Below are 111,527 nucleotides of genomic sequence, written 5' to 3' on the forward strand. Positions count from 1 at the left end.
CCGCCGACTTCCTCGAACACCCGGCTGAGATGGACGGCCGGATCTTCGGCGTAGCCCTGGCAATACTCCAGCCACGCCCGCCCCACACGCTTTGGGGTGTCGAGCAGGCCTTCGCGGGCAGGATCGTCGCCAGACCATTCGATCAGGGTGCGAATGGCCTCCTGCACATGATCGGGCACATCCGGCTTCGCGGTCGCGGGGTCCTCGATATAATCGGTCTCACAGCCCATCGTGTCGTGCCTTTCCTGCGCCGCTAGCGTTCTTGGTGCCGGAGGTGGGAGCGTGGGAGCCGATTGTCCAGCCTTGTGTATCCGGCCGCCTCCCCAAAAGAAAAACCCGGCCCACGAAGGACCGGGTTTTTGAGTGCCTGGACGGTGATACCTATTCCTTGGCGTCTTCCATCTTCTCAGGCGTCACTTCAGCCTCTTGCAGCTCTTGCGCCTTGCGCTTCTCGAACTTGTCTTCAAGCTGCTGCTGTTTCTGCTCGTCGAGCTGCTCTTCAAAGTCGGGGAAATGCTCTTCCTCCTCTTCGTCGATATGGTGACGATAATCGTGGTCCAGCTTCTTGAACTTTTGCAACCACGCAGATGACGACATGTCCGTTGCGGCGAGATCGTTGAGCAACTCCTCGAGCTCATGATGTTCGGCGACCGAGTGGCGTGTTTCGTCATTGGTCTCCGGGTTCTCGAGCATTTCAGCGTAGATTGATTGCTCCTCGGCGGCGGCGTGGCTTTTCACCTCCTTGGTGAACTCGGTCAGAAGTTGCCGGCGTTCTTCACTGTCACCGCTGGTATTGCCAATCTTGTCGAGCAATTCTCGGTGCCTGTCATGATCGGCCTTGAGCCGCTTGAATATGCCTTGGGTGGTCATCGGGAGTCTCCTCGGTGGTCTGTCACCTACCAACCGGACCGCAGGCCACTTGTTCCAGTTCGCTGCGACGAGCAGCTCACCGCAGAAACAAAAAAACCCACCCCGTTGCCGGGATGGGCTTTTCTGGTGCGCCAGGAAGGATTCGAACCTCCGGCCGCCTGATTCGTAGTCAGGTACTCTATCCAGCTGAGCTACTGGCGCACATTGGAGGGCGGCACATAGGAGGGCACCTGCTGCTTGGCAATCCCCTTCGGCCTATTTTTCGAACAGTTTTTGGGCCAGTTCCACGTCCAAAGGCGGCTTTTGCAGCTGTTCGATCTGTGACGGTGTGAACCAGTCCAGTTGCCCGCCTTCAGCAGCGTTCAATTCGCCGGCCCACTTTTCCGCAGTGTAAAGCAAAATGACGATGGGGCGCTGCCCCTCGGCAGCCGAAGTCGCAGCAAAACCGGCCTCAGCGAGCGCGTGCGGGCGGACCGCAAGACTGGTTTCCTCGGCAAGCTCGCGCACCAGTGCCTGCCGCGGCAGTTCGTCCCTTTCGACCTTTCCTCCGGGAAATTCCCACAATCCGGCATGATGTTTGCCCAAGGGACGCCGATGCATCAGCCACCGGCCCTGCCCGTCAGTCAGCGCACCCGCGACGACCAGTATAGGTGTAAAATTTTTTTCCATCTCAGGCCCGCAGGACAACCCTTTCTTAATCGTAACCGGCCAATAGGTAGCCACTTGGCAAAATTTGGGCGGATTATGCAATGCAAGACCTGATCAAAAGACTGCGCGATGACGAGTCAGGCGCCACTGCCGTGGAATACGGCCTGATCCTCACGCTGGTCTTCCTTGGCATGGTCGCCGCCGTACAGGGTGTCGGCAATGAAACGATCGGTCTTTGGAATACAATTGCCGCGGCCAGCGAAGCAGCAACAAGCCGCGGCAGCATCTGATCGCGATCGTAAAAAATTCCGTCAGTCGAGTTAGGAATTTGTCAACCTGAAGTACCTAAACCCAAAATCACTCAATCCGGGATCGTCTGGAAAGAGTCGGGTACCGAAGACCAACCAGGAGACTTAAAATGAAATTTTTCAAGAACCTCATGAACGACGAGCAGGGCGCAACCGCAATCGAGTATGGCCTCATCGCCGCTCTGATCGCTGTCGCTGCCATCACCGCCATGCAGGGCCTCGGCAATCAGCTGGACAACACCTTCACCAACGTTTCGGACACGATGGCTGTCTAAGCCTCGGTTCAAAACCTGAAGCGAAAACGGCGGGGAGCAATCCCCGCCGTTCTTGTATGTGCGGTCCGCGCAAAATACTGCGGATCGGTTTTCCCTGGACCTTTAGCGCGACCGCACCACGACCTTGACCTTCTGGCCAGCCTGCAGGGTGTCGTTCGATCCAAGCCCGTTGAGGACGCGGAAGCGAGCTTCCTGCGCATTGTCATAGGCCATTCTGCGGGCCAGCGAGGCAACGGTATCACCGCGCTGCACCGTCACGACATCGAGACGGCGAGGAATGACTGAAGAGGCTTCGGCCGAAGTGATGGGCCGCATCGACTGATACATGGAGTTGAAGACATTGGCGCTACCGGCCTGCGTCACCGCCTGGAAGTGATAGGCACGGTCTTTCGCAAACTCATAAGCAAACACCGTCACATCGACCTGGCTGGAACCATTGCTGACGCGCGCAGTGCCATATGCTGCCGGCAAGCCGTTGACCGTCGTCCGACGAATCGAGGACGGTTGCAATTGCTGCTGTTCTCCACCGATCCTCTGGAATGTCTGACGGACGTAATCTTCGAGATTGCCGGAGTATGGTGCGAGCGTAAGCTGCGCCTGGCCGGACTGGCCATTGATGCTGACGGCGCGCGTCCCGTTGGTCATATAAAAACCGTTCGGGGCCGTGAACTTGAATCCCAGGTCGGGGTGAATGAAGTTTTGCCCCTCAACCACGCCCTGCTCGGGATCGTCACCATACAATATGCCGTCAATCTTGGATAGAAACGTATCGCGATTGACAACCGAGCCCTGCACCCCTTGCGCCTTTTGCGCTGCCGTGGTCACACGGCTGGCCGGGTCGGGGTGGGTCGATGCCCATTCGGGAATTGTGGCATTGCGTCCCTGGATTTGGGCATCGAGACTGTTCTGCAAGGCAAGGCTGCGAAGCACCGTGCTCATGGCCATCGGATCATAACCTGCTCGGCTCAGATACTCGATGCCGAGTACGTCGGCCTCAAGCTCCTGGCTACGCGAGAACTTGAGCGTGAGCAGTTGCGAACCCTGCTGGAATGCGTTCGACAACGTGTTGCCGAGGCCCGAATCACCCAGCAGGACGTTGGAAGCAATCGCGCCGAGGACGCCTAGGATCGAATTTCGCTGAGAAGTTTGTTGGCGGCGTTGGGCGTGGCGGGCCGCGACGTGGCCAACTTCATGTCCCAGGACCGCTGCGAGTTCGGCTTCGTTGTTCATCAAAGCCACCAGCTGGCGTGTCGAATAGACATAGCCACCTGGGATCGCGAATGCGTTATGCACCGGGCTGTTGACCAAGCTCACCGTGAAAGAATCACGAGCGCCGCTAAGGCCGGACTGGACGGCGATGTTCTTGCCGACCTGCTCGACGTAATTGGCGTAAGGCCCCGTCATCGCCCCGCCAAACTCGGCGAGAAGCTTCGGATGCGCTTCCGCCCCCATCTTGGCCTCGTCCTGCGCGATCGGTGCCGAGGCGCTGGGAATATCGCCGCCGGCGCCCATGCAGCCTGACAGCCCAAGGGCGATCGCGGCGCCGCACATCAGTTTGATCTTAGCTAGCTTATTCATGGTTTGCGGTTCCCTCGCTCCGATGGGTGGAGAATGTAGTACATTCGTCCAACCCCGGATGAGAACGCAAGTTCCCGAACGCCACCTACCTGTCGGTCAACCGCCGATCTGCAGGAACCGCTCTTCGCGCATCTGGCGCAAGGTTTCGCCCGGCAAGTCGACCAGCGCGTCAAGCTCTTCATTGATCGTATCGGCCAAATTGGCCGCGGCAGCCGCCGGATCGCGATGAGCCCCGCCCAGCGGCTCGGAAATAATCCTGTCGATTACACCAAGCTTTTCAAGGTGCTGCGCGGTGACCTTCATAGCCTCGGCAGCCTCCGGAGCCTTTTCGGCGGTGCGCCAGAGGATCGACGCGCAGCCTTCGGGAGAGATCACCGAATAAACCGCGTGTTCGAGCATCAGGACACGCTCCGCGCTTGCCAAAGCGACCGCGCCGCCAGATCCGCCCTCGCCCACGATCGTCGCGACCATCGGCACCGGCAGGGCGAGGCAGGCCTCGGTAGAACGAGCGATAGCTTCGGCTTGGCCGCGTTCTTCGGCCTCAACTCCGGGGAATGCGCCCGATGTATCGACCAGCGTGACCACGGGCAGTCCAAACCGGCCGGCCAGTTCCATCAGGCGGATCGCCTTGCGATACCCCTCAGGCTTGCCCATGCCGAAATTGTGCCGCAGCCGGCTTTCTGTATCGTTGCCCTTTTCGTGCCCGATCAGCACCACCTTGCGTCCACGCAACGTCGCGAACCCGCCCATGATCGCTTCGTCTTCGCCATAGTGGCGATCTCCGCCGAGTGGCACGAAGTCATCGAAGGCGTGCGCTACGAAGTCGCGAAAATGCGGCCGCTGCGGATGCCGCGCGACCTGCGTTTTCTGCCATGGCGTCAGAGCGCCATACGCACTTGCTAACAATGCCTCGCTCTTTTTCTCGAGCCGCTGGAGTTCGTTCGAAATATCGACCTCGTCGCCTTCGGCGGCGGCGCGCAGTTCGGCGATCCGACCTTCGAGCTGGGCAACGGGTTTCTCGAAATCAAGATAGGAATTCATGGCTCTGCGCTAGTCGCCCCGGCCCTTTTCCGCAAGCGGATGTCGCTCATTAACCAAGGTTACAAGCCGCGCGGCGTCGACATGGGTATAAATTTGCGTGGTAGCGATGTCAGCGTGGCCGAGCAGGGTCTGCAACACCCGCAAATCGGCCCCACCTTCGAGAAGATGAGTGGCAAAGGCGTGTCTTAGGACATGTGGGCTGATCCGGGCGGGATCAATGTCGGCCCGCGCAGCTAGTTCCTTCAGCAATTGAAACAAGCGCACGCGGCTAAGATGGCTGCTGCGCGAGGGGAACAGATAGCTTGATTTGGCATCCCGAGCCACCAGCCACCGGGTGATCGCGGCGCGGGCACGGCGGCTGACGGGCACCATGCGCGCTTGTCCCCCCTTGCCCGTAACAGTCAGGAACGGCGCATCGCGCGGAACTGCCGCCACCGGCAGCGATACCAGTTCCGTCGCGCGCAGACCCGACCCATAGAGCAGTTCGAGCAGCGCCAGGGTTCGCGAGGCCGCCGAGCTCTCGCTCTGCGCCTCCAGTTCAGCCCGCGCAAAAAGTTTCTCGATATCGACGTGGCTCAGCAGTTTCGGCAGCGGGCGCCGTGAGACTGGGCGCGGCAGGGCGGGCGAAGGATCGTCCTTGCGCTGTCCCTCATCAACGAGAAACCCGTAGAATTGCCGTAACGCCGATGCCTTTCGAGCCACGCTCGCCGGGGCCAGGTCGGCCCAGACCACTCCTAGTTGCGACAATTTCGCGCGGGGGGCGGTAGCAAGGTCGCCGATTGCCTCCTCCGCAGCTTCGAGATCGCGTCTATAGGCCGCCAACGTGTTAGCAGCCGCACCGCGTTCGGCAGCGAGCATCGCCAAAAATTCCGCGATTGCAGGCGAAGGCGCGCCCACGCTTGCCGTCACCCCCGGGCGACCGCTTCTGCGGCAATCATCCTGGCCTCGGCGGATAGCCCGGCCCGGTTCAGCGCGCGCACGATGTGATAGAGATGGCGCGGGGTCATCCGGTCCCAGCTGCTGCCCTGCATACCCACCCCGGCAAGATATGACACGAGCGCGCGATTGCGCAGCTCACCGGCGCGACCAATCAAGCTGCTCCACTTGCTCCGGCGCGCCAGATTGAGACCGAGATCGTCCGAGAACCTGTTTGCCACGTCAACTTCAAGTCGGCCCAGCCCGGCCAGGCCGGCTACCAGGAACGCCGACTTGCGCTGTCCGGCGCTAATGTCATTGTCAACGAAGGAGTCGACTGCATCTTCGCTGACAGCACTCGATCGGTTCGCCTGGGCTAGTGCGAGCAATGCCCAACCCTGGCTTCCTTCGGCAACTACCTGGCCCCATTCAAGCGCATCACGGTCCAGGCCGGCAGCAAGCATGGCCGCAATCAATGAACCCGCACTGTCGCTGAACTCCTCGCTCGCCGGAAGCCTGGCGGCGGCGTAAGCAGTCAGGGCAAGGCGCGCGTAATCGGGGTTTTCGCCGCCCCAGATCGCCTGGATGGCCGCAAGCCGCGCCGCAGGCTGAGCTGCGACATAGGATTCGCGCAGTTGCACTGCGACTGGTCCGTAAACACCCTCGGTTCCGTACTCGGCATAGAATTGAGAATAGAGGTCGATCGCGGAATCCGCCGAAAGTATGCCTTCGCGCACTGCCCGGTCGGCGCCGCGCAAACGCTCTGCGACCGGCAGAGCCGCCGTGCGCGCAGCGACCCGTTCGTAATATGGATCGAGCTTTTCAGTCAGCGCCTCCGGCAATTCGGCCCCCAGCGCGGTTGCCAGACCATAACGCCATGGTGTCAGTTCATCGACCCCGTCCCACTCGAGATTGACTGCGCTGCGACCACGGCCCGCTGCGCCGGCATACCTTTGCGCCAGCAGCACATCTATGGTGGGCGCCGCGTCTCTTTGCCGCATGCGGATGAGGTTGCTGCGGGCGCGGGCACTTTCGCCGGTGAAGGACTGGCAGATTGCGGTCAGCATTTGCCATTCGGCATCCTCGCGCAATTCGCCGCGAAACTTCACCGCCGGACATGCCCCTGCAATGTCTCCGGTGGCCACATAGGCGTCGACCGCGGCATCCGCGAGTGTCCGGTTCCAGTTGCCGACATCGACGTCCTGGACCAGCGCCCGGGCAACATGATGCTCACCCAGCGCATTGAGCGCCTTCGCTCGCAATCCGGCAAACTCGATAGGGCGCAAGCCCTGGGGTGTTTCCAGACGGCTCGCGAGGGCACGACGCAGAAGGATATGCCCCCAACGCGAGACAACGGGTCGCTTAATACCCGAGAGGGCTGCGCGAACCAGAGTGCCAGGCTGTTTTCCCAGCGAAGCAACGGGCAGCCCGCCTTCCGGTTCTGACAATAGCCCGACCCGCTCCATCGAGCGACGTGCGGCCGACGGCATATCAAACTTCGGCTTGAGTCCGAGCAACTCGTCCAGCGCGTCTGGTTCGAGCTTCTCAAGCTCTTCAAGCGAAGGCAGATTCGAGGGCAGCGCCGTGCTCGGGGCTGGAGTCCGAGCTGTGTCCGAGGGAAGCGGCTGGACTACCGGCGTACCGTCAACAGTGCTCCCGCTGCCAGTACTGCTGCCAGTACTGCTGCCAGTGCTGCTGCCAGTTGCGCCCGTAGGGGAGGCAGAAGGAGCCGGACGCGGCGTGGATGTAGGACGCGGCTTGGGGGTCGGCGCTGGATCGTCGAAACCGGGCGGGAGCAACGATTCGGGCGCAGCCTGCACCGCGACAATTCCCGTCGTCAGCGCCAGCGCTCCTGCACCGGACAGCAGACCAAACACCATCAACCGCTTCATTCCAGACCCTCCGGCACGGGAATTTCCTGCTCGATCGGGTGTAGCGGTTCACGCCCGCCATCCCACCAAGCCCATGCGAACAAGGCGAGCACGGCCAAGGCGAACCACACCGCCGCTCGCCTCTTACCCATACCTAAACCCGCTTCCAGCAAAACTTACCCTTTATTGCCTTCGCCCTAGCCCATCTCTACGCCAAGCGGCAATGCAAGATGGTGACCCCGCCCCTAGCCAACCCGACATCAAGGCGATCGCGCGGCGCATCGACCGACCGATCGTGCTGGTCGGCTTGATGGGCGTGGGCAAATCGACCGTAGGAATGCGGTTGGCCCAATTGGTCGCAGGAGATTTCATCGACGCTGACGAGGCTATCGAGGAAGCGGCGCAAATGTCGATCTCCGAGATTTTCACCGAGTTTGGCGAAGCCTATTTTCGCGACGGAGAGCGGCGGGTTATAGCTCGCCTGCTGGAAGAAAAGCACGGGGTCATCGCTACCGGCGGCGGCGCCTTTATTAATGACGAGACGCGGGCATTGATTCTCGACAAGGCAATCGCGGTATGGATCGATGCCAATACCAAAACTCTGGTGGAGCGCACCAGCAGGCGTTCTACGCGACCCTTGCTACAACAAGGTGATCCCGCCCAGACCCTCGAGCGCCTGCGGCGGGAGCGTGAAGAGTTTTATGCCCAGGCCCCGATTCACGTGCGCAGCGAGCAAGGTCCGCATATGCAAACGGCAGCCGCGATAGTGGAGGCGATCGGTCGATGGATGTAATTCCGGTTGAGCTTTCCGGCCGCGCCTACGAAGTCCATGTCGCTCGCGACGTGCTCGACAATGCAGGCCAAATGGCCACACCATTCCTGCGCAAGCAGCTAGTTCCGGTCGTCGCCGATGCGAACGCATGGGCGCACCATGGCGACAGATTGACAAAGGCGCTTGCTGCCGTCGGCCATGAAATTGAGCTTTACGAAGTCGCTCCCGGAGAAAGTTCCAAGAGCTGGTCCGGCCTGGCGAAGCTGACTGACTGGCTGCTCGCACAAGGCGTAGAGCGCAGTGACCATGTTATCGCACTTGGCGGCGGCGTGGTCGGGGATCTGACAGGCTTCGCCTGTGCCATCCTAAAGCGCGGGTGCGGCTTCATCCAGGTGCCAACTACCCTGCTGGCACAGGTCGACAGTTCGGTCGGCGGCAAGACCGCGATCAATACCGAGGCTGGCAAGAACCTGGTCGGGGCATTCCACCAACCTTCACTCGTCCTTGCCGACCTGACCACTCTGGACAGCCTGCCGGACCGCGAGATGCGCGCGGGCTATGCCGAAGTCCTCAAATACGGCGTCCTCGGCAATGAGGAATTCTTTGCGTGGTTGAGTGCAAATGGCACCGATGTGCTCGCTCGCGAACCGGGTGCGCTGGGACAAGCTGTGGCAACGAGTGTCGCAGCCAAGGCGCGCATTGTCGCCAAAGACGAGCGTGAGACAACCGGCACTCGCGCGCTGTTGAACCTTGGCCATACCTTCGGGCATGCAATCGAAGCCGAGACCGGCTTTTCCGAACGTCTGCTGCATGGCGAAGGCGTGGCGCTAGGGATGGTATTGGCAGCGCGTTACTCGGCACGGCGCGGCCACCTGGCCGACGCGGAAGCGAGCAGGATTGCGCAGGCTGTCGACGATGCAGGGCTGCCAATCGAAATCGCTACCCTGAACATGCAAGCCAGCGGACGCGAACTAGTCGATCACATGTTGCATGACAAAAAGATGGATGCCGGCACGCTGCCGTTCATTCTGTTGCGCAGCATCGGTGCAGCATTTCTTGCGAAAGATGTAGATCTTGAAGACGTTGCAACGTTCCTCGACGAGCAGTTGCAGGCTCACTAAACGCGCTGGGATTCTTCCCCGCTAGGTACGCTTTGCATTGCGCTGCCATCGCCGGCATCTTCCTTGCTTATCACACTGAACGAGCCGTCCGTTTCGAGCACGAGCCAGGCCACGTTCGAGACCGAGCCCAGCCCCTGCCGCCGGATCACTGCATCAATCTCGGACCTCGTGATCCGTTCATTGCGCATGGCTTCTGACAGGAGTTCACCTTCACGGACAAGTACCCGCGGCTCCGACCGAACGAGCCTGCGCAAAAAGCCCCAGTGAACTGAAAGATAGGCGACAACCCATTGCAGCCCAATCAGCATGGTAAAGGCCGCCATCCCTTCGACCAGGTCGACATCCTTGTTCAGCAAGATCGCTGCAAGCGTTGAACCAAGCGCCACAGTCACGACGAAGTCGAAAGCGTTGAGCTTTGACAGCGCCCGCTTCCCGCTCAGGCGCAGGACAATGATGAGACCGGCGTAAGCAAAAGCCGAGATAATCGCAATGCGTGCCACTCCGGCCCAGCCATCATAGAAGATCGATTGAATGTCCATGCGTGATCATTCAGCGTAGCGCGTTGACGATAGTTCCCACGGCCTTGATAACACCGATCCATGACGCGCTTTGTCGATCTCTCGATTCCGATCACCAATGACGTGATTTCCGACCCGGATGTCATGCGGCCGAAGGTCACTTACATGACCCACGAGGATACGTGGCAGCAGATCGCCATGTTCTTCCCCGGGCTGGAAAAAGGCGACTTGCCCGACGGGGAAGGTTGGGCCGTCGAGATGGTCGAGCTGAGCACGCACAACGGAACGCATATGGATGCGCCGTGGCACTACCATTCAACCACCGATGACGGTGCACGCGCCGCGCCGAGCATTGATGAGGCGCCGCTTGACCGTTTCCTGCGCCCCGGCGTCAAACTTGATTTCTCGCACCTGCCGCATGGCCATGTGGTGGATGCCGCAGAGGTCGAACAAGCTTTCGTCGAGATAGATCACGATCTCCAGCCGCTCGACATCGTGCTGGTGCAGTCCGGCGCGAAATACGGCAGCGAAAGGTTCATCGACCAAGGCGTCGGGCTCGGAGCAGAGGCGACACTTTGGCTCACTGAAAGAGGCGTGGAGGTTGTTGGGACCGACGCATGGAGTTGGGATGCTCCCTTCAGCCACACCGCTCGCCGCTGGGCCAGCGAACGCGATCCTGCCATCATCTGGGAGGGCCACAAGGCTGGACGTATCCGGCCCTACTACCAGATCGAGAAGCTTGCGAACCTGGATAGCCTGCCGTCGCACGGCTTCACAGTGAGTTGCTTCCCGATCAAGATTGAACGGGCGAGCGCTGGCTGGATCCGCGCAGTGGCGATATTCGACGAATGATCGCCAGCTTCGAGCGCATCGCGCAGGCGCAGACTAGTCCGCTCGAAATATCGTCCTAGTTCGCTCGGGGTTTGGGTATCGGCGTTACGTTGTCCGATCCGAGGATCGCGTTGTCCGCATCCTCCTTCATGCGATCATACTGGTCGAACAGGATCTCAATCTCGGCCCGTTTGACCAGCAGGACATGCGCGATGCCCAAAGACAGGCTCTCGCCCTCGCCAATCTTGCCTAGCAAAGAGGCCAGATCGCTCATCGTGGCGTCCTCGGGCGTCTTGTGAAACCCGCCCTTGTTGTCGAAAAATGCCTTACCCACTCGTGCCATTGCGTCAGTCCTTCATCGAAGCAACGCGACTCGATGTTTTTTTCTGGCTCGATAGATAGCGCAAAAGCAGCCGAAGATGCGGGAAAATATGTGGTTCATCCACAGCCAAGGATGTTCGTAGTCGGTTGCTCTGCCCGCCTAGAACAATCGTGCCCCGTTGGGCAATTTAGTGTCGGGAGCGAACAACACGACGTTGCCGTCATCGTCGGCAAAGCCGAGCGTGAGGACTTCGGACATGGCGGGTCCAATCTGACACGGTGGGAAATTCACCACTGCAGCCACCTGCCGTCCCATCAATTCATCTGTACCATAGCGGGCCACCAGTTGCGCACATGACTTCCGCTCGCCGATGGCCGAACCAAAGTCGATACGCAGCTTGTAGGATGGGTTGCGCGCTTCAGGAAAGTCCTCGGCCGCGACGATGGTCCCGATGCGTATATCCACTTTGAGGAAATCGTCGAAGGTTATGGTCTCCGCAGCCGGCGCATCGGGCACATGGTTCTTATGCATCAGTCCCTCACTCGCAGGAACATCATTCCGTCCCAGCCCTTGGCACCCACTGTTTGCAGCACCGTTGCTTCAAGTCGAGTTTCGCACCGGACGAATTCATAGAGGGCCCGCGTACCCTTGGCCGATTCATCATCTTCAGCCGGGTCGATCACATCGCCTTCGCGAACGACATTGTCGACGATAATAAGCGCACCTGCGCGCGACAGGCGCAGGGCATGTTCGACATAGGCGACATTGTTGGGCTTGTCGGCGTCGATGAATGTCAGATCGAAAGGGCCGGACAGATCGGCCAGCGATTTGAGCGCGGCGCGGACATGCATGGTGATACGATCGCCCAGTCCTGATGCATCGAAGCTCTGCTGAGCGATGGCAGCATAGGTCTTCTTGGCCTCGAGCGTCACGACTTCGCCTCCCTCACCCACGCCGCGAGCAAGGAATAGCGTTGAGTAGCCGCCCAACGTGCCGATTTCGAGCACGCGGCGCGCACCCATGATCCCGCAAATCAGTTCGAGGAAGCGCCCCTGGGCAGGCGACACCGCGATATCCGGCAGCCCCGCATCGGCGGCGCGCAGGGCGCATTCTCGGTTCGCAGCATCGTCCAGCAGTGTCGTTTCGATCAGGGTGTCGACATCGGCCCACGCCGGATCGACCTTCTTCCAGCCTGCGACACCCGACACGGCTATTCCAGCTCCAGGATTACCGCGTCCACAGCAAGGCTGTCGCCTTCATCGGCATTGATCTTGGCGATTTTGCCTTCCTTCTCGGCGCGCAAGATGTTTTCCATCTTCATCGCCTCGACCGTGGCGAGCGGCTGGCCCGGCTGTACTTCCTCGCCTTCGCCGACGTGAAGCTTCACCAGCAATCCAGGCATGGGGCAGATCAGCAGCCGTGAAAGATCGGGCGGTTCCTTTTCGATCATATGCTCGGCCAGATGCGCTACACGTGCCGGCAGGATACGGAGATGCTGCGTGCTTCCGCGGGTGGTGATTTCATAGCCGGTGCGGGTAGGCGTGAGCTGAAGCGTCAATCCATCATCGCCCAGTTCGACGTCCACCATATCCTGGCCAGGGGTATAATCGAAGCGCACATCGACCGGCTCGTCATCGACCATGATTGCGTCTTCGGCGATCCGCACGGAGTAGTGCCGCGCCTCGGCCTCGCTCTGGCCGATCCGGATGGCCCAGTCGCCCGGAGCATACATCTCCTCCGACAATTGCTGGTTGATCCGGCGAGCCCGGTCGGCATCGGCAGTGGCGATGACACCAGCCACCGCAGCCAGGCCGCGCAGCAATTCGTCGCTGATAGACGCACCTTCGAAACCGTCGGGATATTCCTCGGCGATAAAACCGGTGGTCAGATCGCCCGACCGGAACCGGGGATGCTGCATGATTGCACTCAGGAAATCGATATTGTGGCCCAGCCCCTTGATGCGGAATGCGTCAAGCGCCTCAACCTGCAAATCGGCAGCTTCGTCGCGCGTTTCGCCCCAAGTGACCAGCTTGGCGATCATGGGGTCGTAGAACATCGAAACCTCGCCGCCTTCGTAGACACCGTCATCGATACGGATGCCGTCGACCCCGCGGCGGCCATTGGCAGTGCCGTCGTCGATCCATCCTTCGAGCGGCGGTTCATATTCGACCAGTCGCCCGGTGCTGGGAAGGAAGCCGCGATAAGGATCTTCGGCATAGACGCGGTTCTCGATCGCCCAGCCATCGATACCGATATCGTCCTGCGTCATTTCCAGCTTCTCGCCAGCAGCGACGCGGATCATCTGCTCGACAAGATCGATGCCGGTGATCGCTTCGGTCACCGGATGCTCCACCTGCAGGCGCGTGTTCATCTCGAGGAAGTAGAAGCTTTCGCCGGTCGGATCCTTGCCGCTGACGATCAGTTCCACGGTCCCGGCCGAGTGGTAATCGACAGCCCGCGACAGTGCCACGCACTGTTCGCCCATGGCCTTGCGCATCTTGGGCGTGACGAAGGGCGATGGCGCTTCTTCGACCACCTTCTGGTGGCGTCGCTGGATCGAGCATTCGCGTTCGTTGAGGTAGAGAATATTGCCGTGCTTATCGCCCAGGATCTGGATCTCGATATGGCGCGGGTCCTCGATGAATTTCTCGATGAAGACACGATCGTCGCCGAAGGAATTGAGGCCTTCGCGCTTGGTTGCTTCGAAGCCTTCGCGCACGTCCTTCTCGCTATAGGCGAGCCGCATGCCCTTGCCCCCGCCGCCGGCGGAGGCCTTCATCATCACCGGGTAGCCGATGCCATTGCTGATCTCGACGGCGTGGTCGGTGTCGCGGATTTCTCCGACGAAGCCGGGAACCACGTTGACACCTGCCTTCTTGGCAAGCTTCTTGGACTCTATCTTGTCGCCCATCGCGGCGATGGCATTGGCCGGCGGACCGATGAAGGTGATGCCTGCCTTGTCCAGCGCCTCGACGAAGCTGGCGCGCTCCGACAAAAAGCCATAGCCCGGGTGAATCGCTTCGGCCCCGGTCTGCTTGGCCGCAGCGATAATCTTTTCGGCGATCAGATAGCTTTCGGCAGCCGGCGGCGGTCCGATGTGGACCGCTTCGTCGGCCATTTTCACAAAAGGCGCGCGGGCATCGGCATCGGAATAGACCGCCACGGTGGCGATCCCCATCCGCTTGGCCGTCTTGATGATGCGGCAAGCAATCTCGCCGCGATTGGCAATCAGGATCTTGGAAAACAAGTCAGGCCTCCAGAGGCAGCATAGAGCGTTGATATGCCTATGCCGCCCCTAATGGCCCGTATCAAGGCAATGCAATCAATCGCGGTCGATATGCCCGATATGGCGTTGCTGGCTGGCAATCAGTGAATCGAATTCGGCCCATAGCGCCTTGGCCTTGTCCTTGCCTCCGGCCTGGCGGGCAAACTCGGCATCCCACTTCTCGTTTTCGGGATTTTTCGCCCAGCCCATGGATGCAATACCATGCCGCATCGGCAGTGCCACGATGCTGTCCCACTCGCCGGTTCCCATGTGGATATCGATCGAGCCTTCCATGCCAAGCGTCTTGTCAACCTTGTTGAACATGTCGATGATTTCGTGCGCCCGTTCGCCCTTGCCCGGTTTCCACTTGATCAGCATGACCCGGTACCAGTCGATCGGCGCCAGTTCTGGGGTCGCCTCGACGTGATTGTCGGCCTGTGCCGGTGTTACCGCCATCGGCAAGGCAAGCGCGATCGCGCCTGCAAATAATGCGAATTTCGTCATGGTAGCTGTTCCCCACTAGAGCAGCGACCCCGTTTGCTGGCCCTCCCCAAGCCCCGGCCAGTGCTGCTCACCTAGCAGGTCCGCAATCCAAGTGATTGTATGTTTACGCCACTCTGCGAACGTCCGCGTAACCCAGCAGCGCGGGCAGATAGCGCTCGATACCCCGCCGCTCGCGCTCACCGGGCGGGATTGCCTGCACTGCTTCGGCAAGCCATGCGATGGCCTCGGCAGAAAGTGATGCCAATGGCTGCACATAGACCCCGATGGTGAACAGGATCGCGCCCGTTTGCGGCAGGCGGCGCAAGGTCTGGCGTTCACAACGCGCGTACAAGGTTTCGCCGGCGTTGGTTGCATCGACCCCGGCGAACAATTCGCGCGAACCCGGCAGGTGGCACAGCGCCCCGCTGTCGACCACGAACCAGTTGCTGCGACCATATATTGGGCCGGGTTTCAACTTGGCCATGAACCGGTCGACCCCGGTGGCGAGTTGTTCGGCAAACCCGTGGATCGGCGCGTGAAGCGCGGCCAGCGGCAGGCCCATCTTGTCATCGACCCGCCAATCGGTCGGAAAAGCTACCGCCGCGCCGATGAGGCGATAGATCTCCTCGTCAGCCCTGCGGGTGAGAAGGCACATGTCTTCCCAGTGCTGGCGCGCGACATCCGGCAATCCGCCCGAATGGCCAAGCATGGCGGCAAGTTCCGCGCCGGGAGCCTCAGCTTCCTCGGTCACCCGCACCGCCTCGGGCCGCACATCGAAACCCGCTGCGCGGGCACTCAAGTCGGGATCGGGCTGGAGACACTCGCTCTCGTCAAGCTTGCACAGGCCGATCTGGAGCTTTTCACCCTTGCGAGCGTGGGGGAGCAGCTCCTCGACGGAGAAGCCGAGTGTCATTCAGCGGGGACCGCGGCCTTCTCGGCCCGCATCGGCTCTTCGCCCTGCAAGGCGGTCAGGCCGAGCTTGGCGAAAAGCGCGGCGTCGCTCTCGTCCCCGGCATTGGCCGCCGTCAGCAGCTTGTCGCCGGTGAAAATCGAATTGGCGCCAGCCATGAAGCACAGCGCCTGCGTGGCCTCGCTCATGCTTTCGCGCCCCGCGCTGAGGCGGACCATGCTCTTGGGCATACAGATGCGCGCCACGGCCACGGTGCGGACGAATTCGATATCGTCGATCTTTGCCAGCGGGGTGTCCGCCAGCATGTCGCCCAGTACCGTGCCCTTGATCGGTACCAGCGCGTTGACCGGCACGCTTTCGGGATGCTGTTCCAGCGTCGCGAGCGTGTGGACGAAGCCGACGCGATCGGCACGCGTTTCGCCCATGCCCACGATCCCGCCGCTGCACACATTGATCCCTGCATCGCGCACGTTCTGCAGCGTGTCGAGCCGCGACTGGTAATCGCGCGTGGTGATGATCCGCTCGTAATATTCCGGCCCGGAATCGATATTGTGGTTGTAATAATCGAGGCCCGCCTCATTGAGCATGTCTGCCTGTTTAGGTGTCAGCATCCCCAGCGTCATGCAGGTCTCCAGCCCCATCGCACGCACGCCCTTCACGATCTCGACGATCGCGGGCATGTCGCGGTCCTTGGGATTGCGCCATGCGGCACCCATGCAGAAACGCTGGCTGCCGTGGTCCTTCGCCTGCGCCGCGGATTGCAGCACCGCTTGCACGTCCATCAGCTTGGTCGCCTCGACACCGGAGTTCGCCTTCACCGACTGCGAGCAATAGCCACAATCCTCGGGGCACCCGCCGGTCTTGATGCTGAGCAGCGTGCACAGCTGGACCTGCTCGGGCGGATGATACTCGCGATGGACCGTAGCGGCCTGGAACAGCAGCTCGGTGAATGGAAGGTCGAAGAGGCCGGCGATTTCCTCGCGAGCCCAGTCGTTGCGGATTTCTGTCACTTAATGCCCCTCGATTAGAAATTCGGCTGTGAAGCCGGGTCGCTACTCCGCCGCCTCTTCCAGATCCTCGCCCGCAGGCGGCATATTGTGGCCGAGCAGGCGCAGCACGTCTGCCGCGCATTCGACCACATTGCTGCCCGGGCCGTAAATGCCCTGCACCCCGGCATCGCGGAGGAAGTCGTAATCCTTCTGCGGGATCACGCCTCCGGCGATCACCTTGATGTCGGGGCGGCCCGCGTCCTTCAGCAGGCCGATCAGTTCGGGAATCAGCGTCTTGTGGCCCGCCGCGAGGCTGCTGGCGCCGATGGCGTCGACGTCACGTTCGAGCGCCATGTCGCGCGTTTCGGCGGGCGTCTGGAACAGCGGACCGGAGACGACTTCAAAACCCATGTCGGCAAAGGCGGATGCAATTACGTTGGCGCCGCGATCGTGGCCGTCCTGGCCCATCTTGGCGACCATAAGCTTCGGCGCGCGGCCCAGGCGACGTTCGACCGCCTGCACGCCCTCGACCACCTGGTTGTAGCGCGCGTCATCGGCATAGGCGCTGGAATAGACCCCGCGCACGGGCGTCGGGCTGGTGTCGTAGCGTCCGAACACCTCCTCCATCGCACTGGAGATTTCCCCCAGCGTGGCGTCGTGGCGCGCAGCCTCCACCGCGAGTGCGAGCAGATTGCCACCACCGCGTGCGCCTTCGGTCAGCGCGTCGAGCGCCTTGCTGCAGGCATCTTCGTCACGCCCTGATCGCACCTTCTCGATGCGCGCAATCTGGCTCAGGCGAACAGCGTGGTTGTCGATATCGAGCGTGTCGATCTCGGCTTCTTCGTCGAGGCGATACTTGTTGACGCCGACGATCACCGTTTCGCCCTTGTCGACGCTCGCCTGCTTGGCGGCGGCGGCTTCCTCGATCTGGGCCTTGGGCTTGCCACTGGCGACATAGGCGGTCATCCCGCCCGCCGCCTCGACCTCGTCGAGCATGGCCTTGGCCTGTTCAACCAGCGCAGCGGTGAGGCTTTCGACATAATAGCTGCCGCCCAGCGGATCGGCGACATGGGTGATGCCGGTTTCCTCCTGGATCACCAGCTGCGTGTTGCGGGCGATGCGGGCGCTGAAATCCGTCGGTAGCGCGATGGCTTCGTCGAGCGCATTGGTGTGGAGGCTCTGTGTGCCGCCGAGCACCGCCGCCATCGCCTCGATCGTGGTGCGGATGACGTTGTTGTAGGGGTCCTGCTCTTGCAGGCTGACCCCGCTGGTCTGGCAATGCGTGCGCAGCATCTTCGACTTCGGATTCTCGGCCCCCAGCCCTTCCATCACGTCGTGCCACAGGGCGCGGGCAGCGCGCATCTTGGCGACTTCCATGAAGAAGTTCATGCCGATGCCCCAGAAGAAGGACAGGCGCGGCGCGAAGGCGTCGATATCGAGCCCGGCTTCCATAGCGCGCTTGGCGTATTCCTTACCGTCGGCGATGGTGAAGGCGAGTTCCTGCACGGCGGTCGCCCCGGCTTCGTGCATGTGATAGCCAGAGATTGAAATACTGTTGAATTTCGGCATGTTGTCGGAGGTATATGCAATAATGTCGCTGACGATCCGCATGCTCGGCTCAGGCGGGTAAATATAGGTATTGCGGACCATGAACTCCTTGAGGATGTCGTTCTGGATGGTCCCCGAAAGCTTGTCCTGTGCGACCCCCTGCCGCTCTGCCGCGACGATGTAGAACGCCAGCACCGGGATCACCGCGCCGTTCATCGTCATGGAAACGCTCATGGTGTCGAGCGGGATCTGGTCGAACAGAATTTCCATGTCGCGCACGGTGTCGATCGCCACGCCCGCCTTGCCGACATCGCCGACCACGCGATTGTGATCGGAATCATAACCGCGATGCGTGGCGAGATCGAAGGCGACGCTCAGCCCCTTTTGCCCGGCGGCGAGGTTGCGGCGATAAAAGGCGTTCGATTCCTCGGCGGTGGAGAAGCCTGCATATTGCCGGATGGTCCACGGGCGGCCGGTGTACATGCTGGCATAAGGGCCGCGCGTAAAAGGTGCGATGCCGGGCACGCCGGGATCGATGTCAGCGGTGTCTTCGCTGGTATAGAGCGGCTTCACGGCCACGCCTTCGGGCGTGTGCCAGGTCAGGTCGCGGCCCTTCACTTCCTTGTCGGCGCGGGCCTTCCAGTCGGCATATGTAGGGGTCTTGGTCATGCCATCGCCCTAACGCCAAAGGCACTGTCAGGGAAGTGCGTGAACAGCGCTTATTGCCCCTTGAACGTGGCCTTGCGTTTCTGGAGGAAAGCCATGCCGCCTTCCATCGCGTCGGCGCTGGCGCCGGCCATGCGCTGACCCTCGGCCTCGGCGACGAAGACCTGCTGGATTGCGCCGTCGAGCGCGGTGGCGATGTTCTGCTTCATCGTCCGCAGCGCCAGGGTCGGACCGTTGGCGAGCTTTTCAGCCAGCGCGCGAGCCTCGTCCATCAGCGCCGAATCATCGACCGCCTTGTAGATCAAACCCCAGTCCTCGGCCTGCTGTGCGCCGATCTTCTCGCCCAGCATCATCATGCGGGTGGCGCGGGCGCGGCCGATGGCGCGGGTCAGCAGCCAGGTCGATCCGCCATCGGGCACGAGGCCGATATTGACGAAAGCCTGGAGGAAATAGGCGCTCTTGCCGGCCAGCGTAAAATCGCCCGCTAGCGCCAGCGAACAGCCAACACCCGCCGCCGGACCGTTGACCGCGCAGACCACCGGCACAGGTGCGCGCAGCACCTGGCTGATGGCCGGGTTGTAGTGGTTCTGCAGCGCCTTGTGGCTGCCGCCCTTGGATTGCAGCGCGCTGCCTTCGCCGCGTGCGGACAGGTCCGCGCCCGAGCAGAACCCCTTGCCCTCGCCCGTGATCAGGACGGCGCGCGCGTCGCCTAGGTCGTAGAAGGCCTCGCCGATTTCGTCGGCCATTTGCGGGGCCATGGCGTTGAGGCGATCAGGCCGGTTGAGGGTGACAGTCAACAGCGGACCGTCGCGTTCGACTTTGATGGTTTCGTAGGTCACGCGTCTCTCTCCCGGGGGTTTCGTTTCGCAACCGTTAGTGGCGCGGATGGCGCGCGCTGGCAAGTCCGCCTGGACGCTTGAGGTTATTCAGGCCCTGGCACTGGGCCGGGACGAGACACGCTCGTGCCAGGCGGCCAGATTGCCGCAATCCTCCGGCATTTCCAGCCCGACGAACTTGGCAAAATCGACCGTGGTCAGCAGCAGGATATCAGCGGCGCTGAAGCTGTCACCAGCGAGGTATTCGCGGTCCGCCAACGATGTATCGAAGAAACGCATCGCCTCGGCCACGCGCGGGCGGTTGGCCTCGCCCCACTCGGCATTGCGGCCCGGCAGCGCGGCGGTGAACGGATGGGTGTGCACCCACACCGCGCCCACCGGCAGCATCAGGATCATCTCGGCGCGGCGGTTCCACATCTCGATTTGAGCGATCTCGAGCGCGGTTGTGCCAAACAGCGGCGGATCGGGATGCAGCGCCTCGAGATAGCGCATGATCGCCACGCTCTCGGCGATCACCGTACCATCGTCGAGCTCGAGGATCGGAGTCTGTCCGCGCGGGTTCTTGGCGACGTATTCGGGTGCCTTCTGCTCGCGCGCGGGGATCGAGACTTCCTGGCTCGGCAGGTCGATGCCCTTCTCGGCGGCGAGGATGCGCACGCGGCGCGGATTGGGCGCCGGATTGGGACTATCGTAGAAAAGCATCGCGTTCCTTTCGTGCCGGTCAGTTCGACCAGTGCGCGCCCTCCCTGGGCGTTTCCATGATTTCGGTCAGCTGGCCCATCATGTCCTTGGGGTGGAGGAAAAAGATCGGCGTGCCGTGCGCACCGATGCGCGTAGGGCCAAGGATGCGTTTGCCCATCTCCTCGAACCACTTGCGTGCGTCCTCGATATCCTCGACTTCGTAGCAGACATGATGCTGGGCACCGGACGGGTTCTTTTCGAGGAACCGGGCGATGGGAGAACCCTCACCCAGCGGCTCGATCAATTCGATCTGGGTGCCCTTGGTGCCGTTCTCACCGGGTGTGTCGACGAAGCAGACCTTCACCCCCTGCGCCTCCAGATCGAAAGGCGTGTGGAACTTGGTCGCGCCCATCACCTCACGGTAATAGCGGATCGATTCCTCGATCGAAGGTGTCGCGACGCCGATATGGTTGAGACGGCCGAGTTTCATTTCACTTTTCCGATCAGAGTTGCTGCGAGCCAAATCACGCCAATCCCCGCCATCAAGCAGAATGCATAGGCCTGGAGGTTGAGGAAGCCCTTGAGGAATCCGAAGAGATTGGGCCAATTTTCTTGCCCGATACCGTGAAACACATAGCGGAACGTGCCCGTTTCCTTCGCAGCGGCCAGCCGATTGAAACAGCCCCATGCTGCGATCGCCGCAAACGCGATCCAGAAAATCAAGAGTGTGATGCCCTTAGCGTCCATGTCTCACCTAGAGCGGGATATTGTCATGCTTCTTCCACGGGTTCTCGAGCTGCTTCGTCCGTAGCTTGCGTAGGCCCAGCGCGATGCGCCGCCGGGTAGAGTGCGGGTGGATCACCTCGTCGATATAGCCTCGGCTTGCTGCAACGAAGGGGTTGGCGAAGCGGTCTTCGTATTCCCTGGTCTTCTCGGCGATCTTTTCCGCATCGCCGCGATCCGAACGGAAGATGATTTCCACCGCGCCCTTGGCGCCCATCACGGCGATTTCGGCGGTCGGCCAAGCGTAGTTGAGGTCGCCGCGCAAATGCTTGGATGCCATCACGTCATAGGCACCGCCATAGGCCTTGCGGGTAATTACGGTGATTTTCGGCACGGTCGCCTCGGCATAGGCGAACAGCAGCTTCGCGCCGTGCTTGATGATCCCGTTGTGCTCCTGGTCGGTGCCGGGCAGGAAGCCTGGCACATCGACGAAGGTCAGGATCGGGATTTCGAAGGCATCGCAGAAGCGCACGAAGCGCGCGGCCTTCTTCGAGGAATTGATGTCGAGCACGCCCGCCAGCACCATCGGCTGGTTGGCGACGACGCCCACGGTGCGCCCTTCCACACGGCCGAAACCGCACAGGATGTTACCCGCATGGTTGGGCTGGATTTCAAAGAAATTGCCTTCGTCCAGCACCTTGTTGATGACTTCGTGCATGTCATAGGGCTGGTTGGCATTGGCCGGGATCAGCGTGTCGAGAGAAGGCTCGTCACGGTCGAACGGATCGGCGGTGGGCCGCTCGGGCACGGTCTCGCGGTTCGACAGGGGCAGGAAGTCGAAGAAATTGCGCGTTGCCAGCAGCGCCTCGATATCATTAGCGAAGGCAATGTCGGCAACGGAGGTCTTGGTGGTGTGGGTCTTGGCCCCGCCCAGCTCTTCCTGCGTCACGGTTTCGTTGGTGACGGTCTTAACCACTTCCGGCCCGGTCACGAACATGTAGGAGCTGTCTTCGACCATGAAGATGAAGTCGGTCATGGCCGGCGAATAGACTGCGCCGCCCGCGCATGGCCCCATGATCAGGCTGATCTGCGGGACCACGCCGCTGGCCAGCACGTTGCGCTGGAACACCTCGGCATAGCCACCAAGGCTGGCCACGCCTTCCTGGATGCGCGCGCCGCCGCTGTCGTTGATGCCGATGACCGGCGCGCCGACTTTCAGCGCGGTGTCCATCACCTTGCAGATCTTCTCTGCATGGCGTTTCGACAGGCTGCCGCCGAAGACAGTGAAATCCTGCGAAAAGACATAGACCAGACGCCCGTTGATGGTGCCACTGCCGGTGACAACGCCGTCGCCCGGAATTTTCTGGTCCTGCATCCCGAAATCGACGCAGTCATGCTCGACGTAGGTGTCGAGCTCTTCGAAACTGTCTTCATCGAGCAGGATTTCGAGCCGCTCGCGCGCGGTCAGCTTGCCCTTGGAATGCTGCGCATCGATGCGCTTTTGCCCGCCGCCCATCTTGGCAGCTTCGCGGCGACGTTCCATTTCGGCGATATTGGCGGACATTGAGGCCCCTGTTCTTTCACGAAATTGTCAGTCTGCGCCTAGCCACGGGCCGCGCGCAGCGTCAAGCATAGCTGCGCCGATGTCAGACCTTGACCACGCCATGTTCGACCAGGCTGCGCCCGCAATCGGCGATGCTGTCTTCCTCGGGCCGGGTCTGCCAGCCGAGCCGTTCCATCGCGTGGCTCGCATCGACATTGCGGCTCTTGCCAAGCTCGCTTTTGATTGAACGCACGCCCGGATTGAACAGCGCGAGGATCGAGACCATGAAATTGGGCATCACCCGGGTCGGCACCTTCTTGGTATGCGCCTCGGGCAGGCGCTTGCGCAGGACCTCGGCAACCTCGATCATCTTGAGGAACTTGCCCGCCGCCAGGAAGCGTTCATTCGCAAGCCCCGGCTCTTCCAGGCACTTGACGTGCAGAGCGGCCACGTCGCGGGTGTCGACGACCGAAAATCCGAGGTCAGGCGCCATCGGGATCGATCCATCCATCAACTGCTTGACCGCTTCGACGCTGGCGGAAAAGTCGCCGCTGTCGACAGGGCCGAGCACCATCGACGGATTGACCGAGACGAACTCCATCCCCTCGCCCTCTTCCGCAATCCAGTCCCGCGCGGCGCGTTCGGCGATGGTCTTGGACTTTACGTAAGGATAGGCGTCGCGGTGGTTGATATCGGTCCAGTCGCTTTCATCGACCGTGTAGACTTTCTCGTCGCGGCCATAGGCGACCGCGGCCATCGAACTGGTCTGGACGAAGCGGGTTACTCCCGCCGCCTTGGCAAAACGCAGCGCGCGCAAAGTGCCCTCGCGCGCCGGCACGATCATTTCGTTCTCGTCCTTGGGCGTGGTGGCGGAAATGGGTGAAGCGACATGCGCCACATGGGTGCAACCGGCGTTGGCCTCGGCCCAGCCTAGATCGCTCATCAGTTCGGCCTGATAGACCTTGAGCCGGTCTGAATCTGGTTGTCCGAACCGTGCGCGCAGTCCAGCCTCACTCTTCGCCTTGTCGCGAACCGTCGTGTGGACCGTCCAATCGCGCGCCAAAAGCTGCTTGATCAGTTCGCCCGCTATATAGCCGGTGCCCCCGGTAACCAGAACAGTGCCCACCATGTTCGCTCTCCCTCTGGTGCGGAAGGTAAAGCCAGCGGCGGGCGGCGGCAACTTACTTCATCAGCACCAGCTCTTCGGCCATGGTCGGGTGGATCGCGGTGGTGGCGTCGAAGTCAGCCTTGGTCAGCCCGGCCTTCACCGCAATCGCGGCAGCCTGCATCATCTCGGGCGCTTCGGGCGCGATCATGTGGATACCGACGATGCGCTCGTTGTCCCCTTCGCAGATCATCTTGAACAGGCTGCGTTCGCTGCGCCCTGCCAGCACGTTCTTCATCGGCCGGAAGTCCGACTGGTAGACACGCACCGAGCCGAGCGTGTTCTTGGCCTCGCCCTCGGTCATGCCGACAGAGGCAATTGGTGGGTGGCTGAACACGGCGCTGGGGATGCAATCATGGTCGACCGCGTAGGGCTCGCCGTCGCCGAACACGCTGTCGGCAAAGGCCTGGCCTTCGCGAATGGCAACCGGGGTCAGCTGCACCCGGTCGGTCACGTCACCTACGGCATAGATGTAATCGACATTGGTGCGGCTGAACTTGTCGACCTTGATCTCGCCATTCTTGCCCAAGTCGACCCCGACATTCTCGAGCCCCAGACCCGTGGTGTTGGGCACACGGCCAATCGCGAACATCACGAGATCGACGCGCTCCTCGTCATTGTCGCTCAGCTTTACCAAGTACCCGCCATCATCGGACGGCTTGATGGATTCGAAGACGGTGTTGAACTTGAACTGGATGCCCTTGGTGATGGAGATTTGCAGCAAACGGTCGCGAACTGCCTCGTCATAGCCGCGCAGCAGCTGGTCGCCGCGATTGACGATGGTAACTTCGCAGCCGAATTCGTTGAAAATGCCGGCAAATTCATTGGCGATATAACCACCGCCCGCGATAATGATCTTTTCGGGCAACTTATCGAGATGGAAGGCCTCGTTCGAGGAGATGCCGTGCTCGGCGCCTTCGAACTCGGGCATCCGGGGATGCGCGCCGGTGGCGACTAGGATGGTCTTGGCAGTCACCTTCTTGCCGCTGGCGAGAGTGATCTCATGGTCGCCAGTAATCTCGGCGCGTTCCTTGAAGATCGTGACATCGTGGTTTTCGAGCGTATCGGTATAGGCCCCCTCGAGCCGGTCGACATCGGCCAGCACATTGTCGCGCAGCTTGATCCAGTCGAAGCTCTTGCCCTCGATTTCCCAGCCGAACTTGCGGCAATCCTCGAGGTCCTCGGCAAAATGGGCGCCGTACACGAGCATTTTCTTGGGCACACAGCCGCGGATCACGCAGGTTCCGCCAACCCGGTATTCCTCGGCGATGGCGACTTTCGCGCCGTGCGCAGCGGACACGCGGCTGGCGCGTACCCCGCCCGAACCGCCGCCAATGGTGAAAAGGTCGTAATCGTAGTCGGCCATGCGGAAACTCTCCTGTTGCGCGCACGATATGGCGGGCCGGTCAGCACTTGCCAACCACCCACCATTATCGCGCGCGACTGAACCCTTGCCCGGGGTCAGTCCCGCATCATGCCATCAGTTGATATCAGCCGTGCTGGCTACCGCCGCCACCGCCACTACGCCGACCGTACTGCGGACGACCGCCTCCGCCAGGATTGCCACCCGAACGGTTGGGACGGCCTGCACGGTTCGGATGCTTGCGCTTAGGTTTGCCGCCCGGACGAGGAGCATTCTCGCTTGCACCGGCATGGACCGGATTGGGCACTGCACCGCGCTGGTCTGACCGATCGCCCGAGCGTTGACCCGAACCCTGGCCACCCTGCCGGGGCTTGCCGTGGCCGCGCGACAGGCCACCACGTGCGCCTGCCTTGGGCTTGGGCTGAACACGCTGACCGCGTTGCTGCTTGGGCGCAGGCTTGGTCGGGCCGACGCCTTCGACCACGGCGCGGAAATTCTCCGGCAGCGGCAGACGTTCGAACTCGGCATCGGTGACGCGATTGATGTCCTTGAGATATGCGCGCTCGTCCTCGGCACAGAAGGCGATTGCGACACCATCCTTACCGGCACGGGCAGTACGCCCGATACGGTGGACATATTGCTCTGGCACGTTGGGCAGCTCGTAGTTGATCACGTGGCTGACACCCGGAATATCGATCCCGCGCGCGGCGACATCGGTCGCCACAAGGACTGGGGTCTTGGCCCGCTTGAACTCGGCCAGAGCGCGTTCGCGCTGCGGCTGGCTCTTGTTGCCGTGAATGGCATTGGCAGCGATACCGGCCTGGGTAAGTTTCTTCACCACCCGGTCCGCGCCATGCTTGGTGCGGGTGAAGACGAGGATACGTTCCAGCTTGCCGGGTACTTCGTGACGCTCTTTCAGGATCATCTCGAGCAGCGACTGCTTTTCGGCCTGCTGGACCATAAACAGGTATTGGTCGATCCGCTCTGCCGTGGTGGCAGCAGGTGTCACCGATACCTTGATCGGGTTGCGGCAGTATTTGCCGACCAGGTCCTGGATCGCCTTGGGCATGGTGGCGCTGAAGAACAGCGTCTGCCGCTCGGCCGGGACCAGTTCGCTGATCTTGCGCAGGGCGTGGATGAAGCCAAGGTCGAGCATCTGGTCGGCCTCGTCGAGGACGAGGATTTCGACGCCATCAAGGCGGAAAGCCTTCTGGTCGATCAGGTCGAGCAAGCGGCCCGGCGTGGCGACGAGGATATCCGTGCCGCGGTGCAGCTTGTTGCGATCCTTGCCGACCGATGTGCCGCCAACGATGGAATGAACCTTGAGGCCGGCCATCGCGCCGTAATCCTTGGCCGACTGGGCAATTTGCCCGGCCAGTTCGCGCGTCGGCGCAAGCACCAGCATGCGACAGGATTTGAACGGCACCTGGTTGTCGGATTCGCGCAGGCGGTCGATGCTCGGAAGCATGAAGGCTGCGGTCTTACCAGTACCGGTCTGGGCGATGCCCAACAGGTCACGCCCTTCAAGCACGGGCGGGATCGCCTGCGCCTGGATCGGGGTGGGAACGGTGTAGCCCTTCATGTCGAGGGCTTGCAGTACGGGCTGCGACAGCCCGAGGGTTTCGAAAGTAGTAGTCATAGTGTGAGGTTTAGCTCGCATATCATGCGGCGCGCTTCACGGATTCCGATTGGATTCCGGGCGCGGCGCGGGTGTCAAAACGACCCGCGTGAAAAGGGAAGCTTCAGGAAAAGGACCGAAACGCTGCCGGGGCCGGGAGCTTTCTCGCTCCTGCCGCTTCACGCTGGCGGGCGTTTCGATGAAGCGCATATGGTGCAACGCAGCAAGAATGTCAATGTGCGGTCGTTAACATCTGGCAGTGACACGAAAAATTGGTCCGCCCCTCCTCGCAAAATGCTTTAGCCTAGCCCCGCCCGATTGAGTAGCATTTGCGTGCTCGCATCGAATGCCTCGCCACCCGCTTCGATATCCTTGGCCATCTTCTTGCCCAGCTCCACTCCGAACTGGTCGAAAGGGTTGATGCCCATCAGAACGGCATTTGCGAATGTGCGGTGTTCATGGAAGGCGATCAGCGCGCCGAGCGTCGCGGAATCGAGATCATCGCACAGCATCATCGCGCTGGGCCTGTCGCCGGGGAAGGCGCGGGCCGGATCCTTCCCGTCCTTGGCCATGTTCCCGCCAGCCATCAGTGCAGCACCCTGCGCGAAGCAATTGGTCAGCAGGATGCGGTGATGTGCAGGATCGAGCTCGTCGCCCGGCGCGATGCTGGCGATGAAGTCGACCGGCACGAGGTGCGTGCCCTGGTGCAGCAGCTGGAACACTGCATGCTGCGCGTCGGTCCCCACTCCGCCCCAGGTGATCGGCGCGGTCGGGCCATCGACCGGCGAACCGTCGGCCTTCACCCGCTTGCCGTTCGATTCCATTTCGAGCTGCTGGAGATAGCTGGGAAACAGGCTTAGCCGTTCGTCATAGGCGAACACTGCACGCGTCTGGCAGCAGCGCACGCGAGAGTAATATTGGTCGGCAAAGGCGGCGCGCAAAGGCAAATTGTCGCGGCCTTCGGTCTCGGCGAAATGGCGGTCGATCGCCTGCGCCCCGGCCAACATGGCCTCGAACTCGTCCCAGCCCGTCGCCAGCGCGACTGGAAATCCGATGCTCGACCACAGTGAATAGCGTCCGCCGACGCTTTCCATAAAGGGCAACACGCGAGTCTCGTCGACGCCGAATTCGACGGCTTTTTCCGGGCTCGCCGTCAGTGCGATGACGCGGCCGCCAGGGTCGTCCACCCCGTTGTCGCTGAGCCACTTGAGCGCGCTGTGCGCATTAGTCATCGTCTCGATCGTGGTGAAAGTTTTGGACGCGACCGCGATCAGCGTCGTCGCAGGATCGCAGGCAGCAAAGGCCTGCTCCAGCGCCACGCCGTCGATGTTGGAAACGACGTGGACATCGACTAGCGACAGGTCGCGCGTCAGCGCATCGACTGCCAGCGCCGGACCCAGCGCGCTACCGCCGATGCCGATATGGATGAGGTGCTCGACCTTGCCGAGCGCCCCGTCATGGATCGCCTCGACCAGCATCTTCATACGGTTAAGCAGCGCCTGCGCTTCCTCGACGCTGGCCGGTGCACCGGTGCCGCGCTGCGCGGTGTGTTCGGCGGCACGACCTTCGGTGACGTTGATTTTCGCCCCGCTCAGCAGCTTCTCGCGTGCGGCGGCAAAACCTGTCGCCTCGGCAAGTTTTTCGAAACTGTCCAACATCGACGGGGTCAGGTGAGTCTTCGACCAATCGAACAGGATGCCGCCCGCAGTTTCCCCCTCGCCCCACTCGATCCGCTGGCTGAGGCGTTCGACACGTGCTTCGTCCTCGCCGAACAGGGCCTCGAGAGTCCGCTCCTGGTCGGCCTCGATCGCTTTCCACGCTATCGCCACAGGATCACTCATCGCGCAAAATCTCCTTGCCTGTCTTCGGCTTGGGCCTAGTGGTGCCGCCGATGGTTGGAAACCCCGAAACGGCTGCGGATACGTCTGCGCAGGATAAAGCATCCCAAGGCCCCGATGAAAACACGCCGGAACAGGGGCGCAAGGGGCTCAGTTTCCCGGTCTTCGTCTTGCTGGTCGTGCTGGCGTCGCTAACCTTCCGCAGCTTTGCATTCTCGCTCTACAACATCCCTTCAGAAAGCATGTTGCCGCGGCTGATGAACGGCGACTACCTCGTCGCCTCGAAATGGGATTTCGGTTTCTCGCGTCACTCGTTGCCGGTCGATGTACCCGCAATTTCGGGCCGCATGCTGGCAGACACGCCTGAGCGGGGCGATGTCGTCATATTCAAGCATCCCGTTGACGGATCCGACTACATCAAGCGGGTCATCGGACTGCCCGGCGATATCGTGGAGATCCGTGCCGGCCGGGTCATCCTTAACGGCGAAATCCTGCCCAAGGCCGCGATGGCCGACCTGCTGGTGCCGGTGTCCGCCAACACGGACTGTCCACCAACCATTCGCATCGAACGGAGCGCAAATGGAGCCGCGCGGTGTCGCTACAGCCGCTATCGCGAGACCCTGCCGAGCGGACGCAGCTATGCGGTCACCGACTTGGGCCCGAGCCCGCAAGACCAGTGGGGACCCAAGGCCGTGCCGGAGGGCAAGCTGTTCCTGCTCGGCGACAACCGTGACAATTCTCAAGACAGCCGGTTTGCGCCCCGATCGGGCGGCGGTATTGGCTTCGTCCCGCAAGAGCTGATGGTGGGCAAGGCGCGCGCGATAATCTTCTCGACCGATGGCAGTTCGCAATGGCTCAAGCCGTGGACATGGGTGACGGCGGCGCGCGGTGGGCGTATGGGGAAGGCGATATGAAATCACTCTCCTCCGATACCAGCCAATGGTTGATCGACGCCGGATTTTCCGTGCAGGACAGCGAGTTGTGGCTGGAAGCGCTGACCCATGGCAGCACCGGCGCTCCGCGCGATTACCAGCGGCTTGAATTTCTCGGCGACCGCGTGCTCGGCCTTGCCATTTCCGACCATCTGTTTCGCCGCACGAACGGCGCCGAGGGGGCGCTTGCACAGCGGTTGAACGCATTGGTCAGCAAGGATGCCTGCGCCAAGGTCGCCCGCGCAATAGGCGTGTCCGAACATGTCGTGCTGGGCAAACAGGCGCGTGAGGACGGCGCAGCTGACAGCACAAATATTCTCGGCGACGTGATGGAATCGCTCCTCGGCGCAAATTACCTCGAGGCAGGGTTCGGTGCGACCGGAGAACTGGTCCATCGGCTCTGGGCCGACGATCTGGAAGGCAAGGCCGGGCGTTCCAAACACCCCAAGTCGGCCTTGCAGGAATGGGCCGCGGGCAACCAGCGCAAGCCCCCGCAATACGAGTTGGTCGACCGCTCGGGCCCCGATCATGCCGCCCGCTTCACCGTCAGGGTAGAAGTACACAAGGTCGGCGCGGCCGAGGCGACCGCCAACAGCAAGCAGGAGGCCGAAACAGCGGCCGCACGTAAATTCATGGAGCAATTCGGGTGAATGACAACAAATCCACGCGCTGCGGCGTCATCGCCGTGCTGGGCGCGCCCAATGCGGGCAAGTCGACGCTGGTAAACCAGCTGGTCGGGCAAAAGGTCGCGATTACTTCAGCCAAGGCGCAGACAACGCGGGCCAGGATGCTGGGCATCGCCCTGCATGAAAGCGATGCGGCCAAGACTCAGATGATCTTGGTCGACACCCCCGGCATCTTCGAGCCGAAGCGGAGGCTCGACCGGGCCATGGTCAGCGCAGCCTGGGAAGGCGCCGAGGCGGCCGATGCGGTGCTGCTGCTGGTCGACCCCCTCAAGCAGCGCCGCCACGAGCTCGAACCGCTGCTGGAAAGCCTCAAAGGCCGGCCCGAGCGCAAGATCCTCGTGATTAATAAAGTCGACAAGGCAAAGAAGGAACCGCTGCTGGCACTGGCGGAGGATATCTCGGCCAAGGTCGATTTTTCCGAGATCTACTTCATTTCCGCACTGACCGGCGATGGCGTGGCCGAGTTGAAGGACGCGCTGGTAAAGCTCATGCCCGAAGGTGCGTGGATGTACCCCGAAGACCAGGTCTCCAACGTCAGCGAACGCCTGCTCGCCACTGAGATTACCCGCGAGCAACTCTACCAGCAGTTGCACGACGAATTGCCTTACGACAGCGCCGTACGGCCGGAAAAGTACATCCAGCGCAAGGACGGCAGCATCGAGATCCACCAGCAAATCGTTGTTGCGCGCGATAACCAGCGGATGATCGTACTCGGCAAGGGCGGCAGCCGGATCAAGGCCATCGGCCAGGCAGCTCGCGAGGAATTATGCGAATTGCTGGGCCAGAAGGTCCACCTGTTTCTGCACGTCAAAACCGACGAACGCTGGAGCGAGGACAAGGAAATGTTCGAGGAAATCGGGCTGGACTGGGTCCGGTGATGAAAGCGGTTCTCATCTCAGCTTCTGTTGCTCTCTCATCGTGCACAGAAGCAGGGCCGGACTACTCCATGACCGCGATCCAAGTCGACGCTTCCTGCAAAATCTTGGAGCACTTCATTCGCACCGAGTTCGAGAAAGCCGACCGGCCCGTGAACCTGGTCCGAGGCCCTGGCGAATCTGATTTTCCCGGCACCGATAGCGAAATTGAGCGACTGATCGATAATATCTATCTCTCTCAGGAAGACCCTCTTCCTCGCGAAGAATTGAGGGCATGGGCCAAGGGCCGCCAAGCTGCCGAGCAGCTTGACCCGATATCAGTTTGTCCAAAGGTCAAAGCCCTGTGGTTAGAAAAATCATACACACCTACGCCTTTTGAGATCGAGTTCGCTCAGGACAATATGGTCGACTATGGCTTCATGTCGCTCACGGTCACCATGCCATACACGGACTTGAAATGGGGCGAGGCGCATTTCTTCGCAAGTCGAACTTGGGCCCCGCTTGCTGGCGTATTTGTTGAGGTGATGTACAAACGCGATGCGAAGGGTCGGTGGATTCCGGAAGACGAATTCGTGATAGCTATTAGTTGAGCGGGGAGAAGAAATGTTCGAGGAAATCGGGCTGGACTGGGTGCGATAGAAGCCTTGGCTTTGTTCCCCCTCGAACTTTTTATCCAGGCCGGGTCCGGGTTCGTGGTCGGGCTGCTCATCGGCATCGAGCGCGGATGGAAACTTCGGTCCTACCCGGACGGCACGCGGGTTGCAGGCGTTCGCACCTTTATCCTGATCGGCCTTGTCGGCGGCCTGGCTGGGGTCCTGAGTTCCACCGGATCTACCATTGCGGGCGGCACCCTTTTCGCGATCTCTGCTGCGGTGATCGCGATCGGTTACTCTCGGTCGATCGGAGAAGGCAGCCGGGCCGACGCGACATCGGCCATGTCCGCAATTGCTGCACTTGCCCTGGGCTATCTTGGCGGCAGCGGAGAGCCAGCGCTGGCGTTCGCGGGCGGCGCAGTGGTGACCCTGGTTCTCGCCCTCCGCGCCGAGATGCACGGGTTGGTCGGGCGAATGGACGAGGCGGACATCAAGGCGTTCGCCCGCTACGCAGTGATTGCCCTTGCCGTTTTCCCCTTCCTGCCAAGCGGGCGCTATGGTCCTTATGACGCCTGGGAGCCGCGTACGCTCTGGCTCGTGGTCGTGCTGGTCACGGGGTTCTCCTTCATCGGCTACGTCGCCAACCGCCTTGTGGGCGCGCGCCGGGGGACCATCGCGACCGCGGTGATTGGTGGCGCCTACAGTTCAACTGCCGTTACCCACTCGTTCTCGCAAAGGCTTGGTGCAGGCCAAGGCGGCGGCGCGGAAAATGCGGGGATCGCCCTGGCAACGGCCGTGATGTACCTGCGCGTCATCGTGTTGGTGGCAGTGTTGGCGACATCCCTGCTGCCGCCGTTCGTCATCATAATCGCGCCCGCGCTCCTGACAGGAGCGGCAGCTAGCTTCTGGCTCTATTGTTCCGCACCCCACAGCACGGGCCCTGCCCCGCCCGGCAATCCGATCGCCTTGATCCCGGCATTCACTTTCATGGCTTTTGTCGCCGTGGCCGCGGTTGCTGCACGCTGGGCCCAAGGGGAGTTCGGCGAGGAAGGCATTGCCGTGCTCCTGCTGTTGATGGGGAGCATGGACGTCGACGCAGCGATCGTGACGGCAGGCGGTCTCGAGCCGGGAACCATAGGCGCTGAGCTCGCCGCCATGGCAATCGCCGGAACAATCCTTGCCAACATGTCGGTCAAACTGGGCGTGACGATTGCCTACGGTGGTAGCGCAGCGAGGCCCGCCGCCCGCGCTCTTGGAGCGAGCATGATCGTCCTGGCGATCAGTCTCGCGGTCGCTTACTCCGTGTTTTGATGCGCCAATGGGAAGCGAGATTTATCCCGCCACCAATCGCTCCAGCTTGGCCGTCAGCTTCGCTTCGTCGAAGGGTTTGACGATGTAGTCGTCCGCTCCGGCATTGATGCCCTGGTGGATATCGGTGGCCTCGCTTTTCGAGGTGCAGAACATCACCTTCACAGCCACAGCGCCCGGAAGGGTGCGCAGGGCCGCGACAAATTCGGGGCCGTCCATGACGGGCATCTGCCAGTCAGTGATGACGAGATCCGGGATGGCGGCGCGGCAGCGGGCGAGCGCTTCCTCGCCGTTCTCGGCCTCGGCCACTCGATAGCCCATCTGTTCGGCAATCTTGCGCGCGAGCTTGCGCACGACGCGGCTGTCGTCGACCACCAGGCAGCGCTTGCCGGCCTGGGGCGCAGTTTTCGCGCGCATCGCCTTGGCTGCGCGGACGATGGCGTCGGTATCGTCCAGAACCGGCGGCTGCTGGCTACCGTGCAGCGGCACTTCCTGAATGCCGTCTGGCGCGTCCGACAGCTGTTCGGAAGCTTCAGGCTCGTTAGAGTTAGCCCCGGGTTGCGGAGGCATATTGCGCTTGATCAGATTTTGAATGGCTCGATCCCCCCATTCATCGCGCTGCGCATGGCCAGCTCGTCATCGAATTCGCGGTCATAGCCATCGTCATTGTCGCCGGCGGTCTCGCCTTCGGTCATGCGGACATGGAGAAACGGGACCCAGACATCGCCATATTCGGCCTTCTGGTACCACACGTCGAGGACGTCGTAGCTTGCCCACATCCCGCTTTTTTCACGCAAGCGAAGCCCTTCGCCAATGCGCGGCACTGCAGCAAAGCGCAGGCGCGCTTGCGACTGATGCGTTTCGTTCTGCACTTCGATTTCGATCACAGGCGCTCCCCGAATAGGAGAATGCCTAGCAGCCAATGCTTTCCGATTTACCAACGACGGGGCGCAGTGCGCGCCCGAAGTAGGTTCAGCGCTTCTTGGCGACCTTGATCTTGTTCTGCTTGGCGAAGGTCTTTGTCGATTCCTCGCTCCGCCCCAGCGCCTTGGCGATCTGCTTCAAACCATGCCCCTTGCTGGCGAGCAGGCGCAGTTTGCCTGCTTCCTCACCAGTCCAGGGTTGCTTGTGGCGTTCGAAGTGGTCCTTGCTCATTCGCCACTCGCTGCCGTTTTCTTCGCCGCAGGCTTCTTCTTGGCAGCGGCCTTCTTTTTCGGCGCAGCCTTCTTCTTGGGCGCGGCCTTCTTGCGCTTCTTCTTGGCCGGCCCCTTGGCAGCGCGTGCATCGATCAGTTCGATGGCCTGCGCCTCGGTCACGTCCTCCGGCTTCACATCCTTGGGGATGGTCGCATTGGTGGTGCCGTCGGTGACATAGGGGCCATAGCGGCCCGGCATGACCTTGATCTCGCCGCCGCTGGTCGGGTGTTCGCCCAGCGTCTTGATCGGCTCCGCCTTGCCGCGCCCGCCGCCCTTGCGATCAGCCGCCTGGGCGAGGATATCGACTGCGCGGTTCATGCCGACTTCGAATACCTCGCGGGTGTTGGTCAGCTTGCCGTATTTGCCGTCATGGCGGAGATAGGGGCCATAGCGCCCGATGGCAGCCTCGATCTCCTTGCCCGTCTCCGGATGCGCGCCAACGATGCGCGGAAGGTCGAGCAGCTTGATCGCCCATTCGAGATCGAAATCCTCAAGGTCTTTGGGAATGCTGGCACGTTTGGCTTCCTTGCCCTCGCCCATCTGCACATAGGGGCCGAACCGGCCCGTTTTGCGCTCGATATCGAGGCCCGTTTCAGGGTGCTGGCCGAGCACTGTGTCCTGTGTACCCTCATCGCCATCGGCGCCCGGCTGGGCGAAGCGACGAGTGAACTTGCATTCGGGATAGTTGGCGCAAGCGACGAAAGCACCAAAGCGGCCACCGCGCAGGGCCAGGCGGCCGCCATCGCGCCCTTCCTTGTCGCACAGCGGGCAATAGCGCGGATCGTTGCCATCGGCGCGCTCGGGGAAGAGATAATCGGACAGATATCCGTCCAGCACCTCGGTCACTTCCGAGGGCATTTTCTCCATCACCTCGTCGGCCTTGGGCTTGAAGTCGGCCCAGAATTTGGACAGCAGGTCCTTGTATTCTTCACGCCCGTCGGAAACTGTGTCGAGCTCCTCTTCCATCCCTGCGGTAAACTCGAAAGCCACGTAATTGGGGAAGAACCGTTCAAGGAACGCTGTGAGAAGTCGCCCCGATTCCTCTGCAAAGAAACGGTTTTTCTCCATCCGCACATATTCGCGGTCGCGCAGGGTCTGGATGGTGCTGGCATAGGTCGACGGGCGACCGATCCCCAGTTCCTCCATCCGCTTGACCAGTGATGCCTCGGAAAAGCGCGGCGGCGGCTGGGTGAAGTGCTGGTTGGCCTCGACTGTTCGCTTGGCCGGGACATCGCCCTTGTTGAGGACCGGCAGAAGGCCTTCCTCCTCGTCGTCCTTGTCGTCGCGCCCTTCCTGGTAAACCGCGAAATAGCCGGGGAACTTCACTACCTGCCCGGTGGCGCGAAGTTCGTGCTGCCCGGTCGGGTCGCGCAGGGTAACCGTGGTGCGTTCAAGCTGCGCGGTCGCCATCTGGCTCGCCATCGCGCGCTTGTAGATCAGTCCGTAGAGCTTGGCCTCGTCACCAGAAGCAGCATGGTCGCGAGTGAAGTTGGTCGGCCGGATGGCCTCGTGCGCTTCCTGCGCATTCTTGGCCTTGGTCGAATAGAAGCGCGGCTTTTCGGGCAGGTAGGCGCTGTCGAAGCGCTGGGCGATGGCGTCGCGGCAGGCGTTGATGGCGCTGCCGTCCATCTGCACGCCGTCGGTACGCATATAGGTGATCGCACCCGCCTCGTAGAGAGACTGCGCGAGCCGCATGGTGTGGCTGGCCGAAAAGCCGAGCTTGCGCGCCGCTTCCTGCTGCAGCGTCGAGGTAGTGAACGGCGGCGCGGGATTGCGTTTGAGCGGCTTGGTCTCGATATCCTCGACCGTGAAGCGACCGGCCTCGACCGCGGCCTTGGCCGCCTGAGCGGAGCCTTCATCGCCGAGCGTCATCTTGCCCAGCTTGTTGCCATCGAATTTCACCAGACGCGCGTCGAACTCGGTCCCGTCATGCTGGAGCTTGGCCAGCACCGACCAGTACTCCTCGGCCTTGAAGGCCTCGATCTCGCGTTCACGATCGACGATCAGCCGCAGGGCGACCGACTGCACCCGACCCGCGCTCTTGGCACCGGGCAGCTTGCGCCACAGCACCGGGCTAAGGGTGAAGCCGAACAGATAGTCCAGCGCGCGGCGGGCGAGATAGGCATCGATCAGCGGCTTATCGAGCTCGCGCGGACGCCCCATCGCCTCGGTCACTGCGCTCTTGGTGATGGCGTTAAAGGTGACTCGGTCGACCTTGGCCGGCAGCGCCTTGCGCTTGGCCAGCAATTCCCGAACGTGCCAGGAAATGGCCTCGCCTTCGCGGTCAGGGTCGGTCGCGAGGATCAGGCGGTCGGCCTGCTTGGCCGCGTCGGCGATTTCCTTGAAGCGGCTCTGCTTGTCGCGATACAGCTCCCAGTCCATCGCGAAATCCTCGTCCGGACGCACGCTGCCATCCTTTGGCGGCAAGTCGCGGACATGGCCGTAGGATGCGAGGACCTTGAAGTCCTTGCCCAGGTATTTCTCGATGGTCTTCGCCTTGGCAGGCGATTCGACGATGACAAGTTGCATGAGGTGAAAAGCAGTCCCTTACGTGTGCGTATGCGTATACGCGCGAAAATGGGGTTGGGTTGGGGACAGCGTCAAGCGGGATTGACGTTGAGTGGTATCATTTGAGCGACACCCGCCCCGCCGCATGCCTTTCCAGTCGTCCGCCGATCTCCAGTTCCAGCAGCGCGAGTTGCACCGCTGCGGCGCTCTCGCCTGATTGGCGGATGAGTTCATCGACGGCGACGGGCGCTGTGTTGAGCAGGTCGGCGATGTCGGCAGGATCGGCCTCGGCGAGGTCTTCAGGCACATAGTCGAAATCGGCGGATGCTTCGCGGAAGGTCGAGCGCGGAGTACCGTCGAAGCTGCTGAGCAGTTCGATCACGTCCCCCGGTTCCTGCACTAGCACCGCGCCTTCGCGGATCAGGTGGTTGCAGCCAGCAGAACGGGCATCGAGCGGGGAGCCGGGTATCGCCATCACCTCGCGCCCCGCCTCACCCGCCAGCCGGGCAGTGATCAGGCTGCCGGACTTGACCGCCGCTTCCACCACCAGCGTTCCGCCTGCCAGCCCTGCGATGATGCGATTGCGGCTGGGAAAATGGCTGCCACGCGGCTCGGTTCCGGGTGGCTGTTCGGCCAGCAGCAGACCGTCGCTGGCGATGCGTTCCTGAAGCTCTGCGTGCTGCGGCGGATAGGCGATGTCGATGCCGCTCGCGATTACGCCGATGGTGGCAGGAAAGGCGCCCTCGTGCGCCGCACCGTCAATCCCGCGGGCCAGGCCAGAGACGACTGTGAGCCCTGCCTCCGCCAGCGCTGCGGCAAACTCGCGCGCCAGCTTGACTGCCGCCGCGCTGGAATTGCGTGCACCGACTATGGCGACGCAGGGCTTCGCGGCCAGCGCGAGGTCGCCGCGATAGTTCAGGATCGGCGGGGCGCTTTCCAGTTCGCCTAGCAAGGCAGGGTAATCGGGCTGGTCGTGAAACAGGTAGCGTGCCCCGGCTGCGCGAACCGCCTCGACTTCGCGCTCAATCCCTTCGGAGGGGGCCGGACTGTAGGTGCGTTTCCCGTTCCTGCCGAAATCGGGCAGACCTTCCAGCGCGGCCTCCGCCGTGCCGAACCGGTGAAGCAATTGCGCATAACTTACCGGCCCGATGTGGGGCGATCGCAGCAGTCGAATGCGCGCAAAGGCCTCTGCTTGCGAAAGCGTCGTCTCAGGCATCGTAAGCTTACGTCTTGCTGCCCACTCGCGGTTCTTCACCGCGAAACAACCGCCCGATATTGGCGCGGTGGAGCCAGACGATCAGCGCTGCGATCAATGCCAGCGGGGCAACGAAGGACATCCAGTCGAAATACCATGCCGCGATCGGAGCTGAGATCACCGCTGCAATCCCGGCCAGTGAGCTTATCCGGCTAACTGCTAGGATTGACAGCCACACTATCGCATAAACCGTGCCGAGCGGCCAGGCGATGCCGAAGCAGACACCCGCGGCTGTCGCCACACCTTTGCCGCCCTTGAAGCCGAGCCAGATTGGGAAGCAGTGCCCCAATACCGCGCCCAGTGCCGTCCAGCCGAGATCGTTCTGGAACAATCTCCAAGCCAGCAATACGGGTACAAACCCCTTGAGAAGGTCGAGCAACAGGGTGAGCGCCGCGAGCCCTTTGTTACCCGTGCGAAGCACATTGGTGGCGCCGATATTGCCGCTGCCGATGTTGCGCACATCGTCCATCCCGGCCATCTTCGTCAGCAACAGACCAAACGGGATCGAACCGAATACATAGCCCAGGATAAGAGCCAGCGACGGATCGATATTGTAGTTCATGGATAGCGTCCCTCTCTCGCTTTTCGTCCGCCATCATAGGCAGATCGCTTGCATTCGGGCTACGGAAAAATAAGGAAGGGTTCCCGCCCGCAACAAAGCCGAGCCTTCATGCCGCAATCCGTCGATCCCTCTGCGCCGATCCTGTTGTTCGACACCGGCGTCGGCGGGCTGACGGTGCTCGAGGAACTGCGCAAGGTGCTGCCACAGGCGCCGGTGATCTACGCCGCCGATTACGCCGGCCTGCCCTATGGCACCAAGACCGAGGCCGAGGTCGCCGCGCGGGTATGCGGGCTGCTCGGCCGTATGAGCGAGCGATTCCACCCGCGCGCCATCTGCATTGCCTGCAACACTGCCAGCACCATTGCGCTGGGTATGGTGCGCGACGTGCTCGAAGTGCCGATTATCGGAACGGTCCCGGCGATCAAGCCAGCCGCCGCGCTGAGCAAGTCCGGCGTGATCGGCGTACTGGGAACCGAAGCCACGATCCGCCAGCCCTATGTCGACCGGCTTGAAGCTGAATTCGCGAATGGCAAACGACTGATCCGCCATGCCGGCCCCGGGCTGGTCGACATGGCCGAGGCCAAGTTGCGCGGTCACTGGATCGATCTTGAAAGCCTGCGCGGGGAGGTTTCGGTTCTTCTCGATGCCGCCGAGAACGAGGGGCTGGATACCGTGGTCCTGGCTTGCACCCACTTTCCGCTACTGGAAGATGAGCTGTTGCAATTATTCGGGCCCGACGTGCGTCTGGTGCACGGTGCGGAAGGCATTGCGCGACAGATTGCCACCGTCACCAAGGGGCAGGAATTCAGCCGGGAAGCGCCCGATCGACTGGTGTCGACCGCACCGGATGCCCTCGATCCGGCGCTGCGCAAAGTGCTGGCACGCTATGGGATAGAAAGCCTCGCGGCGTTCTGATGCGAATCGTTCGCAAAGATCGCTGTGGAATCACGTCGAATTCCTGACTATCTGCGAATCTGTGAGCTCATGAATTACGACCAGATCTTCGACCAGGCGATTGACCGGCTTCACGCCGAGGGGCGCTACCGGGTCTTCATCGACATCCTGCGCAACAAGGGTGCCTACCCCAATGCGCGCTGTTTCCATGGTCATAACGGGCCCAAGCCGATCACGGTGTGGTGCTCCAACGACTACCTCGCCATGGGACAGCACCCCAAGGTGATCGAAGCGATGGAAGAGGCGCTGCACGATGTCGGCGCCGGTTCGGGTGGCACCCGCAATATCGGCGGCAATACACATTACCATGTCGAGCTGGAGAACGAGCTGGCCGACCTGCACGGCAAGCCGTCTGCGCTGCTGTTTACCAGCGGCTATGTCTCGAACGATGCGACGCTTTCCACGCTGGCCAAGCTGATGCCGGGCTGCGTGATTTTTTCAGATGAACTCAATCACGCCAGCATGATTGCCGGCATCCGCAATTCGGGCTGCGAGAAGCGGGTCTTCCGCCACAACGATCTTGCGCACCTGGAAGGGCTGCTCGCTGCCGAGGATCCCGAAACGCCCAAGGTCATCGCCTTCGAAAGCGTCTATTCGATGGACGGCGACGTTGCTCCCGTCCACGCGATCTGCGACCTCGCCGAGCAGTATAATGCACTGACTTATATCGACGAGGTTCACGCGGTCGGCATGTACGGCCCCCGCGGCGGCGGCATTTCGGAACGCGACGAGGCCGCACACCGGATCGACATCATCGAGGGCACGATGGGCAAGGCGTTCGGCGTGATGGGTGGCTATATCGCGGCCGACACCAAGATCGTCGACTGCATCCGCTCCTACGCGCCCGGTTTCATCTTCACGACTTCGCTCAGTCCTGCCCTGGTGGCGGGGGTGCTTGCCTCGGTGAAGCACCTCAAGAGTTCGAGCGAGGAACGCGAAGCGCAGCAAGCCAATGCCACCAGGCTCAAGGACATGTTCCGTACCGCTGGGCTGCCGGTGATGGACAGCGTTACACATATCGTCCCGCTGATGGTCGGCGATCCCGTTCGCGCCAAGAAGATCAGCGATATCCTGCTCGCCGAATACGGCGTCTACGTGCAACCCATCAACTTCCCGACCGTGCCGCGCGGGACCGAGCGGCTCCGCTTCACGCCGGGCCCAATGCATACGGCAGGGATGATGGAAGATTTGACGCAGGCACTCGTCGAGATCTGGGATCGGCTTGAACTGGAACTGCGCAAGGCCGCCTGACCGTAGCGTCCTTGGACCTGCCCCTCTGCTGCGCTAGCAAGGGGCAAACCAGGCCAAGGAGTTCCCCATGAGCGGCTCACCCGATCAGACCTACGACGACATCGTCCGCGGACGCAGAAGCATCCGCGGTTTCCTCGACAAACCGGTGCCGAAGGAGTTGATCGAGGAAATCGTGGCCCTCGCCATGCGCGCCCCCTCCTCCTTCAACAACCAGTGCTGGCATTTTCACGTCGTCACCGGCGAACCGCTCGAAGCGATCCGCGAGGGTAATGTCGAGGGTATCCTCGGCGGCGTTCCCGACAGCCGAGAATTTCGCAAGCACGATGTCCAGTCCGGGGTTCACCGCGAGCGCCAGGTCGGCGTGGCCAAGCAATTGTTCGGCGCCATGGGGATCGAGCGCGAGGACAAGGAAGCTCGGCAGGATTGGGTGCTGCGCGGCTTCCGCCAGTTCGATGCCCCGATCAGCATCGTGGTCGCTTATGACCGGGACTTGCTCGGCAGCGATGTCGCACCGTTCGATTGCGGCGCGGCGACCAACGCGTTGGTCAATGCGGCGTGGTCGCGGGGGCTTGGTTGCGTGATCAACTCGCAAGGCATCATGCAATCGCCGGTGGTCCGCAAACATGCCGGCATCCCGGACGACCAAGTCATCCAGATATGCGTCGCGATGGGCTGGCCCGATCCCGATTTTGCCGCCAATTCGGTCTATACCGAGCGCAAGCCAATGGACGACACGGTGCGGTTCGTGGGGTTTGACTGACCCGGTTTCGGGGCGCAGACTACTTCCAAGGTCGCCTAGTGATGGAACGAGGCACCATTGCTCGGGACAAGTCGGCTTGCAGTGGCGATGGAAGGGCGGAAATCAGGGCTCTAGGGCAAATCCTTAGCCCTATGGTAACCATTTCCTGCCTAAGCCTTCGAACCTGCCCAAGGCCGAGTTCGCGACAATGGCCAAATTCGCGAGAGGGGAAAACCGTCACCCATGTCCGTCCGCAGCCTGTTCCAGGGTAAATCTTCCCGAGAAGGCAATGCCGCCTCGTCCCTTGGCGGAGCCGACGTTATAGGCGTGAACGATACCAAACGGCGGTTGGAGGTGCTCGGCGACATCGAGCAAGCGGGTATCGGATGGATCCTTGCCAGCGACTCCGAGGGGCGCCTCATCTATCTCACCGAAGGCGCTTGCGATCAATTGGGGCGCGATCGTGAAGAGCTGCTGGGCAAGCCGTTTGTCGAGCTATTTGAAACTGACCCCGATGATCCCGACGGGGCCTCGCAGCGCCCGCTCAAGTTCCAGATCAACGCTCACAACAAGCTGAACGATCTGACCGTGCGTTTCGCACTTGGGAAATCACCCCACGACGTGAAGCAGATCTGGTGGTCAATTACCGCGCACCCCAAGTTCGACAAGAACGGTGTTTTCTGCGGTTATCGCGGTCACGCCAAGGACATCACCCTCGATTACGAGCGCAAGCTGATCGACACCAAGCTCGCAGAATTTGACTCCCTTACTGGCCTCGCCAACCGGCATTTCATGAACAAGCGGTTGGAAAACATTCTTGCAGCCTACAAAACTGCCAAGCGATCCTGTGCGCTGATGATGCTCGATCTCGACAAGTTCAAGCAGGTCAACGACACGATGGGTCATCCGGCCGGTGATGCCGTGCTAGTCGAGGCCGCCGAACGCTTGCGCTCGATCATCGGAGAGCGCGGCGAAATCGGGCGGCTTGGTGGCGACGAATTCCAGATCATCCTGCCGGACATCGACGACCGCGGTACGCTGGGCGATATCGCCGACAAGATCATCAAGATAGTCTCGCAGCCCTATCCCCTTGAAGATGACAAGCGTGCGATCATCGGCACATCCGTGGGTATTGCCATCGCGCCTTATGACGGGGTCGAGAAGGACGATATCGTCAAGGCATCCGACCTTGCGCTGTATGCTGCCAAGAATGGCGGACGCGGCCAGTTCCGCTTCTATCACGCGGACCTCAAGGACGAAGAGGAAGAGCGGCAGGAACTTCTCGACGACCTTCGCCAGGCCTTGGCCAAGGGCGAACTCGAACTCAATTATCAGCCGGTCGTTCGCGCCGATGACAATACCGTTGTCTGCCTCGAAGCCCTCATGCGCTGGCAGCACGAGGAGCGCGGCATGGTCAGCCCGGGGGTTTTCATCCCCGTGGCCGAGGACACCGATCTCATCAACCAGATGGGCGAATGGGCGCTTCGGCAGGCCTGTGAGGACGCACTGCAATGGCCCTCGACAATCCGCGTGGCAGTCAACGTGTCAGCCACGCAGTTTGCCAACAAGGCCTTTCCCGAGGTTGTCGCCAACGTCTTGGCGCAGAGCGGGATCGATCCCGACCGGCTCGAACTCGAACTGACCGAAAGCGTGTTCCTCGGCGATACTGACGCGACCGAGGAAACATTTGCCACCCTCAAGAAACTGGGCGTCCGGCTGGCACTCGACGATTTCGGGACCGGCTATTCCTCGCTCAGCTATCTGCGCTCCGCACCTTTCGACAAGATCAAGGTCGATCGCAGTTTCGTCGATTCATGCACCGAGCAAGAGAAGAACAGCGCCAAGATCATTGCCGCCATCGTCGGCTTGTCAGACGCGCTGGGCATGGAAACGACCGTCGAAGGCGTCGAGGCGTTCGACCAACTCAAAGTTGTGCGCGAAAAGGGCGCCAAACTGATCCAAGGCTGGCTGTTCGCCAAGGCGATGCCGCAGGTAAGGGTCCTGGCCCGGATCGAATCCGGTGAGTTCAAGATCGAACCCGAAGGTCCCGATACCCACCGGCGCGAACGCCGTAGTGTATTCCGCCGCATCGGTGTCATCCATGAAGACCACCACTATCGCGCTGTGATGCGCGACCTTTCGACAAATGGCGCCCGGATCGAAGGCCTCGTTGGCGTCCCCGAAGGCACCCCGCTGGTGCTCGATATGGGGTCTGGCCAATTGGTCGTGTGCGAAGTGGTGCGGTCGAAAGATGCCATGATTGCGGTCGAATTCGAAACACCGTTAGTGAGTGACGGGGCCGGCGGCCTTGTGACCCGCCACCGCGTTTCGCCCTACGCGTTGGCTGCTGCGGGGATGCCGCTCGCGGCCTTGCCTGACGGGAGCTATCCATTGAAGCAGATGCACGGTTCACCGAGCGGGAAGCCGCAATTCATGGAAGTCCAGGTCGGCCACAGCTGACTCCTGCCGAACAGTCTTCACAGTCCTTGCGTTTTCCATGCGTTGCAGCAGTATGGCGCCCATGGGACAGGATAGCAGAAGTAAGAATGATGTTTCGGCAGATGACACGTACGGGTCGGCCCCTGCGCCAGCGCAGTCGGTCGTCGAAATGATAGAGTCAAATCCGATTGCATCGGTCGTTTCTGATCCGAGCTTGCCAGACAACCCGCTTGTCGCCGTCAACGACGCTTTCATCCAGCTGACGGGTTACTCGCGCGAAGAGTGCCTCGGCCGCAATTGCCGGTTTCTTGCCGGCAAGGGTACCGAACCGTGGCTGACAGAGAAAATCCGCGAAGGCGTGCGCGATCACAAGCCGGTGCTGGTCGAAATACTCAACTACAAGAAGGACGGCACCCCATTCCGCAACGCGGTCCTGGTAGCCCCGATCTACGACGAAGAGAACGAACTGCTCTATTTCCTCGGTAGCCAGGTCGAGGTCGAGGATGACCAACCCAGCATGGGAGTCGCGAGGCGCGAACGTGCTGCCGAGATGATCCGGACGCTGTCACCGCGCCAACTGGAGGTCACGACCATGGTCGCAGCCGGTCTGCGCAACAAGGAAGTGGCCTATCGCCTGGGACTTTCGGAAAAGACCGTGAAGATGCACCGCGGGCTGGTGATGGAAAAGCTGGGCCTGAAAACGAGTGCCGAGCTGGTGCGGCTTGCCGTCGAAGGTGGTCTGTAGTCGGCGCTCTAACCCGATTTCTTGAGCACACTGGCCCAAAGTCCATATTTCACCCTCGGCATCTTCTAGCTTATGAAGCAAGCGCCGGAGACGATCGTTGACAGTTTCCTCCTGTCCCTCCCGGATCGTCAGCGTTTGTCCCGGTACTCTGATGAGCCACGCTTGTAGCGGGCTCTCAAAGGGGATCGTATCACGAAGGCCGCCGCTGATCTTCGCATTCGCGGCGGCCTTTTTCGTTGCGAAAATGACTAGCGCAGGTTCACAACGTTATCGGTCTGGGGCAATTCGCGGTCGCCGCGATACAGGCTCGCCATCGGTTCGTCCTCGACCGTGATCTGCTGCGCGTTGCCGAAACCGTTGAAACCGGTCTTCATCGCCGCGCCGTAAGCACCCAGCATCCCGACCTCGATATAATCGCCCGCCTGGATATCCTCGGGCAGTTCGAACGGCCCTTCCATGTAGTCGGCATCGTCACAGGTCGGACCGTAGAAGGCGAATGCCATTTCCGGCTTGATCAGGTCGTCTTCCAGCGCGCGGACCGGGAATTTCCAGCCGACATGCGCAGCATCATATAGCGCGCCGTAAGCGCCGTCATTGATGTAAAGCTCCTCGCCCCGGCGTTTTTCCACCTGCACCACCAGCGAGGAATATTCCGCGCACAGTGCCCGGCCCGGTTCGCACCATAGCTCAGCATTGTAAGCGATTGGCAGCGCCTCGAAATGCTTGTGGATGATGGCGAAGTAATCTTCCAGCGGGGGCGGCTCCATGCCCGGATAGACGCTGGGGAAACCGCCACCGACATCGATCATGTCGATCACCACCGATGCATCAGCAATTGCGGCGCGCACGCGCTCGATGGCCTGGACATAGGCGAATGGCGTCATCGCCTGACTGCCGACGTGGAAGCATACGCCCAGCCAGTCGCAATGCTGGCGCGCCAGTTGCAGCAGGCCCGGTGCCTCGGTCAGGTCGCAACCGAACTTGCTGGCGAGCGAGAGCTCGGAATAATCAGACGACACGCGGATGCGGACACACAGCTTGAGATCGGTCGCCGGATTGCCCGCCTCGTCGGAACAAGCCTCGACAATCTTTTCCAGTTCCTCAGCCGTATCCAGGCTGAAGGTGCGCACGCCATGCTGGTGATAGGCCTCGGCAATGGCGCGGCGCGTCTTGACCGGATGCATGAAGCAAAGGACCGCCTGCGGCAGTGCATCGCGCACCAGCCGAACCTCGGCAATAGAGGCGACGTCGTAGTGGGTGACGCCACTATCGCTCAGAATTGCCAGCAATTCGGGCGAAGGATTGGCCTTGACCGCATAGAGCACCTTGCCCGGAAACTTCTCGACAAAGAAGCGGGCGGCACGCGCGGCGGCGTGGGGGCGGTTAAGGATTACAGGCTCGTCCGGCGCTAAAGCGCGAACTACAGCCTTGGCATCTGGATAAATCTGCAACTCAAGGGACCCCCAGAAGGTTAGTTCTGAACAAGGCTGCCTTGCGGTTAAGGACCCCCTGGGGCAGCGGAACGCGCGCCCTAGTCGTGGTTATCCTTCGACGCAAGGAAAAATGCCTGTTTGTGCGACCAATGGGTGCGCCCCGTGGCCTGTTCCGAGAAACTGGCAGCAACCTAGCTCAAACGGTCGCGAAAGTCCTCGTAACCGAACGCTTTGACCTGATCCAACTGGTCGGTCTCGCTGTCCCACAGCCAGATGCTGGGCAGCGGGACGCCGTTGAAAGTGTTGGTCTTGACCATCGAGTAATGTGCCTGGTCGAGAAAAGCGATCCGCTGCCCCGGCTCGTTGGGCACCGGCAGGTGGTAATCGCCGATCACGTCGCCGGCGAGACAGGACGGGCCGCCCAGCCGCACAGGAACGCCCTCGCCCGCCTCGTGCAGCATGGCAGGCCGATAGGGCGCTTCGATCACGTCGGGCATGTGGCAGGTGGCCGAGACATCGGTAATCGCGAAAGGCACTTCGTTGACGCCGCTGTCGAGAATGGTGCCGACGAGGATGCCTGCGTCGAGCGCCACCGCTTCGCCCGGCTCGAGATAGATCTCGGCCCCGGTGTCTTCTTTCGCGTCCTTGAGGAACTCGATTAGTTCCTCACGCTGGTAATCGGCGCGGGTGATGTGGTGGCCGCCGCCCATGTTGATCCACTTGAGCTGGCCAAACCACGGCTCGATGGCGTCGAACACCTTGTCCCACGTGCGGCTGAGCGGCTCGAAATCCTGCTCACACAAATTGTGGAAGTGGATGCCCTCGATCCCTTCCATGATTTCGGGCGTCAGCTGGTCGATCGGAAAGCCAAGCCGGCTACCGGGGCTGGAAGGATCGTAGCGCGGCACTTCGCCGGTCGGAACCTGCGGATTTATCCGAAGACCGACCGAGAAATCGCCGCCGGTCAGTTGCGCATGTTCGAGGATCAGCTGCGCCCGCTCGATCTGCTGCGGCGAATTGAAGATGACATGATCGGACATCCGGCAGACCTCTTCCAAGTCCTCCGGCTTGTAGGCGGCGCAATAGGTGCTGATCTCGCCGTCATAATATTCGCTCGCGAGCCGCGCTTCCCACAGGCCCGACGTACACACGCCATCGAGATATTCGCCGATGATCGGCGCAACCGAAAACATGCTGAAGGCCTTGAGCGCCGACAGCATCTTGATCTCCGCCACGTCGCGGATTTCGGCCAGCACCTGCAAGTTGGCGCGCAGCTTGGCAGCATCCACCACGAAAGCAGGGCTGTCGACGCGCGACAGGTCAAAATGAGCGAATGCGCCCGAATCGCCGGCTCTGGTTTCCATCAGAAGTCGACGGGTCCATCCAGTTCCTTCACCTGCCACGGCAGGCCGTGCTCGTTCAGCATCTCCATGAAGGGATCAGGGTCCATTTCTTCCATGTTGAAGACGCCGTCGCCTTCCCACTTGCCGGTTACGACCATGGCGCTGCCGATCATCGCGGGGACGCCGGTGGTGTAGCTGACGGCCTGGTTGCCGGTTTCCTCGTAAGCCGCTTCGTGGCTGCAGATGTTGTTGATGTAGAAAGTTTTCTCGCCTGATCCGTCGAGCGCTTCGCCAGTGGCGATGACGCCGATATTGGTGTTGCCCTTGGTCGTCTCGCCCAGCGATTCCGGCTTGGGCAGGACAGCGGCGAGGAATTGCAGCGGGATGATTTCCTTGCCCTGGTACTTGATCGGGTCGATCCGCGTCATGCCGACATTCTGTAGCACGGTCAGGTGCTTGATGTACTCGTCGCCAAAGGTCATCCAGAAGCGCGCGCGTTCGAGTTCAGGATTGAACCGGGCGAGGCTTTCAAGCTCCTCATGATACATCATGTAGGCGTTCTTCTCGCCCACGCCTTCGAAATCGAAAGTGATTTTCTTGCCCATCGCCGGGGTCTCGACGAATTCGCCGTTTTCCAAGTGGCGCGCGGGCGCAGTCACTTCGCGGATGTTGATTTCGGGATTGAAATTGGTGGCGAAAGCCTGCCCGTGATCGCCGCCATTGCAGTCGAGAATGTCGAGTTGCCGGATGGACTTGAGCTTGTGTTTCTTGAGCCACATGGTGAAGACGCTGGTGACACCGGGATCGAAGCCTGATCCCAGCAAAGCCATCAGGCCGGCGTCCTTGAAGCGGTCGTGATAGGCCCACTGCCACTTGTATTCGAACTTGGCCTCGTCCTTGGGCTCGTAATTGGCGGTATCGAGATAGTCGACACCCGCCTCCAGGCACGCATCCATGATCGGCAGATCCTGATACGGCAGCGCAAGGTTGACCACGAGGCTGGGTTGCACCTTGCGGATGAGGTTGACCATCGCCGGAACTTCCTCGGCGTCGATCTCGTAGGTGCTGATATCCACCCCGGTGCGCTCTTTCACGCTGGCGGCGATGGCATCGCATTTGGACTTGGTGCGGCTGGCGAGATGGATATCGGCGAAGATACCGTCATTCATCGCCATCTTGTGGACGCAAACCGAACTGACGCCGCCGGCTCCGATCACGAGGACTGTGGACATGGCTGAAACTGCTCCTGAAACGAATCTTGTTGGCGCATTAGTCCAATGCGTCGCCGGCGTAAAATGATCCGCCCTTTCCTACCCGCGATTGGCGGGTATAGGCGGTTGGCATGATCCGCAAACCTGCCTCGCTTAACCTACGCGATTCCTTGCCCAGGACCGTGTTCCATGTGTTCCATCGTGTTGGATTTGCCATATGACAGCAGACCGGATGCCGAACCGCGAAGGCGTGCTGGAAGCGGCGAAAAAGATTGCCGGCATCCTGCCCCCTACCCCGCTTTTGCCGGTTGAGATCGGTGAGGTTCGCTGCTGGGTGAAGGCCGAGAACCTGCAGCCGATTGGTGCGTTCAAGATCCGCGGTGGCTGGCACCGGCTGACAGCGCTGGACGACGAGGAAAAAACGCGCGGCGTGATCGCGGTGTCCTCTGGCAACCATGCGCAAGGTGTTGCCTGGGCAGCGCGTCGGCTCGGCATTGCCGCGACCATCGTGATGCCGCGCGATGCGCCGCAGGTGAAGCTTGACGCTACAAGGGCGCTGGGCGCGGAGATCGTGCTCTATGATCGCCCCGGAGAGGACCGCGACGCGGTGGCCGCCAAGCTTGTCGAGGAGCGCGGAGGAACGCTGGTCCACGCATTTGGTGACCCCTGGGTGATCGAGGGCCAGGGCAGCGCCGGGATCGAGATCGCAGCACAACTGGGCCGCACGCCCTCGCGCATCCTCGCCTGCTGCGGCGGTGGCGGACTTGCTGCAGGGCTCGCCCTCGCCTGCCCCGACAGCGAAATCGTGCCGGTCGAGCCGGAAGGCTGGGACATGGTCGGACAGGCAATCGCGAAGGGCGAGATCGTCCAGGCCGGGTCCGACGCACCGGCGACGATTTGCGATGCACTGCAACCGACCGCGACCAAGCCGATCAATCTCGCGGTCCTTCAGGGCCGTTCGCAACCGGGTGTCTCCGTCACCGACGACGAGGTGCGCGCCGCGCAGATTTTCGCGTTCTCGCAATTGCGTCTCGTGGTCGAACCCGGCGGCGCGGCGGCGCTGGCAGCGGCTCTGGCCGGCAAGGTAACCCTCGACGCCGATACCGTGATCATGATCACCGGCGGCAACACCGATCCGGCGCGCTTTGCGCAACTGCTGACAAGCGACGCTGGCGGGTTTGACAATCCCCCCGGTGCTCGCCACCAGTAAGGCAATTCAGGGAGGGGATATCCATGCAAGCGCAGATACTCGCGCCCGCCGCCGTTCTGGTGCTGTGGTCCATCGTGATGTTGTTCTGGATGGCCGGAACGCGCCTGCCAGCCTTGTCACGCATGTCTGGCGGACTTGGCGATGCCAAGCCGGGTGGGCGCGGCCAGGATTTGGAAGGCGTGCTGCCGGACAGGATCAACTGGAAAGCCCACAACCATTCGCACCTGATGGAACAGCCGACGATCTTCTACGCGGCCGTTGTCATCCTCGCCATCATGGGAGCAGGCCAATGGGACGTCGTGCTGGCCTGGGCCTATGTCGCCCTGCGCATCGTGCATTCGGTCTATCAGGCCACCGTCAATGTGGTTAAAATTCGCTTCCTTCTTTTCCTGCTCGCATCGCTGGCACTGACAGCGCTCGCGATTCGCGCGGCTATGGCCACGCTATTCCATGATCCGGGAGTTCTCGCATGATCGAATCCACCATTCTTCAACCGGTTGTCGCGCTGGCGGCTTGGACCATGGTGATGTGGCTGTGGATGTACATCACGCGCATTCCCGCGATGAACAAGGCCAAGATCGACGTACAGCGCCTGGTCAATGATCCGGATGCATCGCTGGACCGGACACTGCCCGCCAGCGTCCAATGGAAAGCCCACAATTACAATCATCTGCACGAACAACCTACGGTGTTCTATGCCATTGCCATCACGCTCGCCCTGCTCGGACAGGGCGAGGGTACCAATGCACTACTGGCGTGGATGTATGTCGGTCTGCGGGTCATCCACTCGCTGGTTCAGGCAACCGCCAATGTGGTAATGGTGCGGTTCGTGCTGTTCGCGCTGTCGAGCCTGATCCTGATCTCGCTGATCTTCCACGCCACCATCACGGTGTTCGACATCCACCTGTAGGCGGAATATCCGAGGCGGCGGATTACTCTGCCGCTTCGGCTTCCTCCTCGGCAAAGTCGAGCGTGGCGAGGAAGCGTTCGGCATCGAGGGCGGCCATGCAGCCCATCCCGGCCGCGGTGACGGCCTGTCGGTAGGTGTGATCGGTCACGTCACCGGCGGCGAACACACCGGGCACTTCGGTCTTGGGTGAGCCGGGCTCGGTGAGCAGATAACCGCCGTCGTCCATCGGCAGCTTGCCCTTGAACAATTCGGTCGCCGGCGCATGGCCGATCGCCACGAACGCGCCTTCGGTCGCAAATGTCGAGGTTTCGCCGGTTTGTGTGTCCTTGAGGATGAGATGCCCCAACGATCCGTCATCACCGGCTTCGAAGCTCTCCACCGTCTTGTTCCACAAGGTTGATATCTTGGGATGTTTGAACAGGCGTTCCTGCAGGATCTTTTCCGACCGCAATTCGTCACGGCGATGGATCAGGGTCACGTCGTCGGAATGGTTGGTGAGGTAGAGCGCTTCTTCAACTGCGGTATTGCCGCCGCCGATGACCGCTACCTTGCGCCCGCGATAAAAGAATCCGTCACAGGTCGCACAGGCGGATACGCCCTTGCCGCCAAGCTCCTGTTCGCCCGGCACGCCAAGCCACTTGGCCTGAGCGCCGGTGGCGATGACCAGCACGTCACCGATATACTCGTCGCCACTGTCGCCCACTGCGCGGAAAGGCGTTCCGCCGGAAATGTCGACATCGACGATGGTGTCCCACATCACCCGCGTGCCGACATGCTCGGCCTGCTTCTGCATCTGCTCCATCAACCACGGACCCTGGATGACATCGGCGAAACCGGGATAGTTCTCGACATCGGTGGTGATGGTCAGCTGGCCACCCGGCTGCAGGCCCTGCACCATGATTGGTTCCATCATCGCCCGCGCACCATAAATGGCCGCGGAATAGCCGGCGGGGCCGGAGCCGATGATGAGCATCTTGGTGCGATGGGTAGCCATGAATTCCTGTCCTGTATCTCGGCGGATTTGAAAGTCCGCCCGGTCGACCGCCTCTTTGCGCGGGCGGGTAGCCTCGGTCCAGCCGATCTGGTTACGTTTCCACCAGATGCAAGCGCAACGCCTCGCGCTGCGCCGCGTCGACACCCAGCGCCTGTTCGAGAAACGCCTCAACCGATCCATACTGCTCGAACAGCGCTTGGCGATAGGCGTTCAGATAGCGCGCGTCGACGCCCATCACCACCCGCACGGTTTCGTCGTCAACTGCGCCGTAACGTGCACGAATGGTTGGTGCACTTTGAGCGATGCGGGCTTCCTGGTCGCCGACCGAGTTCGTCAGGAGGAAATCCTCCATCGCATCGTCTGGATGGACTCCCAGCGCATGATGCAGCAAATCGACGGCCATACCCGTGCGATCTTTGCCAGCGTGGCAGTGGACCAGGCTCGCGCCTTCGCCCGCGGCAAGCGCTTCGAAATAACGGCGGATGATCCACAGCAGGTTCCTGCGTTCCGGAAGCGCCGAATACAGTCGCTCCATCGCCCGGCGCGCATCCTCCGCGTTCATCGTCCCTTCGATTGCCTCCATATGTGGTCCGAGACCGGCAGTCTCGCCATCGAAATGGAGCAATTCGCCTGCAAAACTGGAAGGCAAGGTTATCGGGTGGCTCGAACGCTCGCCATTTCCCCGCAGGTCAATGACATGGGCGAGAGACAGCGTGTCGATACGCTCGAGGTCCGCCTGACTTGCCTCGGCATGATGCCCCGACCGCCACAGGAGTCCCATCTTGACCCGACCGCCAGCAGAGGTCGGATAACCGCCATAGTCACGGAAATTGTGGACGTGGGTAAGAGGTAAGACGCGATTGTTGCTCATGACGCTCCTTGGCATGCTGAATTCGTCCCGCACGAGGATTTCGCCACACCAAGTGCGGCAGCGAGTGGGCTCGACCGAGCCCCGGCCGCCCCCCGGTTCAGCTACCCCTGAGGTCTTCGATGAAGCTTTTGGTCCAATTCTGCACGGTATCCGTCCTGACCGTCTCGATCATGCCATCATATCGCCGCTTGCGCTCTTCGAGCGGCATGTCGAGGGCGGACTTGATGGCAAAGCTGAGATCGTCAGGACTGTGGGGATTGACGAGGATAGCCTCGGTGAGCTGCTGCGCTGCGCCGGCGAAGCGTGACAGGATCAGCACCCCGGGATCATCGGGATCCTGTGCGGCGAGATATTCCTTTGCCACCAGGTTCATGCCATCGCGCAAAGGCGTGACCAGCCCGATCTTGGACGCGCGGAAAAAACCGAAAAGTTCGGCGTGGCTGTATCCGCGATTGACGTAGCGAATAGGGACGATGTCGACTTCACTGCGGGCGCCGTTGATCTGCCCGGTCTTTTGTTCGAGCACGGTGCGAATATGCTGGTAGCTTTGCACGTCCTCGCGGCTGGGCGGTGCGATCTGGATATAGACGAGATCGCGCACCCGTTCGGGGTTCTGGTCGAAGAACCGGCTAATCCCGTCGACCCGTTCAGGCAGGCCTTTCGAATAATCGAGCCGGTCGACTCCAATCATGGCTGTACGGTAGCGCGACGAGGCCAGTAATTTCTGCCCCGCCTGACGCGCTTCGCCAGTATCGCCCTGGGCCTGGAAGTGGTCCCAATCAATCCCGATCGGATAGGCTTTTGCCAGCACCGTCCGCCCATCATAGGTGACCTTGCCAGTCGTCTCGTCAACTTCGGCGCCCAATTCCTTGCTGCAGTAATGCAGAAAGCTCTCAAGCCACTCCTCGGTCTGGAAACCGACCACGTCATAATACAACATGGTACGCACCAGCCGCTCGTGGAACGGCAACGATACGAACAGCCTCGTCGGCGGCCAGGGAATATGAAGAAAGAACCCGATACGGTTTTTGAGCCCACGCGAACGCAGACGTTGTCCCAGCGGGATCAAATGGTAATCGTGAACCCAAACGAGGTCTTCTTCCTCGATAAGTGGCTGGACGCACTCGGCAAACCGCTCGTTGACCCGTTCGTAGCCCTTGCCTGTCTCGCGTTCATATTCAGTTAGGTCGATGCGATAGTGGAACAGCGGCCACAGCGTGGAATTGGCGTAGCCGTTGTAATACTCTTCGACATCGCGCTGCGAGAGGTCGATGGTGGCGGTGGTAACTCCTTCATGGCGCTGTAGATTGATATTGCCGGTCCGGTCTTCGCTTTCCTGGCCTGACCAGCCGAACCAGATCCCGCCAAATTTCTTGAGTGCCGAGTTGAGCGCTCCTGCAAGCCCGCCCTGTGCACCAGCAGCACCGCGCGCCTTGGGCACCGCAACACGGTTGGATATGACGATCAGTCGGCTCAACGCACCTCACTCCATGGCTTTGACAGAAGTCCCGCACAATTGATGATCCCTACCAGCGAGTAGGTTTGAGGGAAATTCCCCCACAGCTCTCCTGTCTCCCAGTCGAGATCCTCGCTTAACATACCCGATCCGGTGGTGTGACCAAGCATGGTGGTGAAAAGCCCCCGTGCCTCTTCGCTTCGTCCGGCGACATGAAGAGCCTCGATCAGCCAAAACGTGCATACGTTAAAAGCTGTCTCCGGCGCGCCGAAATCGTCCTCCGCGGCATAGCGCAGCATATGCTCGCCGCGGCGCAATTCCTTCTCGATCGCGGCGAATGTCGCCTGAAACCGGGGATCGTCAGGTTTCAGGAACCGCAGATCGATCATCTGCAAAAGGCTGGCATCTAGATAATCGGTCTCAAAGCTCGCCTTGTAATGCCCGCTGGTGCCGTTCTCTTCGACCCAAGCATCCTTCTCTATGCGGGCGCGGATTGCATCGGCACGTTCGCGCCAGACCTTGGCGCGATCAGGTTTGCCCAGCCGCTCTGCCGTATTCGCCAGCCGATCACAGGCGGCCCAGCTCATCACGGCGGAGTAGGTATGCACCTCCTGCCGGGTGCGAAACTCCCACAGGCCGGCATCGGGCTGGTCGTGCATCTTCCAAGCCATCTCGCCAACTTCTTCGAGACTTTCGAAATCACGGTCGTTGGCGATCCGCAGCAACCGGCGGTCGATGAACCCCTGGATGGTTGGCAGGACGATCTGGCCATAGGCATCGTGCTGAACCTGCTTGTAGGCGGCATTGCCGACCCGGACCGGGCCCATTCCCCGGTAGCCAGCAAGAGATTTAGCCGTCGTTTCGTCGAGTTCGCTCTCGCCCATTACCGAGTAGAGCGGCTGGATCTGGCCGCCCTTTGCCCCGTCGACGATGTTGCGCAAATAGCCGAGGTATTTCTCCATCACGTCGAGCGCGCCGAGCCGGTTGAGCGCTTGCACGGTGTAGTAGGAATCGCGGATCCAACAGTAGCGATAGTCCCAGTTCCGCTCCGAATTCGGCGCCTCGGGGATGGACGTGGTGAGCGCTGCGACGATGGCGCCTGTTTCCTCATGCTGACACAGCTTCAATGTGATGGCACAGCGGATGACCTCGTCCTGCCATTCAAATGGCGTAGCGAGCCCGCGCACCCAGGCCTGCCAGTAACTGCGCGTTGATTGCTCCATCCTGCGAATTTCCTCGCGCAGGTTACCGATGAAAGGCTCATCTGGACCAAGGAAGAAATGCAGATCCTCCTCGACGCGGAATGATCGCTGCTCGAGCACGTAGCCTACCGGGGCATCAGTGCTGAGCCGCAGGGCCTGCCTCCCGACCAGGTAACGGACGTGATTGGTTCCATTGGTGGTCTCAACCGTCTGCGCCCCGTAGTTCTTGAGCGGTTTGAGCCGGACCTTGATACGCGGATGTCCTGCGATCGGTCGCACGATCCGCCCGAAGGCCACCGGACGATACATCCGCCCCTTTCCTTCGAACCGAGGGCAGAAATCGAGCACTTCGGCGACGCTTCCGTCTTCGGCCGTGAGCGTGGTGATGAGAATCGGAGTATTGCGAATGTATTCCTGGCTCGCCGAAACCTGGCCTTCCAATTCGAACCGCCAGACACCTTCATCGTGTTCATCGCCATTGAGAAGCGAACAGAAAACCGGATCGCCATCCACGCGAGGCACGCATCCCCATACCAGCGCACCCGTGCGATCGATGAGTCCGCTTACCTGACAATTGCCTACCGGCCAGAGTTCGAGATTGGCGGCTAGAGTTTCAGCCATTCGTAAACGTCTTTCACAGTTGGAAGGTGGTAGCTTGCGTTGGTGAAGGGTCTTTCTCCAACAGCGATTCCGAAGCCGCCATGTTCCCTCGCGGCGGCCATCCCGTCTTCGTCGGTTACGTCGTCGCCCAGGAATACCGGAACGCTGCCGGTGAAGGTCGGCTTTGCCATGAGCATTCGGACCGCCCCGCCCTTGTCGGCGCCCGGCCAGACGAGCTCCGCAACAGACTTGCCCCGCTTGACCGCCAGCCCGTGTTTCTCGCCGACCTGCTCGGCAAAAGCCAGCACCTTGTCCTTCATTGCCGGATCGGAACGGTAGTGCAGCGCTCCGCCATGCGTCTTGCGCTCGTAGAGGAGCCCTTTTTCCTGCGCGAAACCGGCGAGGGTCGCTATCGCGTCATCGGGCAGCGGCTTGGCCTCACGCAGAACATCGTGATCGGGACCTTCGATATGAGCACCGTGCGAACCTGCACGAAACGTCGCGCTCAGGCCCAGAAAACGGTGTAGATTGTCGAGGCTACGTCCTGTTACTACCGCGACGCGACCATCAAAGCGGTCGGCCAGCGTTTCAAGCCGCCGACCGAGCGATCCCGGGGTTTCAATCGCATCAGGACCATCAGCGATTTCGACCAGCGTGCCATCGAAATCGAGAAACAGCGCTGGCCTTTCGATTTCGTCCATCGGCGGGGGCGGCGGAAGGTTGCTGCGTTGCAACATACTTTCACGCATAGCGACTGCAGCCCAGCGTGCAAGCGCACCATCTACCAACTTTCTGCAGTCGCAGGGTACGCCGGAAGCGTCAGCCTGGCCTACGGACGACGAAATCCCACAGTTGTCTGCCACTTTTGCCGCGCATCATGCCACCTAGTCGCTCGCTCCAATATGCATCGTTGCCCCCCTCGCTGCGCCACCCCATCATCCGCCGGGTCAGTCGGTTGAGCGGATAATCCCGGGTAAACCCGATGGCCCCATGGACCTGATGTGCCAGGGCGCAGCCAGTTTTAATCGCTGCATTTGCCCGCAGCTTTGCGGCCGCTATCTCGAAAGAAGCCTCACCCGCACTGTCGAGTGCGAGCGCCGCGCCCTGCGCCGCACAATTGACCGCAGCCGCTTCGCAGGCGAGCGAAGCGATGCTCTGCTGCACCGCCTGAAACTTCGCCAAGGGGCGTCCAAATTGCTGCCTTTGGCTGCAATACTCGATGGCCAGCGCAAGCGCCGCGTCCAGCGCGCCAGCCGTTTGGCAAACCCGCAAGAAAGCAACGAACTCGAGAAGGTGCAGATCCTTGTCGATGGACTGCACGCCGAGTTTATCCCATTCGAGAAAATCGCGCGGTTCGCCTGCCGGGTTCGTAGCCTGCGATGCCTTGCCGGTCGCCAGCGAAGCACCGTCAACACCACCGACCAGCGCGGCCGTGGCGTAGCGTCCGAAGGGTACTCCCGCATCTTTATGGACAGCCAGAGACAATGTCCCTTTGGGCACTTCCATCCCGACATCGGCAAGCAGATATGTGGCGACAATATGCTCGCCAAGAGGTGCCTCGAGCGCATGGTAGCCCGCCAGCCGCATGATCGCCGCCAAATCCCCCCAATCCCCGCCGAAACCGCCCTCACCCTCGCCCTCGCCCTCGGCGATCAACAACGAGCCAAATCCAGCCTCCTCCAGCCGAGGCCACGCATCGACGAAGGACAGACTGGCGAGCTCTGCAAACAGCGCGTCCGCCATCTCGGCAAGCTGTTGACGGTTCTCGCTCACCTCAGGCCGAGCCCCCGCGCAATGATCCCGCGAATGATTTCCCGCGTCCCGCCTCGCAACGAGAAGCTGGGCGAAGTTTGCAGCAGCAGCGACAGGATGCGCGACAGGGGGGCGTTGTCTGCAAGATCGAGGTCGAGCACGGCCTGCACGGCCAGCGGCAGTTCTTGTTCGTATGTGTTGCCGAGATCCTTGACGATCGAAGCTTCAATCGTCGGATCCTCGCCGCACGCCAACTTGGCCGCTACCGACATCGACATCTGCCGTAGGGTCCACAAATCCGCCACCAGACGCCCGACCAACGCTGTCATTTCGGCAGGAGCATCTTCGTCCAGCGTGTCGACAAGCGCAGCGAGAAGCGCGTGGCTGGACAAATATCTTTCCGGTCCGGACCGCTCGAGTGCCAGTTCTGCGGTCGCCTGTTTCCACCCCTCCCCCTCGGTTCCAACCAGCGCGGTGTCGGGAACACGAACGTCCTCGAAAAAGACCTCATTGAACTCGGCGGTTCCAAACATATCGGTGATCGGTCTTACGGTGACTCCAGGTGTGTCGAGATCGATCAGGAACTGGCTCAGTCCCTGCTGGCGTTCGCTACCCTTATCGGTGCGTACGAGCGCCAACATGACGTGGGCGTAGTGAGCACCCGAGGTCCACACCTTCTGCCCATTGATAACCCACCCATCCCCGCTCCGCCGTGCCGTTGTGCGTACCGATGCGAGGTCAGACCCGGCACCAGGTTCGGAAAGACCGATACAGGCGTAAAGTTCACCCGCAGCCATGCCCGGCAGATACTTCTCGCACTGCCTCTTCGTGCCGTAGCGCAGCAATAACGGGCCGGTCTGCCTGTCGGCGATCCAGTGTGCGCCCACCGGCGCCCCCGACGCCAACATTTCCTCAAGCGCTATGTAGCGCGTCAGCGGATTGCGTTCATGCCCTCCATAGCGCTTGGGCCACAGCATCCCGACAAGGCCAGCCCGCCCAAGAGCGCGGGAGCATTCGGGATCAGCAACCGACCAGCAGTTTCCAAGTTTCTCGGGCGGCAATCGCTCGACAAACGGGGCAACCACTTCGCGCACTTGCTGACGGAATTCGAACCCGGCGTCGGGCGGTGTTTCGAAGAGAAGGACACTGAATGTCTGCACCATCGACTGATGCGTAAAACTTCAGGGCAACGCAAGGGCTGGCCCCGCGCCGAACTGCTGCTACGAAAACTGAAAGCGGTAAGAAGGATGAATGGCAATGGGCGATTTTGTGAAGATTGAAAGGCAAGGCAAGGTTGCGGTGCTGGCATTGAACAGCCCCGAGACGCTCAATGCAATCGGCACCCAGGGCGATTGCGATGATGTCATTTCCGCGCTTCATGACATCGAGGAAGATGCCGGCGTTTCCTGCGCGATTCTGACCGGCACGGGAAAAGGGTTCTCGGCCGGTGGTAACATCAAGGCGATGAAGGACAAGACCGGCATCGGCCCGCGCGTAAAACCCGACGAAACGCGCAGCAACTATCGGCGCGGTGTCCAGCGGATGACCCGTGCATTTCTTGACTGCGAGGTTCCCCTGATCGCGGCAGTAAACGGCCATGCAGTTGGTCTGGGATGCGATCTTGCCTGTCTGTGCGACATTCGACTGGCCGCACAAAGCGCCAAGTTTTCGGCCAGCTTCATCAAGGTCGGCATCGTCCCGGGCGATGGCGGCGCATGGTCGCTGCAACGTGCCGTAGGCTATGCTCAGGCGGCTGAGATGTTCCTGACCGGCGACCGCTATTCCGCCGAAGATGCCAAGAGTTTCGGCCTGGTAAGTCGCGTCGTACCGGACGCGGAGCTACTCGACGCAGCGATGGAGATTGCCCAACGAATAGTAGCTAATCCGGCGCGATCGTTGCGCCTTACGAAGAGGTTGCTGCGCGAGGCTCAGCACAGCCGCATGTCGGATATCCTGGAACTTTCCGCAGCATTCCAGGCCCTCGCCCACACTACCGACGATCATGCCGAAGCCGTTGATGCCTTCCTTGAGAAGAGAACACCGGACTTCACCGGCGGCTAGACCGGCAAATCATATCTGATCGGTATCGGAGTTGTCGTCCCTGGCTGCTGGCGGCCGCCGTTGCGGAATCGCCAAGGCAAAGCGTGTCGTGTTATCTTCGGAAACAACAGACATTTCGCCGCCATGCGCCTGGGCAATTTCGTTGACGATGAACAGTCCGAGCCCCAGTCCATTGCCGGCTTGGTTGCCCCGCACGAACGGTTGGAACAGATTCTCGCGCGCGGCGACCGGGATAGGTTGCCCGGCATTGGTCACTGACAGGTGGAATTCATCATCTTCAACTGTCGCTACGACTTCAATCGCCCGGTCGCTTGAACCATGTTTCACCGAGTTCGAAAGCAGGTTGGATGCCAATTGGCCAATCCGGTCGGGGTCGCAGTCGACCAAGAGTTGATCGTCGATCCGTAGTTCGATCGCATAACCGTCAGACACGGCCTCAATTTCACGGACAATGTGTTTGATTACGGGGGCCAGATCCGCTGAACTGACATATTCAAGCGTGATGCCGTCGCCAAGCCGTCCCCTCGCGAAATCGAGAACGTCATCGATGAGACCATGGGCGCGATCAAGGCTCGCCTGCATCTCGTTCAAGACCATGGCCTTGTGATCATCCGCGGAGCCCATCCGGTCCAATATGCGAACGCCCGCCGCAATAGCTGCAAGTGGGTTGCGCAAATCATGACCCAATACGGCAATGAACTGGTCCCGCAGTTCCAGTTGACTGCGTTCGGACTTGGCTTCCTCTTCGGCCTTGACGCGAGCCTCGATTAAGGTCCGCTCGAACATGCGCCGGTCGGCCGCCTTAAAGACAGTCAGGCGAGTAAAAAGGTGTGCTTGATCTTCGGCACGGCGTTCCGCCGCGTTGGCAATCGCCGGTATGCTATTGCCCGAGGCGTCCTGCAGATCGAGCGCTATTTCGTACACTTCGCGTTGCAGGCGGAGCATCGGTGCCAAATGGGTTTCGAATGCGATTTTCCCACCGAAGCTCAGTATTTCGTGGATCGGACGGCCGATAAGCTCGTCCGGTGATCGGTCCAGCCAATCAGCCAGTGTTCGATTGATCTTCGCAATACGCGAATCCGGGTAGATCGACACGTATCCACACGGCGCATTGTCATAGAGATCGCCGAGATCTTCAGTCTGCGGCATCGAGGAAGGCACTGATTGCCCTTGTCACTTCTGCTGGGTGGCTGAGATTGGGGCAATGACCTGTCGCATCCAGCAAGCAATACTCGCTGTTCGGCAGATTGGCATGGACGTATTGCCCGACAGCCTCCGGAGCAATGATGTCCTGCTGGCATTGAAGCACAAGCGTTCGCGCAGGCACCTTGGCGAGATCATCGCGATTGTCGGAAAAGAACGTGACTCGGGCGAATTCGCGGGCGATTTCCGGGTCGGTTGCACAAAAGGATTGCGTCAGTTTATCTCCGACTTCCGGCCGATCGGGATTGCCCGCTATGGCCGGCCCCATTGCGGCTGACCATCCAAGGTGGTTTTCTTCGAGAAATGTCAGCAACTCTTCGATTTGCTCTTGCGCAAATCCGCCGACATAGTCCCCCTCATCGATGTAGCGCGGCGACGGGCCGACCATCACGACATCCGAGAACATCGCCGGCGCTTCAATGCTTGCGAGTGCGCAGATCATGGCGCTGACGGAGTGCCCGACCAGGATCGCATCTTCGAGATCGAGAGCACGGCCAATGTCCACGATATCGCTGGCGTATCCCCTTAGGTCCGAATATTTTTCAGAACTATAAGCAGACAGGTCTGATCCGCCCGAGCCGACATGATCAAACAGGACGGTGCGATAATCGCTCTCGAAATCGCGCGCGACTTCAGTCCACATGTGCTGGTCACAGCCGAAGCCATGCGCAAACATCATTGCACGTGAACCCTCGCCCCGCACCACTACATTGTTCCGAGCAAGCACCACGGCTCACCTCCCTGAAATCGAGGGAAGGCATTAGTCCACGAAAACGCGAAAGCCAACCTGACGCTCTCGACTAGTTACGGGTATCTCTACGTGTCTTTTCTTCGCCACCCTCATGGGCATCCCACTTGTCGGTAAATGGCCTGCTGGCCACCAGGGTCACGAGCACAATGGCAGTGACGAGCCCGGCCAGCCAAAGCTCGCCCATACCACAAGCGAGGCCGATCGCCCCTGCACTCCAAATCGCCGCAGCCGATCCAGCCCCCTGGATGAAATTACCTTCACGGAACATGGCACCTGCCCCTAAGAATCCGATACCGGTGATCACACCCTCGATTACCCGTGTCGGGTCAATCCGCGACTGCGGATCGGCTGTCGATTCCAGCATCTCGATTGAAGCGATGAGCAAGCCGCATGCGCCCACCGAAATGATGATAAAGGGGCGAAAATCGATCGGTTTGTTGTTGAGATATCGTTCCAGCCCGATCAGCAAGGGCAAGAACGTCGCCGCGCCGAGCCTCAATCCGGTTTCAAACCAGGTCAGAACGTCAGGCGTGAACGCGTTGCCGAGTGCCACGGCTAAATCTCCCTTTCTCTGGAAAAATGGAAAAGCAGGATTGAGGTTCCTGCGCCCCACTCTCTCACACATGAGTTTCCCCCCGCGATCGCGATGACACTTGGAAACAAACCGCGCCCTTGTTCGCTTTGGAAGCAAGGAGATTAAAGCGATGGCAGCGCGCGCATATTGGCAAGGGCAGATCAGGCTGGCGCTGGTCTCTATCCCGGTGGAGATCTATTCGGCGACCAAATCGGGCGCGAAGATCAGCTTCCGCCAAATCCATGAACCGAGCGGCAAGCGGATTTCATACGAGAAAGTCGTGCCCGGCATAGGGCCGATCGACCGCGATGACATCATCAAGGGCTACGAACTCTCGAAGGGCAATTACGTCCTGCTCGCGGACGAGGAAATCGAAGCAGTGAAGATCGAGAGCAAGAAGACCTTGGAGCTCGTCCAGTTCGTCGACACTTGCGAGATCGACCCGCTCTATTTCGAAAAACCGTATTACGTCGCCCCGGCCGACGATCTGGCAGAAGAAGCCTTCATCGTGCTGCGTGAAGCCTTGCGGAAGGCCAAGAAGGTCGGCTTGGGCCAGCTTTCCGTACGCGGACAGGAAAAGCTGGTCGCACTCAAACCTTGCGGCAAAGGGTTGCTGCTGGAAACGCTGCGCTATGCCGACGAGGTGCGGCAGGGCCAGGCTTTCTTCGACGATATTGGCAACGAAAAGCCGCAGAAAGAGCTGCTCGAATTGGCCACAACCCTGATTGACAAGAAAACCGCCCCCTTCGACGCCAGCGAATTCGAAGACCGCTATGCCGATGCGCTGAAGGCGTTGATCGACAAGAAAGCCAAGTCGAAAAGCAAGAAGGCGATCATCGAGGACGTCGACGAGCCTACTGATGGCTCGGGAAGCAATGTCATCGACCTTATGGCCGCTCTGAAGAACTCGGTGAAGGACGAGAAATCCGGTGCCAAGGGCAGCCGGAAAAAGAAACAGGCCTGATAAGTGGCGCGGACGAAATCAATTAAGGACCCGCTCGCCAGCTACAATCAGAAGCGTGACTTCAAAAAGACTCCTGAGCCGTCCGGCAAGGCTCGAAGCAGCGAGAAAGGTGATCTGTTCATTGTGCAAAAGCATGATGCGACCCGCCTGCATTGGGATTTGCGGATCGAAGTCGATGGCGTCCTCAAAAGCTGGGCAGTCACCAAGGGGCCCTCGCCCGACCCGGATATCAAGCGCCTTGCGGTGAGAACCGAAGACCATCCGATGTCCTATGCCGAGTTTGAAGGCACGATTCCCAAAGGCGAATATGGCGGCGGTTCGGTGATGCTGTGGGACCGCGGGAGATGGAGACCGATCGAAGGCAAGAGCGCCAAGGATCTCGCCAAAGGGCACCTCCATTTCATCCTCGATGGAGAGCGCATGAGAGGTGAATGGTTGCTCATTCGCCTCAAGAAGAAGCCCGGCGAGAAGCGCGAGAACTGGTTGCTGCGCAAGCTGCAGGACGAGTTTGCCGAGGAAGGGGACCAGCTGGTCGAGCACGAACTGACCAGCATTCTAACCGGGCGATCGATGGCTGAAATCGCCGCCGACAAGGAGGGGCAATTCAGCCTGGAGGGAAAGCGCCAGGATGCCTTTCTCCAACAGATGCGAAAAGCGTCGAGCCACAATCGCGGCAAGTCGATAAAGGGGAAAAACGCGAGCCGCGACACAAAGACGATGCCCCGGTTTCGCAAGCCTCAGTTGGCCACGCTCGTGGATGAGGTTCCTGCCGGAAATGGCTGGATGCATGAAATAAAATTCGACGGATACCGCGCCATGATAGCGGCGACCGGCAAAAAAGTGCAGGTTTTTACGCGCAGCGGCAAGGACTGGACCGACAAGTTTGCGCCGCTTGTCCAACACATCGCCGCGCTTGAACTCCCTGCCTGCCTCATCGATGGGGAAATTGTCGCGCACGATTCCCAGGGCAATCCAGACTTTTCCACTCTTCAAAAGGTTCTCAAGCGTGGACATGGATCGCAAACCAAAGCCGACGCCTTGGCATTTTATGCCTTCGACCTGATCGAACTGGCCGGTGAAGACCTTGCAGACCTGCCGAATATCGAACGGAAGGAGCGGCTCGAAGCCCTGCTGGGCTCTGCCAAACCACCGATCCACCTTGCCGACCATGTAATCGGCGCGGGCGAAAAGCTCTACCAGACGATGTGCAGTGCCGGGCAGGAAGGCATTATCTCGAAAAAAATGGATGCGCGCTATCGGTCCGCTCGCAGCCGCGCCTGGGTCAAGGTCAAATGCACGCGGCGGCAGGAGTTTGTCATCATTGGCTGGAAGAAAAGTGCCGCCAAGGGGCGCCCTTTCGCCTCGCTCCTACTGGCCCAGCACGAAGGCGAAGATCTGGTCTACAAGGGTAATGTCGGCACGGGCTTCAGTGCAGACGATCTTGATCACCTATCGGCAAAGATGAAGCGGCTGGAGCGCAAAACCCCGCCTGCGAAGGTGAAACAGCCTTCCACCCGGGGCGTGACCTGGCTGACCCCCAGTCTCGTTGCGGAAATCGCATTCAGCGAGTTTACCGCTGACGGCAATGTCCGACATGGCAGCTTTCTCGGCCTGCGCAGCGACAAGAAGTCTAGCGAAGTTCGGCCGGAAGAGGCCTCGTCCACACCGAGAGCCAAGGAACCTGTGAAGATTTCCAGCCGCGAACGGGTCATATTTCCCGATAGCGGGCAAACCAAGGGACAGTTGGCCGACTATTACGAGACAGTGGGCGGCGTCATGCTCCCATTTGCCGGCCACCGGCCGATCAGCCTGGTGCGTTGCCCGCAAGGACGGTCACGGAAATGCTTTTTCCAGAAGCACGACAGCGGGAGCTTTGGCCCGCATGTCCACCATGTGCCGATCAGGGAAAAAGACGGTGGGACAGAGGATTATCTCTATATTCAAGACACCCCCGGAATCCTCGCTTGCGTCCAGATGGGGACTATCGAGTTTCACGGCTGGGGAAGCCGTAGCGACGACGTGGAATTGCCCGACCGCATGATCTTCGATCTTGACCCCGACGAGGGGCTGGACTTTGCTGCGGTAAAATCGGCCGCAATGGACTTGCGCGACCGCCTCGCCGATCTCGGCCTGGTCAGCTTTGCCATGCTGTCGGGTGGCAAAGGCGTGCATGTCGTAGTGCCGCTTACACGCGGTCACGACTGGGACACCCACAAGGATTTTGCCCGCCGCTTTTCCGAAGCCCTCAGCCTGGCCGAACCTGAACGATTCACTGCGACCATGAGCAAGGCCAAGCGGAAGGGAAAAATCTTCATCGATTGGCTGCGTAACCAGCGCGGCAGTACCGCTGTCCTGCCCTATTCTGCCCGCGCGCGCAGCGGGGCGCCGGTAGCGGCCCCGATCGCATGGAACGAGTTGAAGACAATCGACGCGGCGTCCGTTTACTCGATCAACGATGTCACCAAGCTGCTGACACGTGCCAATTCAAAAATGCTCGCAGGATGGGGCTTTGCCGAGCAGGAATTGCCTGACCTTTGACGCGGACAAATGTGTCAATTTGACACTTCGCGCGCACACCTACTTTGCTGGCGTGGACAATGACAAGTTGCACGAATTTCAGCCGGGAGCATCGGTGCTCGGCGGACTCGGAAATCGCCGCCGCGAACGGGCAACTTGCGACCCGAAGCAACTATGTCGAATTGGGCTGGACCATTGAGATGCCCAATTCTTCTCTTTGTTCCGGGACGTCCTGTGCTTTCGAACCGTTCTCCAGCCAGTGGGCGTAGTCTTCCGGCAAATTGGCCATTGCCTCGTGGTAAAGCTGGAGATCTTCGGCATCCAGCACACCGACCCATCGCCCGTTCGTTCCTTTGTGAATGAAGGTATCCGCGCCGCCGTTGAACGCAAAGGATATGCCTTCACCCACCACTTTAGACGGGTTCTTCTTCACCTCTGCGAACGTGCATCGCTTCACTACGTCCGGCCATTTCTCGCCCGGAACCTCGATCCCGAGATACTCTGCGATCCCTCGCATCTCGCCATCAAGATCGGCGATCAGGTCGCTGAAGTGGACCAAGCGGACATTGTCGAGGTGGCGGTAATTCCAGAACGTTTGTGCGTAGCTGAGATGCGACCAGTAGGGATACCCACCCAGTTCCCAGTCGAACCAGTTGCGAGTAATCCAGTCGCGCCACATTGATTTGATATCGCCTGTGAAACGCGGAAATTCGTCGCCCACCCGACCGGGCGTGCCATTGGCAGCCATGTAGAAGTTTTCCGAGTGGTTGCCCCAATGGTTCAGCAACGACATGAAGACGTCACGCGGATCCCGGCTGACGCAGAGATACTTTGCCTCCGGGTAAAATGGTAGACCATCGAGCGGAGTATGGGTCTTGATATAGCGTCGATGCTCCTGCGCCTCTAACTGGCCTAGGATCAGTTCGAGCGGAAACAGCCGGAAATCGAGCCAGGGCGACAATTCCGAAGCGGGTCCGGGCATGTCGTCATCGGGGAACAGCAAGTTGCCGACGATCGTCTGCATCAAGGTCGTTCCCGCCTTGTAGGATGTGGCGATGATAATGTCGTCACTGCGCGGCGTGAACCAGTTCCAGCGCGTCGAATCGAGATGGTGGTTCTGGTAAACGTGGCGGCGTACAGGCAGTTCGCTCATGGCCTCTCCTTTTCAGAAATTGCAGCTCATGCGACCACGTCGGGCACCCACGCCGATCTTCGATCGTGCTTGCAGGACGCCCTGATCAAGAAGGTTATGCACTCTCGAACCGGATTGGCAACAGTGGCAGCGTTTCAGTGCCATGCCCTGAAATGGCGGCGGCAGAGCCGCTGGCAACAGATCGCTCGGAACTTTTTGCAAGCCAAGATCGCTTTTCCCGCGTAAGGGCGTTGGCAAACGCGGTTGGCCGGCAATCGCCTCCCGAACCCAACACCCCATTCCCAATGGCCTTCGTGGCCACATCACGCGCTGCGGCGCGCATTTTGCCCTGAGGCCATGACATGAAATTTACCGACCTGCCCGAAACTTTCCAGACCGCTCTCGCAGAGCGTGACTATGCCGAACCGACCGAAGTGCAGGCAGCCGTGCTCGAACCCGAAGCGCGTGGCCGCGACCTGGTCGTCTCGGCGCAAACGGGCTCTGGCAAAACGGTGGCGTTTGGCCTCGCGTTTGCGGACGAATTGCTGGACGAAAATGGCAAGGTACCGTTCGGCCTTGCCCCCGCAGCGCTGGTGATCGCCCCGACCCGAGAACTGGCGTTGCAGGTTAGCCGCGAACTGGCCTGGCTCTATGGCAAGGCCGGCGCACGGGTAGCCACTTGCGTAGGTGGCATGAACCCGTCTGCTGAACGCAAGGTGCTCAAATCGGGCGCCACCATAGTGGTGGGCACTCCGGGCCGCCTCCGCGATCACCTCGAACGCGGCGCACTCGATCTCTCGGGTCTCAAGGCCGTGGTGCTCGACGAGGCCGACGAGATGCTCGACATGGGCTTTCGCGAGGAGCTCGAGGAAATTCTCGATGCGACGCCTGATACGCGGCGGACGCTGCTATTCTCCGCTACCATGCCTCGACCGATCGAGGCGCTTGCCCGCCGCTATCAGAAAAACTCCCTGAGGATAGCGACCGTCAGCGCCAATCGCGGCCATGGCGACATTTCCTACCAAGCGATCGTGGTGTCGCCGCCGGAGATCGAGAACGTGGTCGTCAACCTGCTGCGTTATCACGAGGCGGAGACGGCGATCCTGTTCTGCGCCACGCGGGAAAAGGTGAGGCACTTGCACGCTACCTTGCAGGAACGCGGATTTGCCGCAGTCGCGCTGTCAGGCGAACACTCACAGTCGGAACGCAACCAGGCCTTGCAGGCCCTGCGCGACCGTCGTGCTCGCGTCTGTGTGGCGACCGATGTCGCTGCGCGCGGTATCGATCTGCCAACCCTGAGCCTTGTCGTCCACGTTGAAATCCCGCGGGATGCCGAGACCCTGCAGCACCGCTCCGGACGCACCGGCCGCGCCGGCAAGAAAGGCACGGCGATCCTGGTAGTGCCCTTCTCGCGCCGCCGCCGGGTCGAGGCGATGCTGCGCAATGCCAAGCTCGATGCCGAGTGGACCGAAGCGCCCGACCGGAAGGCAATCCGGGCCAAGGACCGCGAACGTCTCCTCGAGGCATTGCTGCAACCGGTCGAGATCGACGAGGGCGACCGAGAACTGGCGGACCGGCTATTGGCCGAGCGCACCCCGCAGCAGATTGCGGCGATGCTCGTGCAGGCGCACCGCTCCAAGTTTCCTGAGCCGGAGGATCTGATTGCCAATACGCCCGAGGCAAGGCGCGCCGCGCAACAGGAAAAGCATCGTCCCGGGTTCGAGGATACGGTCTGGTTCCGCATGGATATCGGTCGACGCCGCAATGCCGATCCGCGCTGGATCCTTCCGCTGCTGTGCCGCCGAGGACATATAACGCGCAACGAGATTGGTGCGATCCGGATCGGTCAGAACGAGACTTTTGTGCAGATTCCGCGCACCATCGCTGACAAGTTCTCCGATGCCGTCGCCCGCACGGCCGGAACCGACAGCGACGAGGAAAACATTCTGATCGAAGCCTCGCAAACGGGTCCTCGCGACGCCGCACGGGTTAACCGTAAGGGTCCCCCGGGCGGCCAACGGGACGGCAAGGCCAAACCGCACCGCAAAGGCTTCGGCGGCAAGCCCGCCAAGGCATTCAAGGGCGGGAAGCCGAACAAGGGTCCGAAACCGAACAGCCGGTAAGGGATAGGCCTCAGAACTGGGAACCACGACGAGACTGGCTGATTTGAGCGTGGATATGGGATGCCTGGGAAACATTTTCACGAGACACCGTTGCAATGATGAACGAAGGTATCTCACGAACCGAGGATCCAACCCGATGAATGATTCAGTATCCGAGCCAGCAGATTCCCCATTCGAGTTTGAAACAGCATGATACTTCCAGGCTTTCCTGATGCCGCCCCGCTTGCTGGCCTGGCTGGCGGTATTCTGATTGGTCTGGCAGCAGCCGTCATGCTGCTTGGTGCTGGACGCATTGCTGGTGTTTCGGGCATCGCTGCCCGAGCATTTGGGATTACTGATTCCGGGTTGCCGAAGGACAGTGCCTGGAGCTTCATTATTGGCCTTCCGCTGGGAACGTTGATCGTCGTCCTCGCAACCGGCGGAGTAGAAGCTGAGTTTACGGGCTTTCTTCCCATCCTTATTGCTGGTCTGATTGTCGGAATCGGCACGCGGATCGGCAGCGGCTGCACGAGTGGACACGGAGTGTGCGGCGTGAGCCGTTTCTCGCGGCGATCCTTGGTGGCGACCATGACCTTCATGGCAACGGGAATTGCGACTGTCGCCGTAATGAACGCAATTGGCTGGGAGGTAATGCAATGAGCCGGCTCGCGCCAATTGCCTTGGTTTCGGGCGTCCTTTTCGGCGCCGGGCTTGCGCTAGGTGGAATGACCAACCCCGCGCGCGTGCGTGGTTTCCTCGATATTTTCGGTGAGTGGGACCCCACGCTGGCCTTTGTCATGGGTGGCGCGGTGATCGTCATGGCAATTGCCTGGAGGATTCAGGCACGTTTGGCCGAACCGATCGTTGCCGGCGTGTTTGCATTACCGGACCGGACGGACCTGACCCCGTCGCTGATAGGTGGCGCGGCGCTGTTTGGCATCGGCTGGGGTATCGCTGGCCTGTGCCCGGGCCCGGGTTTCGCGGCACTCGTCATAGCCCCGGCCAAAGCGATCGCCTTCATCGCTGCATTACTTGTCGGCATGGTAATTGCCCGCTTGCTGGAAAAGCGCGACTAACCTGAAGGGGACAAGGCAGTACAATGGCCGTGCCATCCACCATTGCGCGTTATCTCCCGATCCTTGGATGGGCCGGCACGTATAATAAATCGGTTCTGACCAACGACCTCGTAGCGGCGGTCATCGTCACCATCATGCTGATCCCGCAAAGCCTGGCTTACGCCTTGCTGGCCGGTCTGCCGCCAGTGGTCGGATTATACGCTTCGATTCTCCCACTCGTGGCCTACGCGATATTCGGCACCAGCCGAACACTCGCGGTTGGGCCGGTTGCCGTATTGTCGTTGATGACCGCTTCGGCGGCCGGTGCAGTCGCGGCGACCGGCACCGCTGCTTATATGGAAGCGGCCATCACTCTGGCTGCGCTTTCCGGCATAATGCTGACCGTGCTCGGCCTCCTGCGCCTGGGCTTTCTCGCCAATCTGTTATCGCACCCGATCATCAGTGGCTTTATCACTGCGAGCGGTATCCTTATCGCCACGAGCCAGATCAAACATATCCTCGGCGTGTCGGCATCGGGTGACAACTGGCCAGAAATGCTCGGTTCCCTCGCCCATTCAGTCGGGGAAACAAACCTTTGGACGCTGGTCATTGGCATTCCGACAACGCTGTTCCTGTTCTGGGTGCGCACCGGGCTGAAGCCAGCGCTGACCAAGCTGGGACTGGGAAATCGCGCTGCCGATATCGTGGCCAAAGCCGGGCCGGTCATCGCAGTTGCGGTGACGATCCTTGTGGTCATCCTTTTCAATCTCGGTGAGAAAGGTGTCAATCTTGTCGGACCGATACCATCGGGCCTGCCGCCTTTCGCGGTGCCATCAACCAACTTGGACCTTATCGCACAGCTTTGGGTACCGGCGCTGCTCATCTCGATCATCGGTTTCGTAGAAAGCGTCTCGGTCGCGCAAACCTTGGCGGCCAAGAGGCGTCAACGCATCTATCCCGACCAGGAGCTGATCGGCCTTGGCGCCTCGAACATCGCCAGCGCATTTTCTGGCGGGTACCCGGTCACTGGCGGGTTCGCCCGCTCGGTTGTCAATTTCGATGCTGGCGCAGAAACACCGGCCGCAGGCGCCTATACCGCAGTGGGCATTGCCCTTGCCTCGCTGTTCCTCACGCCGTTGCTGTTCTCGCTCCCAATCGCGACGCTGGCTGCCACGATTATCGTTGCCGTCCTGAGCCTCGTTGATCTCAAGACACCGGGCCAATTGTGGCGCTATTCCAAGGCTGACTTCGCCGCCCATCTTGCAACCATTATCATCACGCTGCTGGCTGGCGTGGAAATGGGCGTGATTGCCGGCGTGGCGGTGGGTCTCCTGCTTTATCTCTGGCGAGCATCGAGGCCCCATGCGGCGATCGTCGGAAGGGTCCCCGAGACCGAGCATTTCCGGAATATCGAGCGGCACTCGGTCATCACCGTGCCGCATGTCCTCTCGATCCGCATTGACGAAAGCCTGACGTATCTCAATGCGCGCTGGCTGGAGGAGTATGTTCTCGAACAGGTCGCGGACCATCCCGATGTCCGCCACGTCATTCTCATGTGCAGTGCGGTGAACGAAATCGATGCATCGGGTCTGGAAAGCCTGGAGGCCATCAACCATCGGCTTATTGACGGTGGTTTGGGCCTGCACCTGTCAGAGGTGAAAGGACCAGTCATGGACCGACTGAACCGAACCGATTTCCTCGACGAGCTCAATGGCAAGGTATTCCTTTCCCAGAACCGAGCTTTTAAGGAGCTGGCTCTGGATGACGGTCAGGATAACCCCAACCTGCAAGATTCAACCACTTGGATAATCTAGGCTATAGACACCCTGCGCGGTGACCGGCCTTAGCTAATTGCTGGCTTGAAAAGCTCGAAGGTGATCACCCTCCAGGGAGAAATCTATGGGCGATGTAGATGGGCAGCGACGGCAAATGGTTCGAGACCAGATCGAGGCCCGCGGCATCTCGGAACAGAGTATCCTAATCGCGTTCCGAACTGTCCCGCGCGAATGTTTTGTTCCCGAGAATCTCGCCGAGATAGCCTATGAAGACCGGCCCCTGCCCATCGGCGAAGGCCAGACGATTTCGCAGCCTTACATCGTGGCGGCAATGATTGAGGCCGCGGCCATCAAGAACACGCACGTCGTTCTGGAAGTGGGCGCTGGCTCCGGTTTTGCTGCCGCTATTATGTCCCGGATCGCCGCTAAGGTGTTCGCCGTCGAACGGCACGAAATCCTGGCGCGCCAGGCGCGTCAACGGATTAAGACCCTAGGATACAGAAACTGCCACATCATCGTCGGCGACGGCATGAATGGACTGCCGCAAGAAGCTCCATTCGACGCGATCCTCGTCGCCGCGCGCAGTCAGGAAGTACCCCTGCCGCTCAAACAGCAGCTGAAGATCAACGGTCGCCTCATCATACCTCTGGGAGACGAAAACGCGCAGCAACTGGTCTGCATTACTCGCACAGGAGAGGACAGCTGGGAAAACCGTGAAATCTCCCCGGTCCGGTTCGTGCCCCTTTTGCCTGGTTCCGTGACCAAGGATTAATCCCAGTCTCAAATGAGATCGGAAATCCATGCAATCGCGATGGCCGCGGGCAGGAACAGGGCCTGCGCGAGCAGGGTTCCCAAAAGCCTGCTTGATGAGACCCATGCGATAGCTCTGCGAAACGACGCTTCCGGCAGTTTGCCGTCAACCACATCATCGGTCAGGATCGACAGATGGGGATCGATGAAAAGAAACAGCAATATGGTAGCGAACCCGTTCACGACTGCTGAAAGTTGCGACGCGGTGACCCGGTATTCCGGGTTTAGATATCCCGCATAGAGCGAGGCGAATACCCCGACCACCAATAGGCTTTGTGCGAGGCAATTCGCCAGCAAGATCCCCCAGGTCAACTCGTAGGGCTTGCCAGAGCCAATCGATGCCTTTTTGGGAATCGAGAGGGATAGCCGCAGCATTCGCAGGCCACCGGGAGAAAAGCCTCGCAGCAGGGTTCGTGCAAGCGACTGCCTCGGCTGAACCGCGGAGATTGCTGTCGCAAACACTCGCTGCGCGGTCGGCACAAGAACCAATCCGACCAACACACCGAGGAAGGCGGCGAAGAGCAGCCATCGGAAATCCGCGACAAGGTTGCCCGAGACGTCTCCGGACAGCCCGTTCTCGACGCGCTTGGCTACCAATGGTGCCAAGAAACCGTTGGAAAGGCGCGACACCAGAAGCAACACGTTGAACAACGCGAAGCTCATGGCGATTCTACCGGTGCGAACGCCCGCTATCCGCGCGGCATAGGCCAGGGCCCCGATCAGGTTGATGACGAACGCGAGGAAGAGAACCGACGCAAGGTTGAGGTCCATCAAGGATACCACCCGTTCTTATCTGTTCGTCCGACAGGACCGGGCATGATCAGAAGAACCATGCCTTTGTGATCGAGAAGATGCTGGTGGCCGTCAGGACAACCGCCACCATGAACAGCAACCAGCGAGCGTTGACGCGGCTGGTAAGCACAGCTCCGATCGGGGCAGCGATGACACCGCCGATAATCAAGCCAACCACAGCTTCGCTGAAGGCTGAAAAGCCAAGGGTGACGAGGAAGGTTATCGAAACGGCCAGGGTCAGAAGAAACTCTGCCGAGTTGACCGTTCCGATAGTCGTCCGCGGGTCTGCGCCTTGTACCAAGAGGTTTGAGGTCACGACCGGCCCCCAGCCCCCACCGCCAGCGCTGTCGAGAAACCCACCAACAAACGCCAGAGGTCTGGTGTAGCGAGGGTCCTTGAAACGCGGCCAGCGCCCGAAGAAGATCGCTTTGTAGAACAGGAAGATACCGATCGCGGCCAGATAGACCATTACAAATGGTTTGGCGGCCGAGGCATCTACACTGGACAGCACATAGGCGCCAAGAACGCCGGCTACCACACCAGCCGGGACCAGCCGCCAGAACAGGGGCCAGTTAACATTTTTGCGCCAAAGGTGACTGGCGCCCGATGTTCCGGTCGTGAACAGTTCGACAAGGTGCACACTTGCAGAGGCTGTGGCAGGCGGCAGACCCATGACGCTGACAAGCATGGTTTGCGTGATGACGCCGAACGCCATGCCAAGCGCACCATCAATAATCTGCGCTGCAAAACCGACCAGGATGAAGGGAAGCAAATCCGCCGCTAGCGGCGCAATCGTATCAAACATAGATATGCAACCTATGAAGGGGCATCAGACGTCGGTGGACGTATCTATGCCAGCCGGATCACGCCGGATAAGTCGCCAAATAGAACGTGATTGTGCGCCGCACAATATAGATTCGTCAGGCTGCCTCGCGCACCACAAAATGGTTGCCGACCGTTGATTTCAAGAGATGGGTTGGTCCGGTTGTGCGCGATTGGCGTAGACATGCCTCATCTGGATGGTTCTTGGCGAAAAAACTTGCCTCAAGATGGATTGTTTCCGTCCCCTCGCTCGTTCCGTGAACACTAGAGGCCGACCGGCCCTACCTGTTTATGGAGCCAGACCCTGATGCGCATTGCGAAATTCACCCTTCTCTTGTCTTGCCTGAGCATGCCCGCTTTGGCTCAGGAGGATCCTGCTGCATCTTCCGACAAGCGCGGATCGGACACTGAGATCACGTTCCTCGCCGGGGCCGACTATGCCACCGGCGAGGTCAATGACCAGGACTACGAAACCACATCGATCAGCGCCGGCGTTGCCGCATCAAACGGCCGCTTCTCGCTTTCGGCTTCAATCCCCTATGTCGTCACTTCGGCTCCCGAGGAACTTATCGTCGGCCAGGGCGGAATTCTTGCTACTCCCTTGTTCGCCTCGCCCACATCACAGACCACTACCGTCAAACGCGAAGGTATTGGCGATCTACAGGTGCAGGCGGGATATCAATTGCCGATCAGCGACGTTAACGCTGTCGTTTCCGGATCAGTAAAAGTGCCTACCGCCTCGCGTGAGGCAGGATTGGGCAGCGGCGAGTTCGATTATGGGATTTCAGGACAGCTTTCCAAACGCCTCGGATCCCTCGTGCCCTTCGTTCATGCTGGCTATACCGTCATCGGGGAGCCGCAAGGTTACGATGTTCGCAACACGCTGTCGGGCTCGGCGGGAAGCCATATCCTGGTCAGTAAAGCCAGTTCGGTCACTCTCAGCTACGTCTACGAGCAATCGGCGACGCAAGACCTCGGAGATCGCCAGAGCGTCGGGGTCAGTCTCAACACCGGCCTGTCGTCAAAGTTTCGCTTGGGCCTGGAGGGCAGCGCCGGGCTTTCCGACGACGCGCCGGATGCTCGGGTGGGCTTACGTATTGGCCTCGGATTCTGAGCGATACCGTGTGTTGGATGAGCAGTCATCCGATCTACGTACCGTCGCCTCAGGATGAACCTGCGCAAGCTCTATTCATGATTGCCGCAACGACACGGTTCCCGGAACGCGGAGTGTAAGCCCGGTCAAGTCTTTCTCGACGCGACAAAAAAACCCTGAGTGAACCAGCGATGCTGATCTACTCAGGGACGAGGCAAGGCACCAAGAAGATGCCTTCGGGTTGCTAGATTGTTTTACCGATAGCTCGCGAAGCTGTCATTGACCCAGGTCAATGACAGCCGCGCCGCAGCCGCTTATGGTGATCGAGCTTACGAAGGCGCGAAACTAATTTCGCGAAGCCAGCAGCTATCAGAGGCTCGCCATGCTAAGAATCACCAAGGCATCACGCAATCGGATCGATATCGAGTTCGACGGAAAACTTGATGCAGACGGCATGCGCGCTGGTCTGGATGAGCTTATTGAAAAAGCGGACGGTATCAGTAACGGCCAGATGCTTTATCGGATATCCGAGTTCTCCTTGCCCACCATCGGAGCCATCGGGGTCGAACTCACCCGCCTCCCCAAACTTTTCAGCCTGCTTGGCAAGTTCGATAAGTGCGCCGTGTTAAGCGATGCCAAGTGGATCAGGAATGCTGCCGAGATAGAAGGGGCAATGTTCCCCGGCATCCAGATAAAGGGTTTCGAGCGGGATCAGCAGGAAGCCGCGGAGCTATGGTTGCAGTCCTGAATCGCCAAACGCCTGAGAACTGCGCCCTATTTGGTAGCGGCGAAGTCGGGATCCGGGGCATTCATCGACAGCTGTTCTTTGATTGTGCACTGGCAGGAGCCATCTTAACCAGGCGCCGCCCATTGAGCCAGTCAGAGACCCCGCAATGCTCCATTTCGTTGAAAAAGGTACCGAAATCCTGATTGATCTCGCACGATGGTATGCGGTTCAGAAAAATTGGTTAGGTGGCGAGACTGGCGCATCGCAGGAACTCCTGCATGTGCATGCGGGTCTTTTGATCTTCATAGTCGCGGCGCTCGTGCTGCGCCGCAAGATGCGCTCCCCCGTGCCGCTCGTCATCGTCATTGCATTTGCCGCGTTGAATGAGGTCGTTGATTGGCTGTCCGGCGGACCGCCGGACTCGCTTGAACCGCTATGGGATTTTGCGAACACTGCGTTTTGGCCATTCCTCCTGTTCCTCATCGCGCGACGGTGGAGATAGGATCCACCGTAGCAACGAAGTCATGGAGCAGCCTGCAATGTGTTGGTGATACTAGCAAGCATCGCGGCCGGTGTTAGAAATATGCAATGTCAACGATTCCACGCCCCTCACTAGGCAAGTCTCCGCGAGCTCTTGAAGCCGAGCGCCTTTTCGCCGCAAGCCCAGCGGAACTCTATGATGCGTGGACGACCATGTTCGACCGATGGTTCGCTCAAGAAGGCACGCTATCGATGGTGCGCGAAGTTGGCAGCGCGTGGTTCTTCTACAATCGCGAAGAATGGGGACGCCACCCGCATTACGGGCGCTTTCTAGCTCTCAAAGTCGATCAGATGATCGAAACGACGTGGCTGACCGGAAATGGTTCTCACGAAGGCACCTGGGGTGCGGAGACAATCCTGAAAATCCAAGTCTTGCCTTCTGACAACGGCACGAAGTTGAAGCTGACGCATAGCGGATTTGTGTCTGATGAATCCCGCGATGCCCACGCGGCGAATTGGCCAATCGCCCTCGACGAGCTTGCTGCCGCATTAGAAGGCAAGAAACGCTGAGAAAGCTCGACACGATCTCAACGCCAGCATGTCCGGCCGGTCCCATAAGCTCAGGCGGAAACGACCGGCACGTTCTAGCTTCGTGGCGGCCTGCCCATCTACTTCAAGTGAGCGCCGCCACGATCAATTTTGCGTTGGTCCATTTCGCCGTGGCCTATCGTCTCGCTGAATCGATCGAATGATCAGTATCGGGCAAAAACATAGTTGCCAGAGTCACGCATGGCGATGACTTCGTATCGCTGCCGGCGATCGCCTGCTTCCATGCCTGGCGAACCAAGCGGCATCCCGGCCACTGCCAGACCACGCACCCCGGCTGGCTTTTCCTTCAGGAGCTTCTGAATGGCTTCGGCGGGCACATGTCCTTCGATGACATAGCCTTCAACGATTGCAGTGTGGCAGGAACCAAGCTCTTGGGGAATAGCATGAGTTGCCTTGACCTTGCCGAGATCGACCGTTTCCACGACGGAGACTTCGGCAGACATGGCGTCTTCTAGATGCCTGGCCCATTCCAGACAACAGCCACAACCAGGGTCTCGAAACATGGTGACCTGTGCCGCCTCGACGGCGCTCGAACAAGCTGCGAGCAAGCCCAGTGTTAGTATTGCGGTGCTCTTCCGATGGCTTTTTCGCATAATTGAGATCCTACCGATTATGATTGGTTGTGAGCGTTTGGCGCCGGGGTGACGGGTTCCAAAGTCCCCCTCCCCGCTACGGCACCCAAGGACCACAGCGCCTATATGATCCTAGGCTATCAGGAACCTGAACGCAGCGATCCTGTTTCGCAACGCCCATGACAGTTTTGCCCCTCACCGAAGAAAATGGTTATGGAGGAGCAACTCCAACGCCCGGCACGACGATTGATGTGCTGAAAAAAGGCATACTGCAGCAGACGTGAAAGCGGCCTCGTTGCGGAGGCCGCTCCCTTCCTCGTACTGCGAGGACATTCAATCAATTTTCAATGCAATACGCACTGGAGCTATATCACTGCTGCCGTGCATTGCGATTTGCCGTGCTCTGGTCACCGCCAAAGCGATCTGCGGTTCTGCGCCAACACGTGCAATCCTACGACATTCCATGGATAGCTCAGCACCCATCCTCGTATAATCGTGCGGACAAACATCTCGTGCAGCGCTCCTTACGCGGCCTCTCAGCCTATCCTCGCCACGCTTGGTCGCGAGATCGAGATCGCTATAAGATACGTATGCGACGTACCTCTCGGCGGGAATTACCGGCGCTGTCACATCAATCGGATCGCGTCCTATTTCTTGCCCCATAGCGGGGGCAATGGCTACGGCAGCCAAGCCTGCGGCAAGCGCAATCGCACCTGCTGCGGCGACGGTTTTTTCCATTAACTCTCGCATCGAACTATCCTTTCCTCATTTGATGAGAGGAAGAGTGCGAGCGTTAATTACAACTCTCCAACAGCTATCGACTAAAATTGCCATATTGCGGTTGAGCGATCAGGTTTTTCGGTGAATCAACATCTGTCGTCGTTGAGGCATGATCAATAACATCTTTTACGTGTGAGCGAGAAATGCGGCATGTAGAGCCATCTTTTAGATGAGCCTCCCATTTATCTCTCACGTGGCGGATCCTCACGATGTAATCGCCGCGCACGAGGGTCGATCGATTCAGACGAACCACCCTGGGCCCTAGTTGCTCGGACAGATGGGCAAGTGTGCAATGGTAAAGCCATTCTCGACCCCCTGCAAAAATTCGCATGTAATCGCCCTCTGCGACTATCTTCTCGATTTCGTGGAGACCAATGCGCACCTGAGTGCCGTCCTCGTGGAAATCCTTAATCCATAAAGCCTCATCGGTTTCTTCCTGAACAAATTGCTTGCAAACCAATGACGACTCGCACGTGCGAACGATCCCTTGCCTATCCAAATCACGCATAGTGTCATGGTATGCTGCAACGTTTGGAAACACAGCTTCGCTCATAAAATCGAACACACCGTCCAACTCAAGCGAGTTGTGAATGTATTCAATTTCTAGAAGGCCCGTTGTGAACTGCTCAATTTCTTCAGGAGTGGCAGCCTTTTCGAAGCCAAAACATAAGATTGCGTGAATCTGCTTTGGCTTCCGAGAATGGATAGTCATAGGTCAATCCCCCGCAACCACAGGCTAACATGAATTTTGCAGTTTTGGTAGGTTGGGGTTGGAAGCACTGTTGAGGTCCGCAAACAAACTCTCGCCAAGACCTAGACCCGAGACCAAAAGAAACCGGCCTGGCTCGGTGGATGGGTGGCGCGTCGCCGAAAATGCTGTTGAACGTGCCGGAGGGAGGGCTGACCTTTTCGCCCTGGACAGACGATGGGTTACGTACGAGCGACCGAGTGGAGGGAGCGCAATTCAATAATTCTGCCCTCGCCCCTCATTTCTTGGAACCGTTCTGATTTTGGGTTTGGCGATCTTGGAAAAGGCGAGCGCCTCACGGATAAATGTTCAACGCTACCTCCAGTGCCAATTGTTCCTGAAAGTCACCTGGCATTATTGCACCCAAATTGGAAAATGCCGGCTTTGGAATTCTGTGATAAGGATCCTGCGGAGGCAACGATGACGAGCTCTATCCTCAGCAGCCGCAGAACCTTCCTCAAAGCCGCGGGAGTAGCCGGCGTTCTTGCCCCGGCCATGCTGCCCCAGTTCGCGCATGCGGCTAAACGGCGACAGCCCAACGTCGTCCTTATTACTGCAGATGATCTCGGATATGGAGATTTGAGCAGCTACGGCAGAGCAGACTTCCAGACGCGCGTGCTCGACAGCCTCGCAGCACAGGGCACCCGTTTCACACAGGCCTACGCGATTGCCCCGATATGCACACCGACGCGAGTGGGCATGATGACGGGCCGCTATCCAGCGAGACATCCCGTCGGGCTTTTCGAGCCACTTACGCTGTCGCCGAACCACCGTAAATTCGGACTGGAGCCCTCCGAGCTGACGCTTTCTTCGCTTCTCAAGAACGCAGGCTACACCAACGGGTTATTCGGCAAATGGCATCTGGGCGCGCTGCCAAGATTCCATCCCAATCTACACGGATTCGACTATTTCTTTGGGCCACTTGGCGGAGCAGTCGACTACACGGCGCACGTCGATCCATCTGGAGCGCACGATCTCTTCCGAAACCGCGAGCCGGTGCATGTAAATGGCTACCTCACCGATATCATAGCGGATGAAGCGGTCCGGTTCGTTCATGGCGCCCCAGAACCGTTCTTTCTCAACCACCAGGGCACAGCACCACATGCGCCTTGGCAGCGGCGCGGAGACCCCCCGGCGGATCGCGACACGCCCAGTGCATACCGCGGCTTCGATGTCGGGCCTGATGATCGATTTGGAGATATGGTCGCGGCACTGGACGAAGCGGTGGGCCGGATCCTCGACGCGCTCGACGAGAGGGGCGTTGCCGATCGGACCTTGGTCATTTTCACCAGTGATAACGGTGGCAAGCAGCATTCCAACATGGCGGGCCTGGCCGGCAAAAAAGGAGAGTTGTGGGAGGGAGGTATTCGCGTTCCTGCATTCGTTCGCTGGCCGAATGTGATCCCCGCAGGCGTAACAACCCGGCAGGTAGCGTCGACGCTGGACTGGACCGCAACCATACTAGCGACAGCCGGTGCGTCATCGCCTCCGCTTGACGGGATCGATATCCTTCCCGTTCTTTCTGGCGGAGCCGTGCGCGATCGTACAATTTTTTGGCGCATGGGACGCACTCGGCAACTCGCAATGCGCAAGGGCTCTTACAAGTATCTACGCGATGCAGATACCGAGTACCTTTTCGATCTTGTCCTCGACCCGGGCGAACGGACGAACCTCAAAACCGAAAAGCCGGCGATCTTTCGCGAGATGCAAGAAGAGGCTGCGGCATGGGATGGGGAGATGCTTCCGCTATTCTAGGGTTATTAAATCCATAGCGGATGAGGAACACGCCCCCGGGCCCGGTGCACCCGCTCATTAAGAGTTACCTGGGTGTCCCGTCTTCCACGCGGAGAAAACGCGCGGCATTGTCATGCAGAATTGCCTTTTTCTGCTCGAAACTCAGAAAGGGTGCCGAATTGATTGCCCGCACCCCCTCCCCGATTGCGCCGGGCCAATTCATCTGGTCCGAACCGAACATTATCCGATCGGCAAAACCTGCACGAACCAGACCTTCGAGGTAAGCGTAGTACTCGGCTCGCGGGATCTGGAACTGGAGAACGCCTGTCTCCACCATCAACTGAGGATAGAGATAGAGCATCGCTTTCATATCCTCGAGATACGGATACCCGGCATGCATCGCGAAGATTCTAAGGCGCGGAAAACGCCGGAGGACAGGGTCGATCTCCAGCGGGCTCATCGCACGAAACTCAGGGAAAAGCGCAACCGATCCGGGAGGCCCCAGTCCGATATGTATCCCGACAGGAAGTTGCTCCCGCTCGGCCATTTTCCAGAATGGGTCCATTCGGGCATCGCCAGGTGCCAATCCCGCATACTGGTTCACGATCTCCGCAAGGGCGAAGGTTTCCCCCCTCTGCTTTGCCGAAGATACTTGTTCCGGCGTGGGCGCGGCTTCGGAAGGAAGATAGAACTTGGTTGCCGGCCAAAACAAATCTGGAGCTGCAGCCGTCCAATCCCGCACAAATTCGGGAGGGCCACTGATAAGTCCACGGACCTTGTGCCGGCGCATCTCTGCAATGGTCTCGTCGCGCAAAGCCTTATCAGTCGAAGCTCCGACAAGCGGGGTTTCACAAGGTGGGTTGAACCCGCGCTTTATCAGCGCTTGGCGCCACTCCTCGCTTGCATCGAACCTAATATCCGCAAGTGGACCTTCCAGCGGACAGATTGACTGACCATGCGGGCCGTTCTGGGTCGCGCTATCAGCGTGGAGATGGACATCGATAACTGGCCCATCATAGGGCGAGTTAGAAGGTTGCTCGATAGCGGACGCATTGCTCGAGAATGCAATCAGCGCTGCCAAAAGCCGCTTGAGGCCCATTCGATCAGCCATACCTCACCTCATGTATAACCCAGCATTGCCGCATTATATCTAGAGGCTTCAGCCAGTCAAAGGCGCAGCTTGCAAACGCGGCATGGTCCCGATGACCTCCGAATGGTTTCAATACTCTTCAAGATCTGCACAGTTCTTTGAGGAATGGTAGCGGAGGGAAGACCCGAACCCCCGACACGCGGATTATATCCGCGGCGCGGCGCCGATCTACTTACAGAACCGACAGTGGCCGGGATTGTTGACGAGTGTTTTCTGCGATTGCCTGGGACAGGTCGGTATATTTGTAGGGTCCAACCCGGTATTCCCTCACGAGACGCTCGGCGATACCGGCAGGCAAGGGTGAGTTGGGCGGATTTATAGAGCCACCCTCGCTTTCCCAGACGTTGAGAGAAGTTGTGCTGGCATTTGTCGCCAGATGCTGGCCATTCGTTACATGCATATCAATCTCCCGGGCAGCTCGGTGGAGCAAGGGGACGTAACCCTTTCGAGACGTTCGTAACGCCTGGATTTGCGCGGCATAATTCGCAACCTCCGCAAAATGCAATTGGCGACCTTCATCGTCGCCAGCAGCGCTCGCGCGCATCACTTCGACCTGATGGGCATGAAGCAGTTCATTGAGGTCCATGGATGGGCTCGCTTGTTCAGAAAACTCGGGACGAGATCAGCGGTCGAGCCGGGAGCGACTGGCGAATTCCCTCCCGGCCGATCGATTATCAGGTTTGCTGTTTTTCTGCCCCGGCCTTTTCTGGCTGGCCCTGTTCCTGCTGCAGGTTCATCGCTTGCTGCTTGCCCCCATCGACCTGCTTGGTTTCGTAACCGTAACGCTGGTCGACCTTGGGTTCCTGAGCTTCCTGTTGAAGGTCAGCCTTCACGAAAGGCAGCGGCTCACCACCCTTTTCAGGAGTGATTGTGCCTGCACCCTTGCAGGTGTCATAGGATTTGATCTTGCCATAATGAGTCATGTGCAATTCTTTCCGTTTGACGCGGGCGGCCGATAGCGACCGATTGTGCGCGGCCTAAGAGGCGAAATAGAAAGAAGGAAGGGTCGAAAACTGGCCCTTGGGACCGTCAATCACGACTGGTAGCTGTCCATGATATGGTAGCGATGTGGCAGCCGCACAAGTCGTTGCGAGCGATAGCTTGCGAGCCATGTATGCAAGGTCTGGACGGCAGGACCGGAAATGCTGGCGCCTATTCCCCGGCGTTCGTCACCGCATGGTTGGCACTACGCCTAACACATCGAGCCGATCATGCGCATGGCCACTCAACCCCGACGCCAAGCTCGAAAATTTTCTATAACGACGACTGAATCTTAGAACGAAAAAAGCCCGAACCCACATAACGCAGGTCCGGGCTGAGAGTTAGACCCGCCTCTGCATATTAAAACAAAAGTTAAGGCCACAAGAGAATCGGGTCGCACTTATTCTCTCACACCGAAGCGATACATGGTGTCGGTAATGATCCATAGCGCTAGCAAAGTTTTATTTTTCAACCTTTATCGCCAATGGGCTTGATTTATTTCAAGCAGGAAAACCTGATCACGAAAGTTTTCATTCGCTTTGGCCCGAGCAGTCAGCAGGAACGCGCTGGTCGAAAAGGTGTTGTTAATGGAAATCATAAGCTGACCCGAAGGTGCCGGAGCTCGCTGTAGCTGACAGGCCCAACCACGCTCAGATCCGTTAAAAGATAGCGGCCTAGATCACGAAGACTATTATTCCGCAGAAAGATAAGCCGAGAAACTATCGGAGCAAAGAGTGCTGCATATCGAACAATCCCAACGTCCGCTCTGAAACGAACAGGTGCGGAGATGTGAAAGTGCTGACACCAAATCTTGGTGGCGGAGGAGGGAGTCGAACCCCCGACACGCGGATTATGATTCCAACGGAAACGTCGGTAGACGAGTTCCCGATGAGGCAACCTTTCGAAGGCCGGGTTAATTCTCTTCGTCCTCAATTCGCACCATGAGGTGAGCGTAGGGCGTATCTTTCCACATGACGTAAACTGGATCCGCCGGATCACTCGAAATGCCAGCATATGAGCTTCGATCCGGCAGGATAACCATGAGATGCGGACCTTCCTTGATCCACTGGTTATCAGCCGTCGGTTCAGTTGCCGCAGGATCAATGTTGCTAACCCCCGGTGCATCGCCCTCCCCTGCCAGCATATAGGACATCCCGAACTTTCCGCCCTCATACGGCTCGCCGGCCATCAACGCGCCGAGCATGTCCATCCAGACGCTGTCGTTGCACATTGGCCCCATGGCGGCGCTTTCCGGCATACAGGTAAACCCATTGGTTCCCTTGCGAAGAACTTTGCCCTGATGGTCAACAATCGTCGCGCCTTCGACAACCGAAGCTGGCCCAGCACTCATCGCGCTTGCAATCATCGCTTCCTCTGAGACTGGCGGGTTGTGGGCATCATGCCCGTGATGCTCGCTTGCGGCGGACAAAGTTGTCGCTGCCGCTGCAAGATAAATGGCCGCAAATGACATGGCCTTCTCCTCTCTTCAGCTATCCCAGCGACCCGGAACGAACCCATCTTACAACTTCCGCTGAAAGCATGCCAGCGCCAACGCGGCATGGGGCCCGATGACATTCGAATAGTCTCAGCATCCATCGTGAGATAATTTGAGCCAATTTCGAAACCTGGTAGCGGAGGAGGGACTCGAACCCCCCGCCACGCGGTCATGATTTCGAGCCGCGTTCGTTTGTAGATCCGTCTATCCAGTCCAACCATTCGCATCCCAAATTTCCGGAATTCGGCCTGATGATGTAGCATCCCACCGTGATCGTCTAGGTCTGCCCGGTGCGCATGACTGGGCCGATGCGATTATTCTAGGGGGGACTGCCATGCATTTCCGGGTTTCGATACTAGCTCTGACTGCGGCTGCCGGACTCTCAGCACCTCAGGCTGCGATGGCTCAGCCTGTTACCCTCGGATCCGAGGATACTTGCGAGAATTTCAAATGGATCCTCGGCACCTGGGAATCCTACAGCCCGTGGGGTGACCAAACCAAACCGACCGGAGGAACGCTGGTATTCACGATCGGCGCGAACGGCACCCTTGAAGGGCGGATCGGACGCCCGAATGATTACATGAAGGAGGTGGGATATACCGCAGGCATGCTCGTCTATCGCGGCCATAATGAGGTCCGATACTACGGGCCGGACGGCACGGCGGTATATGAAGCGTTCAACGGCGAGTTTTTGCAAGTTGACCGAGATGCGCGGGAATGGCGCCGAGATTCCATTGGCGTGCGCCCAAGCGGCTTCTTGTATCAGTCGCCGCCTGCCTTTAGTCATTTGGCCGGACCGTTTCGTAAAGCATCCAATGCTCGCACAACAGGAACCTGCGTCCGCACGGCCAAGCCGTCATCCCCTACTCCAAAAGCGCCTGATACTCCCTCCCTAAAAAATACTGAGGCAAGTCAGCCGGGCAGACATCCTGCCGGTCATAGCGCTCAAGCCGACCTAAGCACTCCATCAAGCAGCAAGAGATGCAATTATGTCGCTTACCAAGCGCAGGTTGGAAAGCCCGCCCGACTAATCATCTATCAGTTCGAGAAAGATACCGACGAGGTCGCGACATACGACCCCGATATGCCTTTTCAGCGTTTGTTCCCCTCCCCAATCAGCGGAGCGGCAGATATCCCGGTCTCCTACATGGACTTTGCCGACTATCGAGCGCTCACCAGAATGGAAGAAATTACTAATGATGTCTTAGTCCATAGCGGGCCTGATAAGCAGCTGACCGATGGCGCAAATGAGATTAGACGTTTGCTCAGTGAGGCGCAGCAATCCTATGATCTGTCCGCCCGACTAGCCGATCAACGCCGCACCCAATGCCCCAAATTTTCCGACCCTGATGCTTATCCAAAGGTTGCTGACGCCGATGCAGTCATGGATTCGCTGCGTAAACGACGTGATGAATTGCTCAAGCCGCGACTTGCAGAAGGCGAGAGGCTGAACGAAAAGCTCACGAGGGAGTTTTTCAGTGATCTTGCCGAAGCCAGCAGCCTGGACGAAAAGCAGAAAGAACTACTCGCAGACTTACAATCTAAGGTAATGCGAGAGCTAAAAAGTCGTCTCACAGGCGAAGCGATCGAACCTCGGAAAATCGAAAACTTGGTGCCGCAGTTGGAGGCTCTCCGCGATCGCTACAGCAAGCGCGAATCCGAAGGGAAGAAAGTCAGCCAGGAAACGCGTGATAAGGACCTTAAGGAAGCTCTCAAGAGATCGGGTATCGACTATGATCCATCACTAGTAAGATCAGCGAAGCGCGATGGCCAGATCAGCATGGGAAAGGCTGCTTTTGACTACCTCTTTTCGACTTTAGGTCCTCAAGTAACGGGATTTGGACGGCATCTTACGACCGCACAAAGCTATTTTGCAGCCGCAAAGGTCACAGCGGAATCGCTCAATGCGCTGAAGAACCTATACTCGCTCTTTGGCACTCGCGACCAACTGATGCCAGTCGCGCTCACAGTGCAAGAAAATCGAGCATATCTCACCGGCTTGGTCCGTCGATATGACGCCCTCGAACAAGAATACGCCATTATGCGCAAGAATTTCGAAGATGCTATCACTTCTGGTGGTGAGTTGTCCGAAACGGACTGACCGGCCGACGATCAACATAAAGGTCAACTGCAAGCCAAAACTGGTAGCGGAGGAGGGACTCGAACCCCCGACACGCGGATTATGATTCCAACGGAAAAGTCGGTAGACGCGTCTACGTTGACTGGTCAGCGCAAGACACGCGCACTGATTTTTGTCCTAATTTTTGGGAACTAACCAGAGATGCAGCGGTGTGCGGTGGGAGCATGTTGCATTGCTGCGAGGCTTAGATCATCAAGAATAAGATTTGTCTGGCTTACAGCTTCTCGCTCGATACTCGGCCAGTCAGCGAGATATTCACGGGCAAAATGTAGGGTTCCACCAGCTTGCTGATAGTGTTGGACGTGTATCAGTTCGTGAGCCCATAAACCCAAATCCTGAGCGGCGCTCTCATTCTCAAATACTATGAGGTTACCCAAGGTCACAGCCTTGTATCGGGTATTCTCTGCGACAAGAAACCGAGCGAGGCCGCCCGCTTCATCGGCGATTATCCAGCGCACGTTGGCAAGTTCATTCGCTGGATAATGCTGCGACAATGCATCTCTGATGGGATCGGGAATTGCCCTCAAATCGTTCGATTGAGCGCTTCTTCTCGAGTAATTAACTGCTGCCGCCAACACGGGGGCAAACGCTTGATTGGTCGCAGTTGCGAGCTCGCGAGGCGGTCCCAAGCAATCCGTTCCCGTCGGCATACCGCACGAGCCAAGAAATGTTGGAGCTAAAAGGGCAACAGCGAACATCGCTTTGCGCTTCGACAAGGCAGCGGCAGACTTTATCGACACATCTCCTTGTCAGTAGCTCCAGTTACAATCCATTGACTATAAAAGAGAATAACGCCGAAATTATGACCAGATGGCAATTCGTCCTGCCCGAACGGGCGGTGTGGGACCTCGACCCTCGAATGGATCTTGCTGAACTGGAGGGACGCTATCCCCTCAAACCAATGGGTATGACGGTCTGAGAAGCGAACGGTGCCGCACCGTTCTTCGAAATCGAAAGCGAATTATTGATATGGTCGGGGGAGACCCTCAGGTGTAGCAACCATGCTCATAAGAAACGCAAGGATCAGTTTGTGGGATCAATGGGGCAGCCGCCAATCGAGCGAATTCAGGACAATCTTCTGGCTCGAAACGAGAGACGACTCCTGAATTGGATCTGCGCGCGAATGCCGCGCTGGATGTCACCCGACATTCTAACCTTTGTTGGCATGCTTGGGGCTGCCATGATCTTCGCCGGGTATCTGGCAAGCAACCAATCCGGCGAATGGCTATGGCTGACTATCGCGGGATATCTGGTCCAATGGTTAGGAGATTCCACCGACGGCAGTCTGGCTCGGTTCAGAAGTATTGAGCGCCCTCGATACGGCTACTTCCTTGATCACAGTTGTGACGGCATGGCGACTACCCTCATCGTGTTCGGCATTGGACTTAGTCCGTATGTATCTCTTGAGATCGCCGGGATCGCGTTGGCCGGCTACCTCCTGCTCTCGATCCACGCGTTTCTGTCCGTGCGCGTCCTAGGAGAATTGAAGCTATCTTATCTAAATCTCGGGCCAACCGAACTACGCTTCGTCTTGATTGGGTTGACCATCGCCATGATGGCATTTGGAAGCGGCCCAGGTTGGTTCGGTCCGATCAGTGGGTTTGACATATTTGTGGGCCTTGTCGGCACTCTTCTTATCGTGATGTTCGTGTTCCAGACCTTCATTACTTCGCGCCGACTGGCTAAGGATGAGCCATCGCGGAACGCGGAATGGTCGCCCAACAAACAGGATTCTGCTGGTAGTCGTTAGGTTCTCTGGCTCTGCACAGGCTAAGCAGCACACAGAACCGTCTCTTTGCAAAGCGGCTTCGGATCCGCCTTGCGGTGCAAATCGAAGGCGATTCCGAAGCGATGGAAATGGCGCTGGCGATCCGCTAATTTCTCTCGGGCTTGGGCGGATGAATAGGCACAAGTGTCTCCAGACCCTCGATGTCATCGACCACCTCAACGACGCCCGCTCCAAGGTGACTGCGTGGACGCCCGTAGAAGAAGTAGATTGCAACACCAATCAGAGACCAAACGGGCAGCACAACCATGGCTTCCATCGGCAAGTTAAGGAACAGGAAGGCACATCCAGCCACAGCTGATGGCGCTACCAGCCACAATCCCCGCACCCTGAAGGGTCTATTGACATCAGGGCGCTGTCTTCGCAGCATCATCACAGCAATTGCAACGAGCGCAAAGGCGTAGAGCGTTCCTGCGTTGGCTATGTCTGCAAGCTGTCCCACCGGAAAGAATGCTGCCGCCAACGCCACGAGCGCGCCGGTGATCATCGTTACAACATATGGCGTGTGCCATTTGGGGTGAACGCGGCTCAATACCTCGGGCAGGAGTCCATCGCGGCTCATGACAAAGAAAATACGCGTTTGCGCGAAAAGCAAAACGAGTATGACCGAGGGAAGCGCAATAAATGCGGCATAGCCGAGCATGTTGCCAACACCCGACCAACCGATCTGTCGTAGAACATGAGCAAGCGCTTCGTCAGAACATACTAGCGCTGCAGCATGTTGTGGTAGCGCGCATTGTCGCGCCAACTCCTCAGAACCCGCGGGAAATGGAATGCCATCAGGGCCCATGATGGGCTGCCCACCGATGGTCCCGATCGCGCCCGCTGCAACTGCGATATAGAATATGGTGCAGAATATCAGCGAACCGACCAGCCCGATAGGCACGTTGCGCTGCGGATTTTTGGTTTCTTCTGCAGCAGTGGAAACAGCGTCAAACCCGACATAGGCAAAGAAGATTGTCGCCGCCGCGCCAACAGCTCCGACACCAGTGCCCCACCCGCCAAAAATTCCTGCTGGGAGGAATGGGTTGAACCGCTCCGCCTCAACCTCCGGCAAAGTCAGCGCAATGAAGACCGTCAGCGCTGTCACCTTGATCGCAACAAGCACCGCGTTGACTTTCGCGCTCTCGCTAGTGCCAATCATCAACAGACCCGTCACAAGCAGCGCGATTACCAATGCGGGCAAATTTATCAGCCCACCCTCCACGCCACCAAGCGCAAGCGGTCCGCCAGAGAGCCATGGCGGCAGTTGAATTCCGAAAGTTTCATTGAGGATCGTGCCAACGAAATAGCCCGACCAGCCTACGGAAACCGCGCTCGCTGCAATGGCATATTCGAGCACCAGCGCCCAACCGACAGTCCACGCCAAAAATTCGCCCATCGTCGCGTAGGTGTAAGTATAAGCTGAGCCCGAAACCGGGATAGTCGATGCAATCTCGGCGTAACATAAAGCCGCAACCACGCAGATTAGACCTGCGATTGCGAAGGCGAGCATTAGACCAGGTCCTGCCTTCTGTGCACCTGCAGCTGTGAGGACGAATATCCCCGTTCCAATTATGCAGCCGATGCCGAACAGCATGAGCTGGAAACCGCCCATGGTCCGCTTGAGCGACTTCTTTTCAGCCGCAGCAAGAATTGCATCGAGCGGCTTCACTCGATCAAACATCATAACAGAAAATACTCTGCGACCCGCGACGGCCCTTATGCGTCCAGCCAGTCTACGGAGCACTTATCAGTCGCTGAAGTGCTGTGAAACAAAAATATGCATAAGCTTCAGTCCCGTTTTGAAAGTTGTTGAGATCTTCGCGGGCGCGCAAAATCCGACTAGCGCGGTGAAATGAAACGGCGTAAGTTCGGGCACCCCAGAGGCCATCATGATCTCGGGAATTTTAGGAAAATTGGAAATGAAGAAAGTCGTTCTTGCCCTCGGCGTGAGCCTTGGCGCTCTGTCTCTTGTCGCATGCGAAGCCCAGCAGGAACAGCCGGCAGCAGTAGAGCCCCAAGCCGAAGTCGCACCCGCTCCGGTTGAAACGGCCCCCGTGGTTGCCGAAGATGCGCTTCCTACAGATGATGGGTCGACTGTGCCCGCCACTGATGCAGGTGCCGAGACGGCTCAGCCCACTGAAGGCGGGGTAGCTCCAGCCAACTAACCCACATCTGGGCCACACCAAGCGGAGGAGTTCGAAACTTTAATGCGCGGACTCCTCCGCTCACTCGATCACAAAGGTTGCCTTGCGGGAGAATGGTTATGAATACTCATGCGCCTGAATTCTCGCCAGCCGAGGTGTTGGTTTCGGCGTTCTACATCTACTCAGGCTATTTTATCGCGACCGTTGCCGTGGGCATTATCGGCTTCTTCGGGGAAGATGCCTTCACCACCTTGGCGGGTGTTGTATCGATGCTCTTTCTGGGGCGGGTATGGTTGAAGCAAACCCAATCCCGAACTCACTATGTCAACTTGGTGCTGGCAATGGTCGCTGCGATTATCGCGCTCGACATTGCCGCCAACATAACCAGCTAATCAAGCAAGAGCGAGATTTGGCTATGCCGCCAACAGCCCACGCTCCATCTCGCCCATTAGGTCCACGTCCTTCGCAGGATCATGAACAAGGTGGCCATAGACGTTGTAGGTCATCGTGATCGACGAGTGCCCTCTGCGCAGATGGGCTGCTAAATGGTCCAGCCCTGCGCGTTGAAGACAACGGTCAAGATCATGAACATTAGCAGGGCGTAGAATACCACGCCCAGGAACTTGCCAAGCAACGCATGCTGCATTCCGAGCAATCCTAAAAATCGGATCTGGAATGGCCAGATGCGAAAATGTGGAAGCACAAACAACAAACTTGGTAGCGGAGGAGGGAAATATAGGGAGCGTATAACATGCTGATTTACCTAATCAACTTTTTGAATCACCTTGCAAATACCCCCATCAATACCCCCAGAATCGGACAGATGAGATAAAGCGCCTTTGGCAAACGATGACATGTTATTCGTAGTGACAGGTGAAAGGAGCGTCGGCCGTTTTCGGGCCGATCAGAAGGCGAAACGCCAGGTCATGAACCATCCGCCCGATCGTACAGCGAGGACATGTCATGGTCTGGCATGGACGGCATATTGTGGCCCGCATGCGGATCGGGTGTGTCGCTAGGCTTCGCATTCATCGGCGGGGGAGTGGCCGCAGGTGACGGCGCTACTACCGGAGTGCTCGCCGGTCGGTCTGGTTGCCTACCGGCAGTCACAGCTTCATCCGACCGGTTCGTGTTGGCCTCTCCAGCGGGAGAGGCAGCGTTGTCTCTTTCGCCTTCGCCAGGACCTGTGCTCTCGGTCGGCGGGGCCGTATACAGTGGCAAGGCTTCAGCTTCTGATGAAGTGTCCTGCGTCTGATCACATGCAGCGAGCCCTAGCCCCAGTGCCGCCGCAGCAAGGGGGGCAACAAACCCGTTCCGATTCGATCTGCGCATCATTCTATCCTTCAAAGCCAGGAGATACCAAGATGATTGGCACCGTGCGCAAGCTCGCCGCCCAGAAATCCCTGCACCAGCACTAGAGCGGCCATGGCAAAGATTGCGGCGCGAAGCGCGGTCCGGCTCGCGGAAGCACGGCTCGCCAGATAGGCCATCGCCAGACCGAGGACCGCGATCAGCATCCCGTTCCATCGATGGACCTGCATGACGGCATCGCCGCCGAACCAAAGGCCGGTGTGGATCCATCCGAACAGGACTGCGACGACTGCGCCGATTGCTCCGCCGTGGACGAGTACGCGCACCGCGCTCTCAAGCCCTGCATCTTTCCGGCGCATGACGAACAACTCGGTGGCAGCAGCCATGAGAAACAGGGCGATCGGGAAGTGGATGGTCGCCGGATGCAGTTTTTTCAGGACGGCGATGACGCCGGAATCGCCCTCATCAGCATGGCCACCAGCCTCGTCATGGCCTCCACTTGCTTCGTCGTGCGCGGCTGAGGGCTCGCCGACCGCTCCGCCGTCGCCCATCTGCGCCATGGCCGCCTGGTCATGCGCATCGCCATTCGCGGCGGCAGGCGCGGCGCTCGTCTCTTCGCCATGCTTTTCGTCGCCATGAGCCTGAACTGGTCCGACGATGAGCAAGCTGGCAGCTACAATAGCCATGAATTGTATTCTTTTCATTCTCTAAGGGTTCCGGTCTTGGCGATGGTCGTGCGACCTATTGTGTCTGTATTGCTCTGCGAACCCTCATCTCTTGCGGTGATGGAGCGTGATGATCCTCGGCGCGTGAGGGTCCAAATTTAACTCATGAGGGGGTCGGGTCTCTTGCCAATATCACAGCCTTGTTAAGAGGGCGGCCGGCCTTAGGCACGAGCGAGAGTCCGGCCACCATCTCCTAATCGTCTTGCGCCATGTTCTGGTGAGCCGCCATCTGCTCCATCATATCGTGCATCATCATCATGCGCTGGTGACAGGCCGCCATCATATCGGAATTGCCGCCCTGCATCATGCCCGCCATGTGCTCTTGCATTTTTGCACGATGTTCGGCCATAAGCCTTTGGCGTTCGGCAGGATCGCTCGCCGCGTGGGCCTGCTGCATCAGCGCGCGCATTTCAGCCATCTTCTCGCGATGCGCCGCCATGGCCTCCGAATCCTGCATCATGTGGCCAGCGTGATCCTGCTGCTGTGCCGCAGCCTGAGCTCCGTGGTCATGCTGTTCCTGGGCCATCGCCGGAGTGGCTGTCAGGCCAGTGGCGAGAATGAGAGCTAGAGCTGTCCGTTTTATAATCGATTTCCTTACGTCGGTCATGCGATGGGTGCTGTGCGCATTCATTCTCTTTACGCAGCCAACATCTCTTCCCCTCAAACAATTTCCGCGCCCACCGGAGACGGCTGAGCCGATGGCACAGCCGGTTGCAGGAATGGTGTTTTTCGGTCACCCTTTTTAACCGAAGCCGGTAGAGATGAATGGAACAGATCATGGTGACAACAGAGCTGTCGGAGAAGCAGTCGTGAGCACGGTCAATGAGGACGGCAGCTGGGATATCCCGGAGCCCGATCATGCCGAGCTGGTGCAAATGCGCATGCGCCTCATAACTCTCGAGAACATAGTTCTCGGGCTTTTGTCCGGGGCGAGCGATGAACAAATCGAACGGATCAGGAAACGTGCGGACATGATCGAACCGCGCCCTGAGGCGAGCCGGCATCCGTTTACCGAACTGGCAGCAGGTGACATGCGGAAATTTCTCGAACGCGCTGCTCGCATGGCCAAGACCGAGAGGCGCGAAGACGGTGACTGATCCAGGCTTTGGGGCAGCAAAGACGTTACGCAGGACGTGGAACTCCGGCCAGCCGCTATTTCCTTGCGCACATCATTCCGGCGTATCCGCAGCATGACCAGAACCCATTGGCTCATCTTCATTTGTGGAAGCCTGATCGCGTTCGTCTGGGAGATTTTCCAGATGCCGTTTTTCAAGCCGGGCAATCTCGAGACTTATGAGCAGACCATTCGCTGCGGCATCGCAAGCCTGGGCGATGGCGTGATCCTGCTCACAGCTTATAGCCTTGCTGCACTGCGCGGCGGGCACGCGTGGCCCTGGCAGTCAGACAAGCTACCCTATGCGATCTATTTCGGCTTCGGGCTTGTCGTCGCCATCGCCGTCGAAATGATCGCTACGTCGCTTCCTGCAAACAGCTTCCTGAGCTGGCGCTACAGCGATTTAATGCCACACGAGCCAGTGACGGGACTGGCGCTGATCCCGATCGCAATGTGGACGATCGTACCCGCACTAACGATCCTGCTGATCCGCTTTGCCCGCGTCGAACCTGATTGAACAAGGAGCGGCTTCAGGGAGCATTTGGCACAGGTTTTGCCCGCCGCCTGATCTTGGGAAACCGGTTGGCAAGCAGCACGAAGCCCGAAACCGCGATGATTGTCCCGCCGATCCCGAACAGTAGCAGCCACCAGCTGTTGATCCGGTCGCGCTGCGTCCAGTCCATGATATGCAGCCCCCAGACAAAGTCGAACAAGCGCCAGGTGTCGCTGCGGGCAGCGAGCACCGAGCCGCTCGATGCATCGATGTAGACGCGGGTATTATCCTCATCGCCGTAAGTGATTTGCCACGCCGGGAACGGACCGCGGAATTCGGTCCCGACTGCGTCTTCCACGAAAAGTGTTTTCGCTATGGTGGTTCGCGGCCCGGTCCAGGCACGTCGGGCGATGGCCTGTGCGCTCGCAGCGGGAAGAGGCGAGAGGAGCATGCCGCTTTCCGGATCGCGGAGCGTGACGCTTCCATCTTCCCGACGGACCTCGGTCACGGCCCTGCCGCCGACCGCGCGCGTCGCAAGGGAAACCACCCCCTCGCTGCTATCGAGCCATTGGGGCATGACAGCATCAGCGGGCAGGACCTCCGGCGCGCGCGAAACGACATGTTCGGACCGAACCTCTTCGATGTCGAGGAACGACATCAGCGCCCCGGTGGCCATCCATAGTAGCACCTGGACGCCGACAAAGATCGCCAGCCATTTGTGAAGCTTGCTGCCCAGCACATGCAGACGCAGCTTGAAAGAGCGAGTCGCCAATCGGTGTTCCCCCGATCAAATCAGTTGTTACGCGGCGCTCGTGACGATGAATGGTACTGAACGATCTTCCAGCCATCCGCATCATGGGCGAGCACCGAGGTCGCAACGCCTTCGCGGTCGATCACGCGGCCGTCGGCCAGTTCGATCCGATAGGTGTACGTTTCGCGGCCATAGGCCATATGTCCCATCCGGGTGACTGCGAGCGTCGGTTCGCCGAAGGTGAAGCTGGTTATTGCATCGAGTTCCGGTCCCAGATGATGCTCCATGTAATGCGTGAAGCTGCCTTCCGCCTTGCCGTTTTCGTAAACGAAGGATTCCTCGGCAAACAGCGCGGCCATGGCCTCTGCATCGCGCGACGTCAGGGCATCGCGATATAATGTCAGAACCGCTTCTGCCCCAGCGACGTCGTCGTTCATCGCAGACATATGCTCGGCATGGTTCATGCCCTGCTCCGTATGGTCCATCGGCGTTGATACCGAATGTTCCGAATGCGCCGAATGGTCCATGGATTGTGCCAGGGCGGGAGCGCCCCCTGCAGCCAAGGCCAGGGCGACCGCGCTTAGAGATAGTCTTGTTCTCATTGTATATTTCCTTCTCTTAAAACCAGAATCGTAAGCCTACGACGTAATTCGTCACGCTGGGGTCTTCCCCTACGGCGCGGGCATAATCGGCGCTGTCACCGATCCGCCATTCCTGGGAAACGCCAACATAGGGCGCGAATTCGCGTCCGAACTCGTAGCGAAGACGCAGACCTGCCTCGATCCGGTCGAGACCTGCGCTGATACCGAGTTCGGGAATGTCCTGTGCCGATAGCGCGAGTTCCGCCCTTGGCTGGAGGATAAGGCGCTGGGTGATCCGCTGGTCGAGCTCGCCCTCGATACGCGCGGTCACATCGCCCTTGGTGGAGACGAAGGCCGCGGCATCGATCTCGAAGCGGTACGGCATGAGACCCTGGATACCGATCACCGCATGGGTGCGCTCCGGAGCGGTGAGGTCCTGGCGAACACCCGCCTGGAAATCGAAGAAGGGCGCAATGGCGCGGCTCCAGAGCGCCTGGACCTCGGCGCCTTCTATGGGTTCGCCAAAGCTGCCCTCACCTTCGGACTTGAACCAGAATTTGTCGATGTCACCGCCATAATATCCTTGGATGTCCCACAGATATCCATCCTTCCCATCGCGGGCGCGGTATTCGAGCCTGTCGCCCTGAAACCAGAAGCGAATCCCGCCGTCGGTCTCGCGGACAAGTTCGCGCCGCGCTTCGTTCATGGCTTCCTCGCCCCAGATCGCAACCGCCGCGCGCGCTGGGCCGCTCCCTGCTTCTGGAGGAGGCGGCAACAGCGGGATATCGGCATCCGAGCCCATCTGCATCGCCGAATGGTCCATGCCCTGCATGTCCTGCGAAGGCGTCTGCCCATGGTTCATCTGGCTGTGATCCATCTGCCCATGGTCCATCGACGAACTGGCTTCCGCCTGTCCCATCTCGCCGTGATTCATCTGCGAACGATCCATCGCGCCTTCGGCAGGCTTGCCCTGCGGCATCGAGCCGTGATCCATTCCTTCATGACTTTCGGGCGATGCCTGTGGACGGGCAGCGTCAATCGGCATTGTCATGCTCGAATGACCGTCCCGAGCGGTCATCGAACCATGATCCATGGTTGAATGATCCATCTCGGAGTGGTCCATGGCGGCTTCAGACTGAGCAGCCGGTTCGCATGCTCCATCTGCTACCGGATGCCCCATCGCGCGATGGCGCTCGGCTTCCTCCTCGCACTTTGTCTTCGCGTCAGCCTGCGCCTCGGCGCCTTGCTGCGGCTCCGCCGGCGAATGACCGGCATGCTGCGCCGCCGCGGGGGAGGCGAGAACTGAGCCGGCTGCGACCGATGCGAGCAGGCTGGCAATACGAATTTTCATGCTTCGCTCCCGTCGGGATTGGCGACCGTGACGATCTGAAACATCCCGGCATGCATGTGATAGAGAAGGTGACAGTGGAAAGCCCAGTCGCCCGGCTCGTCCGCCGTCAGATCTAACTGCGCGCTGCCACCCGGCTGCAGGATTACCGTGTGCTTGAGCGGTTGACGATCGGCCGATGCGCCATTGACCAGCTCGAAGAAATGACCGTGCAGGTGAATGGGGTGCGCCATCATCGTATCGTTGACGAGCTTCACGCGCACGCGCTCGTTATAGGCGAAACGGATCGGCTCGTCGGAGACGGCGGAGAACTTCTTGCCGTCGAACGACCACATGTAGCGCTCCATATTTCCGGTCAGATGAATTTCCATTCGCCGTGACGGCGTGCGGCCCTCGCGGTGCGGCGTCAGAGCGCGCAGCTTGCGATAGTCGAGCGTGCGATGCGGGACATCGGCGAGACCGATGCCGGGATCGCCCATACGGTCGACCGGGTTCATCGAGACCATGTCGAGACCGGGACCGACCTTGACATCGGGTGGCAGGAGCGAGGTATCCCGCATCTGCATACCCGACATTCCGGCCATGCCTGCCATCTCGGATTGGCCGGAAGAACCATGGTCCATCCCTGCCATGTCGCCGCCACTTCCATGGTCCATACCCGACATGCCGGCGTCGCCAGACGAGCCGTGGTCCATGCCGCTCATGCCCATGTCAGCCATGGTCAGGAGCGGTGGATCGCGCAGCGGCGGAATGGCGGCGCGCGCGCCGGGTGCGCTCGCCAGCGTGGCAATACCCATGCCCGAGCGGTCCATCGACTCAGCGACCAGCGTGTATGCCTGTTGCGCGCCCGGCGTCACGACGACGTCATAGGTCTCGGCCACGCCGATCTGAAACTCGTCGACCTCAACCGGCTCGACGTTCTGCCCGTCCGCCTGAACGATGGTCATCGGCAGGCCGGGAATACGAATATTGAAAAAGGTCATGGCGCCGGCATTGATGAAGCGCAGCCGCACGCGTTCACCCGGGCGGAAGAGATATTCCAGGTTGTCGAGCGGTCCGTGACCATTGAGGAGGTAAGTGTAGGCAGCGCTCGACACATCGAGGATGTCGGTAGGCATCATGCGCATTCTGGCCCACATACGGCGATCCTCGCCCGAAAGCGGATAGTCGTCGGTCCAGGTATTCTGGTTGTAGTTGAAGTAGCCTTCGCCCTTTTTGAGCTTGTCGAATATCGTGTGGGGCGACATTTCGCTGAATTCGCTCAGCACCACGATATATTCACGGTCGGCCTGAACCGGATCGGGCCCCGCCGGATCCACCACGATAGCGCCGTAGTGCCCAGCCTGTTCCTGCAGGCCGCTATGCGAGTGCCACCAGTAGGTGCCGGACTGGCGCACCGGAAATTCCGCAGTGAAGGTTTCGCCCGGTTTGACGCCCGGAAAACTCACACCCGGCACGCCATCGAGCTCGAATGGCACGAGCAGCCCATGCCAGTGGATCGAGGTGTCTTCCTCGAGCTGGTTATGGACGTTGAGCCGGACGGTTGTACCTTCCTTCAAGCGCAACAAGGGGCCGGGAATCGAGCCGTTGACGGCGATGGCTCCACCGCTTCTGTTGCCGGTCGCGAAGGCTGATCGCGCGACAGTGAGGTCGATATTCGGTCCAGCTACCTCGTCCAGCCCCTTGCGGGCGTTTCCCGCCAAGATGTTCGCACCGCGTGCCCATGCCGGCATTGCACCGGCGAGGCCGAGCAGGCCTATTCCCCCCGCTCCTGTTCCAAGAAATTTTCGGCGATTAACGGCTGGCATAGGGGGCTCCTGAAAATGCGTATACCGTCACTTACGCGGCCACCTGCGCTACCCCTCAAAGTTTTCGAACCGCTCCTTCAGCCGGTTGCGCGCGCGATAGATGCGCGTCTCGACGGCCTTCTCCGTGGTGCCGAGCAGCTCGGCAGCCTCGGCCTGGCTGTACCCCTCGACAGTGACCAGCACGAGCGCCTCTTGCAGCCGCACCGGCAAGCGCCCGATTTCGACCTGGACCAGCCGCAGCTGTTCGCGGGCTCCGGCAACATTTTCGGGATTAGGGGCATCGTCGGCAACGGCGTCGGCTTCCCGGCCGCTCGGCAAGCCAAGGAAGCCCGCAACTTTCCTCCGGCGAAGCTTGTCGCGGCACTTGTTGAGAACGATTGTCGTCAAATAGGGACCGATGGGCTTGCTCGGGTCGAGGCGATGCCGTGTCAGCCAGACCGAAGCGAGACCGTCCTGGACGACATCTTCGGCCTGCGATGGTGAACCCAGCATACGCGTGGCAAGCGCGATCAACCGGGCGATCTCATGTTCGACGAGAGTTGTGAACGCCCGCTTGTCACCGGCTATTGCCCGCCCGATCAGCGCTGCGTTCGAAGTGTCATCCACCGCTGCCAAGGCTGATCAGTCACGCGGATCGCGCGTGAGGGCCGCGGACACTTTCCGGTCGAACTGGAGCTGCTGATCGGGATCGAGAATTTCCCGCATATCGAAGACGTGCCGCACGGTCGCTTTCTGCAATTCGCCCATGCGCGCATGCACCTCGTCGATCGCGGCACTGACTTCGGGCCCGTATTCGTGCTCGGTTTCCATTGCCTGGGCGAGCTGTGCGTTGGCTGCGCGCGCAGAGGCTTCGAGCCTTGCCTGTTCTACCGCGAAACGCGCTTCGAGCGCATCGAGCCGCTCCTCCTGGTCAGCCGTGAGCGAGAGTTCATCGTGCACGAACTGGTGCAGGCTGTCCTCCGCATCGTCGTTGGACCAGCGATCGGCGGCAAGCGCTCCGAGGCATCCGGCGAGCGCCGCCAGCAGAACCGCGAGGACAAGGTGAAACTTCTTCAACGCCTATGATCCCACATGAAGCAAAGCAGCGGGTGACAGGGATTCTCCGCCAACGAGGCTCTCGCCAACAATTTCTGTAGGAGCGCCATATTCGGAAGGCCATCCGCTGGTCCCTGCGCCAGCTGCCAGCCCGACGACAAACAGACCGGCGAACAAGGCCATTCTGCGTCGCTGATCGACAATTTCGCCAAGCTGTCCCGCGCGCTGCCAGACGCCGTTCATGAAGTCGGGCGGCACGTCGCCAGCCTTCTGCGAGGCCATGGTGCCGAGCATCGCATCGAGTGTCTGATTTTCACGCATCCCTTGCTCCTGTCGGTTGCACGGTTCCTATACGCGACACTTCGCGCAAACCCTCAAGTTTCTTTTTTGAGGGCTGCGGGTTGGCGACGCGTAAGAGGAGATATCTGTAGCAACAGCGGTATGTACCAGCGTCGAATGGGAGCCATGGCATGAAAAGCGCGGCAGTTCCGTCAAAAGAACGCGAGTTCACTCCGCCGCTGGGCAAAAGCTGGCTCACGCCGTTCTATGACCGCGCGATCGCAATCTTTACGCGCGAGAGCCGGTGGCGCCGCGCGATCGTCGAAGAGGCCGTATTGGTGCCGGGCGACAAGGTCATCGATGTCGGGTGCGGCACCGGGACCTTGCTCAGAGCGCTGATGGCCAGCTGTCCCGAAGCCGGCTTCATCGGCGTTGAGCCAGACCCCGCCGCGCTGGCGATCGCGCAGCGCAAATTCGGTGCCGGAGTCGATATGGTCCGGTGGCACAACGGCTTTCTTGACAGTCTCGAGCTTTCCGACGGCTGGCAACCAGATAAGATCGTCAGCAGTCTCGTCCTTCACCAGGTGCCCGTTTCGCAAAAACGCGCGATCCTCGAGCAGATCGAGAACCTGCTGGCCCCCGGGGGCATGGCGCTGATTGCCGACTATATGGGGCAGGATGCTCCAGTCATGCGCGCGCTGTTCCGTTCGAGCGTTCAGCTTCTCGACGGCGTGAAGGACACCCAGCCGAGCGCCGACGGAGCCGTCGAGAAATTGCTCGCCGAGATTTTCGCAGACGCCGAATTGCTCGATCGTATCCATACCGCGACCGGAACCATTTCTCTCTGGCGCGGCATCAAGAAAGGCAATGTCCAATGAACCTCACGAAAGATTCGAGACCGCTACGCCGTTCGCTGGCGGCCTCGCTCCTCCTCGCCCTTGCAGCCTGCTCGAATGCAGCGCAGGCCGCGACCTACACGATGTTCCGCGACGCAGGATGCGGCTGCTGTCTCAGCTGGGCCGGTCACGTCGAACATGGGCTCGAAGCAGAGGTCGCCTCGGTCGACACCGACGACATGGCTGCGCTCAAGACAGCCAAGGGTGTGCCACAGGATCTGTGGTCGTGTCACACGATGGAAGTCGATGGCTATATCATCGAAGGCCACGTGCCGGCCGATGCCGTCGCGAAGCTATTGCGCGAACGCCCCGAAGGCGTTGCTGGCCTGGCTGTGCCCGGAATGCCGCTTGGCTCGCCCGGAATGGAAGTCGGAGAGCAGGTGCAGCCCTATGATGTCATCGCCTTCGGCCCAGGCGGGCGGAGCGTGTTCGCATCCTACCCGTGACTATGGACAAGCCATTTTCGCGCCAACTCTAACGGAGGACCATCATGTCGGACTATTCGGTCAAAACCTCAATTCTCATATGGGGCTGGACACTCAGCCTCTTCCTGCTTTTCAGCTACCTGATCTGCATCGGTTTCGGCCTGCTCGCGCCCGAACAGGTGCACATGCACGAAGCGTGGGCGCCGCTGCTTCCCGGTTTCGAATGGCTAACCCTCTCGGGCTTTTTGGCAGGCGCTCTCGGCAGCTTTCTGTACGGTTGGTACATCGCGGTCATTGGGGTGCCACTGCTGCGATTTTTCCGTAACCGGTTCAGGACGTAGTAAATCGGCGGCGATGGACGCGTGCCTTGATACTCGCCGAGCATTTTCAGCTGCGCAAGCAGTCCGCTTTGGGCCGCAATTTGCTCGAGCGCCCCGAGCAAAACGCAACCCTCCGGATTTGTCCTGAAATATTTTTGAGGGATGAGCCCCGGCTGAACGTACTGTCCGGCATGATCTTTCTTGAACGGGAGACCATCGACAGGGGAAAGTCTTGCAAGACCATGAGCACGAGAATCAAAGCGAGACAGCTGGCTCGATAACCCTGCTGGGCGGCGTGGCGATGGGAACCGGCGTCATGATCGGTGCCGGCATATTCGCGCTGACCGGGCAGATCGCCGAGCTTGCCGGTCCGCTCTTCCCCTTATCCTTCATCGCTGGCGCGCTGGTAACCTCGCTGGCGGCCTACAGCTATATCAAGATGTCGAACAAATGGCCGTCTTCGGGCGGCATCGCGATGATCTTGCAAAAAGCATACGGACCCGGCGTGATCGCCGCCTCTGCCTCGCTCCTGATGGCGCTCTCGATGGTCATCAATGAAAGCCTCGTGGCCCGCACCTTCGCGACTTATGCGCTGCGCCCGTTCGGCCTCGAAAGCAGCGGGTGGCTCGTTTCTCTCGCAGCGCTTGCCCTCATCATCTTCGCCTATCTCGTCAATGCAGCGGGCAACAAGTCGGTAAGCGGCTTCTCGCTCATCATGTCCGCCATCAAGATCGGCGGCATCGCGCTGTTCGCAGTCGCGGCGATCTGGGCCAGCGGTTTTTCATCAGGCGCGTTTTCGCAGCCCGTTTCGCTGACGAATGCAGAAGCCATGCTCGCCTCTGTTGCTTTCTCGATCCTCGCCTTCAAGGGCTTCACCACGATTACCAATAGCGGCGGCGAAATCATCGACCCGCACAAGAATGTCGGTCGGACCATCATGATCTCGATCGCGGTCTGCATCGTGATCTATCTGCTCGTCGCATTGGCGGTGGGTTCGAGCCTGAGCATATCCGAGATCGTCGAGGCGCGCGATTATTCGCTCGCGGCAGCGGCGCGTCCGGCGCTGGGTGAGCTGGGCTTCTATTTCACCGTCGCGATCGCGATCGCCGCCACGACTTCGGGCGTGATCGCGAGCGTATTTGCTGTGTCGCGCATGCTTGCGATGCTGACCGACATGAAGATGATCCCGCACAGCCATTTCGGCATGAGCGGCGGAGTTCGCAGCCACATGCTGGTCTATACGGTGGTCATTGCCGGGACGCTTGCCGTCCTGTTCGATCTGTCGCGGATCGCCTCGCTGGGCGCCTTCTTCTACCTCGTCATGGATATGCTGGTGCATTGGGGCGTCCTGCGTCACCTGCGCAAGGAAGTCGGCGCGCGCGCAACAATACTTCTTACAGCACTCGCGGCAGATGGCGTGGTCCTTGCAGCTTTTACCGCGGCCAAATTGCGCAGCGATCCTGCCGTTGTCGCCTATGCGGCGATCGGCATCGTCGCAGTCTTCATGGGAGAATGGATTTACCTTTCGGACAATTCCGAAGCGCCCGCTTCTCACAAAGATGATCGGTCAGAAGAGAAGAGTTGATGGCAACTTTTCGCTGGGCCTTGAGGCTCTTGCAGCGGGGTTTTTCGAAACCGTTCACCGAAAACCGGCGTTGAGCACGAGACACGTCAGGCAAAACAGATGGAGCGATTCATGACGACCCGAACAGCGGCGGTCTACCGCATGGTAATGGAGGACCATGTCTGTCCCTATGGCATCAAGACGGTCGATCTTCTCAAGCGGCAAGGTTTCGAGGTCGACGATCATCACCTGACCAGCAGGGAGGAAACCGACGCATTCAAGGACAAGCACAACGTCGAGACCACCCCGCAGACCTTTATCGAAGACAAGCGCATTGGCGGCTATGACGATGTCCGCGAGTTCTTCGGCAAGAGCCGTTCGCAGCCAGAGGAAGGCGAGACCAGCTATCAGCCGGTCATTGCGATTTTCGCGGTCGCGCTTCTGCTCGCGCTCGGACTGAGCTGGGCTTTTTTTGATAACCTCTTCACTGTCCGGGCCGCCGAATGGTTCGTGAGCCTATCGATGACCCTGCTCGCCGTTCAGAAGCTTCAGGACGTGCGCAGTTTCTCGACGATGTTCCTCAACTACGACCTACTCGCACGGCGCTGGGTGCCCTATGGCTTCGTCTACCCGTTCGGCGAAGCCGCTGCCGGCATTCTCATGACCGCGGGCGCGCTGACTTGGCTTTCTGCTCCGTTGGCATTGTTCATCGGCACCGTCGGCGCTGTCAGCGTCTTCAAAGCTGTCTACATCGACAAGCGTGAGCTCAAATGCGCCTGCGTGGGCGGCAGCAGCAATGTGCCGCTCGGCTTCGTCTCGCTGACCGAAAATCTGTTCATGATCGGAATGGGTCTGTGGATGGGCGCGAAGCTTCTCGCATGATCACCGCGCTCCTTCTCGCCGTCCTTCTGTTCCTCTCGGCTGTCGCTTCGCACCTTGCCATTCTGGGTGTCGGTCACCGGCTTCTCGACCGGCGCCGCGATACGCTGGCAAAGCTTGCCGTTTCGCTGCTCGTGCTCGCGTCGCATTTTCTGGTCGCGATCCTTTTTGCAGCAGGTTTCTGGCTGGGCGCGCAATGGGGCCTGGGAGGTTTCGACAAGGCGCCTTCCATGGACTGGATGGACTACTTCTATTTCTCGCTCATCAACGTGACCACACTGGGCCTGGGCGACATTTATCCGACCGAGCACCTGAGAGTTCTGGCCGGCGTCGAGGCCCTCACCGGCTTCGCTCTCATCAGCTGCTCGGCGCAGCTATTCTGGACCATGATGCAAAAAGGAGAAAAAGCATGACTGAAAAGACGACCCACTCGGACAAGGGAGGGGGCGGCAGCTACTGGCGATTCATGGCCATGGTGTCGACCTCGACCGTGATCATGTTCTTCCTGATGTATGCCAACACCTTTACCGTCGATGATCTTTTCTGGAGCGAAACGCGCTTCTGGATGATGTTTGTCATGGGCGCGATGATGATGGTTGTCATGCTGCTCTTCATGTGGGGCATGTACAAGGACCGGACCAAGAACTTCATTATTCTGGGCGTCGGCGCCTTCGTGTTCGCCCTCGCGCTGTGGCTGGTGCGCAGCCAGACCACCGTCGACGATACCGAATATATGGCAGCGATGATCCCGCACCACTCGATCGCGATCATGACCAGCGAACGCGCGAGCCTGAAGGATCCTCGCGTGCGCGAACTCGCTCAGGCCATCATCGTCGCCCAGCGCCGCGAAATCGCCGAGATGAAATATCTCATCGACGATATCGAACAGAACGGTCCTCGGACCGAAGAACGCCTGCCCGAGGAGATGCAGCCATGAACAAGATAGCTTTCACGGCGCTCATCGCGCTACCGCTTGCCGCCTGCAATTCGAACACCGCTCCGGGCAACGACCGCGAAGCCCAGCTCGACCCGCCTGCCACTGCCGCGCCGATCGAGGATGCGGCCAGTGCACTGGCAAATGTTGACCCGGGCCTCATGCTTCCCGGGACCATGAATGACGCGGACCTTGCTGCTCTGGGCGCAGGACAGGCCTGCCAGTTCCGCCTGACCGAAGTGGCCTTTCCCTCATTTGTCTATGACGGTGACGGGAGCGGAGCGATCAAGATCAATGGCAAATTGATCCCCGTCGCTTCTGATGGTCCCGGTAGCTATTCGAATGGCGAGCTTCGGATCAAAACCCGTATGTTGGATGGTGAAGGCGATGCGGGCTTGCAAATGCAGGAGATGATCGTCGCAGCGCCAAGAGCCAAGGATGAATTCGGCTTTTGGGGCTATACCACCTGTCCGGCTGAAGGAGCCTGAAACTGGCAGGGCGCACGGGCGGGCCACCGGCTACCCCATGCGCCCGCGCCTCCTCCGTTCGTCGCCCCCGCCAGTTTTAACAGGAACAAGCAGATGACTGATACGAGGCCCATCGCTGTCTTCGGGGCGGGCGGGAAGACCGGCACCGAGCTATTGAGGCGTGCCCTTGCCTCGGACATACCGATCCGCGCCTTCGAACACACAGTGCCTGGATCAGACGAGCGGGTGGGCGACTTCGAATATATCGAATGCGATGTGCTGTCGGACGATTTCGCGGGCGATCTCGATGGCTGCCGCGCGGTTATCTCGACGCTCGGTGTCGCTTTCGGTCCGGGCAATGCGATGGATCCACCGCCGCTCTATACCGATGGCACGCGCAACCTGCTCGAGGCGATGGCACAGACGAAGATCGACCGCATTGCCGTGATCTCCGCTGCCTTCGTCGAACATCAGTCGAGCGTCCCGGCGTGGTTTGAACTCACCGCCAAGCCTGCATTGTTCAATATACTCGAGCAGATGCGCGCCATGGAAGCGATGCTCAGCGACGCCCAAGGCATCAAATGGACGGCCGCACGACCGGGCTGGCTGCTGGATGAGCCTTACACCGGCGATGCCGTCATTACGGACGAACGCTTGGCAGAAGGCTGTTTCCGCTGCCGTCATGCTGATCTCGCGGCGAGCCTGCTCGATTTCGTGTGCGAAGATACCTGGATCAACGCAAAGCCTGCCATCGGCAGGCCCGAAGCCGAACATTTCGAAAGTCCCGCCGCCATCAAGGCCGAACTCGGGATCGATTGAGCGCCGTATAATTTTGCGATTTGTGACAGGCCCGCACGTTGCAAGTTGTGAGCAACAGACAAGGAAATCGTATGTTTCTGGAGAAAATCAAAACCCCTGGCCTCTCGCACCTTTCCTATATCATCGGCTCGGGCGGACAGGCAGCGGTCATCGATCCGCGCCGGGACTGCGAGATCTATGTCGAAAAGGCGCGGGCCGAAGGACTGGAGATAACGCACATCTTCGAAACCCATCGCAATGAGGATCTGATCAGCGGCTCGCCGATCTTGGCCGATTTGACAGGAGCCAAGGTCTATCACGGGCCCAACGCGGCAGGCGAGATCGTTTTTGCCAATACCGCACGCGAGGGCGATTGTTTCGAGCTGGGTCAATTGCGGATCGAGGTGCTGGAAACACCTGGACACACCGACGATCATCTCGCTTTCATCATCCATGACGGCGAATATTCCGAGGGACCGGTCGGCGTCTTTACCGGCGATGCCCTGTTTGTCGGCGATGTCGGGCGCACCGATTTCTATCCCGAGCGCAAGGAAGAGGTCGCAGGCCTTCTGTTCGACTCACTGCAGAAACTTTGCGGCCTCGGCGATCAGGCGATTATCTACCCGGCGCATGGTGCGGGCTCGGTCTGCGGGTCGGGAATGGCGGATCGGGAATTCTCGACAATCGGCCACGAGCGACGCAACAACCCTCGCCTGCGCATCTCCGACCGCGACGAGTTCATCAAGGCGAAGGTGGCAGAACACCACCACCAACCTCCCTATTTCCGGCTGATGGAACGGCTTAACCTCGAAGGGGCCGATGCCGCGCCGCGGGTCATACGACCAAGGCGCTTAGGGCTGGGAGAGCTTGACGAGATCGAAGCCGATCACTTGGTCGATGTGCGCGAGCCGCTCGCCTACGCTGCCGGCCATCTGCCGGGTGCCATGTGCCTTCCGGTGGGAATGATACCGGCCTTTGCCGGATGGTTTCTCAGTGAAGGCGACAGGATCGCCCTCATCGCTTCCGAGGAAGACCAGCTAGCCCAGGCCATGGCCCATCTGGTGCGTATCGGTCTCGATAATGTTGTCGGCGGCTATGTCGGCGTGGTTCCAGCTGCCGCACAGGGCAAAGCGATGCGCAGCATTCCCATGATCGGCACAAAAGAAATCGCGCGCAGGCTCGATCAAGACAGCGGCGAGTGGACCTTGCTCGACGTGCGCGACGCGGACGAACGGCAAGTAGCAAGGATCGACGGGTCAGCACATATCTATGTCGGTGAGCTCAACACGCGGTGGGAAGATCTCGACCGCGACCGCCATTACACGCTGATGTGCGCGAGCGGTATGCGGGCGAGCGTTGCTGCGGGCTGGCTGGCAAGCCAGGGCTTCAAGCGCCTCGACATCTATCTCGGCTCCATGGGCGCTTGGAAAAAACGCGTATAGCTGAAGTTTGGCCTCTCAGACTTCGAGGCGCAGACCCCGCAGCCGCAGCGCATTGCCTATCACCGATACGGAAGAGAGGCTCATGGCTGCGGCCGCAATCATCGGGCTGAGCAGCACTCCGAAGAAGGGATACAGCACGCCTGCCGCGACCGGGATGCCGAGTGTGTTGTAAGCGAAGGCGAAAAACAGGTTCTGCCGGATGTTGCGCATCGTCCCACGCGACAGCACGATGGCCTGCACCACTCCTGTCAGGTCGCCGCGAACCAGCGTCACGCCGGCGCTTTCGATTGCGACATCGGTGCCGGTGCCCATGGCAATGCCGACATCGGCGGCGGCCAGTGCAGGCGCATCGTTGATCCCGTCCCCTGCCATGCCGACGCGGCGACCTTGCGCTTTCAGCTCTTCGATCTTGCGGTGCTTGTCTTCGGGCGAGACATTCGCATGCACTTCATCGATTTTCATTTCGCGCGCGACCGCTTCGGCAGTGCTGCGGCTGTCGCCCGTCAGCATAACGACCCGGATGTCGCGCTTGTGCAGCGCCGCAATAGCCGCTGCGCTGGTAGGCTTGATCGGATCGGCCACCGCGATAAGGCCTGCCGGCCGGCCATCGAACGCAACGAACATCACCGTCTGACCCTGCTTGCGACCATTTTCGGCCGAGCCCAGCCAGGCCTCGTCATTGATCCCGACGCGCCGCATCATCTTCTCATTTCCGATCGCAACACGGCGGTCCTGGACGTTGGCTTCAACGCCTTCCCCAGTCGTCGAAGCGAGATCCGTGGCATTGGCAGGAGAAACGCCGCGCGTCCGCGCGCCCTCGACAATGGCATAGGCCAGCGGATGTTCGCTCCCCATTTCGACACCTGCCACCGCAGCCAGGAAATCGCTTTCCTTGATGTCATCTGCCGGCGTCACCGCCACCAAATCGGGTTTGCCCATCGTCAGCGTGCCGGTCTTGTCGACCACCAGCGTATCGATTTTCTCGAGTGTCTCCAGCGCCTCGGCATTGCGGATCAGAATCCCGTGCTGGGCACCCTTGCCTGTGCCCGTCATGATCGACATCGGCGTAGCGAGACCGAGCGCACAGGGACAGGCGATGATCAGGACTGCAATGGCATTGACCAGCGCATAGGCAAGCGCTGGTGCGGGCCCCCAGATTCCCCATACCACGAAGGTGGCGATGGCTATCACCACCACCGCAGGCACGAACCAGCCCGCCACCTGATCTGCCAGTCGCTGGATCGGTGCGCGGCTGCGCTGCGCCTCGGCCACCATCTGGACGATCTTGGACAGCATCGTGTCTTTGCCCACACCGGTCGCGCGCATGACGAACCCGCCAGTCTGGTTGACCGTGCCGCCAATGACTGTGTCGCCAGCCTGTTTGGCGACCGGCAGCGGTTCGCCGCTGATCATGGATTCGTCGATGGCGCTCGATCCCTCTTCGATCTCGCCATCGACCGGAACCTTATCGCCCGGTCGAACGCGCAGACGATCGCCTGTGGCCAGCTGGTCGAGCGGCACCTCGCGCTCATCGCCGGAGCCGAAGATCTTGACCGCGCTGGGCGGCGCCAATTCGAGCAATGCGCGCAAAGCGCTCGAGGTCGAGCCTCTTGCCTTGAGCTCGAGGACCTGTCCGAGCAAAACGAGTGTGGTTATGACCGCTGCCGCCTCGAAATAGATCCCGACCCGTCCCGAATGGTCGCGGAACGCCGCAGGGAACAGATCGGGCGCGACCGTCGCCACCACGCTGAACAGATAGGCGATGGCAACGCCAAACCCGATCAGCGTGAACATGTTGAGATTGCGCGTCTTGAGCGACTGGACGGCCCGAACGAAGAACGGCCAGGCTCCCCAAAGAACAACCGGTGTGGCAAGGGCAAACTGCGCCCATTGCGCCCAGGCAGGTTCGATCAGCCGGTCGAAACTGAGCCCCGGTGCCATGTCGCTCATCGCGTAGACGAACAAAGGCAGCGTGAGCAGCGCGCTCCACCCGAACCTACGCCGCATGTCGACCAGTTCGGGATCGGGGCCATCGTCTAGCGAAACCGTTTCCGGTTCGAGCGCCATGCCGCAAATCGGGCATGAACCCGGCCCGGGCTGGCGGATTTCAGGGTGCATCGGGCAGGTGTAGATCGTGCCTTCGGGCACATCCTCGACCGCGTCGAGATGCGCGCCCGAGAGATAGAGCTCGGGATCGGTGACGAACTTGTCGTGACATCGCGGCGAACAAAAATAGTGCTCGGCCCCCGCATGCTTCGCGATATGCTCTGCTCCGTCGATCGCTACGCTCATGCCGCAGACGGGATCGATGGCGGTGCCTTCGAGCAAGCTTGCGTCCGTGCTCATCGCTCTTCCTTTCTCACTCTACAGCAGACCTCTTACAGCCTTGTGCCGAATACCTTCGAATTGCCGTCACGATACCAGATTCCGGTCGCCCCGCATCTCATTGGGCGGCACCAGGTTTGCCAGGCACCACCCAACCGACTCACTGCTTCGTGATCGACGTGATCACATTGCCTTCAGAACCAGTACGAAATTCAAAGGCAATTCCCTCACCGACGCTTACTTCGCTGCGCAGTTGTTCATCGGCTCCAAAAGCCATGGTCATCGCAGGCCATTCGATCGCCGGGACCGGACCGTGGTCGACGGTTATCGTGCCCGCTTCGGCATCGATTGCAGTGACCGTGCCTTCTGCGTTGGCGGTTTGCATTCCGCTGCCAGGTTCCATCATCGGCATATCTTCGCCGTCCATCATTTCATTCTCTGCCATCGGCATGTCGTTCATCTGGGCAGTGTCCTGGCCAGAATCGCAGGCCGCCATCGCCAGCGGAAGGGCCAGTAGGCTCATGAGGGTTGTGGTACGCATTCTTCTTCTCCTTGGGGTTGGGTTGGCCGTTCGGGCCGGGGGCGCCGCATCAACAAATATGCGGCGGGGATAACGAACATCGAAAGCAGCGGTGCGGTGATCATGCCGCCCACCATCGGCGCGGCGATGCGGCTCATGACCTCCGAACCTGCGCCGGTTCCAATGAGGATAGGGAAGAGACCGGCAAGAATGACGGCCACGGTCATCGCCTTGGGACGCACGCGCAGAAGAGCACCCTCCCTGATGGCTTCGCCCACGCCGTCCGCATCGAGGGCACCGCTGCGCCGGGCCAGCGCAGACTTGAGGTAGATCAGCATGATGACGCCGAACTCGGCAGACACACCGGCAAGCGCAATAAAACCCACCGATGTCGCAACAGACTGGTTGTAGCCCATCAGATAGAGCAGCCAGAAGCCGCCGGTGAGGGCAAAGGGCAGTGTGCCCATAACAAGTAGCGCTTCGTCGAAGCGGCGGAAGATCAGGTACAGCAAAACGAAGATGATGCCGAGCGTCGCGGGAACGACGACCTGCAACCGCTCATTGGCGCGGGTGAGATATTCAAACTGGCCCGCGTAAGAGATGCTCACACCGGCAGGCAGATCGACGCCCTCTGACACCGCCTCCTGAAGATCGCTTACGACCGAAGTAAGATCGCGCCCGCGCGTGTCGACATAGACCACGCTGATAAGACGGCCCTGCTCATTCTTGAGCATGGGGGGGCCATCGCTGACGCTCACCTGCGCTACGGTGCCGAGCGTAATTTGCTGGCCAGAGGGGGTTAGCAAA

Annotated in this window: 116 protein-coding genes and 1 tRNA gene (2 of these 117 running past the window's edge); 47 read left to right on the forward strand and 70 right to left on the reverse strand. The window is 59.9% G+C overall.

Annotated features, from left to right (window positions below; translation table 11 throughout):
- The 4 genes from folE to ACXYL9_RS08785 form a co-directional block, all read right to left on the reverse strand.
- Window positions 1–230 carry the beginning of a GTP cyclohydrolase I FolE gene (folE, locus tag ACXYL9_RS08770; protein ID WP_459039196.1) on the reverse strand. 382 nt of this gene lie to the left of the window's left edge, so only the first 230 of its 612 coding nucleotides appear in the window; its start codon is at window positions 228–230; its stop codon lies off the left edge, out of view.
- A gap of 151 nt (window positions 231–381) precedes the next feature.
- Window positions 382–870, reverse strand: a complete 489-nt coding sequence (locus ACXYL9_RS08775) for a hemerythrin domain-containing protein (RefSeq protein WP_459039197.1) — start codon at window positions 868–870, stop codon at window positions 382–384.
- 124 nt (window positions 871–994) lie between these two features.
- Window positions 995–1,071: transfer RNA gene (locus ACXYL9_RS08780), tRNA-Arg, on the reverse strand.
- A gap of 54 nt (window positions 1,072–1,125) precedes the next feature.
- Window positions 1,126–1,620 carry a (deoxy)nucleoside triphosphate pyrophosphohydrolase gene (locus tag ACXYL9_RS08785; RefSeq protein WP_459039198.1) on the reverse strand — a complete coding sequence of 165 codons (495 nt, stop codon included), beginning with the start codon at window positions 1,618–1,620 and terminating at the stop codon, window positions 1,126–1,128.
- On the opposite strand from ACXYL9_RS08785, the gene ACXYL9_RS08790 reads away from it, so the two are divergent.
- Both ACXYL9_RS08790 and ACXYL9_RS08795 read left to right on the forward strand, forming a co-directional pair.
- Complete coding sequence (locus tag ACXYL9_RS08790; protein ID WP_459039199.1) at window positions 1,620–1,808, forward strand: Flp family type IVb pilin; 189 nt, start codon at window positions 1,620–1,622, stop codon at window positions 1,806–1,808. The two genes, ACXYL9_RS08785 and ACXYL9_RS08790, sit on opposite strands and share 1 nt — an antisense overlap.
- Window positions 1,809–1,936: 128 nt before the next feature.
- A complete protein-coding gene (locus tag ACXYL9_RS08795; protein ID WP_459039200.1) occupies window positions 1,937–2,101 on the forward strand; it encodes a Flp family type IVb pilin in 165 nt (54 codons plus the stop codon).
- Window positions 2,102–2,203: 102 nt separating this feature from the next.
- Here the strand turns inward: ACXYL9_RS08795 and ACXYL9_RS08800 are convergent, their stop codons facing one another.
- From ACXYL9_RS08800 to ACXYL9_RS08820, 5 genes are all read right to left on the reverse strand, one after another.
- Window positions 2,204–3,679, reverse strand: coding sequence for a M48 family metalloprotease (locus tag ACXYL9_RS08800; RefSeq protein WP_459039201.1), 1,476 nt, complete (start codon window positions 3,677–3,679; stop codon window positions 2,204–2,206).
- A gap of 96 nt (window positions 3,680–3,775) precedes the next feature.
- Window positions 3,776–4,720 carry an acetyl-CoA carboxylase carboxyltransferase subunit alpha gene (locus ACXYL9_RS08805; RefSeq protein WP_459039202.1) on the reverse strand — a complete coding sequence of 315 codons (945 nt, stop codon included), beginning with the start codon at window positions 4,718–4,720 and terminating at the stop codon, window positions 3,776–3,778.
- Between the two features lie 9 nt (window positions 4,721–4,729).
- A complete protein-coding gene (locus ACXYL9_RS08810) occupies window positions 4,730–5,617 on the reverse strand; it encodes a tyrosine recombinase (protein WP_459039203.1) in 888 nt (295 codons plus the stop codon).
- A gap of 8 nt (window positions 5,618–5,625) precedes the next feature.
- Entirely contained in the window at window positions 5,626–7,527 is a 1,902-nt protein-coding gene (locus ACXYL9_RS08815) for a hypothetical protein (RefSeq protein ID WP_459039204.1), read from the reverse strand.
- On the reverse strand, window positions 7,524–7,658 hold the full coding sequence (locus tag ACXYL9_RS08820; protein WP_459039205.1) for a hypothetical protein: 135 nt from the start codon (window positions 7,656–7,658) through the stop codon (window positions 7,524–7,526). The genes ACXYL9_RS08815 and ACXYL9_RS08820 overlap by 4 nt, the downstream gene beginning before the upstream one ends.
- Window positions 7,659–7,729: 71 nt before the next feature.
- Here ACXYL9_RS08820 and ACXYL9_RS08825 point away from each other — a divergent pair, with 71 nt between their 5' ends.
- Entirely contained in the window at window positions 7,730–8,299 is a 570-nt protein-coding gene (locus ACXYL9_RS08825) for a shikimate kinase (RefSeq protein ID WP_459039206.1), read from the forward strand.
- Entirely contained in the window at window positions 8,290–9,399 is a 1,110-nt protein-coding gene (gene aroB, locus ACXYL9_RS08830; protein ID WP_459039207.1) for a 3-dehydroquinate synthase, read from the forward strand. Before ACXYL9_RS08825 ends, aroB begins: the two co-directional genes overlap by 10 nt.
- Here aroB and ACXYL9_RS08835 read toward each other — a convergent pair.
- Complete coding sequence (locus tag ACXYL9_RS08835; RefSeq protein WP_459039208.1) at window positions 9,396–9,938, reverse strand: DUF421 domain-containing protein; 543 nt, start codon at window positions 9,936–9,938, stop codon at window positions 9,396–9,398. The two genes, aroB and ACXYL9_RS08835, sit on opposite strands and share 4 nt — an antisense overlap.
- A 60-nt stretch (window positions 9,939–9,998) precedes the next feature.
- Between ACXYL9_RS08835 and ACXYL9_RS08840 the strand changes: the two genes are divergently transcribed.
- Window positions 9,999–10,769, forward strand: a complete 771-nt coding sequence (locus ACXYL9_RS08840; protein WP_459039209.1) for a cyclase family protein — start codon at window positions 9,999–10,001, stop codon at window positions 10,767–10,769.
- A 55-nt stretch (window positions 10,770–10,824) separates the two neighbouring features.
- Here ACXYL9_RS08840 and ACXYL9_RS08845 read toward each other — a convergent pair whose 3' ends face one another.
- The 17 genes from ACXYL9_RS08845 to pgi form a co-directional block, all read right to left on the reverse strand.
- Window positions 10,825–11,091, reverse strand: coding sequence for a hypothetical protein (locus ACXYL9_RS08845; protein WP_459039210.1), 267 nt, complete (start codon window positions 11,089–11,091; stop codon window positions 10,825–10,827).
- A 138-nt stretch (window positions 11,092–11,229) separates the two neighbouring features.
- Window positions 11,230–11,601 carry a tRNA-binding protein gene (locus ACXYL9_RS08850; protein ID WP_459039211.1) on the reverse strand — a complete coding sequence of 124 codons (372 nt, stop codon included), beginning with the start codon at window positions 11,599–11,601 and terminating at the stop codon, window positions 11,230–11,232.
- Window positions 11,601–12,278 (reverse strand): O-methyltransferase, encoded by a 678-nt coding sequence (locus ACXYL9_RS08855; protein WP_459039212.1) that lies wholly within the window; start codon window positions 12,276–12,278, stop codon window positions 11,601–11,603. Before ACXYL9_RS08855 ends, ACXYL9_RS08850 begins: the two co-directional genes overlap by 1 nt.
- A gap of 2 nt (window positions 12,279–12,280) precedes the next feature.
- On the reverse strand, window positions 12,281–14,317 hold the full coding sequence (locus tag ACXYL9_RS08860) for an ATP-binding protein (protein ID WP_459039213.1): 2,037 nt from the start codon (window positions 14,315–14,317) through the stop codon (window positions 12,281–12,283).
- A gap of 75 nt (window positions 14,318–14,392) precedes the next feature.
- Complete coding sequence (locus ACXYL9_RS08865) at window positions 14,393–14,839, reverse strand: hypothetical protein (protein ID WP_459039214.1); 447 nt, start codon at window positions 14,837–14,839, stop codon at window positions 14,393–14,395.
- Window positions 14,840–14,942: 103 nt separating this feature from the next.
- Entirely contained in the window at window positions 14,943–15,731 is a 789-nt protein-coding gene (locus ACXYL9_RS08870) for a heme-dependent oxidative N-demethylase family protein (RefSeq protein WP_459039215.1), read from the reverse strand.
- On the reverse strand, window positions 15,728–16,738 hold the full coding sequence (bioB, locus tag ACXYL9_RS08875) for a biotin synthase BioB (protein ID WP_459039216.1): 1,011 nt from the start codon (window positions 16,736–16,738) through the stop codon (window positions 15,728–15,730). Before bioB ends, ACXYL9_RS08870 begins: the two co-directional genes overlap by 4 nt.
- A 42-nt stretch (window positions 16,739–16,780) precedes the next feature.
- Window positions 16,781–18,934: a methylmalonyl-CoA mutase gene (gene scpA, locus ACXYL9_RS08880; RefSeq protein ID WP_459039217.1), complete on the reverse strand. Its 2,154-nt coding sequence runs from the start codon at window positions 18,932–18,934 to the stop codon at window positions 16,781–16,783.
- 50 nt (window positions 18,935–18,984) lie between these two features.
- Entirely contained in the window at window positions 18,985–19,770 is a 786-nt protein-coding gene (locus tag ACXYL9_RS08885) for an enoyl-CoA hydratase-related protein (protein WP_459039218.1), read from the reverse strand.
- Between the two features lie 87 nt (window positions 19,771–19,857).
- Window positions 19,858–20,469 (reverse strand): glutathione S-transferase family protein, encoded by a 612-nt coding sequence (locus ACXYL9_RS08890; RefSeq protein WP_459039219.1) that lies wholly within the window; start codon window positions 20,467–20,469, stop codon window positions 19,858–19,860.
- A 19-nt stretch (window positions 20,470–20,488) separates the two neighbouring features.
- The gene (gene mce / locus ACXYL9_RS08895) at window positions 20,489–20,938 is read right to left on the reverse strand and encodes a methylmalonyl-CoA epimerase (protein WP_459039220.1); all 450 of its coding nucleotides are present in this window, start codon (window positions 20,936–20,938) and stop codon (window positions 20,489–20,491) included.
- Complete coding sequence (locus ACXYL9_RS08900) at window positions 20,935–21,195, reverse strand: hypothetical protein (RefSeq protein ID WP_459039221.1); 261 nt, start codon at window positions 21,193–21,195, stop codon at window positions 20,935–20,937. The genes mce and ACXYL9_RS08900 overlap by 4 nt, the downstream gene beginning before the upstream one ends.
- 7 nt (window positions 21,196–21,202) lie before the next feature.
- Entirely contained in the window at window positions 21,203–22,735 is a 1,533-nt protein-coding gene (locus ACXYL9_RS08905) for an acyl-CoA carboxylase subunit beta (protein ID WP_459039222.1), read from the reverse strand.
- 82 nt (window positions 22,736–22,817) lie between these two features.
- On the reverse strand, window positions 22,818–23,843 hold the full coding sequence (locus ACXYL9_RS08910; protein ID WP_459039223.1) for an NAD-dependent epimerase/dehydratase family protein: 1,026 nt from the start codon (window positions 23,841–23,843) through the stop codon (window positions 22,818–22,820).
- Window positions 23,844–23,895: 52 nt separating this feature from the next.
- A complete protein-coding gene (gorA, locus tag ACXYL9_RS08915) occupies window positions 23,896–25,245 on the reverse strand; it encodes a glutathione-disulfide reductase (RefSeq protein WP_459039224.1) in 1,350 nt (449 codons plus the stop codon).
- A 124-nt stretch (window positions 25,246–25,369) separates the two neighbouring features.
- The gene (locus ACXYL9_RS08920) at window positions 25,370–26,881 is read right to left on the reverse strand and encodes a DEAD/DEAH box helicase (RefSeq protein WP_459039225.1); all 1,512 of its coding nucleotides are present in this window, start codon (window positions 26,879–26,881) and stop codon (window positions 25,370–25,372) included.
- Window positions 26,882–27,159: 278 nt separating this feature from the next.
- Window positions 27,160–28,701, reverse strand: a complete 1,542-nt coding sequence (pgi, locus tag ACXYL9_RS08925) for a glucose-6-phosphate isomerase (RefSeq protein ID WP_459039226.1) — start codon at window positions 28,699–28,701, stop codon at window positions 27,160–27,162.
- 50 nt (window positions 28,702–28,751) lie between these two features.
- Between pgi and lepB the strand changes: the two genes are divergently transcribed.
- From lepB to ACXYL9_RS08950, 5 genes are all read left to right on the forward strand, one after another.
- Window positions 28,752–29,612 (forward strand): signal peptidase I, encoded by an 861-nt coding sequence (gene lepB / locus ACXYL9_RS08930; protein WP_459039227.1) that lies wholly within the window; start codon window positions 28,752–28,754, stop codon window positions 29,610–29,612.
- The gene (rnc, locus tag ACXYL9_RS08935) at window positions 29,609–30,280 is read left to right on the forward strand and encodes a ribonuclease III (RefSeq protein ID WP_459039228.1); all 672 of its coding nucleotides are present in this window, start codon (window positions 29,609–29,611) and stop codon (window positions 30,278–30,280) included. Before lepB ends, rnc begins: the two co-directional genes overlap by 4 nt.
- The gene (gene era / locus ACXYL9_RS08940; RefSeq protein WP_459039229.1) at window positions 30,277–31,194 is read left to right on the forward strand and encodes a GTPase Era; all 918 of its coding nucleotides are present in this window, start codon (window positions 30,277–30,279) and stop codon (window positions 31,192–31,194) included. The genes rnc and era overlap by 4 nt, the downstream gene beginning before the upstream one ends.
- Window positions 31,195–31,262: 68 nt before the next feature.
- Window positions 31,263–31,781, forward strand: coding sequence for a hypothetical protein (locus ACXYL9_RS08945; protein WP_459039230.1), 519 nt, complete (start codon window positions 31,263–31,265; stop codon window positions 31,779–31,781).
- Between the two features lie 54 nt (window positions 31,782–31,835).
- Entirely contained in the window at window positions 31,836–33,095 is a 1,260-nt protein-coding gene (locus ACXYL9_RS08950) for an MgtC/SapB family protein (protein ID WP_459039231.1), read from the forward strand.
- A 21-nt stretch (window positions 33,096–33,116) separates the two neighbouring features.
- Here ACXYL9_RS08950 and ACXYL9_RS08955 read toward each other — a convergent pair whose 3' ends face one another.
- The 6 genes from ACXYL9_RS08955 to plsY all read right to left on the reverse strand — a co-directional run bounded on the left by ACXYL9_RS08955 (window position 33,117) and on the right by plsY (window position 38,613).
- Window positions 33,117–33,662, reverse strand: coding sequence for a response regulator (locus ACXYL9_RS08955; RefSeq protein ID WP_459039232.1), 546 nt, complete (start codon window positions 33,660–33,662; stop codon window positions 33,117–33,119).
- 11 nt (window positions 33,663–33,673) lie between these two features.
- Window positions 33,674–33,979: a hypothetical protein gene (locus tag ACXYL9_RS08960; protein ID WP_459039233.1), complete on the reverse strand. Its 306-nt coding sequence runs from the start codon at window positions 33,977–33,979 to the stop codon at window positions 33,674–33,676.
- An 85-nt stretch (window positions 33,980–34,064) separates the two neighbouring features.
- Window positions 34,065–34,247, reverse strand: coding sequence for a hypothetical protein (locus tag ACXYL9_RS08965; RefSeq protein ID WP_459039234.1), 183 nt, complete (start codon window positions 34,245–34,247; stop codon window positions 34,065–34,067).
- Window positions 34,244–36,817, reverse strand: a complete 2,574-nt coding sequence (gene topA, locus ACXYL9_RS08970; RefSeq protein WP_459039235.1) for a type I DNA topoisomerase — start codon at window positions 36,815–36,817, stop codon at window positions 34,244–34,246. The genes ACXYL9_RS08965 and topA overlap by 4 nt, the downstream gene beginning before the upstream one ends.
- 97 nt (window positions 36,818–36,914) lie before the next feature.
- Entirely contained in the window at window positions 36,915–38,012 is a 1,098-nt protein-coding gene (gene dprA / locus ACXYL9_RS08975; RefSeq protein WP_459039236.1) for a DNA-processing protein DprA, read from the reverse strand.
- 7 nt (window positions 38,013–38,019) lie between these two features.
- Window positions 38,020–38,613, reverse strand: a complete 594-nt coding sequence (gene plsY, locus ACXYL9_RS08980) for a glycerol-3-phosphate 1-O-acyltransferase PlsY (protein WP_459039237.1) — start codon at window positions 38,611–38,613, stop codon at window positions 38,020–38,022.
- A 108-nt stretch (window positions 38,614–38,721) separates the two neighbouring features.
- Here plsY and murI point away from each other — a divergent pair, with 108 nt between their 5' ends.
- From murI to ACXYL9_RS09005, 5 genes are all read left to right on the forward strand, one after another.
- Window positions 38,722–39,528, forward strand: coding sequence for a glutamate racemase (gene murI, locus ACXYL9_RS08985; protein ID WP_459039238.1), 807 nt, complete (start codon window positions 38,722–38,724; stop codon window positions 39,526–39,528).
- A gap of 69 nt (window positions 39,529–39,597) precedes the next feature.
- On the forward strand, window positions 39,598–40,818 hold the full coding sequence (gene hemA / locus ACXYL9_RS08990; protein WP_459039239.1) for a 5-aminolevulinate synthase: 1,221 nt from the start codon (window positions 39,598–39,600) through the stop codon (window positions 40,816–40,818).
- A 67-nt stretch (window positions 40,819–40,885) separates the two neighbouring features.
- Window positions 40,886–41,578, forward strand: a complete 693-nt coding sequence (locus tag ACXYL9_RS08995; protein WP_459039240.1) for a nitroreductase family protein — start codon at window positions 40,886–40,888, stop codon at window positions 41,576–41,578.
- Window positions 41,579–41,884: 306 nt separating this feature from the next.
- A complete protein-coding gene (locus tag ACXYL9_RS09000; RefSeq protein WP_459039241.1) occupies window positions 41,885–44,017 on the forward strand; it encodes an EAL domain-containing protein in 2,133 nt (710 codons plus the stop codon).
- 61 nt (window positions 44,018–44,078) lie between these two features.
- Complete coding sequence (locus tag ACXYL9_RS09005; protein ID WP_459039242.1) at window positions 44,079–44,741, forward strand: LuxR C-terminal-related transcriptional regulator; 663 nt, start codon at window positions 44,079–44,081, stop codon at window positions 44,739–44,741.
- Between the two features lie 248 nt (window positions 44,742–44,989).
- On the opposite strand, the gene ACXYL9_RS09010 is transcribed toward ACXYL9_RS09005, so the two are convergent.
- The 3 genes from ACXYL9_RS09010 to ACXYL9_RS09020 all read right to left on the reverse strand — a co-directional run bounded on the left by ACXYL9_RS09010 (window position 44,990) and on the right by ACXYL9_RS09020 (window position 48,749).
- On the reverse strand, window positions 44,990–46,192 hold the full coding sequence (locus ACXYL9_RS09010; RefSeq protein ID WP_459039243.1) for a type III PLP-dependent enzyme: 1,203 nt from the start codon (window positions 46,190–46,192) through the stop codon (window positions 44,990–44,992).
- Between the two features lie 173 nt (window positions 46,193–46,365).
- Window positions 46,366–47,538, reverse strand: a complete 1,173-nt coding sequence (locus tag ACXYL9_RS09015) for a carboxynorspermidine decarboxylase (protein ID WP_459039244.1) — start codon at window positions 47,536–47,538, stop codon at window positions 46,366–46,368.
- Window positions 47,538–48,749 (reverse strand): saccharopine dehydrogenase family protein, encoded by a 1,212-nt coding sequence (locus ACXYL9_RS09020; RefSeq protein ID WP_459039245.1) that lies wholly within the window; start codon window positions 48,747–48,749, stop codon window positions 47,538–47,540. The genes ACXYL9_RS09015 and ACXYL9_RS09020 overlap by 1 nt, the downstream gene beginning before the upstream one ends.
- 196 nt (window positions 48,750–48,945) lie before the next feature.
- On the opposite strand from ACXYL9_RS09020, the gene ACXYL9_RS09025 reads away from it, so the two are divergent.
- The 3 genes from ACXYL9_RS09025 to ACXYL9_RS09035 are packed head-to-tail and all read left to right on the forward strand — an operon-like array spanning window position 48,946 to window position 50,848.
- Window positions 48,946–49,938, forward strand: coding sequence for a threonine ammonia-lyase (locus ACXYL9_RS09025; protein WP_459039246.1), 993 nt, complete (start codon window positions 48,946–48,948; stop codon window positions 49,936–49,938).
- A 23-nt stretch (window positions 49,939–49,961) separates the two neighbouring features.
- The gene (locus tag ACXYL9_RS09030) at window positions 49,962–50,411 is read left to right on the forward strand and encodes an MAPEG family protein (RefSeq protein ID WP_459039247.1); all 450 of its coding nucleotides are present in this window, start codon (window positions 49,962–49,964) and stop codon (window positions 50,409–50,411) included.
- Window positions 50,408–50,848, forward strand: a complete 441-nt coding sequence (locus ACXYL9_RS09035; protein WP_459039248.1) for an MAPEG family protein — start codon at window positions 50,408–50,410, stop codon at window positions 50,846–50,848. Before ACXYL9_RS09030 ends, ACXYL9_RS09035 begins: the two co-directional genes overlap by 4 nt.
- Before the next feature lie 22 nt (window positions 50,849–50,870).
- Here the strand turns inward: ACXYL9_RS09035 and trxB are convergent, their stop codons facing one another.
- From trxB to ACXYL9_RS09070, 7 genes are all read right to left on the reverse strand, one after another.
- Window positions 50,871–51,842, reverse strand: coding sequence for a thioredoxin-disulfide reductase (gene trxB, locus ACXYL9_RS09040; RefSeq protein ID WP_459039249.1), 972 nt, complete (start codon window positions 51,840–51,842; stop codon window positions 50,871–50,873).
- Window positions 51,843–51,933: 91 nt separating this feature from the next.
- The gene (locus ACXYL9_RS09045; protein WP_459039250.1) at window positions 51,934–52,713 is read right to left on the reverse strand and encodes a tyrosine-protein phosphatase; all 780 of its coding nucleotides are present in this window, start codon (window positions 52,711–52,713) and stop codon (window positions 51,934–51,936) included.
- Between the two features lie 97 nt (window positions 52,714–52,810).
- Window positions 52,811–54,190 (reverse strand): alpha,alpha-trehalose-phosphate synthase (UDP-forming), encoded by a 1,380-nt coding sequence (locus ACXYL9_RS09050; RefSeq protein WP_459039251.1) that lies wholly within the window; start codon window positions 54,188–54,190, stop codon window positions 52,811–52,813.
- Entirely contained in the window at window positions 54,187–55,992 is a 1,806-nt protein-coding gene (locus tag ACXYL9_RS09055; protein WP_459039252.1) for a glycoside hydrolase family 15 protein, read from the reverse strand. The genes ACXYL9_RS09050 and ACXYL9_RS09055 overlap by 4 nt, the downstream gene beginning before the upstream one ends.
- Window positions 55,977–56,720, reverse strand: a complete 744-nt coding sequence (otsB, locus tag ACXYL9_RS09060; protein ID WP_459039253.1) for a trehalose-phosphatase — start codon at window positions 56,718–56,720, stop codon at window positions 55,977–55,979. The genes ACXYL9_RS09055 and otsB overlap by 16 nt, the downstream gene beginning before the upstream one ends.
- A gap of 70 nt (window positions 56,721–56,790) precedes the next feature.
- Window positions 56,791–57,744: an acyl-CoA dehydrogenase family protein gene (locus ACXYL9_RS09065; protein ID WP_459039254.1), complete on the reverse strand. Its 954-nt coding sequence runs from the start codon at window positions 57,742–57,744 to the stop codon at window positions 56,791–56,793.
- The gene (locus ACXYL9_RS09070) at window positions 57,741–58,886 is read right to left on the reverse strand and encodes an acyl-CoA dehydrogenase family protein (RefSeq protein ID WP_459039255.1); all 1,146 of its coding nucleotides are present in this window, start codon (window positions 58,884–58,886) and stop codon (window positions 57,741–57,743) included. Before ACXYL9_RS09070 ends, ACXYL9_RS09065 begins: the two co-directional genes overlap by 4 nt.
- 94 nt (window positions 58,887–58,980) lie before the next feature.
- Between ACXYL9_RS09070 and ACXYL9_RS09075 the strand changes: the two genes are divergently transcribed.
- Window positions 58,981–59,784: a crotonase/enoyl-CoA hydratase family protein gene (locus ACXYL9_RS09075; protein ID WP_459039256.1), complete on the forward strand. Its 804-nt coding sequence runs from the start codon at window positions 58,981–58,983 to the stop codon at window positions 59,782–59,784.
- Window positions 59,785–59,793: 9 nt separating this feature from the next.
- On the opposite strand, the gene ACXYL9_RS09080 is transcribed toward ACXYL9_RS09075, so the two are convergent.
- From ACXYL9_RS09080 to ACXYL9_RS09090, 3 genes are all read right to left on the reverse strand, one after another.
- Window positions 59,794–60,933 (reverse strand): PAS domain-containing sensor histidine kinase, encoded by a 1,140-nt coding sequence (locus ACXYL9_RS09080; protein WP_459039257.1) that lies wholly within the window; start codon window positions 60,931–60,933, stop codon window positions 59,794–59,796.
- Window positions 60,920–61,717, reverse strand: coding sequence for an alpha/beta fold hydrolase (locus ACXYL9_RS09085; RefSeq protein WP_459039258.1), 798 nt, complete (start codon window positions 61,715–61,717; stop codon window positions 60,920–60,922). The genes ACXYL9_RS09080 and ACXYL9_RS09085 overlap by 14 nt, the downstream gene beginning before the upstream one ends.
- Before the next feature lie 70 nt (window positions 61,718–61,787).
- A complete protein-coding gene (locus ACXYL9_RS09090; RefSeq protein ID WP_459039259.1) occupies window positions 61,788–62,291 on the reverse strand; it encodes an MgtC/SapB family protein in 504 nt (167 codons plus the stop codon).
- Between the two features lie 151 nt (window positions 62,292–62,442).
- Between ACXYL9_RS09090 and ku the strand changes: the two genes are divergently transcribed.
- Together ku and ligD are read left to right on the forward strand one after the other, a co-directional pair.
- On the forward strand, window positions 62,443–63,276 hold the full coding sequence (gene ku, locus ACXYL9_RS09095) for a non-homologous end joining protein Ku (RefSeq protein ID WP_459039260.1): 834 nt from the start codon (window positions 62,443–62,445) through the stop codon (window positions 63,274–63,276).
- Between the two features lie 3 nt (window positions 63,277–63,279).
- A complete protein-coding gene (gene ligD, locus ACXYL9_RS09100; RefSeq protein ID WP_459039261.1) occupies window positions 63,280–65,814 on the forward strand; it encodes a DNA ligase D in 2,535 nt (844 codons plus the stop codon).
- 151 nt (window positions 65,815–65,965) lie between these two features.
- Here the strand turns inward: ligD and ACXYL9_RS09105 are convergent, their stop codons facing one another.
- Window positions 65,966–66,946, reverse strand: a complete 981-nt coding sequence (locus tag ACXYL9_RS09105; protein ID WP_459039262.1) for a sulfotransferase domain-containing protein — start codon at window positions 66,944–66,946, stop codon at window positions 65,966–65,968.
- 341 nt (window positions 66,947–67,287) lie between these two features.
- Here ACXYL9_RS09105 and ACXYL9_RS09110 point away from each other — a divergent pair, with 341 nt between their 5' ends.
- The 5 genes from ACXYL9_RS09110 (at window position 67,288) to ACXYL9_RS09130 (ending at window position 72,629) form a co-directional block, all read left to right on the forward strand.
- Complete coding sequence (locus ACXYL9_RS09110; protein ID WP_459039263.1) at window positions 67,288–69,048, forward strand: DEAD/DEAH box helicase; 1,761 nt, start codon at window positions 67,288–67,290, stop codon at window positions 69,046–69,048.
- Window positions 69,049–69,237: 189 nt separating this feature from the next.
- Window positions 69,238–69,687 carry a YeeE/YedE family protein gene (locus ACXYL9_RS09115; RefSeq protein ID WP_459039264.1) on the forward strand — a complete coding sequence of 150 codons (450 nt, stop codon included), beginning with the start codon at window positions 69,238–69,240 and terminating at the stop codon, window positions 69,685–69,687.
- Window positions 69,684–70,103 carry a DUF6691 family protein gene (locus ACXYL9_RS09120; RefSeq protein WP_459039265.1) on the forward strand — a complete coding sequence of 140 codons (420 nt, stop codon included), beginning with the start codon at window positions 69,684–69,686 and terminating at the stop codon, window positions 70,101–70,103. Before ACXYL9_RS09115 ends, ACXYL9_RS09120 begins: the two co-directional genes overlap by 4 nt.
- Before the next feature lie 23 nt (window positions 70,104–70,126).
- Window positions 70,127–71,896 carry a SulP family inorganic anion transporter gene (locus ACXYL9_RS09125; protein ID WP_459039266.1) on the forward strand — a complete coding sequence of 590 codons (1,770 nt, stop codon included), beginning with the start codon at window positions 70,127–70,129 and terminating at the stop codon, window positions 71,894–71,896.
- A gap of 85 nt (window positions 71,897–71,981) precedes the next feature.
- Window positions 71,982–72,629: a protein-L-isoaspartate(D-aspartate) O-methyltransferase gene (locus ACXYL9_RS09130; protein ID WP_459039267.1), complete on the forward strand. Its 648-nt coding sequence runs from the start codon at window positions 71,982–71,984 to the stop codon at window positions 72,627–72,629.
- Window positions 72,630–72,637: 8 nt separating this feature from the next.
- Here ACXYL9_RS09130 and ACXYL9_RS09135 read toward each other — a convergent pair whose 3' ends face one another.
- Window positions 72,638–73,438 carry a lipid II flippase Amj family protein gene (locus ACXYL9_RS09135; RefSeq protein ID WP_459039268.1) on the reverse strand — a complete coding sequence of 267 codons (801 nt, stop codon included), beginning with the start codon at window positions 73,436–73,438 and terminating at the stop codon, window positions 72,638–72,640.
- 49 nt (window positions 73,439–73,487) lie between these two features.
- Window positions 73,488–74,264: a sulfite exporter TauE/SafE family protein gene (locus tag ACXYL9_RS09140; RefSeq protein WP_459039269.1), complete on the reverse strand. Its 777-nt coding sequence runs from the start codon at window positions 74,262–74,264 to the stop codon at window positions 73,488–73,490.
- A 366-nt stretch (window positions 74,265–74,630) separates the two neighbouring features.
- Here ACXYL9_RS09140 and ACXYL9_RS09145 point away from each other — a divergent pair, with 366 nt between their 5' ends.
- The 4 genes from ACXYL9_RS09145 (at window position 74,631) to ACXYL9_RS09160 (ending at window position 77,151) form a co-directional block, all read left to right on the forward strand.
- Window positions 74,631–75,395 (forward strand): transporter, encoded by a 765-nt coding sequence (locus tag ACXYL9_RS09145; RefSeq protein ID WP_459039270.1) that lies wholly within the window; start codon window positions 74,631–74,633, stop codon window positions 75,393–75,395.
- 361 nt (window positions 75,396–75,756) lie between these two features.
- The gene (locus tag ACXYL9_RS09150) at window positions 75,757–76,122 is read left to right on the forward strand and encodes a SpoIIAA family protein (protein WP_459039271.1); all 366 of its coding nucleotides are present in this window, start codon (window positions 75,757–75,759) and stop codon (window positions 76,120–76,122) included.
- Window positions 76,123–76,267: 145 nt separating this feature from the next.
- Complete coding sequence (locus ACXYL9_RS09155; RefSeq protein WP_459039272.1) at window positions 76,268–76,603, forward strand: hypothetical protein; 336 nt, start codon at window positions 76,268–76,270, stop codon at window positions 76,601–76,603.
- 86 nt (window positions 76,604–76,689) lie between these two features.
- Window positions 76,690–77,151 carry an SRPBCC family protein gene (locus tag ACXYL9_RS09160; protein WP_459039273.1) on the forward strand — a complete coding sequence of 154 codons (462 nt, stop codon included), beginning with the start codon at window positions 76,690–76,692 and terminating at the stop codon, window positions 77,149–77,151.
- A 182-nt stretch (window positions 77,152–77,333) separates the two neighbouring features.
- Here ACXYL9_RS09160 and ACXYL9_RS09165 read toward each other — a convergent pair whose 3' ends face one another.
- From ACXYL9_RS09165 to ACXYL9_RS09175, 3 genes are all read right to left on the reverse strand, one after another.
- The gene (locus ACXYL9_RS09165) at window positions 77,334–77,633 is read right to left on the reverse strand and encodes a DUF411 domain-containing protein (protein WP_459039274.1); all 300 of its coding nucleotides are present in this window, start codon (window positions 77,631–77,633) and stop codon (window positions 77,334–77,336) included.
- Between the two features lie 462 nt (window positions 77,634–78,095).
- Window positions 78,096–78,512: a UrcA family protein gene (locus ACXYL9_RS09170; RefSeq protein ID WP_459039275.1), complete on the reverse strand. Its 417-nt coding sequence runs from the start codon at window positions 78,510–78,512 to the stop codon at window positions 78,096–78,098.
- Window positions 78,513–78,576: 64 nt separating this feature from the next.
- Window positions 78,577–79,254: a LytR/AlgR family response regulator transcription factor gene (locus tag ACXYL9_RS09175; RefSeq protein ID WP_459039276.1), complete on the reverse strand. Its 678-nt coding sequence runs from the start codon at window positions 79,252–79,254 to the stop codon at window positions 78,577–78,579.
- 213 nt (window positions 79,255–79,467) lie between these two features.
- Here ACXYL9_RS09175 and ACXYL9_RS09180 point away from each other — a divergent pair, with 213 nt between their 5' ends.
- Complete coding sequence (locus tag ACXYL9_RS09180; protein WP_459039277.1) at window positions 79,468–81,045, forward strand: sulfatase-like hydrolase/transferase; 1,578 nt, start codon at window positions 79,468–79,470, stop codon at window positions 81,043–81,045.
- Between the two features lie 64 nt (window positions 81,046–81,109).
- On the opposite strand, the gene ACXYL9_RS09185 is transcribed toward ACXYL9_RS09180, so the two are convergent.
- The 4 genes from ACXYL9_RS09185 to ACXYL9_RS09200 all read right to left on the reverse strand — a co-directional run bounded on the left by ACXYL9_RS09185 (window position 81,110) and on the right by ACXYL9_RS09200 (window position 84,626).
- Window positions 81,110–82,135 carry an amidohydrolase family protein gene (locus ACXYL9_RS09185; protein ID WP_459039278.1) on the reverse strand — a complete coding sequence of 342 codons (1,026 nt, stop codon included), beginning with the start codon at window positions 82,133–82,135 and terminating at the stop codon, window positions 81,110–81,112.
- Window positions 82,136–82,346: 211 nt separating this feature from the next.
- Window positions 82,347–82,760, reverse strand: a complete 414-nt coding sequence (locus tag ACXYL9_RS09190; RefSeq protein ID WP_459039279.1) for a hypothetical protein — start codon at window positions 82,758–82,760, stop codon at window positions 82,347–82,349.
- Between the two features lie 88 nt (window positions 82,761–82,848).
- Window positions 82,849–83,097 carry a cold-shock protein gene (locus tag ACXYL9_RS09195; protein WP_459039280.1) on the reverse strand — a complete coding sequence of 83 codons (249 nt, stop codon included), beginning with the start codon at window positions 83,095–83,097 and terminating at the stop codon, window positions 82,849–82,851.
- 971 nt (window positions 83,098–84,068) lie between these two features.
- A complete protein-coding gene (locus tag ACXYL9_RS09200; protein WP_459039281.1) occupies window positions 84,069–84,626 on the reverse strand; it encodes a hypothetical protein in 558 nt (185 codons plus the stop codon).
- Window positions 84,627–85,050: 424 nt separating this feature from the next.
- Here ACXYL9_RS09200 and ACXYL9_RS09205 point away from each other — a divergent pair, with 424 nt between their 5' ends.
- Entirely contained in the window at window positions 85,051–86,751 is a 1,701-nt protein-coding gene (locus tag ACXYL9_RS09205) for a hypothetical protein (protein ID WP_459039282.1), read from the forward strand.
- 170 nt (window positions 86,752–86,921) lie between these two features.
- Here ACXYL9_RS09205 and ACXYL9_RS09210 read toward each other — a convergent pair whose 3' ends face one another.
- The gene (locus ACXYL9_RS09210) at window positions 86,922–87,365 is read right to left on the reverse strand and encodes an eCIS core domain-containing protein (protein WP_459039283.1); all 444 of its coding nucleotides are present in this window, start codon (window positions 87,363–87,365) and stop codon (window positions 86,922–86,924) included.
- A 464-nt stretch (window positions 87,366–87,829) separates the two neighbouring features.
- Between ACXYL9_RS09210 and ACXYL9_RS09215 the strand changes: the two genes are divergently transcribed.
- Window positions 87,830–88,540 carry a CDP-alcohol phosphatidyltransferase family protein gene (locus tag ACXYL9_RS09215; protein ID WP_459039284.1) on the forward strand — a complete coding sequence of 237 codons (711 nt, stop codon included), beginning with the start codon at window positions 87,830–87,832 and terminating at the stop codon, window positions 88,538–88,540.
- 124 nt (window positions 88,541–88,664) lie between these two features.
- On the opposite strand, the gene ACXYL9_RS09220 is transcribed toward ACXYL9_RS09215, so the two are convergent.
- Complete coding sequence (locus ACXYL9_RS09220) at window positions 88,665–90,245, reverse strand: amino acid permease (protein ID WP_459039285.1); 1,581 nt, start codon at window positions 90,243–90,245, stop codon at window positions 88,665–88,667.
- Between the two features lie 235 nt (window positions 90,246–90,480).
- Here ACXYL9_RS09220 and ACXYL9_RS09225 point away from each other — a divergent pair, with 235 nt between their 5' ends.
- Both ACXYL9_RS09225 and ACXYL9_RS09230 read left to right on the forward strand, forming a co-directional pair.
- Entirely contained in the window at window positions 90,481–90,726 is a 246-nt protein-coding gene (locus ACXYL9_RS09225) for a hypothetical protein (RefSeq protein WP_459039286.1), read from the forward strand.
- A gap of 98 nt (window positions 90,727–90,824) precedes the next feature.
- Window positions 90,825–91,097: a hypothetical protein gene (locus ACXYL9_RS09230; protein WP_459039287.1), complete on the forward strand. Its 273-nt coding sequence runs from the start codon at window positions 90,825–90,827 to the stop codon at window positions 91,095–91,097.
- Between the two features lie 951 nt (window positions 91,098–92,048).
- Here ACXYL9_RS09230 and ACXYL9_RS09235 read toward each other — a convergent pair.
- Window positions 92,049–92,702: a DUF2231 domain-containing protein gene (locus tag ACXYL9_RS09235; RefSeq protein ID WP_394727026.1), complete on the reverse strand. Its 654-nt coding sequence runs from the start codon at window positions 92,700–92,702 to the stop codon at window positions 92,049–92,051.
- Between the two features lie 232 nt (window positions 92,703–92,934).
- On the reverse strand, window positions 92,935–93,372 hold the full coding sequence (locus tag ACXYL9_RS09240) for a hypothetical protein (protein ID WP_173214130.1): 438 nt from the start codon (window positions 93,370–93,372) through the stop codon (window positions 92,935–92,937).
- A 130-nt stretch (window positions 93,373–93,502) separates the two neighbouring features.
- On the opposite strand from ACXYL9_RS09240, the gene ACXYL9_RS09245 reads away from it, so the two are divergent.
- The gene (locus ACXYL9_RS09245) at window positions 93,503–93,838 is read left to right on the forward strand and encodes a hypothetical protein (protein ID WP_459039288.1); all 336 of its coding nucleotides are present in this window, start codon (window positions 93,503–93,505) and stop codon (window positions 93,836–93,838) included.
- A gap of 93 nt (window positions 93,839–93,931) precedes the next feature.
- Entirely contained in the window at window positions 93,932–94,372 is a 441-nt protein-coding gene (locus ACXYL9_RS09250) for a hypothetical protein (RefSeq protein ID WP_173214127.1), read from the forward strand.
- 13 nt (window positions 94,373–94,385) lie between these two features.
- Here the strand turns inward: ACXYL9_RS09250 and ACXYL9_RS09255 are convergent, their stop codons facing one another.
- The 7 genes from ACXYL9_RS09255 to ACXYL9_RS09285 form a co-directional block, all read right to left on the reverse strand.
- Complete coding sequence (locus ACXYL9_RS09255) at window positions 94,386–95,120, reverse strand: PepSY domain-containing protein (protein WP_234030082.1); 735 nt, start codon at window positions 95,118–95,120, stop codon at window positions 94,386–94,388.
- A 20-nt stretch (window positions 95,121–95,140) separates the two neighbouring features.
- On the reverse strand, window positions 95,141–95,563 hold the full coding sequence (locus ACXYL9_RS09260) for a YybH family protein (protein ID WP_459039289.1): 423 nt from the start codon (window positions 95,561–95,563) through the stop codon (window positions 95,141–95,143).
- Between the two features lie 154 nt (window positions 95,564–95,717).
- The gene (locus tag ACXYL9_RS09265; protein ID WP_173214123.1) at window positions 95,718–97,031 is read right to left on the reverse strand and encodes a copper resistance protein B; all 1,314 of its coding nucleotides are present in this window, start codon (window positions 97,029–97,031) and stop codon (window positions 95,718–95,720) included.
- Window positions 97,028–98,836 carry a copper resistance system multicopper oxidase gene (locus ACXYL9_RS09270; RefSeq protein WP_173214121.1) on the reverse strand — a complete coding sequence of 603 codons (1,809 nt, stop codon included), beginning with the start codon at window positions 98,834–98,836 and terminating at the stop codon, window positions 97,028–97,030. The genes ACXYL9_RS09265 and ACXYL9_RS09270 overlap by 4 nt, the downstream gene beginning before the upstream one ends.
- Window positions 98,837–98,884: 48 nt before the next feature.
- Complete coding sequence (locus ACXYL9_RS09275; protein ID WP_325064488.1) at window positions 98,885–99,442, reverse strand: RNA polymerase sigma factor; 558 nt, start codon at window positions 99,440–99,442, stop codon at window positions 98,885–98,887.
- Between the two features lie 15 nt (window positions 99,443–99,457).
- Window positions 99,458–99,892 carry a periplasmic heavy metal sensor gene (locus ACXYL9_RS09280; RefSeq protein WP_173214117.1) on the reverse strand — a complete coding sequence of 145 codons (435 nt, stop codon included), beginning with the start codon at window positions 99,890–99,892 and terminating at the stop codon, window positions 99,458–99,460.
- 3 nt (window positions 99,893–99,895) lie between these two features.
- Window positions 99,896–100,192, reverse strand: coding sequence for a hypothetical protein (locus tag ACXYL9_RS09285; RefSeq protein ID WP_173214115.1), 297 nt, complete (start codon window positions 100,190–100,192; stop codon window positions 99,896–99,898).
- A 149-nt stretch (window positions 100,193–100,341) separates the two neighbouring features.
- Between ACXYL9_RS09285 and ACXYL9_RS09290 the strand changes: the two genes are divergently transcribed.
- From ACXYL9_RS09290 to ACXYL9_RS09335, 10 genes are all read left to right on the forward strand, one after another.
- Window positions 100,342–101,028: a class I SAM-dependent methyltransferase gene (locus ACXYL9_RS09290; protein WP_011413848.1), complete on the forward strand. Its 687-nt coding sequence runs from the start codon at window positions 100,342–100,344 to the stop codon at window positions 101,026–101,028.
- Window positions 101,025–101,492, forward strand: coding sequence for a DUF411 domain-containing protein (locus tag ACXYL9_RS09295; protein WP_011413847.1), 468 nt, complete (start codon window positions 101,025–101,027; stop codon window positions 101,490–101,492). The genes ACXYL9_RS09290 and ACXYL9_RS09295 overlap by 4 nt, the downstream gene beginning before the upstream one ends.
- 44 nt (window positions 101,493–101,536) lie before the next feature.
- Entirely contained in the window at window positions 101,537–101,812 is a 276-nt protein-coding gene (locus ACXYL9_RS09300; RefSeq protein ID WP_173214113.1) for a hypothetical protein, read from the forward strand.
- 280 nt (window positions 101,813–102,092) lie between these two features.
- Window positions 102,093–103,376, forward strand: a complete 1,284-nt coding sequence (locus tag ACXYL9_RS09305) for an APC family permease (RefSeq protein WP_459039884.1) — start codon at window positions 102,093–102,095, stop codon at window positions 103,374–103,376.
- A 111-nt stretch (window positions 103,377–103,487) separates the two neighbouring features.
- Window positions 103,488–104,237, forward strand: coding sequence for a glutaredoxin family protein (locus tag ACXYL9_RS09310; RefSeq protein WP_173214109.1), 750 nt, complete (start codon window positions 103,488–103,490; stop codon window positions 104,235–104,237).
- Window positions 104,234–104,647: a potassium channel family protein gene (locus ACXYL9_RS09315; RefSeq protein ID WP_173214107.1), complete on the forward strand. Its 414-nt coding sequence runs from the start codon at window positions 104,234–104,236 to the stop codon at window positions 104,645–104,647. The genes ACXYL9_RS09310 and ACXYL9_RS09315 overlap by 4 nt, the downstream gene beginning before the upstream one ends.
- On the forward strand, window positions 104,644–105,171 hold the full coding sequence (locus ACXYL9_RS09320; protein WP_010412760.1) for a DUF305 domain-containing protein: 528 nt from the start codon (window positions 104,644–104,646) through the stop codon (window positions 105,169–105,171). The genes ACXYL9_RS09315 and ACXYL9_RS09320 overlap by 4 nt, the downstream gene beginning before the upstream one ends.
- Window positions 105,168–105,656: a DUF6692 family protein gene (locus ACXYL9_RS09325; protein ID WP_173214105.1), complete on the forward strand. Its 489-nt coding sequence runs from the start codon at window positions 105,168–105,170 to the stop codon at window positions 105,654–105,656. Before ACXYL9_RS09320 ends, ACXYL9_RS09325 begins: the two co-directional genes overlap by 4 nt.
- A gap of 93 nt (window positions 105,657–105,749) precedes the next feature.
- Complete coding sequence (locus ACXYL9_RS09330) at window positions 105,750–106,454, forward strand: NAD(P)-dependent oxidoreductase (RefSeq protein ID WP_173214103.1); 705 nt, start codon at window positions 105,750–105,752, stop codon at window positions 106,452–106,454.
- 71 nt (window positions 106,455–106,525) lie between these two features.
- On the forward strand, window positions 106,526–107,875 hold the full coding sequence (locus ACXYL9_RS09335; RefSeq protein ID WP_173214101.1) for an MBL fold metallo-hydrolase: 1,350 nt from the start codon (window positions 106,526–106,528) through the stop codon (window positions 107,873–107,875).
- Between the two features lie 15 nt (window positions 107,876–107,890).
- On the opposite strand, the gene ACXYL9_RS09340 is transcribed toward ACXYL9_RS09335, so the two are convergent.
- The 3 genes from ACXYL9_RS09340 to ACXYL9_RS09350 form a co-directional block, all read right to left on the reverse strand.
- A complete protein-coding gene (locus ACXYL9_RS09340) occupies window positions 107,891–110,221 on the reverse strand; it encodes a heavy metal translocating P-type ATPase (RefSeq protein ID WP_173214099.1) in 2,331 nt (776 codons plus the stop codon).
- A gap of 139 nt (window positions 110,222–110,360) precedes the next feature.
- Entirely contained in the window at window positions 110,361–110,723 is a 363-nt protein-coding gene (locus tag ACXYL9_RS09345) for a copper-binding protein (protein WP_172970324.1), read from the reverse strand.
- On the reverse strand, window positions 110,720–111,527 hold the 3' end of the coding sequence (locus ACXYL9_RS09350; protein ID WP_152434346.1) for an efflux RND transporter permease subunit. Its footprint extends 2,360 nt past the window's final position; only the last 808 of its 3,168 coding nucleotides appear in the window; the start codon falls outside the window, past its right edge; the stop codon is at window positions 110,720–110,722. The genes ACXYL9_RS09345 and ACXYL9_RS09350 overlap by 4 nt, the downstream gene beginning before the upstream one ends.

The sequence above is a fragment of the Qipengyuania sp. CAU 1752 genome (genome assembly GCF_054482615.1).

What these genes read in the sequence shown, in the direction of transcription:
- ACXYL9_RS08775 (WP_459039197.1), bottom strand. Translation starts at nt 870, where the DNA reads ATGACCACCCAAGGCATATTCAAGCGGCTCAAGGCCGATCATGACAGG.
- ACXYL9_RS08790 (WP_459039199.1), top strand. Translation starts at nt 1,620, where the DNA reads ATGCAAGACCTGATCAAAAGACTGCGCGATGACGAGTCAGGCGCCACT.
- ACXYL9_RS08795 (WP_459039200.1), top strand. Translation starts at nt 1,937, where the DNA reads ATGAAATTTTTCAAGAACCTCATGAACGACGAGCAGGGCGCAACCGCA.
- ACXYL9_RS08800 (WP_459039201.1), bottom strand. Translation starts at nt 3,679, where the DNA reads ATGAATAAGCTAGCTAAGATCAAACTGATGTGCGGCGCCGCGATCGCC.
- ACXYL9_RS08805 (WP_459039202.1), bottom strand. Translation starts at nt 4,720, where the DNA reads ATGAATTCCTATCTTGATTTCGAGAAACCCGTTGCCCAGCTCGAAGGT.
- ACXYL9_RS08815 (WP_459039204.1), bottom strand. Translation starts at nt 7,527, where the DNA reads ATGAAGCGGTTGATGGTGTTTGGTCTGCTGTCCGGTGCAGGAGCGCTG.
- ACXYL9_RS08820 (WP_459039205.1), bottom strand. Translation starts at nt 7,658, where the DNA reads ATGGGTAAGAGGCGAGCGGCGGTGTGGTTCGCCTTGGCCGTGCTCGCC.
- ACXYL9_RS08825 (WP_459039206.1), top strand. Translation starts at nt 7,730, where the DNA reads ATGCAAGATGGTGACCCCGCCCCTAGCCAACCCGACATCAAGGCGATC.
- aroB (WP_459039207.1), top strand. Translation starts at nt 8,290, where the DNA reads ATGGATGTAATTCCGGTTGAGCTTTCCGGCCGCGCCTACGAAGTCCAT.
- ACXYL9_RS08835 (WP_459039208.1), bottom strand. Translation starts at nt 9,938, where the DNA reads ATGGACATTCAATCGATCTTCTATGATGGCTGGGCCGGAGTGGCACGC.
- ACXYL9_RS08840 (WP_459039209.1), top strand. Translation starts at nt 9,999, where the DNA reads ATGACGCGCTTTGTCGATCTCTCGATTCCGATCACCAATGACGTGATT.
- ACXYL9_RS08845 (WP_459039210.1), bottom strand. Translation starts at nt 11,091, where the DNA reads ATGGCACGAGTGGGTAAGGCATTTTTCGACAACAAGGGCGGGTTTCAC.
- ACXYL9_RS08850 (WP_459039211.1), bottom strand. Translation starts at nt 11,601, where the DNA reads ATGCATAAGAACCATGTGCCCGATGCGCCGGCTGCGGAGACCATAACC.
- ACXYL9_RS08865 (WP_459039214.1), bottom strand. Translation starts at nt 14,839, where the DNA reads ATGACGAAATTCGCATTATTTGCAGGCGCGATCGCGCTTGCCTTGCCG.
- ACXYL9_RS08870 (WP_459039215.1), bottom strand. Translation starts at nt 15,731, where the DNA reads ATGACACTCGGCTTCTCCGTCGAGGAGCTGCTCCCCCACGCTCGCAAG.
- scpA (WP_459039217.1), bottom strand. Translation starts at nt 18,934, where the DNA reads ATGACCAAGACCCCTACATATGCCGACTGGAAGGCCCGCGCCGACAAG.
- ACXYL9_RS08890 (WP_459039219.1), bottom strand. Translation starts at nt 20,469, where the DNA reads ATGCTTTTCTACGATAGTCCCAATCCGGCGCCCAATCCGCGCCGCGTG.
- mce (WP_459039220.1), bottom strand. Translation starts at nt 20,938, where the DNA reads ATGAAACTCGGCCGTCTCAACCATATCGGCGTCGCGACACCTTCGATC.
- ACXYL9_RS08900 (WP_459039221.1), bottom strand. Translation starts at nt 21,195, where the DNA reads ATGGACGCTAAGGGCATCACACTCTTGATTTTCTGGATCGCGTTTGCG.
- ACXYL9_RS08905 (WP_459039222.1), bottom strand. Translation starts at nt 22,735, where the DNA reads ATGTCCGCCAATATCGCCGAAATGGAACGTCGCCGCGAAGCTGCCAAG.
- ACXYL9_RS08910 (WP_459039223.1), bottom strand. Translation starts at nt 23,843, where the DNA reads ATGGTGGGCACTGTTCTGGTTACCGGGGGCACCGGCTATATAGCGGGC.
- gorA (WP_459039224.1), bottom strand. Translation starts at nt 25,245, where the DNA reads ATGGCCGACTACGATTACGACCTTTTCACCATTGGCGGCGGTTCGGGC.
- ACXYL9_RS08920 (WP_459039225.1), bottom strand. Translation starts at nt 26,881, where the DNA reads ATGACTACTACTTTCGAAACCCTCGGGCTGTCGCAGCCCGTACTGCAA.
- pgi (WP_459039226.1), bottom strand. Translation starts at nt 28,701, where the DNA reads ATGAGTGATCCTGTGGCGATAGCGTGGAAAGCGATCGAGGCCGACCAG.
- lepB (WP_459039227.1), top strand. Translation starts at nt 28,752, where the DNA reads ATGGTTGGAAACCCCGAAACGGCTGCGGATACGTCTGCGCAGGATAAA.
- rnc (WP_459039228.1), top strand. Translation starts at nt 29,609, where the DNA reads ATGAAATCACTCTCCTCCGATACCAGCCAATGGTTGATCGACGCCGGA.
- ACXYL9_RS08945 (WP_459039230.1), top strand. Translation starts at nt 31,263, where the DNA reads ATGACCGCGATCCAAGTCGACGCTTCCTGCAAAATCTTGGAGCACTTC.
- ACXYL9_RS08955 (WP_459039232.1), bottom strand. Translation starts at nt 33,662, where the DNA reads ATGCCTCCGCAACCCGGGGCTAACTCTAACGAGCCTGAAGCTTCCGAA.
- ACXYL9_RS08965 (WP_459039234.1), bottom strand. Translation starts at nt 34,247, where the DNA reads ATGAGCAAGGACCACTTCGAACGCCACAAGCAACCCTGGACTGGTGAG.
- topA (WP_459039235.1), bottom strand. Translation starts at nt 36,817, where the DNA reads ATGCAACTTGTCATCGTCGAATCGCCTGCCAAGGCGAAGACCATCGAG.
- dprA (WP_459039236.1), bottom strand. Translation starts at nt 38,012, where the DNA reads ATGCCTGAGACGACGCTTTCGCAAGCAGAGGCCTTTGCGCGCATTCGA.
- plsY (WP_459039237.1), bottom strand. Translation starts at nt 38,613, where the DNA reads ATGAACTACAATATCGATCCGTCGCTGGCTCTTATCCTGGGCTATGTA.
- murI (WP_459039238.1), top strand. Translation starts at nt 38,722, where the DNA reads ATGCCGCAATCCGTCGATCCCTCTGCGCCGATCCTGTTGTTCGACACC.
- hemA (WP_459039239.1), top strand. Translation starts at nt 39,598, where the DNA reads ATGAATTACGACCAGATCTTCGACCAGGCGATTGACCGGCTTCACGCC.
- ACXYL9_RS08995 (WP_459039240.1), top strand. Translation starts at nt 40,886, where the DNA reads ATGAGCGGCTCACCCGATCAGACCTACGACGACATCGTCCGCGGACGC.
- ACXYL9_RS09005 (WP_459039242.1), top strand. Translation starts at nt 44,079, where the DNA reads ATGGGACAGGATAGCAGAAGTAAGAATGATGTTTCGGCAGATGACACG.
- ACXYL9_RS09015 (WP_459039244.1), bottom strand. Translation starts at nt 47,538, where the DNA reads ATGGAAACCAGAGCCGGCGATTCGGGCGCATTCGCTCATTTTGACCTG.
- ACXYL9_RS09020 (WP_459039245.1), bottom strand. Translation starts at nt 48,749, where the DNA reads ATGTCCACAGTCCTCGTGATCGGAGCCGGCGGCGTCAGTTCGGTTTGC.
- ACXYL9_RS09025 (WP_459039246.1), top strand. Translation starts at nt 48,946, where the DNA reads ATGACAGCAGACCGGATGCCGAACCGCGAAGGCGTGCTGGAAGCGGCG.
- ACXYL9_RS09030 (WP_459039247.1), top strand. Translation starts at nt 49,962, where the DNA reads ATGCAAGCGCAGATACTCGCGCCCGCCGCCGTTCTGGTGCTGTGGTCC.
- ACXYL9_RS09035 (WP_459039248.1), top strand. Translation starts at nt 50,408, where the DNA reads ATGATCGAATCCACCATTCTTCAACCGGTTGTCGCGCTGGCGGCTTGG.
- trxB (WP_459039249.1), bottom strand. Translation starts at nt 51,842, where the DNA reads ATGGCTACCCATCGCACCAAGATGCTCATCATCGGCTCCGGCCCCGCC.
- ACXYL9_RS09045 (WP_459039250.1), bottom strand. Translation starts at nt 52,713, where the DNA reads ATGAGCAACAATCGCGTCTTACCTCTTACCCACGTCCACAATTTCCGT.
- ACXYL9_RS09055 (WP_459039252.1), bottom strand. Translation starts at nt 55,992, where the DNA reads ATGGCTGAAACTCTAGCCGCCAATCTCGAACTCTGGCCGGTAGGCAAT.
- otsB (WP_459039253.1), bottom strand. Translation starts at nt 56,720, where the DNA reads ATGCGTGAAAGTATGTTGCAACGCAGCAACCTTCCGCCGCCCCCGCCG.
- ACXYL9_RS09070 (WP_459039255.1), bottom strand. Translation starts at nt 58,886, where the DNA reads ATGGTGCAGACATTCAGTGTCCTTCTCTTCGAAACACCGCCCGACGCC.
- ACXYL9_RS09075 (WP_459039256.1), top strand. Translation starts at nt 58,981, where the DNA reads ATGGGCGATTTTGTGAAGATTGAAAGGCAAGGCAAGGTTGCGGTGCTG.
- ACXYL9_RS09080 (WP_459039257.1), bottom strand. Translation starts at nt 60,933, where the DNA reads ATGCCGCAGACTGAAGATCTCGGCGATCTCTATGACAATGCGCCGTGT.
- ku (WP_459039260.1), top strand. Translation starts at nt 62,443, where the DNA reads ATGGCAGCGCGCGCATATTGGCAAGGGCAGATCAGGCTGGCGCTGGTC.
- ACXYL9_RS09105 (WP_459039262.1), bottom strand. Translation starts at nt 66,946, where the DNA reads ATGAGCGAACTGCCTGTACGCCGCCACGTTTACCAGAACCACCATCTC.
- ACXYL9_RS09110 (WP_459039263.1), top strand. Translation starts at nt 67,288, where the DNA reads ATGAAATTTACCGACCTGCCCGAAACTTTCCAGACCGCTCTCGCAGAG.
- ACXYL9_RS09115 (WP_459039264.1), top strand. Translation starts at nt 69,238, where the DNA reads ATGATACTTCCAGGCTTTCCTGATGCCGCCCCGCTTGCTGGCCTGGCT.
- ACXYL9_RS09120 (WP_459039265.1), top strand. Translation starts at nt 69,684, where the DNA reads ATGAGCCGGCTCGCGCCAATTGCCTTGGTTTCGGGCGTCCTTTTCGGC.
- ACXYL9_RS09125 (WP_459039266.1), top strand. Translation starts at nt 70,127, where the DNA reads ATGGCCGTGCCATCCACCATTGCGCGTTATCTCCCGATCCTTGGATGG.
- ACXYL9_RS09130 (WP_459039267.1), top strand. Translation starts at nt 71,982, where the DNA reads ATGGGCGATGTAGATGGGCAGCGACGGCAAATGGTTCGAGACCAGATC.
- ACXYL9_RS09135 (WP_459039268.1), bottom strand. Translation starts at nt 73,438, where the DNA reads ATGGACCTCAACCTTGCGTCGGTTCTCTTCCTCGCGTTCGTCATCAAC.
- ACXYL9_RS09140 (WP_459039269.1), bottom strand. Translation starts at nt 74,264, where the DNA reads ATGTTTGATACGATTGCGCCGCTAGCGGCGGATTTGCTTCCCTTCATC.
- ACXYL9_RS09145 (WP_459039270.1), top strand. Translation starts at nt 74,631, where the DNA reads ATGCCCGCTTTGGCTCAGGAGGATCCTGCTGCATCTTCCGACAAGCGC.
- ACXYL9_RS09150 (WP_459039271.1), top strand. Translation starts at nt 75,757, where the DNA reads ATGCTAAGAATCACCAAGGCATCACGCAATCGGATCGATATCGAGTTC.
- ACXYL9_RS09155 (WP_459039272.1), top strand. Translation starts at nt 76,268, where the DNA reads ATGCTCCATTTCGTTGAAAAAGGTACCGAAATCCTGATTGATCTCGCA.
- ACXYL9_RS09160 (WP_459039273.1), top strand. Translation starts at nt 76,690, where the DNA reads ATGTCAACGATTCCACGCCCCTCACTAGGCAAGTCTCCGCGAGCTCTT.
- ACXYL9_RS09165 (WP_459039274.1), bottom strand. Translation starts at nt 77,633, where the DNA reads ATGTCTGCCGAAGTCTCCGTCGTGGAAACGGTCGATCTCGGCAAGGTC.
- ACXYL9_RS09170 (WP_459039275.1), bottom strand. Translation starts at nt 78,512, where the DNA reads ATGCGAGAGTTAATGGAAAAAACCGTCGCCGCAGCAGGTGCGATTGCG.
- ACXYL9_RS09175 (WP_459039276.1), bottom strand. Translation starts at nt 79,254, where the DNA reads ATGACTATCCATTCTCGGAAGCCAAAGCAGATTCACGCAATCTTATGT.
- ACXYL9_RS09180 (WP_459039277.1), top strand. Translation starts at nt 79,468, where the DNA reads ATGGGTTACGTACGAGCGACCGAGTGGAGGGAGCGCAATTCAATAATT.
- ACXYL9_RS09185 (WP_459039278.1), bottom strand. Translation starts at nt 82,135, where the DNA reads ATGGCTGATCGAATGGGCCTCAAGCGGCTTTTGGCAGCGCTGATTGCA.
- ACXYL9_RS09190 (WP_459039279.1), bottom strand. Translation starts at nt 82,760, where the DNA reads ATGGACCTCAATGAACTGCTTCATGCCCATCAGGTCGAAGTGATGCGC.
- ACXYL9_RS09195 (WP_459039280.1), bottom strand. Translation starts at nt 83,097, where the DNA reads ATGACTCATTATGGCAAGATCAAATCCTATGACACCTGCAAGGGTGCA.
- ACXYL9_RS09200 (WP_459039281.1), bottom strand. Translation starts at nt 84,626, where the DNA reads ATGTCATTTGCGGCCATTTATCTTGCAGCGGCAGCGACAACTTTGTCC.
- ACXYL9_RS09205 (WP_459039282.1), top strand. Translation starts at nt 85,051, where the DNA reads ATGGCTCAGCCTGTTACCCTCGGATCCGAGGATACTTGCGAGAATTTC.
- ACXYL9_RS09215 (WP_459039284.1), top strand. Translation starts at nt 87,830, where the DNA reads ATGGGGCAGCCGCCAATCGAGCGAATTCAGGACAATCTTCTGGCTCGA.
- ACXYL9_RS09220 (WP_459039285.1), bottom strand. Translation starts at nt 90,245, where the DNA reads ATGATGTTTGATCGAGTGAAGCCGCTCGATGCAATTCTTGCTGCGGCT.
- ACXYL9_RS09225 (WP_459039286.1), top strand. Translation starts at nt 90,481, where the DNA reads ATGAAGAAAGTCGTTCTTGCCCTCGGCGTGAGCCTTGGCGCTCTGTCT.
- ACXYL9_RS09230 (WP_459039287.1), top strand. Translation starts at nt 90,825, where the DNA reads ATGAATACTCATGCGCCTGAATTCTCGCCAGCCGAGGTGTTGGTTTCG.
- ACXYL9_RS09235 (WP_394727026.1), bottom strand. Translation starts at nt 92,702, where the DNA reads ATGGCTATTGTAGCTGCCAGCTTGCTCATCGTCGGACCAGTTCAGGCT.
- ACXYL9_RS09240 (WP_173214130.1), bottom strand. Translation starts at nt 93,372, where the DNA reads ATGAATGCGCACAGCACCCATCGCATGACCGACGTAAGGAAATCGATT.
- ACXYL9_RS09245 (WP_459039288.1), top strand. Translation starts at nt 93,503, where the DNA reads ATGAATGGAACAGATCATGGTGACAACAGAGCTGTCGGAGAAGCAGTC.
- ACXYL9_RS09250 (WP_173214127.1), top strand. Translation starts at nt 93,932, where the DNA reads ATGACCAGAACCCATTGGCTCATCTTCATTTGTGGAAGCCTGATCGCG.
- ACXYL9_RS09260 (WP_459039289.1), bottom strand. Translation starts at nt 95,563, where the DNA reads ATGAACCATGCCGAGCATATGTCTGCGATGAACGACGACGTCGCTGGG.
- ACXYL9_RS09265 (WP_173214123.1), bottom strand. Translation starts at nt 97,031, where the DNA reads ATGAAAATTCGTATTGCCAGCCTGCTCGCATCGGTCGCAGCCGGCTCA.
- ACXYL9_RS09270 (WP_173214121.1), bottom strand. Translation starts at nt 98,836, where the DNA reads ATGCCAGCCGTTAATCGCCGAAAATTTCTTGGAACAGGAGCGGGGGGA.
- ACXYL9_RS09285 (WP_173214115.1), bottom strand. Translation starts at nt 100,192, where the DNA reads ATGCGTGAAAATCAGACACTCGATGCGATGCTCGGCACCATGGCCTCG.
- ACXYL9_RS09290 (WP_011413848.1), top strand. Translation starts at nt 100,342, where the DNA reads ATGAAAAGCGCGGCAGTTCCGTCAAAAGAACGCGAGTTCACTCCGCCG.
- ACXYL9_RS09295 (WP_011413847.1), top strand. Translation starts at nt 101,025, where the DNA reads ATGAACCTCACGAAAGATTCGAGACCGCTACGCCGTTCGCTGGCGGCC.
- ACXYL9_RS09300 (WP_173214113.1), top strand. Translation starts at nt 101,537, where the DNA reads ATGTCGGACTATTCGGTCAAAACCTCAATTCTCATATGGGGCTGGACA.
- ACXYL9_RS09305 (WP_459039884.1), top strand. Translation starts at nt 102,093, where the DNA reads ATGGGAACCGGCGTCATGATCGGTGCCGGCATATTCGCGCTGACCGGG.
- ACXYL9_RS09310 (WP_173214109.1), top strand. Translation starts at nt 103,488, where the DNA reads ATGACGACCCGAACAGCGGCGGTCTACCGCATGGTAATGGAGGACCAT.
- ACXYL9_RS09315 (WP_173214107.1), top strand. Translation starts at nt 104,234, where the DNA reads ATGATCACCGCGCTCCTTCTCGCCGTCCTTCTGTTCCTCTCGGCTGTC.
- ACXYL9_RS09320 (WP_010412760.1), top strand. Translation starts at nt 104,644, where the DNA reads ATGACTGAAAAGACGACCCACTCGGACAAGGGAGGGGGCGGCAGCTAC.
- ACXYL9_RS09325 (WP_173214105.1), top strand. Translation starts at nt 105,168, where the DNA reads ATGAACAAGATAGCTTTCACGGCGCTCATCGCGCTACCGCTTGCCGCC.
- ACXYL9_RS09330 (WP_173214103.1), top strand. Translation starts at nt 105,750, where the DNA reads ATGACTGATACGAGGCCCATCGCTGTCTTCGGGGCGGGCGGGAAGACC.
- ACXYL9_RS09335 (WP_173214101.1), top strand. Translation starts at nt 106,526, where the DNA reads ATGTTTCTGGAGAAAATCAAAACCCCTGGCCTCTCGCACCTTTCCTAT.
- ACXYL9_RS09340 (WP_173214099.1), bottom strand. Translation starts at nt 110,221, where the DNA reads ATGAGCACGGACGCAAGCTTGCTCGAAGGCACCGCCATCGATCCCGTC.
- ACXYL9_RS09345 (WP_172970324.1), bottom strand. Translation starts at nt 110,723, where the DNA reads ATGAGCCTACTGGCCCTTCCGCTGGCGATGGCGGCCTGCGATTCTGGC.